Annotated in this window: 112 protein-coding genes, 2 tRNA genes and 9 pseudogenes (2 of these 123 cut by a window edge); 42 read left to right on the top strand and 81 right to left on the bottom strand. The window is 49.4% G+C overall.

From position 1 onward, the window contains the following. Together LOK74_RS04515 and LOK74_RS04510 are read right to left on the bottom strand one after the other, a co-directional pair. Nucleotides 1-277: the 5' portion of a GntR family transcriptional regulator gene (locus LOK74_RS04515; RefSeq protein WP_230045395.1), read on the bottom strand. 476 nt of this gene lie to the left of the window's left edge; only the first 277 of its 753 coding nucleotides appear in the window; it begins with the start codon at nt 275-277; its stop codon lies beyond the left edge, outside the window. 499 nt (nt 278-776) lie between these two features. Next, nucleotides 777-1,892, bottom strand: coding sequence for a slipin family protein (locus LOK74_RS04510; RefSeq protein ID WP_230045394.1), 1,116 nt, complete (start codon nt 1,890-1,892; stop codon nt 777-779). A gap of 660 nt (nt 1,893-2,552) precedes the next feature. Here LOK74_RS04510 and LOK74_RS04505 point away from each other — a divergent pair. After that, entirely contained in the window at nt 2,553-2,738 is a 186-nt protein-coding gene (locus LOK74_RS04505) for a hypothetical protein (protein ID WP_230046908.1), read from the top strand. Between the two features lie 203 nt (nt 2,739-2,941). Further along, nucleotides 2,942-3,262 carry a hypothetical protein gene (locus LOK74_RS04500; RefSeq protein ID WP_230045393.1) on the top strand — a complete coding sequence of 107 codons (321 nt, stop codon included), beginning with the start codon at nt 2,942-2,944 and terminating at the stop codon, nt 3,260-3,262. An 815-nt stretch (nt 3,263-4,077) separates the two neighbouring features. Here LOK74_RS04500 and LOK74_RS04495 read toward each other — a convergent pair. The 4 genes from LOK74_RS04495 to LOK74_RS04480 are packed head-to-tail and all read right to left on the bottom strand — an operon-like array spanning nt 4,078 to nt 6,581. Then, a complete protein-coding gene (locus LOK74_RS04495; RefSeq protein WP_230045392.1) occupies nt 4,078-5,733 on the bottom strand; it encodes a b(o/a)3-type cytochrome-c oxidase subunit 1 in 1,656 nt (551 codons plus the stop codon). Then, a complete protein-coding gene (locus LOK74_RS04490) occupies nt 5,717-6,202 on the bottom strand; it encodes a cytochrome c oxidase subunit II (RefSeq protein ID WP_230045391.1) in 486 nt (161 codons plus the stop codon). Before LOK74_RS04490 ends, LOK74_RS04495 begins: the two co-directional genes overlap by 17 nt. A 17-nt stretch (nt 6,203-6,219) precedes the next feature. Then, nucleotides 6,220-6,342 carry a cytochrome c oxidase subunit 2A gene (locus tag LOK74_RS04485; protein ID WP_230045390.1) on the bottom strand — a complete coding sequence of 41 codons (123 nt, stop codon included), beginning with the start codon at nt 6,340-6,342 and terminating at the stop codon, nt 6,220-6,222. Further along, nucleotides 6,339-6,581 (bottom strand): hypothetical protein, encoded by a 243-nt coding sequence (locus LOK74_RS04480; protein ID WP_230045389.1) that lies wholly within the window; start codon nt 6,579-6,581, stop codon nt 6,339-6,341. Before LOK74_RS04480 ends, LOK74_RS04485 begins: the two co-directional genes overlap by 4 nt. A 344-nt stretch (nt 6,582-6,925) precedes the next feature. Between LOK74_RS04480 and LOK74_RS04475 the strand changes: the two genes are divergently transcribed. Then, a complete protein-coding gene (locus LOK74_RS04475) occupies nt 6,926-7,633 on the top strand; it encodes a Crp/Fnr family transcriptional regulator (RefSeq protein WP_230045388.1) in 708 nt (235 codons plus the stop codon). A gap of 46 nt (nt 7,634-7,679) precedes the next feature. Here the strand turns inward: LOK74_RS04475 and LOK74_RS04465 are convergent. Together LOK74_RS04465 and LOK74_RS04460 are read right to left on the bottom strand one after the other, a co-directional pair. Next, nucleotides 7,680-8,989 (bottom strand): annotated as a pseudogene (locus LOK74_RS04465) (MFS transporter); the annotation flags it as partial. Then, the gene (locus LOK74_RS04460; RefSeq protein WP_230046906.1) at nt 8,962-9,156 is read right to left on the bottom strand and encodes a hypothetical protein; all 195 of its coding nucleotides are present in this window, start codon (nt 9,154-9,156) and stop codon (nt 8,962-8,964) included. The gene LOK74_RS04460 and the pseudogene LOK74_RS04465, both read right to left, overlap by 28 nt. Before the next feature lie 343 nt (nt 9,157-9,499). On the opposite strand from LOK74_RS04460, the gene LOK74_RS04455 reads away from it, so the two are divergent. Next, entirely contained in the window at nt 9,500-10,213 is a 714-nt protein-coding gene (locus LOK74_RS04455; protein ID WP_230045387.1) for a Crp/Fnr family transcriptional regulator, read from the top strand. Nucleotides 10,214-10,248: 35 nt separating this feature from the next. On the opposite strand, the pseudogene lpdD reads toward LOK74_RS04455, so the two are convergent. The 3 genes and pseudogenes from lpdD to LOK74_RS04440 form a co-directional block, all read right to left on the bottom strand. Next, nucleotides 10,249-10,541 (bottom strand): annotated as a pseudogene (lpdD, locus tag LOK74_RS24345) (prenylated flavin chaperone LpdD). A gap of 240 nt (nt 10,542-10,781) precedes the next feature. Then, nucleotides 10,782-11,327 carry a hemerythrin domain-containing protein gene (locus LOK74_RS04445; RefSeq protein ID WP_230045385.1) on the bottom strand — a complete coding sequence of 182 codons (546 nt, stop codon included), beginning with the start codon at nt 11,325-11,327 and terminating at the stop codon, nt 10,782-10,784. Nucleotides 11,328-11,399: 72 nt separating this feature from the next. Continuing rightward, the gene (locus LOK74_RS04440) at nt 11,400-12,437 is read right to left on the bottom strand and encodes a TIGR04053 family radical SAM/SPASM domain-containing protein (RefSeq protein ID WP_230046905.1); all 1,038 of its coding nucleotides are present in this window, start codon (nt 12,435-12,437) and stop codon (nt 11,400-11,402) included. A 224-nt stretch (nt 12,438-12,661) separates the two neighbouring features. On the opposite strand from LOK74_RS04440, the gene LOK74_RS04435 reads away from it, so the two are divergent. Continuing rightward, nucleotides 12,662-13,357: a Crp/Fnr family transcriptional regulator gene (locus tag LOK74_RS04435; RefSeq protein WP_230045384.1), complete on the top strand. Its 696-nt coding sequence runs from the start codon at nt 12,662-12,664 to the stop codon at nt 13,355-13,357. 80 nt (nt 13,358-13,437) lie between these two features. Here the strand turns inward: LOK74_RS04435 and ric are convergent, their stop codons facing one another. Further along, nucleotides 13,438-14,151: an iron-sulfur cluster repair di-iron protein gene (ric, locus tag LOK74_RS04430; protein ID WP_230045383.1), complete on the bottom strand. Its 714-nt coding sequence runs from the start codon at nt 14,149-14,151 to the stop codon at nt 13,438-13,440. A 332-nt stretch (nt 14,152-14,483) separates the two neighbouring features. On the opposite strand from ric, the gene LOK74_RS04425 reads away from it, so the two are divergent. After that, nucleotides 14,484-14,849, top strand: coding sequence for a helix-turn-helix domain-containing protein (locus LOK74_RS04425; protein WP_230045382.1), 366 nt, complete (start codon nt 14,484-14,486; stop codon nt 14,847-14,849). On the opposite strand, the pseudogene LOK74_RS04420 reads toward LOK74_RS04425, so the two are convergent. The 11 genes and pseudogenes from LOK74_RS04420 to LOK74_RS04370 form a co-directional block, all read right to left on the bottom strand. After that, a pseudogene (locus tag LOK74_RS04420) lies at nt 14,836-17,170 on the bottom strand (nitric-oxide reductase large subunit). The gene LOK74_RS04425 and the pseudogene LOK74_RS04420 overlap by 14 nt on opposite strands. Before the next feature lie 193 nt (nt 17,171-17,363). Then, nucleotides 17,364-18,086 (bottom strand): YwiC-like family protein, encoded by a 723-nt coding sequence (locus tag LOK74_RS04415; RefSeq protein ID WP_230045381.1) that lies wholly within the window; start codon nt 18,084-18,086, stop codon nt 17,364-17,366. A gap of 10 nt (nt 18,087-18,096) precedes the next feature. Next, nucleotides 18,097-19,590 (bottom strand): protoporphyrinogen oxidase, encoded by a 1,494-nt coding sequence (gene hemG, locus LOK74_RS04410; RefSeq protein WP_230045380.1) that lies wholly within the window; start codon nt 19,588-19,590, stop codon nt 18,097-18,099. Beyond that, nucleotides 19,571-20,506 (bottom strand): ferrochelatase, encoded by a 936-nt coding sequence (hemH, locus tag LOK74_RS04405; RefSeq protein ID WP_230045379.1) that lies wholly within the window; start codon nt 20,504-20,506, stop codon nt 19,571-19,573. Before hemH ends, hemG begins: the two co-directional genes overlap by 20 nt. 4 nt (nt 20,507-20,510) lie before the next feature. After that, nucleotides 20,511-21,574 (bottom strand): annotated as a pseudogene (gene hemE / locus LOK74_RS04400) (uroporphyrinogen decarboxylase). Between the two features lie 243 nt (nt 21,575-21,817). Further along, nucleotides 21,818-22,045 carry a sulfurtransferase TusA family protein gene (locus LOK74_RS04395; protein ID WP_230045378.1) on the bottom strand — a complete coding sequence of 76 codons (228 nt, stop codon included), beginning with the start codon at nt 22,043-22,045 and terminating at the stop codon, nt 21,818-21,820. A gap of 39 nt (nt 22,046-22,084) precedes the next feature. Continuing rightward, nucleotides 22,085-23,209 (bottom strand): MBL fold metallo-hydrolase, encoded by a 1,125-nt coding sequence (locus tag LOK74_RS04390; RefSeq protein WP_230045377.1) that lies wholly within the window; start codon nt 23,207-23,209, stop codon nt 22,085-22,087. Between the two features lie 175 nt (nt 23,210-23,384). Continuing rightward, nucleotides 23,385-24,167, bottom strand: coding sequence for a sulfite exporter TauE/SafE family protein (locus LOK74_RS04385; RefSeq protein WP_230045376.1), 783 nt, complete (start codon nt 24,165-24,167; stop codon nt 23,385-23,387). A gap of 182 nt (nt 24,168-24,349) precedes the next feature. Further along, nucleotides 24,350-24,829, bottom strand: coding sequence for a DsrE/DsrF/DrsH-like family protein (locus tag LOK74_RS04380; RefSeq protein ID WP_230045375.1), 480 nt, complete (start codon nt 24,827-24,829; stop codon nt 24,350-24,352). 147 nt (nt 24,830-24,976) lie between these two features. Beyond that, nucleotides 24,977-25,237 (bottom strand): metal-sensitive transcriptional regulator, encoded by a 261-nt coding sequence (locus LOK74_RS04375; protein WP_230045374.1) that lies wholly within the window; start codon nt 25,235-25,237, stop codon nt 24,977-24,979. A gap of 156 nt (nt 25,238-25,393) precedes the next feature. Further along, nucleotides 25,394-25,918: pseudogene (locus LOK74_RS04370) on the bottom strand (HPP family protein); the annotation flags it as partial. Nucleotides 25,919-26,221: 303 nt separating this feature from the next. On the opposite strand from LOK74_RS04370, the gene LOK74_RS04365 reads away from it, so the two are divergent. Beyond that, complete coding sequence (locus LOK74_RS04365; protein ID WP_230045373.1) at nt 26,222-27,196, top strand: GntR family transcriptional regulator; 975 nt, start codon at nt 26,222-26,224, stop codon at nt 27,194-27,196. Nucleotides 27,197-27,431: 235 nt separating this feature from the next. On the opposite strand, the gene LOK74_RS04360 is transcribed toward LOK74_RS04365, so the two are convergent. Further along, nucleotides 27,432-27,809 (bottom strand): winged helix-turn-helix transcriptional regulator, encoded by a 378-nt coding sequence (locus LOK74_RS04360; protein ID WP_230045372.1) that lies wholly within the window; start codon nt 27,807-27,809, stop codon nt 27,432-27,434. 137 nt (nt 27,810-27,946) lie between these two features. Between LOK74_RS04360 and LOK74_RS04355 the strand changes: the two genes are divergently transcribed. The 3 genes from LOK74_RS04355 (at nt 27,947) to LOK74_RS04345 (ending at nt 29,802) form a co-directional block, all read left to right on the top strand. Next, nucleotides 27,947-28,465, top strand: coding sequence for a DJ-1/PfpI family protein (locus tag LOK74_RS04355; protein ID WP_230045371.1), 519 nt, complete (start codon nt 27,947-27,949; stop codon nt 28,463-28,465). Nucleotides 28,466-28,785: 320 nt separating this feature from the next. Continuing rightward, nucleotides 28,786-29,580: a CPBP family intramembrane glutamic endopeptidase gene (locus LOK74_RS04350; protein ID WP_230045370.1), complete on the top strand. Its 795-nt coding sequence runs from the start codon at nt 28,786-28,788 to the stop codon at nt 29,578-29,580. 60 nt (nt 29,581-29,640) lie between these two features. Then, nucleotides 29,641-29,802: a hypothetical protein gene (locus LOK74_RS04345; RefSeq protein ID WP_230045369.1), complete on the top strand. Its 162-nt coding sequence runs from the start codon at nt 29,641-29,643 to the stop codon at nt 29,800-29,802. A 128-nt stretch (nt 29,803-29,930) separates the two neighbouring features. Here LOK74_RS04345 and LOK74_RS24205 read toward each other — a convergent pair whose 3' ends face one another. The 20 genes and pseudogenes from LOK74_RS24205 to LOK74_RS04265 form a co-directional block, all read right to left on the bottom strand. After that, complete coding sequence (locus LOK74_RS24205; protein WP_338148645.1) at nt 29,931-30,626, bottom strand: (Fe-S)-binding protein; 696 nt, start codon at nt 30,624-30,626, stop codon at nt 29,931-29,933. After that, nucleotides 30,626-31,255: a 4Fe-4S dicluster domain-containing protein gene (locus LOK74_RS24200; RefSeq protein WP_338148644.1), complete on the bottom strand. Its 630-nt coding sequence runs from the start codon at nt 31,253-31,255 to the stop codon at nt 30,626-30,628. Before LOK74_RS24200 ends, LOK74_RS24205 begins: the two co-directional genes overlap by 1 nt. Further along, complete coding sequence (locus tag LOK74_RS04335; protein ID WP_230045368.1) at nt 31,252-32,661, bottom strand: FAD-binding oxidoreductase; 1,410 nt, start codon at nt 32,659-32,661, stop codon at nt 31,252-31,254. Before LOK74_RS04335 ends, LOK74_RS24200 begins: the two co-directional genes overlap by 4 nt. 21 nt (nt 32,662-32,682) lie before the next feature. Then, a complete protein-coding gene (locus LOK74_RS04330; RefSeq protein WP_230045367.1) occupies nt 32,683-33,561 on the bottom strand; it encodes a DUF6282 family protein in 879 nt (292 codons plus the stop codon). A gap of 133 nt (nt 33,562-33,694) precedes the next feature. Continuing rightward, nucleotides 33,695-35,410 (bottom strand): methyl-accepting chemotaxis protein, encoded by a 1,716-nt coding sequence (locus tag LOK74_RS04325; protein WP_230045366.1) that lies wholly within the window; start codon nt 35,408-35,410, stop codon nt 33,695-33,697. 82 nt (nt 35,411-35,492) lie between these two features. Then, complete coding sequence (locus tag LOK74_RS04320) at nt 35,493-36,380, bottom strand: alpha/beta hydrolase (RefSeq protein ID WP_230045365.1); 888 nt, start codon at nt 36,378-36,380, stop codon at nt 35,493-35,495. A 103-nt stretch (nt 36,381-36,483) separates the two neighbouring features. Beyond that, a complete protein-coding gene (locus LOK74_RS04315; RefSeq protein WP_230045364.1) occupies nt 36,484-37,803 on the bottom strand; it encodes an MmgE/PrpD family protein in 1,320 nt (439 codons plus the stop codon). A 58-nt stretch (nt 37,804-37,861) separates the two neighbouring features. Further along, nucleotides 37,862-38,815, bottom strand: coding sequence for a glycine betaine ABC transporter substrate-binding protein (locus LOK74_RS04310; protein ID WP_230045363.1), 954 nt, complete (start codon nt 38,813-38,815; stop codon nt 37,862-37,864). Between the two features lie 23 nt (nt 38,816-38,838). Then, entirely contained in the window at nt 38,839-39,576 is a 738-nt protein-coding gene (locus tag LOK74_RS04305) for an ABC transporter permease (RefSeq protein WP_230045362.1), read from the bottom strand. 12 nt (nt 39,577-39,588) lie between these two features. Then, nucleotides 39,589-40,593, bottom strand: coding sequence for an ABC transporter ATP-binding protein (locus LOK74_RS04300; protein WP_230045361.1), 1,005 nt, complete (start codon nt 40,591-40,593; stop codon nt 39,589-39,591). Between the two features lie 16 nt (nt 40,594-40,609). Then, nucleotides 40,610-41,224: an ABC transporter permease gene (locus tag LOK74_RS04295; protein WP_230046904.1), complete on the bottom strand. Its 615-nt coding sequence runs from the start codon at nt 41,222-41,224 to the stop codon at nt 40,610-40,612. A gap of 211 nt (nt 41,225-41,435) precedes the next feature. Continuing rightward, the gene (locus LOK74_RS04290) at nt 41,436-42,800 is read right to left on the bottom strand and encodes a sigma-54-dependent transcriptional regulator (RefSeq protein WP_230045360.1); all 1,365 of its coding nucleotides are present in this window, start codon (nt 42,798-42,800) and stop codon (nt 41,436-41,438) included. Further along, entirely contained in the window at nt 42,801-44,912 is a 2,112-nt protein-coding gene (locus LOK74_RS04285) for a sensor histidine kinase (RefSeq protein ID WP_230045359.1), read from the bottom strand. Nucleotides 44,913-44,945: 33 nt separating this feature from the next. Then, entirely contained in the window at nt 44,946-46,715 is a 1,770-nt protein-coding gene (locus tag LOK74_RS04280; protein ID WP_230045358.1) for a nitrilase-related carbon-nitrogen hydrolase, read from the bottom strand. A gap of 277 nt (nt 46,716-46,992) precedes the next feature. Continuing rightward, a pseudogene (locus tag LOK74_RS24195) lies at nt 46,993-47,778 on the bottom strand (putative bifunctional diguanylate cyclase/phosphodiesterase). Continuing rightward, nucleotides 47,744-48,562 carry a diguanylate cyclase domain-containing protein gene (locus LOK74_RS24190; protein WP_338148643.1) on the bottom strand — a complete coding sequence of 273 codons (819 nt, stop codon included), beginning with the start codon at nt 48,560-48,562 and terminating at the stop codon, nt 47,744-47,746. The pseudogene LOK74_RS24195 and the gene LOK74_RS24190 overlap by 35 nt, the downstream one beginning before the upstream one ends. After that, nucleotides 48,559-48,714 carry an MHYT domain-containing protein gene (locus tag LOK74_RS24185; protein ID WP_338148661.1) on the bottom strand — a complete coding sequence of 52 codons (156 nt, stop codon included), beginning with the start codon at nt 48,712-48,714 and terminating at the stop codon, nt 48,559-48,561. The genes LOK74_RS24190 and LOK74_RS24185 overlap by 4 nt, the downstream gene beginning before the upstream one ends. A gap of 50 nt (nt 48,715-48,764) precedes the next feature. Beyond that, complete coding sequence (locus tag LOK74_RS24180; protein WP_338148642.1) at nt 48,765-48,899, bottom strand: MHYT domain-containing protein; 135 nt, start codon at nt 48,897-48,899, stop codon at nt 48,765-48,767. A gap of 123 nt (nt 48,900-49,022) precedes the next feature. After that, nucleotides 49,023-50,405, bottom strand: a complete 1,383-nt coding sequence (locus tag LOK74_RS04270) for an enoyl-CoA hydratase-related protein (RefSeq protein ID WP_230045357.1) — start codon at nt 50,403-50,405, stop codon at nt 49,023-49,025. 15 nt (nt 50,406-50,420) lie between these two features. Next, entirely contained in the window at nt 50,421-50,624 is a 204-nt protein-coding gene (locus LOK74_RS04265) for a formyl transferase (RefSeq protein ID WP_230045356.1), read from the bottom strand. A gap of 165 nt (nt 50,625-50,789) precedes the next feature. On the opposite strand from LOK74_RS04265, the gene LOK74_RS24175 reads away from it, so the two are divergent. Continuing rightward, a complete protein-coding gene (locus LOK74_RS24175; RefSeq protein WP_338148641.1) occupies nt 50,790-51,557 on the top strand; it encodes a hypothetical protein in 768 nt (255 codons plus the stop codon). Continuing rightward, nucleotides 51,440-53,782: pseudogene (locus LOK74_RS04260) on the top strand (ATP-binding protein); the annotation flags it as partial. The gene LOK74_RS24175 and the pseudogene LOK74_RS04260, both read left to right, overlap by 118 nt. A gap of 16 nt (nt 53,783-53,798) precedes the next feature. Here LOK74_RS04260 and LOK74_RS04255 read toward each other — a convergent pair. From LOK74_RS04255 to LOK74_RS04240, 4 genes are all read right to left on the bottom strand, one after another. Continuing rightward, nucleotides 53,799-54,614 (bottom strand): response regulator, encoded by an 816-nt coding sequence (locus LOK74_RS04255; protein WP_230045355.1) that lies wholly within the window; start codon nt 54,612-54,614, stop codon nt 53,799-53,801. A 183-nt stretch (nt 54,615-54,797) separates the two neighbouring features. Then, nucleotides 54,798-56,396, bottom strand: a complete 1,599-nt coding sequence (locus LOK74_RS04250) for a SagB family peptide dehydrogenase (protein ID WP_230045354.1) — start codon at nt 56,394-56,396, stop codon at nt 54,798-54,800. 21 nt (nt 56,397-56,417) lie between these two features. Further along, a complete protein-coding gene (locus LOK74_RS04245; RefSeq protein WP_230045353.1) occupies nt 56,418-58,355 on the bottom strand; it encodes a TOMM precursor leader peptide-binding protein in 1,938 nt (645 codons plus the stop codon). Continuing rightward, nucleotides 58,355-60,271: a putative thiazole-containing bacteriocin maturation protein gene (locus tag LOK74_RS04240; protein WP_230045352.1), complete on the bottom strand. Its 1,917-nt coding sequence runs from the start codon at nt 60,269-60,271 to the stop codon at nt 58,355-58,357. The genes LOK74_RS04245 and LOK74_RS04240 overlap by 1 nt, the downstream gene beginning before the upstream one ends. A 797-nt stretch (nt 60,272-61,068) precedes the next feature. Here LOK74_RS04240 and LOK74_RS04235 point away from each other — a divergent pair. Further along, nucleotides 61,069-61,779: a matrixin family metalloprotease gene (locus tag LOK74_RS04235; RefSeq protein WP_230045351.1), complete on the top strand. Its 711-nt coding sequence runs from the start codon at nt 61,069-61,071 to the stop codon at nt 61,777-61,779. A gap of 85 nt (nt 61,780-61,864) precedes the next feature. On the opposite strand, the gene LOK74_RS04230 is transcribed toward LOK74_RS04235, so the two are convergent. Continuing rightward, nucleotides 61,865-62,044 carry a hypothetical protein gene (locus tag LOK74_RS04230; RefSeq protein WP_230045350.1) on the bottom strand — a complete coding sequence of 60 codons (180 nt, stop codon included), beginning with the start codon at nt 62,042-62,044 and terminating at the stop codon, nt 61,865-61,867. 292 nt (nt 62,045-62,336) lie between these two features. Between LOK74_RS04230 and LOK74_RS04225 the strand changes: the two genes are divergently transcribed. Further along, nucleotides 62,337-62,858: an AAA family ATPase gene (locus tag LOK74_RS04225; protein ID WP_230045349.1), complete on the top strand. Its 522-nt coding sequence runs from the start codon at nt 62,337-62,339 to the stop codon at nt 62,856-62,858. Nucleotides 62,859-62,953: 95 nt separating this feature from the next. Beyond that, entirely contained in the window at nt 62,954-63,757 is an 804-nt protein-coding gene (locus LOK74_RS04220) for a metallophosphoesterase (protein ID WP_230045348.1), read from the top strand. A gap of 25 nt (nt 63,758-63,782) precedes the next feature. Here the strand turns inward: LOK74_RS04220 and LOK74_RS04215 are convergent, their stop codons facing one another. After that, on the bottom strand, nt 63,783-64,340 hold the full coding sequence (locus LOK74_RS04215; RefSeq protein WP_230045347.1) for a dihydrofolate reductase family protein: 558 nt from the start codon (nt 64,338-64,340) through the stop codon (nt 63,783-63,785). Nucleotides 64,341-64,997: 657 nt separating this feature from the next. Here LOK74_RS04215 and LOK74_RS04210 point away from each other — a divergent pair. Beyond that, nucleotides 64,998-65,441 (top strand): SgcJ/EcaC family oxidoreductase, encoded by a 444-nt coding sequence (locus LOK74_RS04210; RefSeq protein ID WP_230045346.1) that lies wholly within the window; start codon nt 64,998-65,000, stop codon nt 65,439-65,441. Between the two features lie 262 nt (nt 65,442-65,703). Next, nucleotides 65,704-65,925: a DUF6199 family natural product biosynthesis protein gene (locus LOK74_RS24485; RefSeq protein WP_478213054.1), complete on the top strand. Its 222-nt coding sequence runs from the start codon at nt 65,704-65,706 to the stop codon at nt 65,923-65,925. 1 nt (nt 65,926) lies between these two features. Here the strand turns inward: LOK74_RS24485 and LOK74_RS24030 are convergent, their stop codons facing one another. The 5 genes and pseudogenes from LOK74_RS24030 to LOK74_RS04190 form a co-directional block, all read right to left on the bottom strand. Then, nucleotides 65,927-66,052, bottom strand: a complete 126-nt coding sequence (locus LOK74_RS24030) for a hypothetical protein (protein WP_255679492.1) — start codon at nt 66,050-66,052, stop codon at nt 65,927-65,929. Between the two features lie 5 nt (nt 66,053-66,057). Continuing rightward, nucleotides 66,058-66,327, bottom strand: a complete 270-nt coding sequence (locus LOK74_RS04205) for a heavy-metal-associated domain-containing protein (RefSeq protein ID WP_230045345.1) — start codon at nt 66,325-66,327, stop codon at nt 66,058-66,060. Nucleotides 66,328-66,354: 27 nt separating this feature from the next. Next, the gene (locus LOK74_RS04200; protein WP_230045344.1) at nt 66,355-66,531 is read right to left on the bottom strand and encodes a DUF1641 domain-containing protein; all 177 of its coding nucleotides are present in this window, start codon (nt 66,529-66,531) and stop codon (nt 66,355-66,357) included. 43 nt (nt 66,532-66,574) lie between these two features. Next, a pseudogene (locus LOK74_RS04195) lies at nt 66,575-67,435 on the bottom strand (2Fe-2S iron-sulfur cluster-binding protein); the annotation flags it as partial. Further along, nucleotides 67,433-68,474: pseudogene (locus LOK74_RS04190) on the bottom strand (L-lactate MFS transporter); the annotation flags it as partial. The pseudogenes LOK74_RS04190 and LOK74_RS04195, both read right to left, overlap by 3 nt. A gap of 444 nt (nt 68,475-68,918) precedes the next feature. On the opposite strand from LOK74_RS04190, the gene LOK74_RS04185 reads away from it, so the two are divergent. Continuing rightward, nucleotides 68,919-70,127: a chromate transporter gene (locus LOK74_RS04185; RefSeq protein ID WP_230045343.1), complete on the top strand. Its 1,209-nt coding sequence runs from the start codon at nt 68,919-68,921 to the stop codon at nt 70,125-70,127. A 112-nt stretch (nt 70,128-70,239) separates the two neighbouring features. Here LOK74_RS04185 and LOK74_RS04180 read toward each other — a convergent pair whose 3' ends face one another. Both LOK74_RS04180 and LOK74_RS24170 read right to left on the bottom strand, forming a co-directional pair. Then, on the bottom strand, nt 70,240-71,550 hold the full coding sequence (locus LOK74_RS04180) for an MFS transporter (RefSeq protein WP_230045342.1): 1,311 nt from the start codon (nt 71,548-71,550) through the stop codon (nt 70,240-70,242). Continuing rightward, on the bottom strand, nt 71,540-71,716 hold the full coding sequence (locus LOK74_RS24170) for a hypothetical protein (RefSeq protein ID WP_420908724.1): 177 nt from the start codon (nt 71,714-71,716) through the stop codon (nt 71,540-71,542). Before LOK74_RS24170 ends, LOK74_RS04180 begins: the two co-directional genes overlap by 11 nt. 277 nt (nt 71,717-71,993) lie before the next feature. Between LOK74_RS24170 and istA (LOK74_RS04175) the strand changes: the two genes are divergently transcribed. Genes istA (LOK74_RS04175) through istB (LOK74_RS04160) form a run of 4 tightly spaced genes read left to right on the top strand, consistent with a single transcriptional unit; the run spans nt 71,994 to nt 76,326 of the window. Further along, nucleotides 71,994-73,547 carry an IS21 family transposase gene (gene istA / locus LOK74_RS04175; protein WP_230045341.1) on the top strand — a complete coding sequence of 518 codons (1,554 nt, stop codon included), beginning with the start codon at nt 71,994-71,996 and terminating at the stop codon, nt 73,545-73,547. Nucleotides 73,548-73,549: 2 nt separating this feature from the next. After that, complete coding sequence (istB, locus tag LOK74_RS04170; protein ID WP_230045340.1) at nt 73,550-74,302, top strand: IS21-like element helper ATPase IstB; 753 nt, start codon at nt 73,550-73,552, stop codon at nt 74,300-74,302. A 57-nt stretch (nt 74,303-74,359) separates the two neighbouring features. Beyond that, nucleotides 74,360-75,550, top strand: coding sequence for an IS21 family transposase (istA, locus tag LOK74_RS04165; protein WP_230045339.1), 1,191 nt, complete (start codon nt 74,360-74,362; stop codon nt 75,548-75,550). Further along, entirely contained in the window at nt 75,547-76,326 is a 780-nt protein-coding gene (gene istB, locus LOK74_RS04160; RefSeq protein WP_230042330.1) for an IS21-like element helper ATPase IstB, read from the top strand. The genes istA (LOK74_RS04165) and istB (LOK74_RS04160) overlap by 4 nt, the downstream gene beginning before the upstream one ends. 58 nt (nt 76,327-76,384) lie before the next feature. Here istB (LOK74_RS04160) and LOK74_RS04155 read toward each other — a convergent pair whose 3' ends face one another. Continuing rightward, a complete protein-coding gene (locus LOK74_RS04155; protein ID WP_230045338.1) occupies nt 76,385-76,840 on the bottom strand; it encodes an IS3 family transposase in 456 nt (151 codons plus the stop codon). Continuing rightward, nucleotides 76,807-77,136: a helix-turn-helix domain-containing protein gene (locus LOK74_RS04150; RefSeq protein WP_230045337.1), complete on the bottom strand. Its 330-nt coding sequence runs from the start codon at nt 77,134-77,136 to the stop codon at nt 76,807-76,809. The genes LOK74_RS04155 and LOK74_RS04150 overlap by 34 nt, the downstream gene beginning before the upstream one ends. A 1,232-nt stretch (nt 77,137-78,368) precedes the next feature. On the opposite strand from LOK74_RS04150, the gene LOK74_RS04145 reads away from it, so the two are divergent. The 4 genes from LOK74_RS04145 (at nt 78,369) to LOK74_RS04130 (ending at nt 82,540) form a co-directional block, all read left to right on the top strand. Further along, nucleotides 78,369-79,163 carry a helix-turn-helix domain-containing protein gene (locus LOK74_RS04145; RefSeq protein WP_230045336.1) on the top strand — a complete coding sequence of 265 codons (795 nt, stop codon included), beginning with the start codon at nt 78,369-78,371 and terminating at the stop codon, nt 79,161-79,163. Nucleotides 79,164-79,203: 40 nt separating this feature from the next. Continuing rightward, nucleotides 79,204-79,395: a helix-turn-helix domain-containing protein gene (locus LOK74_RS04140; RefSeq protein WP_230045335.1), complete on the top strand. Its 192-nt coding sequence runs from the start codon at nt 79,204-79,206 to the stop codon at nt 79,393-79,395. A gap of 125 nt (nt 79,396-79,520) precedes the next feature. Then, nucleotides 79,521-80,678 (top strand): site-specific integrase, encoded by a 1,158-nt coding sequence (locus LOK74_RS04135; protein WP_230045334.1) that lies wholly within the window; start codon nt 79,521-79,523, stop codon nt 80,676-80,678. Nucleotides 80,679-80,971: 293 nt separating this feature from the next. Continuing rightward, entirely contained in the window at nt 80,972-82,540 is a 1,569-nt protein-coding gene (locus LOK74_RS04130; RefSeq protein ID WP_230042947.1) for an IS1182 family transposase, read from the top strand. Between the two features lie 99 nt (nt 82,541-82,639). On the opposite strand, the gene LOK74_RS04125 is transcribed toward LOK74_RS04130, so the two are convergent. The 4 genes from LOK74_RS04125 to LOK74_RS04110 form a co-directional block, all read right to left on the bottom strand. Further along, a tRNA-Val gene (locus LOK74_RS04125) sits at nt 82,640-82,715 on the bottom strand. Nucleotides 82,716-82,768: 53 nt separating this feature from the next. After that, nucleotides 82,769-82,845, bottom strand: a tRNA-Ile gene (locus LOK74_RS04120). A 332-nt stretch (nt 82,846-83,177) separates the two neighbouring features. Further along, nucleotides 83,178-83,738: a phosphatidylglycerophosphatase A family protein gene (locus LOK74_RS04115; protein WP_230045333.1), complete on the bottom strand. Its 561-nt coding sequence runs from the start codon at nt 83,736-83,738 to the stop codon at nt 83,178-83,180. A 387-nt stretch (nt 83,739-84,125) separates the two neighbouring features. Next, the gene (locus LOK74_RS04110) at nt 84,126-84,275 is read right to left on the bottom strand and encodes a hypothetical protein (RefSeq protein ID WP_230045332.1); all 150 of its coding nucleotides are present in this window, start codon (nt 84,273-84,275) and stop codon (nt 84,126-84,128) included. 159 nt (nt 84,276-84,434) lie between these two features. Here LOK74_RS04110 and LOK74_RS04105 point away from each other — a divergent pair, with 159 nt between their 5' ends. Both LOK74_RS04105 and LOK74_RS04100 read left to right on the top strand, forming a co-directional pair. Next, on the top strand, nt 84,435-84,941 hold the full coding sequence (locus tag LOK74_RS04105; RefSeq protein WP_230045331.1) for a 2'-5' RNA ligase family protein: 507 nt from the start codon (nt 84,435-84,437) through the stop codon (nt 84,939-84,941). A gap of 71 nt (nt 84,942-85,012) precedes the next feature. Next, nucleotides 85,013-85,465 (top strand): GNAT family N-acetyltransferase, encoded by a 453-nt coding sequence (locus LOK74_RS04100; RefSeq protein WP_230045330.1) that lies wholly within the window; start codon nt 85,013-85,015, stop codon nt 85,463-85,465. 313 nt (nt 85,466-85,778) lie between these two features. Here the strand turns inward: LOK74_RS04100 and LOK74_RS04095 are convergent, their stop codons facing one another. Then, a complete protein-coding gene (locus LOK74_RS04095) occupies nt 85,779-86,642 on the bottom strand; it encodes a PHP domain-containing protein (RefSeq protein ID WP_230046903.1) in 864 nt (287 codons plus the stop codon). Between the two features lie 101 nt (nt 86,643-86,743). Between LOK74_RS04095 and LOK74_RS04090 the strand changes: the two genes are divergently transcribed. Then, a complete protein-coding gene (locus tag LOK74_RS04090; RefSeq protein WP_230045329.1) occupies nt 86,744-87,118 on the top strand; it encodes a hypothetical protein in 375 nt (124 codons plus the stop codon). Here the strand turns inward: LOK74_RS04090 and LOK74_RS04085 are convergent. Together LOK74_RS04085 and LOK74_RS04080 are read right to left on the bottom strand one after the other, a co-directional pair. Then, nucleotides 87,115-88,026: an MBL fold metallo-hydrolase gene (locus tag LOK74_RS04085; RefSeq protein WP_338148640.1), complete on the bottom strand. Its 912-nt coding sequence runs from the start codon at nt 88,024-88,026 to the stop codon at nt 87,115-87,117. The genes LOK74_RS04090 and LOK74_RS04085 overlap by 4 nt on opposite strands. Nucleotides 88,027-88,236: 210 nt before the next feature. After that, entirely contained in the window at nt 88,237-88,401 is a 165-nt protein-coding gene (locus tag LOK74_RS04080) for a hypothetical protein (RefSeq protein WP_230045328.1), read from the bottom strand. Between the two features lie 494 nt (nt 88,402-88,895). Here LOK74_RS04080 and LOK74_RS04075 point away from each other — a divergent pair, with 494 nt between their 5' ends. Both LOK74_RS04075 and LOK74_RS04070 read left to right on the top strand, forming a co-directional pair. Beyond that, nucleotides 88,896-90,236 carry a hemolysin family protein gene (locus LOK74_RS04075; protein WP_230045327.1) on the top strand — a complete coding sequence of 447 codons (1,341 nt, stop codon included), beginning with the start codon at nt 88,896-88,898 and terminating at the stop codon, nt 90,234-90,236. Nucleotides 90,237-90,322: 86 nt separating this feature from the next. Next, on the top strand, nt 90,323-92,716 hold the full coding sequence (locus LOK74_RS04070) for an ATP-dependent helicase (RefSeq protein ID WP_230045326.1): 2,394 nt from the start codon (nt 90,323-90,325) through the stop codon (nt 92,714-92,716). A 156-nt stretch (nt 92,717-92,872) separates the two neighbouring features. Here LOK74_RS04070 and LOK74_RS04065 read toward each other — a convergent pair whose 3' ends face one another. From LOK74_RS04065 to LOK74_RS04035, 7 genes are all read right to left on the bottom strand, one after another. Beyond that, nucleotides 92,873-94,912: a peptidoglycan D,D-transpeptidase FtsI family protein gene (locus tag LOK74_RS04065; RefSeq protein WP_230045325.1), complete on the bottom strand. Its 2,040-nt coding sequence runs from the start codon at nt 94,910-94,912 to the stop codon at nt 92,873-92,875. A 17-nt stretch (nt 94,913-94,929) separates the two neighbouring features. Then, on the bottom strand, nt 94,930-96,951 hold the full coding sequence (locus LOK74_RS04060; RefSeq protein ID WP_230045324.1) for a penicillin-binding transpeptidase domain-containing protein: 2,022 nt from the start codon (nt 96,949-96,951) through the stop codon (nt 94,930-94,932). A 142-nt stretch (nt 96,952-97,093) separates the two neighbouring features. Beyond that, nucleotides 97,094-97,795: an FHA domain-containing protein gene (locus tag LOK74_RS04055; RefSeq protein WP_230045323.1), complete on the bottom strand. Its 702-nt coding sequence runs from the start codon at nt 97,793-97,795 to the stop codon at nt 97,094-97,096. 117 nt (nt 97,796-97,912) lie between these two features. After that, entirely contained in the window at nt 97,913-98,053 is a 141-nt protein-coding gene (locus LOK74_RS04050; RefSeq protein ID WP_230045322.1) for a hypothetical protein, read from the bottom strand. 112 nt (nt 98,054-98,165) lie between these two features. Further along, entirely contained in the window at nt 98,166-98,942 is a 777-nt protein-coding gene (fabI, locus tag LOK74_RS04045) for an enoyl-ACP reductase FabI (protein ID WP_230045321.1), read from the bottom strand. A gap of 117 nt (nt 98,943-99,059) precedes the next feature. Further along, entirely contained in the window at nt 99,060-99,236 is a 177-nt protein-coding gene (locus LOK74_RS04040) for a hypothetical protein (RefSeq protein WP_230045320.1), read from the bottom strand. A gap of 54 nt (nt 99,237-99,290) precedes the next feature. Continuing rightward, a complete protein-coding gene (locus LOK74_RS04035) occupies nt 99,291-100,019 on the bottom strand; it encodes a ZIP family metal transporter (RefSeq protein WP_230045319.1) in 729 nt (242 codons plus the stop codon). A gap of 351 nt (nt 100,020-100,370) precedes the next feature. On the opposite strand from LOK74_RS04035, the gene LOK74_RS04030 reads away from it, so the two are divergent. The 5 genes from LOK74_RS04030 to LOK74_RS04010 all read left to right on the top strand — a co-directional run bounded on the left by LOK74_RS04030 (nt 100,371) and on the right by LOK74_RS04010 (nt 105,332). After that, nucleotides 100,371-100,997, top strand: coding sequence for a MerR family transcriptional regulator (locus LOK74_RS04030; RefSeq protein ID WP_230045318.1), 627 nt, complete (start codon nt 100,371-100,373; stop codon nt 100,995-100,997). A gap of 264 nt (nt 100,998-101,261) precedes the next feature. After that, entirely contained in the window at nt 101,262-103,022 is a 1,761-nt protein-coding gene (locus tag LOK74_RS04025) for an N-acetylglutaminylglutamine amidotransferase (protein WP_230045317.1), read from the top strand. Beyond that, nucleotides 102,974-103,789, top strand: coding sequence for a GNAT family N-acetyltransferase (locus tag LOK74_RS04020; RefSeq protein WP_230045316.1), 816 nt, complete (start codon nt 102,974-102,976; stop codon nt 103,787-103,789). Before LOK74_RS04025 ends, LOK74_RS04020 begins: the two co-directional genes overlap by 49 nt. A gap of 11 nt (nt 103,790-103,800) precedes the next feature. Continuing rightward, nucleotides 103,801-104,730 (top strand): ATP-grasp domain-containing protein, encoded by a 930-nt coding sequence (locus LOK74_RS04015; RefSeq protein WP_230046901.1) that lies wholly within the window; start codon nt 103,801-103,803, stop codon nt 104,728-104,730. Between the two features lie 65 nt (nt 104,731-104,795). Continuing rightward, nucleotides 104,796-105,332 (top strand): DUF2179 domain-containing protein, encoded by a 537-nt coding sequence (locus LOK74_RS04010; protein ID WP_230045315.1) that lies wholly within the window; start codon nt 104,796-104,798, stop codon nt 105,330-105,332. A gap of 74 nt (nt 105,333-105,406) precedes the next feature. Here LOK74_RS04010 and LOK74_RS04005 read toward each other — a convergent pair whose 3' ends face one another. Continuing rightward, entirely contained in the window at nt 105,407-106,153 is a 747-nt protein-coding gene (locus tag LOK74_RS04005; RefSeq protein ID WP_230045314.1) for a TerC family protein, read from the bottom strand. Between the two features lie 325 nt (nt 106,154-106,478). Here LOK74_RS04005 and LOK74_RS04000 point away from each other — a divergent pair, with 325 nt between their 5' ends. The 5 genes from LOK74_RS04000 (at nt 106,479) to LOK74_RS03980 (ending at nt 110,149) form a co-directional block, all read left to right on the top strand. Further along, nucleotides 106,479-106,997 carry an ADP-heptose synthase gene (locus tag LOK74_RS04000; protein ID WP_230045313.1) on the top strand — a complete coding sequence of 173 codons (519 nt, stop codon included), beginning with the start codon at nt 106,479-106,481 and terminating at the stop codon, nt 106,995-106,997. Nucleotides 106,998-107,098: 101 nt separating this feature from the next. Next, nucleotides 107,099-108,526, top strand: coding sequence for a MocR-like pyridoxine biosynthesis transcription factor PdxR (gene pdxR, locus LOK74_RS03995; RefSeq protein WP_230045312.1), 1,428 nt, complete (start codon nt 107,099-107,101; stop codon nt 108,524-108,526). Beyond that, nucleotides 108,523-109,260, top strand: coding sequence for an AzlC family ABC transporter permease (locus tag LOK74_RS03990; protein WP_230045311.1), 738 nt, complete (start codon nt 108,523-108,525; stop codon nt 109,258-109,260). Before pdxR ends, LOK74_RS03990 begins: the two co-directional genes overlap by 4 nt. Then, the gene (locus LOK74_RS03985) at nt 109,257-109,586 is read left to right on the top strand and encodes an AzlD domain-containing protein (RefSeq protein WP_230045310.1); all 330 of its coding nucleotides are present in this window, start codon (nt 109,257-109,259) and stop codon (nt 109,584-109,586) included. Before LOK74_RS03990 ends, LOK74_RS03985 begins: the two co-directional genes overlap by 4 nt. An 83-nt stretch (nt 109,587-109,669) precedes the next feature. Continuing rightward, a complete protein-coding gene (locus LOK74_RS03980; RefSeq protein WP_230045309.1) occupies nt 109,670-110,149 on the top strand; it encodes a chemotaxis protein CheW in 480 nt (159 codons plus the stop codon). A gap of 50 nt (nt 110,150-110,199) precedes the next feature. On the opposite strand, the gene LOK74_RS03975 is transcribed toward LOK74_RS03980, so the two are convergent. After that, complete coding sequence (locus LOK74_RS03975) at nt 110,200-111,033, bottom strand: SDR family NAD(P)-dependent oxidoreductase (RefSeq protein WP_230045308.1); 834 nt, start codon at nt 111,031-111,033, stop codon at nt 110,200-110,202. Between the two features lie 176 nt (nt 111,034-111,209). On the opposite strand from LOK74_RS03975, the gene LOK74_RS03970 reads away from it, so the two are divergent. Continuing rightward, nucleotides 111,210-111,536, top strand: a complete 327-nt coding sequence (locus LOK74_RS03970; protein ID WP_230045307.1) for a Lin0512 family protein — start codon at nt 111,210-111,212, stop codon at nt 111,534-111,536. Here the strand turns inward: LOK74_RS03970 and LOK74_RS03965 are convergent. The 6 genes from LOK74_RS03965 to surE all read right to left on the bottom strand — a co-directional run. Next, nucleotides 111,484-111,954, bottom strand: a complete 471-nt coding sequence (locus LOK74_RS03965; RefSeq protein ID WP_230045306.1) for an SRPBCC family protein — start codon at nt 111,952-111,954, stop codon at nt 111,484-111,486. The genes LOK74_RS03970 and LOK74_RS03965 overlap by 53 nt on opposite strands. A gap of 101 nt (nt 111,955-112,055) precedes the next feature. Beyond that, nucleotides 112,056-112,727, bottom strand: coding sequence for a hypothetical protein (locus LOK74_RS03960; RefSeq protein WP_230045305.1), 672 nt, complete (start codon nt 112,725-112,727; stop codon nt 112,056-112,058). A 136-nt stretch (nt 112,728-112,863) separates the two neighbouring features. After that, entirely contained in the window at nt 112,864-113,463 is a 600-nt protein-coding gene (gene thpR / locus LOK74_RS03955; RefSeq protein ID WP_230045304.1) for an RNA 2',3'-cyclic phosphodiesterase, read from the bottom strand. Nucleotides 113,464-113,647: 184 nt separating this feature from the next. Continuing rightward, on the bottom strand, nt 113,648-114,136 hold the full coding sequence (locus LOK74_RS03950) for a hypothetical protein (RefSeq protein ID WP_230045303.1): 489 nt from the start codon (nt 114,134-114,136) through the stop codon (nt 113,648-113,650). A 129-nt stretch (nt 114,137-114,265) separates the two neighbouring features. Beyond that, nucleotides 114,266-115,324, bottom strand: coding sequence for a hypothetical protein (locus LOK74_RS03945; protein WP_230045302.1), 1,059 nt, complete (start codon nt 115,322-115,324; stop codon nt 114,266-114,268). Next, a protein-coding gene (gene surE / locus LOK74_RS03940; protein WP_230046900.1) for a 5'/3'-nucleotidase SurE crosses the window boundary here: on the bottom strand, nt 115,321-115,343 show its 3' portion. Its footprint extends 781 nt past the window's final position; only the last 23 of its 804 coding nucleotides appear in the window; its start codon lies beyond the right edge, outside the window; its stop codon occupies nt 115,321-115,323. Before surE ends, LOK74_RS03945 begins: the two co-directional genes overlap by 4 nt.

Genomic DNA, 115,343 nt, shown 5'->3' with positions numbered 1-115,343 from the left:
GCCTCATCTCTTCCGTCCAACTGGTGATGCTCTCCATATCCTGTGTGATTTTTTGTTTCTGAACAAACGTTCCCCGCCCCTGCTGCTTCACCACCAAGCCTTCCGCCACCAGGGAGTCGATCGCCTTTCGCACGGTCATCCGGCTCACCTGATATGTTTTTTCGATTTCCGGCTCGGTGGGCAACATGTCGCCCGGTTGCAAATGTTCTTCAATATACTCGCGCAGGCTTTTTTGCAGCTGCACATATAACGGTTCATGCGACTCTTTACTTAGCAAGGCACATCAACTCCACAATTCATTATTATGTTTTAACGACTTTATATTCACGATCTATACTTAAACATTACATCATCATAATGAATTTTTCAATATATTTTCGGAAAATTTCCTCTTACCATGATTTTCTCTCTGTAAAACACGTATAAAACTTGGTTTTATGTGTGTTCAGTTGCTTTCCGTTCTTCATGCAAACCAAACATCCTGATATTCATTATAATGTTTTTGTCGTAATTGGTTATAACCTTACCTAATTCATTGGAAACGGATAGAGATCGGTAACGCAACAGAAAGGCGAACACCCGTGACAGGCCAGTGACGGACCAGCGTTGGAGGACGGAGGTGATACTAGATGTACCAGGAGAAACGAGGAGGAAAGCTGCATCGAAGAGACTTGTAAAAAGAAAGTCCTGCAGCCGTCCCACTTCATCTGGACGGCTGCAGGTACTGCGTAAACGACTTGTGAACATTGACGGAATCAGCACCGGGGAACTTCCAGCTATTTTTCGCGATCTCGCGTCGCCAAAAGCGAATTCAACTGTTCCAGCAAATTCCCCCCGCCTACTAACGAGACATTCCCAATTTTTTCACATATCTTCTCCAAAAACTCCAACTCTTTTAATCGGTACAGAGTTTGATTCTCATCCATTAATTTCGCGGTATTTAAGAGACTTCTGGTAGAAGCCGTTTCTTCTCGACGGGTAATGATATTGGCCTGTGCCTTCTTCTCGGCGAGCAGCACCGTATTTAAAATTTCTTTGACATCCCCAGGCAAGATAATGTCCTTCACCCCGGCGTAGATGAACTGCACGCCAAACTCCGCGCTTTTTTCATTTAAACGGGATAAGACGAAGCTTCCAACTTCCTGCTTCATTTTTAATAGGTCATCCAGCTTTAAGGTGCCTACATACTCTCGCAGGATCAGCTGCAGGAGAATGTAGACTTGCTCTTCAAAATCCTTGATCTCCGTTATTTTCAGCGGATTTGTGATTTTGTACTGACACACGAAATTGAGGCGGAGTGTCACTTTGTCTTCCGTCATCATTTCCTGCCCGGTCATATCCAATTGCTGCTGTCTGGTGTCAACTGTCTTGACCTGTACCGATACCGGTCCTCTCCAGAAAAAATACTTGCCTGGAGGCAGCTCCTTTTGCATCGTATGGTTGTAGTAGAGGATACCCGTCTCATAACTGGCTACTTCAAAGGAGGAATAGTATCCAAACATATTCGAGTGTTGAAAGATGGATCGATCAATCTCTGAACTTACCTCTGGGTTGCGAATGTCGACCCTGACAAAATCGTGCAGGTCAATCACATTCCAAAACGCATACTTGCCAGACGTGTAAAGATTGGCAAATCTCCCATCTTCAAAATGAAGAACGTATTCATGATCGGGTACATCGATCACGACTAGATCTTTTAGCAATTCTTGATCATGTAAAAACAAGTTCAGGTTTTTACCGGGCACCTCAAACGGCTCGTTGATATCTAGTCTTTCTGCGTGATAGCCGACAAAAGGAGGAAACAGATAACTCCCCGGCCGCAGGTATTTGATATAATTGCCGTTCCTAAAAAGAAGGCCTCTCTCATCGTTTGCAATCTGCACCTTTTTCATCTTTAACTCCCCATTATTGTACAAGTCTAAAGAAGCGTGGCTGCATTTGTTTTCCCGCCATCCTTTTAGAATCCTCCTGAATCAGCAGCGGAGTCTGGCTTGAGGTAGGGACCTCAGAGCTGGGCAGAAAAGCGGAGGTCATCTCAACCATTTCCTAGAGAGGAACCTAATCTTTTCCGTGCAGAAATGAGGCAACCCCCCGGTATCCGCCAGCCTGCAGAGCGGCCGATTCAGTGCGCATGTCCGAGACGAACACCGCTGAGGATTCAAAAGGGGCGTTTGCTTGTTAGTTTCCCGGCGACAGCCGAGTGCTCATTGAGTTAATCGCGTGAAAGGCGATTGAGGATTCGAACCTCATCATACATGTCCCACACATGTCGAGTGCAAATGCTTTTGTCGCAGGATACTTGGTTCCCATCGCGGAACAAGCACTGTTGGACCATCCGGAAATCCAAAACAGATAGCACATGCACGAATCTATCATATCAATAGTAGTCTGGATAATAAAGGAATACTTTCTAGTCGGCCAAGCACGGGCATCCAGTTGTATGCTGTGCCACGAAAGTCGAGTTGGTTACATGTTTATAACAGAGCGATTTCGCAACTTTCAACCTGCTAAATACGTAAAAGAAGGTAAGACCGGAAAAGGGAGCGATGAAGGTGTTAAAAAAGCTGATCAAGAGTCTGCTGGGCAGCAGTTCAACGTCTCACAAATACCGTAAGTACAGCAGCAGCGACTACACGTACATGAAACGGCACCATCCGTCCAAGCATCATGGGCATTCTTACTACGGGAAAACCCACTACAAGAAAAAGCATTCCAGCGGCAGTTTTTTCAGCAGTTAACTACAGGTTGTCCGCCATCTACTCTTGCAGCTCCGCTAGCATCGAAGCGGAGCTTCTTTTCTGCCACACCTTCCTATTCTGATCATTGGATACTGCATTGAGAGGCAAGGCTTTACCCCATGAATGTTCTATGCTGCTGCCTTCCATTTAGAATGTCTGATTCAGCGACTTTCATGGTATAATCGGCTGCGAGGTGAAATCGGATGAGAAGCAAATCTGTGATCTGGTCTATTGTTTCAGTACTGGTACTCGTCAGTCTGTTTATCGTAAAAGTGGACGTCGGTCCTCCCGCCGACACTCGTATCATCCTGGAACACACGTATCGCACGTTGATTTCCCCACCTTGTTTTGAACAGGCGGAAAAAACCAACAATCTGGGAGAGACAACATGGTCAAAAGCACAGCAACTAGGGTATAAACCCGAGTCAAGCTGCACAGAAGACTCGCTGAGGAGTGTGAAAGAACCGCTGATTTATGTCATTGCCTACCGATTCAATCTGAAGGAGAGCAAGTGGGATTGGTAGTCTCCGAAAAAAAGACGTCCGATTGAGATAACTCGGACGTCATGCAACAGCGGGACACGATCGGGATCTCACGCTTTCACTGCCCTGATTATTTGCGGTCTGTCGAGAAAATGGTTCATTTGCGGCGTTTCAGATTTCCATAATCAATCACAACGATCCTACCATTGGGCTTGAGACGTATATTCCGTTCATTCGGTCTTCCATGGCGTCGCACAACATCATACAGAATGATGCCGTGCTGCTTAAATCGGCTTACCAATTCAAGAAATTTCCGCTGATATTCTTTTGATGCAGGCAGTTTCCGAACGTATTTTTTCATGATTAACATCCGGTAATCGTCCCGATACGCTACGATTTTGCCAAGATGCTTTTTTATCTTATAGGGAGAAGATCTGTATATCTTCACTTCTCTTCTGTTGCACCTTCTGCCGGGTCTGGATTTGGCTGCTTTTAAGACATAACCATTGCCTAGGTCATAGACACGTCGATAGACGCCCTCTCCGATCGCTTTTTTTCTCCTGATATTTCTCAATAGGGATCTGAATTCAATGATGGCCCACCCCCTCGAACCAGTATACACCGTTCGTTTTTCCGCTCCCCTGTTCCTGTCTCTCCTGATTATTGGTGGTCATAATACGATATGCTTGGAACGGAACCATGCTTATTCGTGTGCCTATCTTTGCACAAACACAGCCTGCTTAAGAGCGAAAGCCCGACACCTATCTTAGTCCGGCTATCACGCCACCAATAGTGTCGGGCAGAGTTGTTTGCGTCCTAACTTACCTGTTTGCTTGCCGTATTTAGGAAGCTTTTGCTTACCACGTTCTGTACCCAGGCGATCCGGGAGCATGCTGAATCATATCAAGCACCGGTACGGTATACGCCAGCAAGATCAAGACAGCGCAAACGCTGATCCAAACCTTCCAGTTATCAAGAACAGCAGGCGGCCTCTCTTCCTTATTTTCTGCTTCAGAAACAGGGAATTCCTCGGCGTTCTGGCTCGTAGCTTTGGGGGCGAGGCAGGCCAGATAGACAAACAGATAGACCATCAGCATAGAAGAGAGGAAAAGAAAGAACGCTCCGATCGGCAGATACAACTGGTTGGCCACGATACCGCGGAACCAGTCGAGCGCAACAGCATGATCGTTGTACATGCTAAACGCCGTTCTTCTCGGTGCTCCATACAGTCCCAACACATGCATCGCAGTAGACATGATGAACATCCCGACAGCCCATAAAACGATTTGGAAAACGCCTAACCGGTTCAAGGCTTTGGTCAGCCTTCTCCCTGTCAGATAAGGAACCAGCCAGTACGCGATGCCAAAAAAGCTCATCACGACAGCGGCCCCTACCGTGATATGGAAGTGTCCCACAACCCAAAGCGTGTTGTGAACAACTTCGTTTAATTGATAACTGGTGTTGATAATCCCCCCGATTCCCGCCGGGACGAAAAACAACATGCCGAGGAAGGGAGCGAGGAACCGAACATCACCGTAAGGCAGCTTGGTCCACCAGCCCAGCAATCCTTTTGCCCCTTTGTTTCTGCCAGCCGATTCAAAGGTGGCAAACATCGAAAACGCAGTTAGCAGAGAAGGAATAACGACCATCAGGGTCAGCACAACTTGGATCAGCTTCCAAGACTCGTGGATACCCGGTTCCATCAGCTGATGGTGAAATCCGACGGGGATGGAGAACAGCAGGAACATGACAAAGGCTAAGCGAGCCAGGCTGTCACTAAAGATTTTGCCCCCCACAACCTTCGGCACTGAAACATACCAGTACATATAGGCGGGCAGCAGCCAAAAGTAGACCAATGGATGTCCAAAATACCAGAATAGCGTTCGGCTTAACAAAATATTGATTTTATCGGTCAGACCAAAAGACCACGGGATCAACTGCAATAGAACGGTTGCGGCTACCCCGAGACAAGCGATAATCCACAATAAGATGGTGGCTACGGTCATAAAGCCGAACAATGGCGTGGTTTGGTTGGGATGTCGTTTCTTCCACTGAGCATAGTGTGCGATCATGGAGATTCCACTTACCCAAGACCCAACAACAAAGAGCGCCAACCCGATATAAAAGAAAGGAGAGGCCTTTAATGGCGCATAAAACGTGTAGAGTACCGTTGCTTGATCAGATGAAACCATCACCACGGCCATCAGTGTTCCGATCAACATCATCCAGAACCCTGTCCAGCCGGCTGTCCGTACCTTTGCAGACAACTCTCCCATCGTTCTGCGTATTCCAGCATAAAAGAATCCGTAGATAAAATAGGTTGTGAATAAGAGTGCCAGAGAAATACCATGTGTCGTCAGTACCTTGTAGTAATTCAACCAGTAAGGAAGCTCAATCAATCCGCCGCGAACCAGGCCTTGAAGCAGGCCGCAGATGGTTCCGATAAAAAAGAACGCGAACGCTGTAGCGACAAAGGCAAAAGCGAGCTTGTTATCTTTATTGATGGTTGGCATGCTCTACCACCTCAATTTCCATTGTCATCATATGGTGCCCTGTGCCACAATACTCATTGCACAGTACGAGATACTCCCCTGGCTTGTCGAAGGTGTGTTCTCTTTCACTGATATGGCCGGGGACGATCTGCATGTTTACATTCGTTCCGGGAATGCTAAAACTGTGGATCACGTCTTGACTGGTCACCTTGAAGTGAACTTTCGCTCCCTTGGGAATTTCCAGCTTGGCCGGATTGTAGCCAAAAGCCATAGCGACAACGACTGCTTCGTACGTGTTCTCCCCCACTTTTTTAAGACCCGGCTTGTCAAACGGAGGTGTCTCCGCTACTTTCTCCGGATCAATCACCTCCATGCCGCCGGCCGTGTGGTGACCTGTGGAAAATGTCATGACAAACATAAACGCGATAAAAGTTACAATCGATAAAAAGCCAAAAACCAGCCAATACTTTTCATACCGGTGAATATGCATACGATCGCCTACTTCCTTTATTGTCTGGACAGGTAGATAGCCAACATGCCGAACCACGAGGCGAGAATGAGCAGACCCAGGGCAAAAACACAAAGCAAGGTCCCCTTTAGATTTCTGCTATCTTCCCTTTTGTTTTTCATTGCACGATCCTCTCCTTTTTATCCAACCGAAGTATCTCCATGGAAATCCAGAAGATCAAGGCAGCCAGCAGAAAGTAGCCCGCATAATGAACTTCCTTATAGGGATAGAACAAGCTGGGAATCCAGGCAGCCGACGTCAGAAACAGTGCTGTCTTCAATGTGGTTAACGGTCTGCCTATGGCGTACATGAACCAAATCACAACCAGCACCGCACAAGCCAGAAAAAAACCTGCTTGCATCTCCGAACACCTCCCTCATGTGGTCATCTTCACCCTCAGAATAATGCAGTTCCCACGCTTGCCTTGTGACATTGCTCACACAAATGGTGACGCTTTTTTGTCAAACGAAGAAAATCGAGCAGATCATTGTGATCTTCGTCACACCATCTTGCTCCTGCACCGACTACAATAGGAACAAACTCGTCACATTAAGGTAAAAGAACTTCCTTAGGGATGCTTCTGAATGGCAGGTTGCGTACTTATGAGCATGGTAGGAATGACTATATTAGAATGACCACCTCAGATGGTATGCTTGGATGGTATACTATGGTTGTCATGTATTTTCCACTGGGAGTGAAGCCCGCATGAATGGCAACAACTTATCCTTTGCAGAACAGGTCTCTCCCGATTTTTTGCGATGTCTTGAAACACTGGCTGCCAAGAAAACATGTTTTCCAGGTACCGTTTTATTTTTAGATGGTGAAAAAGCGGATCAGGTGTATTTTGTTCAATCAGGCCAAGTGAAGCTGACAAAAACCACCATGGACGGCAAGGAACTGACCCTGCAGATATCAAGCGAGGGGGACCTTGTCGGTGTTACCGGGTTGTTCGAACAAGAACTGACATACAATCTCACTGCTTCCATGCTAAAGGTGGGTGAATTGTGGATGGTCCCCCGCCAAGGGCTGGAAAAAATGTTGATCAAGAACAGCCAATTTTGTGTAGAGTTTCTACGTTGGTTGGGCATGATTAACAGACGGATGCAGTCAAAATTTCGCGACTTGCTCCTCCACGGAAAAATAGGAGCCCTCTATTCGACGTTGATTCGCATGAGCAATACGTACGGCAAACCTCATCCGGACGGAATTCTCATCGATCTCTCCATGACCAATAAGGACTTGGCCATGTTAATTGGCCTGACGAGGGAAAGCGTCAACCGGATGCTGCAAGAGTTGAAGAAGCAAGAGGTGATCGAACTGCTCCCCTATGGACAAATTCTGATCAAAAATCTTGCCTACTTGAAAGAAGCCATTTATTGTGATGACTGCCCTCCGGAAATCTGCCAAATGTAAAAAACCTTGGAGCGGCGCGTTCCAAGGTTTCTACTTGTTCGGTTGTTCAAGAGCGTTTGATTGGGGTTGCCTCTTCCTGTCGTTTGGCTGTTATGTCACTGAACATCCCGATATAATATTTTACCTCACCCGCGTCGTCGCGGATCGAGCTGATCGTCAGCCACTCCAGATACGTTTCCCCGTTCTTGCGTCTGTTCCAGATCTCTCCCTGCCAACTGCCGGTCTCCCGGATCGATCTCCACATCTTTTCATAAAATGACCGATCCTGCTCACCAGACTTTAATATACGCGGGGTTTTCCCGACCGCTTCCTCTTCTGCGTACCCGGTGAGGGTGGTAAAAGCGGGATTCACCTGGCGAATGACGCCGCGGGGATCGGCCAGCAATATCCCTTGTGTCGTACTGTCTATGATTCGTTTGGACAACTGCAGCCGTTCCTGGTAGTACAACCAGGTCGTCAGAATCAGGCTAGCCAGAGCAAGCTCAGAGAGAGCCATGAATCCGATCGCCATCTGCCCAGTGATTTGCTCAACCAGCTGCAGCAGCAGCGGCGGAAAGAAGCCGCCCAATCCGCCGAACATGGCGACGATCCCGTTGGCAATTCCGGCTTGCTGCAAAAAATACTGCGGAACCAGTTTGAAGATGGCTCCATTGCCAATCCCCGCACAGATCGCTACCAGCATGCACCCCGCTGTGTACATGATGATGGAAGGTGAGAAAGAGAGAATCACGCCGGCAGCGGTAAGGCCGGCAAAGACAACCATCAGGACGACGAACGTGTTCCAGCGGTCTGCCAGCCACCCTCCCACCGGCCGAATCAGCGTGCAGAGGACAATGAACCCAGCGGTGCGAAACCCGGCATCCACCTTGTCGAGATTAAAATGGCTGACGAGGAAGTTCGGCAGGTACACGGTAAACGCAACGAATGCTCCGAACGTAATAAAATAGAACAAACTGAGCAGCCAGAGCTTCGGATTGCGGGATACGCTGTGCAGTTGAGACTTGAGCGGCGTCAGCACTTTTGGCTCGTTACGGTCTCCCAGCAAAAAGTTGAGCAGGGCGAAGAGAGCAAGCAGCCCGATCATCAACTGAACCGTCGTCGTCCAGCCGAACATGTTGGCCAGAACCGGTGCCATAAACGACGTCACGGCCGTACCGATGTTTCCCATCCCGTACACACCGTTTACCAATCCGTGCTTTTCCTTGCTGTAATACTTGGGAAGCGATGTGACACCTACCGAAAAAATGGCTCCCCCGATCCCGAGAAAAAACCACTGACGATCAAATCCCAAAAGGCATTGGCCCGACTCAGGTAAAACACAGGTGCGATTAGGAACAAAAACGAGATGACGAACATGGTACCACTCCGTGCGTCGAGCGAACCACCTTATCGTGCTGCCAGCGGGAACGATATCCATCCTCCCACTCTCGCCCGTACGGAGACATTTCGCTCCAACCGTCCGAGTAGCGTTCACGCTTCGTAAAATATTTCAGTTTGTCTAGTGCAGGTAAAATTCTTTTCATTTCACTCACCTTTCCGAGGGTGACGTTGTCAACTAAAATGTAATGGCTATCGCTCCCCAGATAAGTGATAAACTTCACATTCTTATTTACAAAATGGTGACCACTGGCCACGACCGCCCGTTTCGGACTGGCGCAGCGGACAGTCCCGCTTCCTCGCAGGTTGGCAACGGAGCGACTGGAGGAAAAGAGCTGCTCTCCCCCACGCCGCTGCACTTTGTCTGCAGTCTGATGAGACCGTCCCGTGCGGACTCTCTCTATCATAGGGCGTGATGTTCCTCACTCCATACAAGAGTCCATTTCTCTATAGTGAAAGATAAACAAACAAGATGGGAGGAAGTCGCTGATGATCCATAGCGATCTCAAAACAACCATAGAGAATACATTCTGTTTTTCTGAAAAGGTATTTTCCAAGCTGAAGGAGATCATGTCTGAAAAGTTGTTCCCCGCAGGTACCCACCTGTTTTCAGAAGGCGACCCGGCAGATAAGCTGTACTACCTCTCCCAAGGAAAGGTTCGCATAACGAAAGCAGTTGATGATGGGAAATCCCTGATTGTTTATCTGTATCACGAAGGAGATATGTTTGGTCAGATTGACCCATTTGCAACATCAACTCATTACTTCGGAGCGGAAATAATAGCGGATGCTACTGTTGGCATTGTTCAGCAGCGTGAACTGGAAGCATTGCTGCGGCAGCATGGCGATCTGTCTGTGGAGTTTGTGAAATGGATGGGCCTGATGCATCGACTGACCCAGACAAAATTGCGCGATCTGATGTTGTTCGGTAAGACGGGGACGCTTTGTTCGCTGTTGCTGCGCTTGGGGAATACCTATGGGGTTGAAAAAGAATCACAGATCCTGCTCTCACAACGATTCACCAATACAGAATTGGCAAATATGATTGGCACGACAAGAGAGAGTGTGAACCGCTCTCTTGCCAGTCTGAAAAAAGCAGGTGCGGTTTCTTATGAAGACGGTCGTATTGTAATCCTGGACCCGCCGTACCTGCGCCGAATCAGTCATTGGCAAAATGGCCCGAGAGAGATCTGTCGCATCTAATCACAATGGCGAGCAAACGGAAGAAGATCAAGTGATCAATCGTTCCATTGCGTGAGTGTTTGCTTCAGCTTCTTTTTTGCTTCCACTACGATAGACTCAATCTCCTGCTTAGACGGTTGATCCAGATGAATACCTACCAGTACAGCAGCGGTTCGTCCTAACCTGCGGCAAGCCATCTGGGCTAGTTGGACAGCTAGTTCCCCTTCCCGATGGCCAGGCAGCGATATGACGTGCGTGCAAATGTCCGCTTTTCCGAAAAGAAGGCCGTTGCTGCGGCCCCGATATGAGCTTCCCCCCCTGTAACGAGGAATACGGCATCCTGCCCCATGGTATAGGAGCGGATTTCAACCGTGTTTGCTCCAGTCGATGTTATGAATTGATCCGGCATACCCTCCGCTCCCCCCTGTCAATCAGATGATAGATCACTCTGTGTATCTCGGCTGGACAAGCGATCGCAACCTCTGCCACACGCCCTCCCAGGTCTCCTATCATGCCCCTGAAAGAGTGAGTACGGCCTTATCAAATGGATCCCACCAGGGGCGATTGCCCATTTGCCGCAGAAAATATGTCAGGACAGGCCAAACGCACGGTTTAGCTCCTCTTTTTCTTCCGTGTTCAACATGTTTTCCGCCATCGGAAAGAGTACATTCTCTTCTTTCATGAAATGATCTGTTAAAACAGCATGGGCTTGCAGGGCATATGAAGCAATCTCTTTGGCCCGTGCGGCATCTACCGGTTCCTTGAGTTGTTCCACCGCTTCTAGAAACATCTTCAGGTACCGCTTTGCCAGTTCGTGTTCATGCTCCATCACGGCAATCGGCCCGCCCTGCCAGCCAATGTACTTGGCCATAAGCGGAAAAAGAGTTCCTTCTTCCCGCTCGGAATGAGGTTCCAGCTCTTGCACAAAGGCATCCACTTTTTCCCTCAACAACCAGAGCCGCTTGCCCCAGTCTGTTTCGGCCTGATCCTTGTCAACTACAGCTGCCTCATCGGCAAAAGCATCCATTTGTGCACGTAGCGGTCCATGCTCCCTCTTCAGTTGGGCCAGTGCTTTGCAAAGTCTCACCTGTTCCCCCTGCCCCGCCATCATGCCGCAGTGAGGTATTTGGTTCATCTCAATCACTCCTTCGTATCATCTCGCCCGATCATTCCGGGGCACATAAACGCAAGATGGGTCACTCTCCAGTTAATCGCCGGTTACGGCATACGCCCTGGCGCGTGAACCTCCGCCTAAATCCTTGAATTCGCACACGCCACATTTTCCTTTCAATCGCGACTTGTCCCGCAGTTCCTGCATGATTGGAGAGGATCGATAGATCTCCACCAGAGAGGTCTCGCGAATGTTCCCGCAAACTACCGGTAAAAAACCGCTTGGATATACCTCCCCGATGTGGCTGATAAAGACGAATCCGTCTCCGTCGTTCACTCCTTGGGGTGCCCGGCCGAGCAGATCTGCACGCTTCGGAATCGTTGCTCCACCCGCTCCCGTACCTTCCCGCTCCTGCAACAGGACACGGCGATAATGCGGAGCCTCGGTTGCTTTCACACTGTATGGCAAGTGGGGTCCCATACGGCATAACCACTTCATCACGGTTTCGTGCTCTTCTGCAGAGATCATATCCTTCTCCATACCACGACCGGTCGGTACAAGGAAAAAGAGACTCCACAGCACGGCACCCATTTCCTTCACTTTCTCAGCGATCGCTTCCAGATCGTGCAGGTTGTAACGGGATACTGTGGTGTTGATTTGCAAGGGAATGTCCAGTTCCTGCAACCAACCAATCGCACGCATCGTCAGATCGTAGGACCCCTTTGTACCCCGAAAATGATCGTGAATCCCGGTGCAGGAACCGTCCAGACTAAACGCCCAGCGTGACAATCCTACCTCCTTGGCCTGGCGAATTGCTTCCCGCGTTACCCTCGGGGTCGCACTAGGTGTCATGGAAACCGACAATCCTTTTTCCTGGATCGCATATTCAGCAAGATGAAACAGATCAGGCCGCATCAGAGGATCGCCTCCCGTAAAGACAACCAATGGATGATCCATCCTGGCGATATCATCAAGAAGGTTTTTCCCCTCTGCGTATGACAGCTGCCGGGGATCAGCCTGATACTGCGCTTCAGCCCGGCAATGCAGGCACTTTAGAGCGCACGCCCGCGTCACCTCCCAAATGACGATAAATGGATTCTCGCGATAATCTCTCTCCTTCATAAAAGGCAGCATCATCACTTCCCCTCTCCCTGGATCGACCGCCGAATCTATCCTAACCCAGGCGACAGGCACAAGATGTGAGAGCTGTCACACATCTGCCGCTTTTGCACCTGAGGTCACCATTTTGTCAAACTTTTCTTCCGATCCGTTCTCCCAGCAATGGTGGCAGGTTTGTTGCATGTGGTACCATATTGCTAGAGCTTTGGACGGTGAGAGATAAAAAGAGGAGGATTCAGATGACAAAGGAAGGGACGACCACATTTCTTCAACAGGTACCCATATTCCGCGATCTGAACAGGCAGGAAATAGAACGAGTAGAGGAAATCACCATATCCCGGTATGCTTCGAAAAAATCGGTCATTTTTTCAGAAGGGAGCGAGAAGGAAGCTGTCTTCTTCATTCGGGAAGGGTTGGTCAAAACGTATAAAACGGACGAAGACGGGCACGAACATATCGTCTCGTTTTTAAAGTCCGGCGACATGTTTCCACATACCGGCTTTTTTAATCAAGATCCCTATCCGGCAACGGCGGAAACCATCGTCGATACGCAGCTGTTGGCTATTCCGGTGCGTTTGTTTGAGCGTTTAATGCTGCAGACCCCGCCGATCGCCATCAAGTTAATGCGTGTGATGGGAGATAAAATCAGGGAGCTTCAAGAAAAGCTTCAAGTGTTGTCTGGACAGGACGTCAAACATCGCCTGCTCTCTTTCTTGTTGCACCTGGCCGAACAACACGGAGAGATGAAAGATAACAGAATCACGATCAACCTGCCGATGACGCACCAGGAATTTGCCAATGCTGTCGGCACGACGAGAGAAACCATCAATCGGCTGCTGAACCAACTAGGCAAGGAAGATATCTTGAAAGCAGATCGAAGCCGCATCGTCATTATCGATCTGGATGCGTTAAAACAACAAAGGGAACTAAAATAAATAAAAAGCAAGCCCCGAAACTGGGAATCCGTTACGGGGCTGCCAAACAAACGGCTTTTCTCGTCTTTCCATTCCCCCTGTCACACCGCTTGTTCCTCAATCCGGGGGAACAAAATATTGTTCTCCAGATGAATATGCTGGAACAAATCCGATTCCAGCTCCACCAGTTTGTGAAACGTGATCGTGTATGTTCTGCATGCATCATGCGGCAAGGCATATCCTTCTGTTGCAGCTCTCATCTCCTGCAGATAGTCGCCCACTGCGCTGTGATCGTTTTCTACATCCCGCAGTCCTTTCAGGGTTCTCTCGAGCAGTGCCCGAGATGGATGAGTCGCATATTCCTTCATCAGCGGAAAGAGCGACTCCTCTTCGATCATCAGGTGCTGCTCCAGTTCGATTTTCATTTGATGGAATTGTCTATGCAATGTGGAAAGCTCGCCGTGGGTGAGACCATGAACCCGAAGCAGCTTCGTAATGAATTCACTTAACAGAGGAAGCTCTACTCGCAAGTAAGCGTGATGAACATGGATGATGTGGTCAATCAATTCTGAGATGGGGGCTACCCGCCAATCCGTTTGGTCATGTGCCTCTTTCTGTTTCCATTCTGCAAAGCTTTTGTTCAATCGACGCAACACATCCCCTTCATCCAGTTTCCTTTGGCGGATTGCATCCCCCAAACTGCGGTTGCCTCCGCAACAAAAGTCAATCTTCAGTTCTTTGAACAAGTTGCTTGCTCCTGGAAACTCAGAGACAATATGACCAATCTTTTCTTCTCCAGAATAGCGTTGCTCCATTTCTCATCCTTCCTTTCTATTCATAGTGTGCTTCCATCTAAAGTATATGGGGTATCATTTCTATCCTCTGTGATGCAGGTCACCTTCATCACCTGTTCCTGCAGTGAGTTAGGTCACACTCCGACGCCGTACGCATTTATATACTTCTTGAGACGGCTCTACCATGCAGGAGATTTTTTTGGACAACTGGACCCTTATCGCGATACCGTGCATGGCTTTTCCGCGCAAACGATTGGACCATGCAAGATCGGCCTGATCTCAAACAGCGACTGGAAGTGCTGTTATAGCAGGACCCAGGTTTGGCGATTGATTTCATACTTTGGATGGGATACATGCACAAATTGACGCAAACAAAATTTCGGGATCTGATGATGCACGGCAAGCCGGGGGCCCTCTGTTCCACTCTGATCCGGTTGTCCAATACATACGGATTGGCTACTGATCAGGGAATTCATATTCCTTTGAAACTGACGCATTCCCAATTGGCCGACTACGCTGGACGCGCTCGTGAAAGCGTAAATCGGACGCTGAGGAGTTTGAAACAAGCGGGAGCAATTACGATCATGGATGACAGAACCATGATGATTACCGACTTGGACTATTTGCAAACGGCTTCAAATGTGAAGTATGTCCAAAAGAGTTGGGTCGAATCTAGCAGTAAGCCATCCCCCACCTGTACGACATTCAAACTGGTATGAACGGAGCAATCGGGTTTTCCGATACCGTCGGTTTTCTCAGGTGGAGCAGCGACTTCACGGCAAACCACGTCAGCGGAAATACACCGAACACGATAAAGATGGAATCGGGCACGAGACGCCACCAGAGCAGCATGTTCACAAGCGGGATCTGATAAAAGTCTGCAGAACGTGCTGCCCAAAAGCCATGTTCATAAGCAACTTTTAGTTGTTCCATGCCCACCGGCAGCAGGGTAACGAGAATCATGCCGGCCAGCCCGATGTTTAATCCCCAGCAGGAGACTTTCAACAGTTTGTCGTTCCATTTTTCCGGTTGGACGATGTTTCGCAAGGAGAACAAGAGTACGGCAATGGCAAACATGCCATATACGCCCATCATGGCCCCGTGTCCGTGAGCCGGGGTCAAGGTTGTGCCGTGCTCAAAATAGGCGACAGCCGGCAAGTTGATCAGGAAGCCCAGCACGCCCGCGCCAACCAAGTTCCAAATCGCAACAGAAATAAGAAACCAGAATGGTGCTTTGTAGGGGAAAATCTCCCCTCCATCCGTCAACATTTTATACTGGCCGTACGCTTCTAGGATGAGCAATGTAAGCGGGATGACTTCGAGAGCGGAAAAGACCGCACCCAATCCGATCCAGGCCTCGGACGATCCGTTGTAGTAGTAGTGGTGTCCAATCCCGATAACCCCGGAACCGAGCAGCAGGATGAGCTGAAAATAGAGGGCACGAACCGTTGATTTTTTGGTTGTCAGACCCATTTGCACCATTAAAAACCCGATTACGACAACCGCAAATACTTCAAAGATTCCCTCAACCCACAAGTGAATAATCCACCAACGCCAGTAATCGGCAAACGTGAAGTGTGTTCCGGGATTGATCAGGAACGCGAACAGATAGAAAAACGGCACGGCGATTGCCGAGTAAAACAGCAGGTGGATCAGACCACCTTTATCTGACTCTTGTTTGAGCCCGTCCTTTAATCCCCGATATACGATGAACAGCCAGATCAGCATGCCGATTGCGAGTACCACCTGCCAGATGCGGCCCAACTCCAGGTATTCCCAACCCTGGTGGCCAAACAAGAACCAGGCGTTTGCGAGATAGCCGTTGATGCCCAACCACTCGCCAATCGTACTGCCAGCGACAAGCACGACCAGTGCCCAGAACAACATGTCGACAAGCAGCCCTTGTTTTTTTGGTTCTCGTCCTCCAACCAGCGGAGCAACGTAGATGCCCATGCCCAACCAGGCCGTTGCGATCCAGAAGATCGCCAACTGCAGGTGATACGATTTGGCGATGCTGAAGGGGAACCACTCCGCTACCCAATCCGCGCCGAAGAACGTATCTGGCTCCAGGTAGTAGTGAGCCAATAGCCCGCCGAGCAAGGACTGAACTAAGAACAGCAGGATGACCACTGTGAAGTATTTTCCCGTTTTCCTCTGGGACGGCGTGACCGGCAGTAATTTCAGATTGATGACGGGGAAATGGCCCGGCTGGTACGCCTCTTCCATGTCAAAACGGTAGCCGTGGTGGATGTACAAAGTGATGCCGATGAACAAGATCAGCAGGGTTGCACTTGCCCCGCTCCACCACAAAGCAGAGTAGGACATCGTGTTTCCAGCCTCCTCGAAATAGGGCCAGTTGTTGGTATAGGTGATATCTTCACCAGGCCGATACGTACTGGACAGCCAGGCGGTCCAAAAAGTCGGCGATTTGCGTGATCTGATCGCCTTCAGCCACGTACTGGCGTCCGTTTTCCGGGACATCGGATTCCTTGATCAGACCGGGCAGGATTCCGTGTCCGTCCCCTGCTGTAAACACCTGGCGATAGAACTTTCGCACATCATCCAGTCCAGAGACCTGTGCCTCGGTTAGATACAACGTTTGTGAACTCGGGTCATAACGGTTCTGCTTGATCTCCGCAATCACTGCTTGCTTGATCTTGTTTTGCTGCTCGCTCGTCAGGTGGTCAAACGGCATCGCGTACTCTTTTTGTGCGTAGTAGGCGTGCATGCCGTCTACATACACCTTCAAAGCTTCTGCCGTGTAATCGGGACCGAGATACGAACCATGTCCCAGTACGGTGCCGTAATCCATCAGACCGTATTTTTGGAAAACGGCCTGACCTCCTATCAGGCGCTCTTTTGTAAAGAGGACATCTCCGGCAGCGCTGACAACCTTCTCGGGACGCGGCGCTTGGTCTTTGAAGATCCAGTAACCGCCCAGCAGCAAAACAGAGAAGCTGGCAATCAGCACAAAGACCAGTACTGATTTGAGCAGAGCATTTTGGGGCCCCGGTTGGGTTCTTCGTTCGGGTTGCAGCATATAACCCTTCGATGGTTCGGCAGCCATGTCATCTACTTCCTTTCCGTTTGGTTTGTATTAGGCAAGTAAACGATACATCGCCACCAAAACGGATAAAGTGATGCCCCTCACAAACCAGAAAAATGAAAAGTTAATTGCGAAAAAACTGTGACCAAACCAAAAATCCAACCGAGTTCCCCTGTGTTCCCCTCTCCTATGTCAGGTAGACATACAGCACGGAACAGGTGATTAGAACAGAGAACAGAATCTCCAGTATCCCGACCTGCTTAACCGTTACTCGCATTCGTGGAGTCCAGATCGCCCGACCGAGCAAAACGGCGAACGGTATTAGCAGCCCGAGCGGAAACCAGATCGCCGTCATGACCAGGATAGCGAGGTGATAACCGATAGAGTAAAAATAGTACTTCTTATTGTGTTTTTCGCGAATGATTGTTTTTACATAAAAAACCGTTCCCGTAAAATACATGAGACTTATCGCGAATAACTCTGCGGCAACTTCTCCACTGCTTCCTCCTCCTGCCTGCTGCACGACAAAGATGATCAAACTGAACTGAACGACAGCAGCCAGATCATTGATCAGCGAACGTTCCTGATTGATCCGGGCATAATAGCAGTTGACTAGAAAGAGTGGAACGAACAGGGGGACCATCCAGCCCAAAGCTGGATGGATAACGAGCACGGCCACTCCACTCGGTATTAGCAAACTTCCGTACAATAGCATGGGCGTCCCGTAGAGCGCTGTCCTACCGGTTCTGATCCACTGAAGGAACGGATATGAAAACAGGTATACCAGCAGCCAGACAAGAAACAGCGGTGCATGAAGCCAAACAGGCTTTGCTGCGATCATGCCGAATAGGAACGGAATGATCAGCATCGCCCAGGCACCATGTTGGTTAGGGAGATATCCTTTTTTCATCGAACCCTCCTTACTTGTCAGAGTATAGCAGGTAGTTCATCACCTGCTCTGCCGCTTCTTTTCCCTGACGTACACAATCAGGCAAGCCAATGCCGTGGAAAGCCGCCCCGGCGGCAAACACCCCAGGGTACCGTTCGGACAATACTTCATGAATACGGGCAACTCGCGCTAAGTGACCTACTTCGTACTGCGGCATCGCTTTCAGGTGACGATTTACTTCTGCAATAATCGGCTGAGCCCGGACCCCTATCGTTTCCGACAACTCGTGCATGACACTTTCTATGATCTCATCATCATCCATCCCCATCCATTCTTCATCTCCCGTACGTCCTACATAGCAGCGAAGCAGCACGTGCCCCTCACGTGACGTATGGCTCCATTTCGACGATGTCCACGTACAAGCGGTGACGAACCTTCCCTCACAAGGAGGGATGACAAAACCCGAGCCGTCCAAAGGATGCACGATCTGCTCTCGCTTAAATCCCAGCACCACATTGGCTACGGAGACGTACGGCATCCTCCCAAGTGATCGGATCGATGCAAGACGGGGGAAAACATGCGCCAACGCGTAAGCTGGCAATGCCAGAATGACGGCGTCCGCGGCAAACTCCCTGCCGTTCGAGGAGATCGTGCGGTACCAGATCCTTCCCTCCTCCTGTCTCACCTCAAGCTTCACAATTTTTGCGCCTGTCACCTGTTCCGCATCGCTTAACTGCTCCAACAGCTTCTCTACAATTGTATACAGCCCATTTCGGTAGGAGAGAAACAGACTGCCCTTGACATGTTCAGGCAGCCCGGTTGAAGAACTGGAGGGTGATGTAGCAGTGTACGCTTGCCCTACGCCTTTCATGATTCCAAGGATCAGACTTCGGTGTTTTCTCTCTATCTCCTGCAAATGGGGAAATGTGGCCTGAAGGCTTAATGTCCGACAATCTCCAGAATAGATACCCGCCAGAAGCGGCTGGACGACTCGATCCAGCATCTCTCTCCCGAATCTCCGTTCAATGAATTGGCCGATTGATTCATCTCCGTCCGCCTGTCTGCATGGCAGGATCAGGTCCATGGCTGCTCTCGCTTTTCCAAATGGTGAGATCAGGCCGGACGTAAGAAAGGGGAGCAGCCGGCTGGGGATGCCCATCACCAATCCCGGGGGAATGGGACAAAGCTTTTGCTTTCGGAAGATATAGGTTTTTTTCGCTTCCGGTCTGGTCGCGATAAGTTCCGACTCCAGTCCCAGCTCTTTTGTGACGTCCAGGATCGCCTTTTTTCTGGCTAAAAAAGAATCTGGCCCGCTTTCGATGACAAACCCATCTTTCCGCAGCGTGGCGATTTTTCCTCCAAACCGATCCTCCTGTTCAACGAGGGTAATTCGAACTTGCTCTCCTCGTTCGGTAAACCGCTTTTTCAGCTCATAAGCAGCGCTCAAGCAGGTGATCCCGCCACCAGCAATCAGCACGCGCTTGCCCGACTCACTCATCTTCGCATCATCCTTCTTCAGCCGCACGGTGAACCACTTCGGCCAAAAGTTTCATGTAAGCGGGGTCTGCATTCAGCATCTCCGTCCGTTCCAACTGCATGCCAAACGACTCCGCCAACTGTCTGCATTCGATATCAATGTCGTAAAGCACTTCCAAGTGGTCAGAAACAAATCCAACCGGACAGATTAGCACGTTCTTGACCCTCTCCTGGCGGCAGACCGTTTCCAACACGTCCAAAATGTCGGGACCTAGCCACGGCACATCGGTCCGTCCCGCACTCTGCCATGCGAATTGCCAATTGGTGACGCCCGACATTTTAGCGACCAGGCAGGAGGTCTGCATCAACTGTTCAGGGTATGGATCTCCTCTTTCCAGAATGCTTGCGGGGAGACTGTGATCAGTAAAAATAACGCGAACCTGAGGGTGGTCTGCTAGGGGGAAACGGTCAAGCCCCCGTCTCACCCGAGTCGCGAGCGCTTGGATCAGCAGGTGATGATCGTGGTAGCTTTTGACGAAGCGCATATCGAGGTGAAGTTCTTTCGCTTTCTTTCTGGCCCGTTCGATGTAGGCTCCAACGCTCAAGGCGGAATAATGAGGCGCCAGCACAATTCCTACGGCCTTGCGTATTCCGGCTGCCGCTATCTGTTCCACTCCTTCTTCGATAAAAGGAGGGGCATGCTTCAGACCTTGAAAACAGACGTATTCGGAGAACGAATACTCCCGATCCAGTGTCAACTGCAGCGCAGCAGCCTGTTCATCCGTGTTCTTTCGCAGGGGAAAACACCCTCCTGCTATCGAATCGTACCGAGAGACCAAGGCTGCCAGTTGTTCCTGAGTCGGCGGCACCCCACGGCGAATATGTGTATAATACGTCTTCACATCATCCAGGCTGGCAGGCGTACCGTACGACATAACAAGAACCCCGACGCTATTGTGGGACATCAGATCAGGCTCCCCTTCCTGCCGACATGTCTCGCAGCACCGCTGCAGGATAGTTGTGCACATATTCCGTCAAAGCTTTTAAATGATCCAGTGATGCTTCCGGAAAGACGCCGTGGCCGAGATTAAATATGTACCCTGGTTTTTCGACTCCCTGATCCACGATCTGCCTGGCGTAATGTTGAATAACTGGTATGGGTGCGGTTAGCACCGTCGGATCGAGATTGCCCTGTATGACGAATCGTTCCCCAACCCGTTGTCGTCCTTCGCGGATCGATACCCGCCAGTCCAATCCGATCACGTCCGCTTCTATTTCTCTCAATTCGCATAGCAGTTCACCAGAACTTACACCTGGATAATAGATCTTTGGCTGAGGAAGATCAGCCAGTTCCGAGAAAATGCGTTTGAGTGAAGGCAGGACATACTTCCGGAAGCCCCGGGGGAGAGCGCCCCTACCCAACTGTCAAACACCTGCACCGCTTTTGCCCCCGCGCCCATTTGCGCTCGAATGTAGGTGACAGCCATGTTCGTCAATATGTCCATCAGCGAACCCCAAAGCTCTGGCTCATTGTACATCAGCGCTTTTGTTTTTACATACTTCTTGGAAGACTTGCCTTCGATCAGGTAGCTGGCAATCGTAAACGGCGCACCTACAAACGAAATGAGCGGCACAGCTAGTTCACGCTCAAGGATCTGGATGGTCTGTAAAACATGCGGTAAATCCCCTTCCACATCGATAGGACGCAACTGCTCCACGTCCCGGGCTGATCGGATTGGATTGTGGATAACCGGGCCAACGTTTTTGACGATATCAAAGTCAATCCCGATCGATGCAACAGGATTCATAATATCCGAGTATAGGATGGCAGCGTCTACCCCTAGCTTTTTCACCGGCATCATCGTCACTTCCGCAGCCAGTTCCGGTATCGCGCATATTTCCAATAGCGAGTACTTCTCCTTGATTCGGCGATAGTCCGGGTCATATCTGCCCGCCTGGCGCATGTACCAAACCGGAATCGTGTCCACTTCTTCTTTTCTACAGCTTCTTAGAAAGTTGTCGTTGTACTTCATCGTTTTTTCCTCCTTTTTATGCCTGGAGTGGAGTAACCATGCCCTCCAGTGAGCAAATAGGACGGAAAGGCTACTCCACTATGGAAGAGCGATGGTTTTGTTTGTAATGATAGTTTTTTCATCCTATTGCTGCCGTGATTTTTATCACGTTTGTGTGAGGAAAAACAAAAACCCCTGATTTCTCAAGGGTTTTGGAACATCAATGTGGTTGTTGGTACGAACGATGCCTTGTTTTCGGCTTGCTTACCCTTTCTTCACCAAGAACCGGATCACACCGTTGTCCTCCTCTGCTTTTAGAAGCTCATGATGATTTTGTCGGGCCCATGCCTGAAAATCGTTCAAGGCGCCCTTATCTGTCGTTTCTAGTTCCATGATCTGACCACGTTGCAGTCCGTCCATCGCTTTTTTGGCCCGAACGATCGGCATCGGGCAGGACAATCCCTTTGCATCAACAACAATATCTGCTTTCATTTTCACTTTACCTCCTTGACTTATCTATGACGGGTTGATTTACCCATGATGGATAGCGCAGCGATTTGGTCCAAATTCCAGTTCTGTTGCTTTGTCCGGCGATACGTGAACAATCCCCCTATTGATCTGCACTATTTCCTCATAGTTTGGTGGCGTTGCTCCTGCTGTGTCCGCGACTAATTCCGTGAACTGCTCGCGGTTTTCGGTACGCATGATTTCGTTCCTTTTGCGGATCTCCCCGAGACGGGCACTCACGCAGCCGCCCTCGTTGATTTCCTTGATGTCGGCGTAGTGGGCCGGCAATACCAATACCTCGTCTGAAAGCGGGGCAATCGTTTTGAATACCGTATCGTAGAGAGATTGTGCCCATTCTCTCGCTTTACCGCCAAGGTCTGGTCGCCCGAGACCACCAACAAAAACGGTGTCGCCGGAGAGAAGGTATTTGTCATTCACAAGCACCGACACACTCCCCGGTGTGTGTCCAGGTGTCGGAATGGCAATGACCTGCAGCTGCACGGCACCATATTGTAGATTTTTGTGCTGTTCCAACGGTTCATAACGCAGGGAGGAATCCTGCATCTCGCTGGAGGCAATGTAATAGGTGGCCCCCGTCTTTTCCGCTAGTTCGGACCCACCTGAAATATGGTCAGCGTGCAGGTGAGTGTCGATAACATGAGCGATGCTCGCATTTTCCTGTTCTGCCAGGCGAAGATACTCGTCAACATGTCGATTGGGATCGACGACAAGTGCTTGCCCCTCAGAGATCACCAGATAGGATAGGCAGCCTTTTGCCAACCGATTGACTTGAATGATTGTGAACTGCTCTTCTGATACGACAGTCACCGGATGATAGAACTGACTCCACTCCCGCATCCCTTTCTCCAGGTAACTTACGTTGTATCCCTTCTCATCTAGGATATTTGCAACCATCTGAGCGCTTCTCCCTTTGGCACAGATGACGACGATTTCTTCACTTTGGGGAAGCGGGTCGAAAACCGCTTCATTATCATCCAGAAAGGTAAAGTACGGGATGTTGAGTGAGGTTAGATGTTCCCCTTCTATTTTCCACTCCTGGTAATCATCAGGGTTCCGTACATCCAGAATCACCACTCCCTGCTCCATTTTCTGATGAAGTTCTTTTGCGTTGATGGCTGTTGCTGCCATGTTGCTCACCCCTTCTATTCTGATTGTGTTTCCGGTCGGTCGCGACTACTTCCAAGACTTCTCCAGCCTTGGTCCATGGCCTTTTTGCTACAGACGATTGGCATCGGACATGCAAGTCCTTTGCAGTCAATGGAATCGATTTACCGCGATGTGATCCATATGAAGTACTCCTCCTTTATGAAGTGAATAGGTTCGTCCAGATTTTTATAGCTGTACCCAGGATCATTACCGCCAGAATCGTTTGCAGGGCCTTCGTATTGATACGCTTGCTAATCCGCGCTCCCAGAGGAGCTGCCAAAATGCTTGCCACCACCATAATCACCGAAGGCCAGAACAGAACGTCTCCTGCCATCACTTTCCCGATCGTTGTGCCGATCGATGAGAGAAAGGTGATTGCCAGCGAGGATGCGATGGTTACACGTGTAGGGATCTTTAACACCAAGAGCATAATGGGTACCAGAATGAAGGCGCCGGCTGCCCCCACAATTCCGGATGCCATCCCGACAGCGAGAGCGCTAAGGACAGCAATCGTTCGGTTAAACGTCACTTGTTGCAATGACATGTGATCGATGTCCACTTTGGGAATGAACATCATGATGGCGGCAATCGCTGCCAGGCTCCCATAGATCAAGTTGATTGTCTCTGGCGCAAGATATTTACCGCCGTATCCCCCAGCGAAACTTCCGAGGATAATCGCACTCCCCATGTAAACAACCAGCTTGTAGTGGATCAGATTATCTTTACGCAGTGCCCATACACCCGAAAGGGTCGCGAAGAAAACCTGTACCGCACTAATGCCGGATACCTCATGGGCCGTATAGACAGCAACCCCTAAGGCTGAAGGAATATATAACAACATCGGATACTTGATAATGGAGCCCCCGATGCCGACCAGACCGGAAAGAAATGAACCGACAAATCCGATGCAAAACAAGACGACCAGCAGTGATGATGTCATGCACTCCCCCTCCCCAGCAATTGAGGCAGGCGAGAGCCGATACGGCGTTCGACTCCCATCGTTCCTCATTTGTACATAGAAATAGCTGAACCATATACCATCTAGTTTCAAATCCTGGTCTACTTCTCATGAGAGTCTCCATCTCGAAGAGCTAGAGTGCGGCTTATTGCATCACCCAATGTTTAAATAAACAGATTGATGTTCGCTTGATCTGCTTCAGCGAGATAGGTTGCGACTCCGGCAAATTGAAGGCCATCTATCAGTTCTTCTTCCTTAAAGCCCATTACATCCATAGACATCGTGCAAGCGATCATTTCTACATCAAGCTCTTTGGCCATTTGCATCAACTCTGCGAGCGTAGCTACATTTTTTTTCTTCATGATAAACTTCATCATGTTGGCCCCCAGTCCGCCAAAGTTCATCTTGGAAATCCCCAGCTTTTCTGGCCCACGCGGCATCATCCAGGAAAACATTTTTTCCAGCAGCCCTTTTTTCACAGGAACGGCCATATCTTTCCGCAAAATGTTCAACCCCCAGAAAGTAAAGAACATCGTCACTTTTTTCCCCATGGCGGCTGCGCCAGTGGCAATTATAAAGCTGGCGATTGCTTTGTCTAGATCACCATCAAAAACGATGAGCGTTGTTTTATCTTGCTTGTTCATACAATCCTCCTCCCTATATACATATACCTGTATGGGTATTAACGTTTGTAAAAAAATAATACATATACCCCTATACGTATATTAAAAAACAAGTGCTTTCCTGTCAAGTTTATATTTTGGCCATGAAGATATCGCGTAGTGCCTTCCTTATCTGCTTTTTACCAGTAAGTAAATGGCTTCCTGCACAATTTGATCCGCATTCCCCCCCTGTTCGATCTCGTCGCGAATACAGGTGGCCAAGTTCTCAGCAACAATGACCGCAATGGTCTTGTCGATAGCTGAACGGATAGCTGCCAGTTGGCCTACGACATCCTTGCAATCTTTATCCGCCTCAATCATGCCAAGCACTCCTCGGACTTGTCCTTCAACGCGTTTCAGACGATTTTTTATGTGATCACCGTAATTCATGTGCTTTTCTCCTTTCTTCTACAAGCTCTCTTGTTGAGTATATATAATGTACCAACCTAACTGAAAATGAGCAACAAAGAAAGTGGCAATCCTACTCGCAGGATTGCCACATGCCTGTCCGGCAACCCTTCTTATCCTCTTGCAAAAGTTGGCATACAGCCAAAACTTGGGATACTGTCTCTCCCTGTCCAGGTTGTTCACCACCAGAGCGGTAAGAACGATCACAAGTGAACCGACCAATACAGGCATGATCAGGAAAGACCAGGTACTCCCTGCAAGGATGACCACGATCGGGTCTGCTCCGGCAGGAGGATGTGTCGTACGCGTGAGATGCATCAGCGCGATGGCCAGCCCAACCCCTAGCGCCACCACCCAAACCTCATTTCCAAACAGGTGATACATGGCGATCCCTACCGCAGTGGAGATGAGATGCCCCCCTACAATGTTGCGCGGTTGAGACAAGGGAGCATCCCAGACGCCAAATGCCAGCACACAGCTTGCTCCGAATGGAGCCATCAGCCACACGCTCGTGGTTTGGACAGTCAGATATGCCAAAATGCCTATCGAGATAAATCCACCCAGCAGCCCAATGAATGCTGTTTTGGGAACAACCTGTAACGGGCTGCTGCCTATTCCGCGCATTTTTGCAAAGTACGTGTAAAGCATCTCCCTCACGCTCATCTTCCTCTCTCCTTTTGGGCAACATGAACTGTTGGGTCCGTTGTGGTTGGACATTCAACTGATTGACGAACTGAACTATTTAACCGAATAACTAGGTATATGGTTATTTGGTTGTTTATGATAATATCCTAGTGAAAGTTCAGCTGTCAACACTTTTTCAAACACTTATTTTTCTTCTAGGGAGAAAGAGACATCGTGGTTGTCAAGTAGCGCGAAGGAAAGATGATCATTTTGACTTTTGCAATGAGATGTGTAGGTGTATAATATATACAAACCTATTACTCTAGGTATGGAGGTGGGATGATGGAAAAAGGAGTTGTCCTGCAAACTGATCCCAGCTTTACCTTTAGCTTAAATACACAAATCAAGGAACAGCTGAAATGGATGATTGGAATTGGCGCCATCAAGCCAGGAGAGCTTCTGCCACCAGCCAGCCAGCTTGCTGATAGATTAAAAGTAAACCGCAATACCGTAAACCTCGTTTACACCCAATTGCGTGACGAAGGCATTGTTGCCATTCAAAAAGGACGCGGGACACAGGTGGTCGATGGACCGATCATTGAAGCGTTGAAGAAAACGAGAACCGCGATGCATGCTCTTTTGGAGAGCATGTTTACGGCAGCAGAGGAACAAGGGCTCGACCTGTATGAGTTGGTTTACGCCAGCTGCGCATTCGTACAGCTGCATAACAACGCAGCGGTCCACAAGACACGAATCTTGTTTATCGAATGTCGGGAGCACGATCATCTCTTCTACAAACGTGAGGTGGAGCGCTGCACCCATGCAGAGGTTCGCCCGCTGTTTCTGGAAGACCTTGTGAGCGGCAACGTGTTGCTTGAGGAAGCATTAACACAGTCTGACGTTGTGGTGACCACGCTTAATCACGACGATGAAGTGAAAGCGCTGCTTTCCGCCAAAGCAAAGCCATTGTTCACGATTGGCGCAACGGCGGACATGGCCCCCTTGCTGGATATTGCCAGAATGGATGCGGGAAGTCGCGTTGCCTTTGTCTGTCTTGGCAAACAAGGCGGCCAATGGATGCTGCAGCGTGTAAAAGATGCCGGCATTCAGCATATTGAGAGTTTCCCTGTCGGCGCTGACAACAAAAGAGATCTCCGGCAAGCATTGGATGAGGCCGATCAAGTGTATGCCTCCTCGGCTGTATACCATGAGATGAAAAACATAGCCCCCAATAAAGTAAAGCTGTTCCCTCTTTCTCTGGAAAAAAGCAGCGAAAATCTGTTGAAGAATCTCTCCCACATGAATAACAACGGATAGCAACGACCAAAAAGCCACCAGCTTCACTCACAGTGATCGGTGGCTTTTCTTCTCCTATACGTCTTTAGCTTTGCTTCACATTCTATACACGATCAGGGGGGATTGACGTCCAGAGCATGGCCGGCGTGCTTCCTGCCGCTGAGATCAACGGAAATCGATACGGCAAGATCTTCCACAGGTGATGGATATGCCTTCCCATTCGTGTCACCCGTTAGCCGGGGCCTGTATACATCCATTACTGGTGTCCATTCTCCTTTTTAAACTGTTCGATTCGCTTCTTTCCCCATTCGTACATCATTTGAACAATAGGGAGAAGCGTCATACCCAGTTCCGTCATAGAGTACTCAACCCTGGGAGGAACTTCCGGATACACTTTTCTATAGATAATGCCATCTTCTTCAAGTTCTCGCAGTTGATTGGACAGCACCTTATGGGATATTTTAGGAAATAATCGTTGGAGATCACTGAACCGATGCGGTCCTTCTACACCTAGATGCCAAATAATCACGATTTTCCACTTGCCGCTAATGATAGACAACGTTAGTTCTTTCTCACAATGATAATCTCCATTTACGATTTTTTCTTTGATTTCCTCTCGCAATGCATCCGTCATCGAAATGAACTCCTTCTTTGTTAGTTACTTTCGGGTTACCTCCTTACAAAAAAGTGCATTCTTCACGGTAAAGAAAGCTCACGATACAATTGCTTATGTCGACAAGACAGGATGGAATATCGAGGAGGTAAAACATCATGACTAAGAAAGCTCTGTTTATTATACCACCAGATCGATTTAATGAGGATGAATTGTTCCAGCCCAAAGCAGCCTTGGAAAACGCAGGGGTTGCCGTTACGATTGCAAGTACAGCCGTCGGTGAAGTGACAGGCGACAATAACGGAAAGACGAATGTTGAGACGATCTTTTCTACGGAGTCGCCTGATGTGTATGATGTTGTTGGTGTCATCGGGGGATCTGGTACAATTGATCACTTATGGGGCAATCAAGAACTGCTCGACTTCTTGAAACAAGCCCACACCCAAAACGTTCTCGTATCCGGGATTTGCGCCGGCTCTGTGGTTGTGGCCAAAACAGGCCTGCTCTCTGGACGGAAAGCAACATGCTACCCGGTAGACGTGATGATTAACGAATTGAAAGCCAACGACGTAGAATACGTAGTAGAAAACGTCGTTGCTCATAAAGATATTATCACGAGCAATGGTCCAGACGGAGCCAAAGATTTTGGGGAAAGCTTGGTTCAAGCTTTGCGTTAACCACTCCATTACACAACATTGCAGCGTGTCTGTATCATTAGCAGTAGAGGGCTGGGTGAAATGACCCAGCCCTTCCTCATGTATGCAACGGTTCTAACTGGACTGAATCCGGGAAAGATCAGCCCTTCGATGGTTCCGATCATCAAACTATGCTTCTGTATTGACGAATAAACAGCGAGCTATTATTATCATTATTAGTAATAATAATATTTGGGTGTGGATCGCTGTACTTATTATTTCTGCATCCGAACGCAGGAGGAACATAAAAAGTGGAAATCCTTGCAGACCAAAGAAAACCAAGTCAAAGGAGAGAACGTCAGATGGACAGGGCCAAGCAACTAAGAGTCGCCTTTTTACTCGGATGTTTAAGTTTTGTCGGCGGTTTTACCATCTATTTCATTATCGATGACCTGCTTGGCATATCTGTCAATGAGATGATGGAACAAACGGGTCTGCCGCTTGCCGCCATTGCCTCGTTAGGCGGGCTGCAGGTAGCCATCCTCTCTTTTATCCTGGCATGGATCGGACTCAGACTAGGGCAGCAGATCGGACTCAAAGCACCCCTTCTCCATCGTTTGCTGTATCGAAATCAGGATCAAGCTCCCCCTCGATTCTCCATTTCCTGGGCTGTAATCGGCGCGATGGGAGCGATCATCGGCTCGCTACTCATCATGCTGTTGGATCGTTATCTGTTTTTGCCTTTTATGGCGGTACCTGAGGTAATGCAAGAACCTGCAGAGTGGTGGAAAGGAGTATTAACGATCTTTTATGGCGGGGTAGTGGAGGAGGTCCAAGTCCGTTTGTTTCTCATGACCCTCATCGCATGGGTCCTCATCAAACTATTTCACCGCCATCATACGGGGATGATCCCTTCGGTCTACTACTGGGTTGCCATCGTAACGGCCGCAACGATTTTTGGCTTGTTGCATCTTCCCGCTACCGAGCAAGCTTTTGGGGAGCTTACACCTCTCCTTGTCGCCCGCGGCATCGTCCTGAACAGTCTTTTGGGAATTTTTTTCGGGTATTTATTTTGGAAAAAAGGCCTGGAGTATGCCATCCTATCACACATGGTGGCTGATTTGTGTCTGCATGCTGTTTTCGTTCATTTCATCTAAGAAGCGTTGCAGTCCCCAGCACCTACATGACGCGTATCTCTCAAATCCGAGGTGGGAAAGATGGAACCTAGACACCTGGCCGTTTTATTCCTGTTAATGGGGGCAAGTACGATCCTTACTGCTGTTGGCGACCAACATCATGCCTCCATCAAGTGGCTGATCGGTGTTTTTTTGATTGGTGTAGCAACAAATTTCGCTATCGCAAGTGCCAAGCGCAAATAACATTTCCCCCCCTCTCTTTGAAAAAAAAGGGCTGCCTCACCGTAGGCAGCCTTATATCTATAACCTGGACGATTTGTAGGTTTTGATACGGAAGCATCAAGACTCCTGGCTGGGTATCGATAAATACGTTATCTGATTCCACAAGCCTCGGCCAATACTTCGACGATATGAAGCGCTCTCAGATTTTCTGATCGTTCCTCTCTTTCAACCCCCAACTTCATCTGAAGCAAACAACCCGGATTGGTCGTGACGATGGTCGTCGCTTTTGTATCTCGCACATTATCCATTTTGGCGTCAAGAATTTTCATCGACTCTTCAAAGTGCAGCAGGTTATAGATACCCCCAGAAGCGCAACAGCTCTCACTGCCCTCAAGTTCCACATAGCTTGCACCCGGTATGGATTGCAAAAGCTGACGGGGGGGCTTTACGACACCTTGGACATTGCGCAAGTGGCAGGAGTCCTGGTAGGTAATGATCCCCTCCCATGGCTTGCTGAAAGGCAGCGGACCGTACTCGACAAGCACCTCGGTAATATCTCTTGACTTGGCGACGAATTCCTTGGCTCGCTCTGCCCATTCCGCTTCGTCGGCCAATAGGTGATCGTACTCTCGCAGGATCGCACCACAACCACCGGCGTTGTTAATGTAGTAGTCGGCTCCCAGTTGTACAAAAGCCTCTATATTTGCCTTGGCCAGTTCCTTCGCCTGATCCGTCAATCCCTGGTGCGCGTGGAGCGCGCCACAGCAGTTCTGCCCTTCTGGAATAATCACTTCACATCCGATCAGCGAGAGCAGTTCAATCGAGTAGCGATTGGTCTGGTGCATCATCGCGTCCATGATACAGCCGGAAAAAAAGCTACTCTCGCTTTTTTCTCACCCTTGGCGGGAATGATTGTGCCCCACTTGTTTCGCTTGGCAGGGGACTCCAAGGGTGGAAGCACTTTTTCAAACTGGCCGAGGGGCTCGGGGAACAGTTGGGTCAACCGTGTTTTGCGCGCCAGTTTGTCGAACCCGAGCTTCTGGTACAGCCAGACGAGATTGCCCAAGGCTCGCAGCCTCCTCGGGTATGGAAAGAGATGAGAAAGAATCATCGTTTTTAGTTTGCCGCGAAGTCCTGTAGATGGCTGGCTCGAGTCCGCATCGGCGATTACCTCTTTTGCCGCCTCCAGGATGTGACCATATGGCACACCAACGGGACAAGCCACCTCACAGGCTCTGCAGCCCAGGCATAAATCGATCGGCTTGGCCAAGTCTTGCTGCACATCCATTTTTCCTTCTGCCGCCATCTTTACCAAGTTGATTCTGCCGCGCGGAGAAGCTGTCTCTTTCCCCATCGATTCATACGTCGGGCAAGCAGGCAGACAGTAACCGCATTGGACGCACTGGTTGGTGGCGTCATGTGCCAGATCGAACAATTTTTGCGAATGGGTTCCCCCTCCAACAGGTCGACTCATTCGGTTAACACCACCTTCGTCTGCCCCGGTTTGGGAAAGATCTTGCCTGGATTCAAAATATTGTTCGGGTCCCACGCCTGCTTGATTTTTTTCATCATCATCAGGCCAACTTCTCCAAGCTCCATCTCCATGTAGGGGGCCTTCATCGTCCCGATGCCGTGCTCGCCGGAAAGCGTCCCACCGAGGGAGACAGCGGCCTCAAAAATTTCGCTCACAGCATCCTCTGCCCGCTTCATCTCCTCTATGTTCCGTTTATCCGTAATGATATTGGGATGCAGGTTGCCGTCCCCGGCGTGGCCGAACACGACCAGATTCAACTGATATTTCTCACGTATCTTCTGTAGCCGCTTCATCATCGCCGGGATTTGACTGCGTGGGACTGTTGCATCCTCGGAAATTTTGGTCGGCCCCATTTGGGTAATGGCTGGGGATACCATTTTTCTTGCCTTCCAGATTTCCTGACGCTCTGCTTCGTTCTGGGCTACGCGTACGCTAACGGCGCCCTGCTCCTCACAGAGAGCGGCACATTTGACGATCTCTTCTTCAACCGCTTTGGGATGGCCGTCCACTTCGATGATGATGAGCGCCTCCGCATCAATGGGAAGTCCACAAGGGGAGTAATGCTCCACAGAGCGAATACAAGCGTTATCCATCAATTCCATCGCTGCCGGCAAGATGCCGGATGACAAAATCTTGGTAATCGCATGACCAGAAGCCTCCAACCGGTTAAATGCGGCCAACAGCGTTTTTCTCGCTTGCGGCTTGGGGATCAAGCGCAAAATCGCCTCGGTGATAATACCGAGTGTACCTTCGGAACCAACGATTAATCGGGTCAAATCATACCCTGTAACATTTTTAACCGTTTTGCCCCCGGTACGTATGATGTCACCTGTAGGCGTAACGACCTCCAGCCCAATCACATATTCTTTGGTCGTTCCGTACTTCAGTCCCTTGGGTCCGCTCGAATTTTCCATCAGGTTGCCGCCAATCGTTGAGACATGCGAGCTGCTGGGATCAGGAGGATAAAATAACCCTACTTCTTCCGCTTTCTTGTGGATATCAGCCGTTATCACGCCCGGTGAGACAATCGCCAATAAATTTTCCCGGTCAATGACTAATGTACGATTTAACCTCGACATGTCCAGCACCATTCCGCCTTCCACCGGAAGCGGACCACCGCTTAGCGACGTGGCTGCTCCGCGCGGATACAGCGGGATATGGTATTTGTTGGCCAGCTTGACGAGCTGACTGATTTCCTGGGCATCGTCAGGCGCGATCACCACATCAGGCAGATACTGGCCAAAGGAAGCATCGTAGCTGTAGGAGTACCGATCAGGCAAGTCAAGCAGGATCCGTTCTTCCGGTATGATTTTGCGGATTTCATCAAGCACATGTTGTTCCATCATCTCTCACTCCTTTGCTTCGATCTACAGTCCCAGGAGCGTTTTTGGATTCCGTACCACCATTTTTTCGATATCGGACTCAGAAATCCCGCAAGCCAGCATCTGCGTGACAAACTGGCTCAATGCTTCAACAGGAGGAATATTGTGAACCTGTCCGTAGTCTGTGACCAGGGCGCAGGCATCTGCCCCAATCTGTTCAATGCTTTCCGCCATTTCTTCCACAGTTAGATCCTGAAAATCAGCTGAGCAGGCGAGATAACATTTTTCCAGTATGGCACCTTTTCGAGCCAGCTCTTTCTGCAGCTCAAGCGGTATCGGGGCAATCCCGAGATCTGCGTGTTGGATCAGGATCTTTTCGATTTTATGCTGTTTTGCCGCTTCCACCAGCACCATCACTTCATCAGCATGCAAATGACCTGTCGCCAGTATAATATTTGCTTCCCCGATCAGGGCAAGGATTTCATGCACGTTAGGCAGAATGTTGTGATGCTCATCCCAGATTTCCAGACCATGATCGGGATGCAGCAGCGGCCGTTCACTGTTGAAAAAACGCGTCTGCTTTTTGCCGAAGTGGCATTGGTGCTCTTTGGAAGAAAACGTCGGCATCCAAATGATCTTTGCCCCCAGGCGGATTGCTGCGTCTACGGCTGTTGGAGAGAGACCGCCAGTAAAATGATTGCAGACAAGCCCCCCGTAGACGTGCAAGTCGGGCTCTTTCATACGAATCAAGTTGGCGCGATCTACTGTCTGCGCTTCATGTGCTTTTAGGACAACTCCAGCCATTCCGGCCGCTTTGACATCTTCGATTAACTCCCAGTCTGTTTGTTTTCTCGGGAACAGACTAGGATAACTGTGACAGTGTAGTTCAATCGCTCCCTGAAGCAACGGATGGAATAGACTCATGGTTTTCCCCTCTCAAAACGAATCATTGCATAAACATCCAACATAAGCAGGAGCCATGCCAAACAGCAGGAGTGACTCCCCCTTTCTGTGCAAAGAGAACGGGTAAAATTTTTTACGCAGGGACAAAAAATAGTTACTTCTGGAGCTTAAACCGTTGGACCGACTCGTACAACCGCTTCGCTTCCATTGTCAACTTCTCCAATGAGGCAGTCATCTCCTGTGTGGATGCGGTTTGTTCTTCGGAACCAGCCGATATGTTCTCCAGCCCTTCGTTGATTCCCTGCAACTCCTTCCACATCTGCTCAGATGATTGATATACGTCTTGACTAAAAACATGTATGTTCTTCACTGCTTCCTCCATAACTTGTATCTGTCGGAAGACGACAGCGAAGCTCTCCGTAATCATCCGGAATGTTCTCTCGGTCTGCTCTGCCTGATCGACGCCGCTGATCACTTCATCTTTGCTCACGTTCATCTGCTGATAGATCTGCACCGAGTTCTGCCGTATCTGACCAATCAATTCACGAATTCTCGCCGAGGACTGCTTGGAGCCTGCAGCCAACTTGCCGATTTCCTCCGCTACGACGGCAAATCCTTTCCCCGCGTCCCCTACTCTAGCCGATTCAATCGCCGCATTCAGAGCCAGCAATTGCGTCTGATCGCTCATCTCGCTCATGATTTGAACGATGCCCTCAATCTCTTGAGAAGACTGATGAAACAACTCCACCCTCTGAACCATTTCCCATATCGTTTGTTCGATCTTTTTCATCTGATCGATCAAATCTCGGATCTTGGACTCTCCCTGATTCACCGCTTGCACAGCTGTCCGGGAAGCGAGAGAAACAGCAGATGTCCCGCTTTCCATATCATCCATTCGTTTTGACAGTTGTTCCACATTGACCACGTTCTTTTCAATCCTAGTTGCTTGCTGCCCCATAGATGCAGACATCTCCAGGCAGGAGGACGCAATCTCTTCTGCTGATCGACTTACCTGCCCGGCGTTGAGCAGTAAATGCTCGGAAAAGTGGGCCACTTCTTTGGAAAAGGCAAGGATGTTTCCTAGCATATCGGCCAAATGATGCTGCATTCGTTCGAATTGATCCAACATATCGTCGATTTCATCTTTGAACCGTTTCTTTTTTCTGCTGACGCGATAGGTGAAATCGCCCATTGCCATATGATGTACGGCAGAACCTAACTTGTTGACGGGATTCAGAATCGATTGCCGAATCATAATAACCATCGTTACCATCGACAGAACACTGATGCCGAGCGAAACCGAAATAATTGTCAAGCTGATTTCGTTCAGCATGTTTTCTTTTTCTGCCATACCCTGTTGCACGAGTTGCTCAACCATGTACATAATCTCTGTGATTTCATGTTGGATGCTGCCAGAGATTCGATTAAAATCTTCTACAACATTGGCCTCAGCAGAAGAGAGCTGCTTTTGTTGCTCCAACTGATCGGCGACTTCGTTTAATGTCAACGTGTATTCAAAAGATAAGTCTTTCACGTTTTGAATGTGAGTAAGGATCTCTTGGTTTTCCGTTGATTTGATGATCTTGTCTAATGTAAGCGAAATCGTGACCATTTTTTGTTCCGCTTCTTTTTTGTATGCCAGGTCCTTTTCCCATAATAGTCGAACCTCATCCATCCTCGCTTCCAACATGCTCTTCTGAATTTCCCGCGCATGGAGAATCAGCAGATGATGATTGGCTATCTGCCCGTCTGCCAGGGATACCCGGTGTACCATGTATATGACTAACGAGATCACACTCGCAAAGCCGAACAAAATGATCAGCGATAAGATCCCTATTTTCTTGTTCAAGCCGAGGTGTCTGGTTTTCATGGATTGATCAGCCCTCTTTGTCACAACCAAATATTGTCCTACGTTTAAAAAATAAGCAGCGAGAAACGCTGCTTATTTTCTTTTATCCCAGATGCTGATGAAAGAACTGTTTCAATTGTGCGATCAATGCCTGGAATACAGGGTGTTCGTGATACATGAAATCATTGTGTTTGCCTTCGATCAGGTACAATTGCTTCGGCTCCTGCGCAGCTTCGTATAAAGCGAGTGACTCGTTTAGTGGGTGAAGCAAATTATCTTTTCCATGGGCGACGAACAGCGGGCGTGGGGAAATGTCAGCTACCACTTTCTCTGCGTTCATCGTCGCAATCGACTCCGTAAATTGCAGCTGCGTTTGTTTGCCAAACGGTGACAGAATGGCCAGTTCTTTCTGCACGTAGTCGTCTGTCGCCGGATCGAGCGGATAGTGGATAAACGGATCAGCCAACTGTGATTTCCCGGTTGTCACCCGATGAATCCTGTCCTCTTCGATCATCTGCACAATATTGTGCCAATCGACGTAAGAATGAATCGATCGGAGCCATCTCTCCCCGTCAAAGAATCCATTGAGTGCAGCCACGGCTTTTACCCGCTTGTCAGCAGCGGCGACCCGAACAACGTTAGAAGCCCCCATGCCCCAACCAATCAATCCGATTTGCTCCGGGTCTACCTCCTCCTGAACTTGCAGGAAGGTAATCGCGTTTTTGATGTCTTCCACCTGTTCATCCAGAATCACTCTGCCCTTTTCCCCTTCACTCTGGGCAAATCCGCGATAATCAAACCCGAGGCAGACATATCCGGCTTCTGTTAGATTTTTGGCAAACAGGCGAGGGTAGAATTCGTTAAATCCCTGGTACCCCGAATTGGGAATGATCGCTGGCCTTTTTTCACCCGGTTTATAATCGTCCGGCAAATAGACGGTACCGTCCAGTTTAAAACCTTCGCTGTAGAAATGAATGGAGCGCATTTGCATCTCGTTCGTCCTCCCTGCGGATCGTTATATGTTCAAATACAACTAATTTTTTCACTTAGCAACTTCTGTGCCAATCTCACTTTTCGGCCCCTGCCTGGTCGTCCTACGTCCCTGACCAATATGAATTCGTTTTAGCAATCCCTGCTGTCAGCAATCTGATATTGTCCAGTTGGTCAATCTGTTGGATCCGCTCAAACAGTTCCCCACTCTCGGCTCTCCCGAGGATAGGCTCGGTCAACCAGAAAAACTTGTCCCTTTTCTCCTCGCTGGTTAGGGGAAAGTCAAAGTCGCCTTTGGCCTGCATGGTTGGAGAGAGACAGCGATTGCCATCTGACAGATGGATCTCAACCTGACAGAGTGCTTTTTCCGGGAACGCTTCATCTAGTTGGGGATCGATGTATGTTTCCATTCGGGTCATCAGCTTATGCACATCATGGTTTGCCAACTCGGATAAAACCTGACGAGGCCCTACCTCACCAAAGACGAGGTAAGCTGCCACCGGAAAGTATAAGTTGTACTGAGCCTCTTCTGTGTTTGAAGGAGCACTCTTTAACAATTGCGCCGACTCTTGAAACGTATGGATGGTGATTTTCTCGATCATCGAGTGAGAGAACTGGTGACGCTCGACAAGATCTTTCACTCCCTCTACAGCGGCCTGCGCCCATCGACAGCATGCATACGGCTTGAAGTACAACTGCTGCAGACGATAGTGTTTGCCCAACTCCTCAACCAGTTCTGCTGCCTCTGCCGTGTGAAAAAGCGAAGGAATTCCCGTAAATCCTTGCTTGGCTAGATAGGCTGAGCTAATCCCGGTCATGCTCCCCCAACTGATCCCGTCTTTCAACATAGAGGGGTGGTCGATGCATCGCATCATCGGCGAATAAGTAGAATGATATTCGGCGATGCCCAGTGCATGCTCAAGCTGCTCAGCTGATGCCCCCAAGATCCTCGACACGCCGGCTGCCGCGCCGATTGCTCCCCATGAGCCAGTGCAGTGATATTCGGGCCGCAGCTGATGAGCCAGCATCCCCGCCCGAATCGCCACTTCATAACTGATGAGCAGGGCGGTGAGGAATTCCTTTCCTGTTGTTTCGTGTTCCTCTGCTGCCGCTAAAACCGCCGGAAATACCACCGCGCCAGGGTGCCCTTTTACTAGTCGATGTCCGTCATCCATGTCAAGTGCATTCGCCATGGTGGCGTTTACCAATGTGGCTCCTGTCGCCTGCAGGGTATGGGGCGACAGGAAAATGGAACTCTTGCCTTTCCCCCACTGCTGTACCGCGAATGTGTGAGCAATCCGGGCAACCTCAGTTTGGACGCCGGCGATGGTACACGCGATAATATCGGCAAGCGCTTCCTTGAGAGCACGGACGACGAGTTCGTCACACTGCTCAATCGATTCGTTTTGAACATAGTTCTTCATCTGCGAACCATCCTGTCTGATCCTTTTTTGGTGCAGACCATTGCCGGTCATTACGGTTTTACTTGATCAACTGCTGAGAAGTGAGCCACTCTCTCGCAACTTCGGCAACGTCTTTGTGTTCTACGTCAACAGTGTAGTTCAGCTTCATCATCGTTTCCGTATCCAATTTATCCGCAATTTGATTCAAGAGGTCAGCCAATTCCGGATACTTGTCCAGAACCTCTTGTCTTACCACTGGGGCGCCGTTATAGGCTGGGAAGAAGAATTTATCATCTTCTAACGCAACCAGATTAAAACCTTTGATTCGTCCGTCTGTGGCAAATCCTACTGAGACATCCACTTGCTTTTCCTTTAACGCGTTGTAGAGCAATCCCGAGTCCATCTTCACTACGTTTTCCGTCGGGAATTGGAATCCATAATGTTTTTCAAGGCCTTTGATGCCGTCTTCACGAGCATAAAATTCGGCGTTGGATGCGAACTTCAATGCAGACGGATCTGATTTCACGTATTTGGCAAGGTCGGAGATGCTTTTGATTCCCAGTTCGTCCGATTTGTCTTGGCTCATCAAAATCGCGTACGTGTTGTTGAAATTAGCCTTGTTGAGCCATGCCAGCTTATTCTCTTTATCCTTTTCTTTTACTTTTTCATACGCTTTGACTGGATCTGTCTCCACAGCCTGCTTCTGATAGATGACAAGCGCTGTTCCGGTGTACTCCCAATAGAGATCGATCTGGCCGTTTTCGAGAGCAGAGCGTACGACACTGCTTCCCATATTGCTCGCCTCTTCCACGTTATATCCTTTTTCTTTCAGGTAGATCGCTGTGATCTTCGACAAGAGATGCTGTTCCGTAAAGTCTTTGCCGCCGACCGTAATCGTTCCCTTCGCTTCGTTTCCACCGGCTTGATTCTGTTGATCGCCCCCTGCTTGTTCCTGTCCACAAGCAGCCATTCCTATCATCATGAGTGAGAGCAGCAATGAAATGATTGCCTTTTTTGTAAACCGTCTGTTCATCTGAATGACCCCTTTCTGTTTGACTACAAGGATTCCAGATTTCGTTGCAACCCTTTTGGAATGATCCATTTCTCCAATTTTCCCAAAACGAAATCAAGTGTAATGGCCAGCAAGGTAACGGGCAGTGCACCCGATAGCATAATCCCTGTATCGTACAGAGAAATGCCTGTAAAGATCAAATCTCCCAGACCACCTCCTCCAATCAAGAATGCTAATGCAGCAGTGCCTACATTGATCACGATGGCAGTGCGGATGCCCGCCAAGATGGCAAATAACGAATTGGGAATCTCCAGTTTCCAAAGAATTTGCGCCCCCGTCATCCCCATCCCTTGTCCAGCGTCAATGATCGATTTATTAATGCTCTCAATGCCAGCGATCGTATTTCGCAAGATCGGCAGCAGAGAGTACAGCCATAGCGCGAAGACGGCAGTAAAGTAACCGATTCCCAAATAGGTCATCACCAGCGCGAGTATCGCCAGACTGGGAACCGTCTGCCCGATGTTGGCCACATTGATCGCAATCCAATCGTATTTTTTTAATCTGGGACGTGTCACCAGGATGCCGACCGGTACTGCTACAATCACGGCGAGCAGAGAAGATAGCCCAACCAGCTTCAGATGCTGCTGGAGTAGATACGCCAAATCATCCGGATTGTCCATGATAAACTGAAACGCTCCAGAGATGAATGCCCATACAAGAAATCCGATCACGACCACGATCAGTAAAGCGCGGATCAATCTCTCAACGTTCTTGCCCCGCATCACAACTACCTCCTATTGAACCGCCGATTTCCGTTCGGAAGGGTGGATGCCTATCAACGTTTCCAAATCAGCGATGCTGACCACCCCGGTTATATGACCGTTGTCATCGACAACCGCCGCTTCTCCAGTAGGTGAAGACAGGAGCACAGAAAGTGCTGTACGTAGATTGGTATCCATATCTACCGAATAATCACGAAGCTCTCGATTGTTTGCCCGTTTCCGATCTGTAAAGTTCAACCTGCCAACCAGATCTCTCATGGTCAATAACGTCAAACGTTTCAATGCCCGTTCACTGCCGACGAATTCTGTGACAAACTCGTTCTGCGGATTGGACAAAATCTCGTCGGGCGTTCCGTGCTGCATCAATTCTCCTGACCGGAAAATCGCAATCGTGTCGCCCAGTTTTATCGCTTCATCAATATCGTGGCTGACAAACAGGATCGTTTTCCTTACATCGTTTTGAATGCGCAAAAATTCATTCTGAATGCGCTCGCGGATGATCGGATCAAGTGCTCCAAACGGCTCATCCATCAACATCACCGGAGGATCTGCAGCCAACGCTCTGGCCACGCCAATCCGCTGCTGCTGTCCACCAGACAGTTCCCACGGATACCGTTTTCGGAACTCATCGGGGTTTAATCCCATCATCTCCATCAATTCGTCATACCGTTTTTTCATTTTCACCCGGTCCCAGCCCAACAGGTTAGGGACGACACAGATGTTTTCTTCGATGGTCATATTGGGAAACAATCCGGTCTGCTGGATCACGTATCCGATGGACCGTCTTAACGCAATCGGATCGAAGGAATGGATCTCGCTTCCGTTCACCTCGATGGTACCGCTGGTAATCGGAATCAATCGATTCACCATTCGCAGCAAGGTCGTTTTGCCGCATCCGGACGGTCCTAAAAAAACACAGATCTGACCTTCCGCCACCTCAAAGGTGATCTGATCAACCGCTTTGACTGTTTTGTTTCCGCTTTCATAAATTTTCGTGACATCTTGAAATCGGATCAATTCATCTCACCTGCTTTCATGCTGATTTCGTCATCTGCGGAGAGAGTCTTTTCTGAACTCGCCCCAGTATATAGTCGATCATCAATGCCAGGACTGAAACGGCAATCGCTCCCGCTTGTACCATCGTTGTGTAGCTCGTCGAGATACCTCTTGCAATGTATTCTCCAAGCCCGCCGGCTCCAATGTAAGCCGCAATTGCTCCGATCCCGATGGTTAACACAACTGCTGTTCGGACCCCTGCCATAATCACCGGCATCGCCAACGGAATCTCTACCTTCCTCAGACGTTCCCATGTGGTCATCCCCATGCCAACGGCTGCATCGCGCATATCCGGATTCACGTTTTTTATCGCGATGTACGTATTGCGGATGATCGGCAGCTGTGAGTAGAGTACCAGCGCGAGAAACGCAGGCAGAAATCCGATTCCCTGTCCAATCGTGGACAAGATTGGAATCATGATGCCAAACAGGGCAATACTGGGTATGGTCATGATGATTCCTGCTACTGCCAAGACAAGGTTGGCCAAACTCTCTCTTTGCGCGATATAAATCCCGAACGGCACACCTGTCAGGATGGCAACACCGACAGCTAAGCCAACCAATTGGATATGCTCCCAGGTCAATTGCAGCATTTCCCGGAAATTCTCTTGAAAAAACAGGATAACTTCCAACACGATTCCCCCCTTTTCCCGTTAACCCGTATGTACTGAACATGTATTTGCAATCATCGTGCCAAACAGGAAAACGCAATTGAACCGTCTCAGCCCGGTTGTTTTCGCAAAATTTTTTTACAAATCGTAAAGAGATTTTTACAACAAAACAGGAGCATGGGTCCGCTCCTGTTTATGTCATGAAATATTTGTTCATTTTATAGAGAAGGCTTTGACGAGAAATCCCCAACAGTCTGGCTGCCGAGGCGGCCTGACCATTCGTTTGCGCCAGTGCCTGCTGGATAAATCGTTTCTCAATCTCATCCAGTTGTTCCGGTAATGATCTGCCCGGGTCGTAGGTGTAGTCGCGCTGATCGTCCGGTTCGTGCTTCACCTCTTTGATCTCCCGCGGAAAATCGTCGATAGAGAGTTTTTCACCGCTACACAGTACAACGGCTCTTTCCAATGCGTTTTCCAATTCGCGCACGTTTCCCGGCCAATCGTATTCCATCAGCACATTCATCAACTCAGGAGAGATTTCATAACGCTTGGCGTACCTCTTTCTCTGCTTCTCCAAAAATTGTTCGACAAAAAACGGAATATCGTCCCTTCTCTCTCTTAGCGGCGGAATAAACAGATCCACAATGTTTAGACGGTAATACAAATCCTCCCGGAACGTCCCTTGCTCCACCATTTTTTTCAGATCCCGATTGGTGGCGGAAATAATGCGCACATCTACTTGTTTGGGTATGTTGCTGCCCAAGCGCATAAACGTTTTCTCCTGTGTCACCTGCAACAGTTTTGCCTGCAGCGATGCCGATATGTCTCCGATCTCATCCAAAAAGATCGTCCCGCCATTCGCTGCCTCAAACTTGCCTTGGCGGCTTGTGTTTGCCCCGGTAAACGCCCCCTTTTCATACCCAAACAACTCGCTCTCCAACAGTTGTTCAGGAATGGCGGCACAGTTTATCGAAACAAAGGGTTCCTTGTTTCTTGCACTAAGATTGTGGATGATACGGGCTAACATACTCTTGCCCGTCCCGCTTTCCCCATGCAGCAGCACCGTTGCATCCGTGTTCGCCACCCGCTCGACGATTTGCAAGATCCGTTTCATCACAGGACTAAAGCTGACCATCTCATAGGCTGATGCTGTGTTTTCCAACTTCTCCTTCAGCAACTGGTTCTCATACTTCATCTCCAGCCATTCACTGGCCCTCTTGATCGCAATCTCGATCACATCCATTTTGGCTGGCTTGACAATATAATCAAACGCCCCCGCTTTCATCGCGGTAACGGCACTTTCCACATCCCCGTAGGCGGTCATCAGGATAAACACTTTCTGCGGATAAAGCGGGAGAAATTCTTGCAGCAGTTCCAAGCCTGTCGTATCAGGAAGCATTAAATCTAAAAAGATAATATCAATGGGATTAGCGCTGATCTGCTTGCTTGCCTCATTTCCATTGTGTGCGGTATAGACGCGGTAGCCCTTCTTTTCGAAGGCAGATTGCAAGATTCGCAGCAGCTTGCTTTCATCATCGATGAATAAGATACTTTTCATCTACATGCTCACCTCCGCCTTGGGGATCTGGACATACATACAGGTTCCTTTCCCTTCCTCACTCGTGGCGTATAGCTTCCCATCGTGCTGGAGAACGATTTCATGAGCGATGGACAATCCCAGGCCAGTACCCTCTCGTTTTGCGGAAAAGAAGGGGTTGAAGATCCAGGGCAGTTTGGATGCAGGAATCCCCTTTCCGCTGTCCTCAATCACCACTTCCCAATGTTGGCCGGCGTCTCTGGTCTGAATGGTAAGCGTTCCATCGGACTCCATAGCCTGAATGCTGTTTAACAGAATGTTGAGAAAAACCTGCGTCAAACGATTCCTGTCACCATAGATCGTGGCGGTATCCGCTGCATAACGGCGAACGACGGTAATTCCCTGATCATTGAACTTTTTGCGGAGTAGATGAAGCAGCTCGTCCAACACATCCGTCAACTGGACCGGCTCCTTCTTGAAATCGGTTTCATTCTTTGACAGCTTTAAGAAATCGGCGAGCAGTTGATTCATTCTCTCGGCAGAGTCCATAATATCGTCCGTCAATTCGGCCACCAGCGTATGTTCTGCTTGCTGATCGCTGCATTCCAGCTTGATTGCCTCCGCAGCAGCCAGGATAATGCTGAGCGGATTTTTGATTTCGTGAGCAATCCCAGCGGTTAGCTGACCAAGTGATGCCAGCCGTTCGTTTTGTTTGGCATACTCCTCCAAAACCTTCATCTCACTAACATCACGGATCACCGTAATGGCCCCGATAATCTCGTTTTCTTCCCCCGGAAACAGCGAGGAATACATTCTCACATCATGCTTGTTTCCCTCTCTGTCGAGAATATAACTCTCGATCTCATCAAACGCTTTCCCTTCCTGCAGCGTCCTCCACGCGACATACTCCTCTTTGTTCTCTTTGAGGGGGAGGTCAATGATGGATTTGCCCACCACTTCCTCTCGCTTGAACAGGGTTAGCGCTTCGGCACCCTTGTTAAATGTTGTGATGCGTCCGTTTTTATCTGTCGTAATAATCCCGTATGGAATCGATTCGAGAATATAGAACATCCTTCGTTCCTTGTCAGTCAACTCTTTCGCCATTTGTCCCATAACCAAAGAAAGATCTTGCAGTTCATCGTTGGTGAGGATCGGACGGAACCTCTTCCGTCTATTCTCCTTATACTCTTTTACCTGTGTGGTCAAATCCAGAATCGGCTTGACAATCCTGGAGGTGCCAAACAGACTGAGTCCGATGGCAATCAACAACACGACCAGAAATCCTTGAAACAGCACGATCATCACATGGTAAGAGGGTTCCATCGATTGATGCAATGGCTCTCCTACGATCAGACCCAACCCCCCTCTTGTCAAGGGACGATAAGCAACGATCATCTTCTGGTCAAACAATTCGCCTTCCCATAAACCGTATCTCTCTTTGCGCAAAAACTGGCCGACGGGATGGTTGGCGATGGTATTGGCGATGCTCCCTGGATGGCCACTGTGTGCTAGCACCCACCCATCCCGGTCAATCATCGCATTGATTCCTTCCTGCCCGATCCGCAGTTCTCGTAAATAATCAGAGATGGTGTTCAGGTTGAGATATCCAATCATTCCTCCCAGGAACCTGCCATCCCGGTCAAGGGAGGGGTACGCCACCGCAATGGTTTTTCTGCCGTCCGGAAGAATGATCATATCGGAAGTGTAATACGTTTTACTCCAACTCAGCCGGGTATAGATAGGCTCCATGTCCACAGGAGAAGGGAAAGATACGTCAGGGATCTGCACCAACACGTTGCCATCTTGATCAAACGCCTGGATGAACAAGTATAGAGGATCCCGGGAGACTAACCGCTGCATTTCTGACAAGTAAAACTGCTTGTCCTCTTTGGACGAGGTAGCGATGTAGTTGGAAGCGACTCGCATGTCATCGATCATTTTTTCCAGCAGAAAACCGATTCGCTTGCTCAGTGTTCTGGCGATCAGGTCATCTCTGTGTTCGATCTGTTCCTGAACGGAAACATCCATCACTCTTACTGTAAGCATATAAAGCATCGTAAGCGCTATCAAGATTACGACTACTGTGAGGAGCAGGTATCTTTTGGTGATTTTTGATTGCCAAGCATGCAGCATAACCTGATCACCTACCTTCGAGAATAACAGTATTCATCCTGATGTTTCGGTATGGCGGCAAACGAGCCTTTTGTACGCTCCCGTTCTTCTCGCCGTGATCAGTCTCTCTTGGTGAAACCACCAGTGCTGTTGGAGGGTGGTGATGTTCGCCACGACTACCTCTTCCTCCCTGGAAGAGGCCAGCACCGGCTGATCCAATCCGTACAGTGGGTCCAGCGTATACACTCCGCTTCTGCCCCGGCAATCCCGCCCTGTTGCAACAAAGCTGGCTACAATCGTATAGGCTTGCGCTCCGATGGCGATTGCAGCCCAATTGGCGATCGAACCTTGCGGGAAGGGATTAGCAGGTATCTGCCGGTTGATCGCAACCTCAGTGAAAGGCAGATTACTCCAACTGGAAGGGATGGCAATCAAATCGGCTCTGCCAACCGCAAGCACACCGACCACCTCCGGGAACATAGCATCGTACCCGATCATCAGGCCAATCCGGCCCAGGCTCTTGGAGTGAAAGACAGGTATCTTCTCTCCTGCAGTGGCCCATCGTTTGTCCGCGGGCCGCAGATGGGTTTGTCTATATTTGCCCTCTACTTGCCCATCAGGGCCGATCAGCACCGCCGTATTGTACAAGCAGCTGTCATCACACTCAATGAAGCCCATCACAATTGAAACCTGATACTGTATTGCTAATTGTCCCACGAATGAGACGGAAGTTCCACTGGATGTTTCCGATAATGAAGCACATTGATTGGGAGACAGTCGGTCAGCGGGTCCGGTAACAGAGAGTTCCGGCAGTACGACCAGATTAAGTTTGCTGGATTGTGCGGCCGCTTTCGTCGAGGCGAATCGGATCAGACGCTCAATCTGCGCGAGATTGGCCTGTTTGTCACCGATCACCGGCTCGTATTGGACAGCGGCCACTGTCAGATGTTTCGATTCATCACTTTTGTGAAAATCCCATGGCGCCTTGTACAGCATTAACTCCTTGTACAGCTCCGGTCTTCTCTCCTGTAGGCGAGCCTTCGCTTCATTCTGATACAGGGCTGGATCTATCAAACCGTATAGGATGGACGGCTCGTTCCTGTCCTCTGCTGTTGTCGGCAAGAATTCCGCTTCTGCCAGTTTTTCTCCTCGCGGTGACCAGATGGCGCTCGCCCCAATCATATGGTAGCCAAGCTCCGTATTAGTGCGGTTCGCACTGACGATATAGAGTCCATTTGTCTCTGCCCGTTCCTGCAGCATGAAGACCGATTGCGCCGTTGAATTGGTCGGAAAAACAAGGATGTCAGCCCCTTGCAAAGCTGCCAGGCGGGCTGATTCGAAAAAGATGGAATCCATGCAGATGTTGACGGCGATATTGCCCAGTTCCGTCGCAAATACGGGTATACCGAGATCACCCCATGCGGACCAATGCTCTTCGGCTTCCCACAAATGAACTTTGCGGTATTTTCCAACATACCCATCGGGACCAATCAGAGCGGCTGCATTATAATAGAGTCCCGTTTCCTGATCCACTTCCGGCATGCCGATCACCACATATACACCGTATCGACTGCACAGTGCTTCAAATCGGCGCGTGGTATAACCAGGAATCGTATCGACCAAAGGGGCGATTGCCTCTCTGCTCTCGTAATGATACCCAGTCGTCGCCATCTCGGGCGTCACGATCAGTTTGGCACCATTTTCTGCTGCTTCTCGAGTGACCTCTAGCAGTGCACGGATATTTCGATCCCTTTCTTTATGGATCGGATTAAATTGAATGCATGCCGCTGTAAATGGTTGTGAGATTGGTATTGCCGTTTTCATATCGTCACCCTTTCCTGCTACTCCAATGTCCTATGCGTTGATTTATGCAATTCGTTTGCCAATCCGGCAGAGCCAGTGAGACTGAGATAGACGCAGCCCGATTACGTACCGGCAGCTTCTCAGCAAAAAGCGATTCCGACCTGTTGCCCGTGATCATAAAGAAAAAGCGCCCGAATTCGCGTTCGGACGCCCCTCTGGAGAGAAATCTATTGAGTCCTTTAGCTAGGCACTTCTTGTTTCAGTTAGCAAGAATCCTTCCTCTTTTTATCTGTTCCTTTTAGCTATTACTTTTTTCAGCAGCCACACGATTTTGGTTATGCATCCATTCATCAAGTTCCTCATTTTTCATCGGTCTGCCATAAAAATAACCCTGCATGACATTGCATCCCAATTCCTTCAAGTATTCAATATGCTCCTGATTCTCGACTCCCTCTGCGATTACATCCAAATGGAGATTTTCGGCCATCAACATAATCGCGTTAACGATAGCCCGTTTGCTAGGCGTTTCTAAATCATTGGTAAACAAGCGATCTAGTTTCAGCGCATCGATCGGGATTCGGTCAAGCAATCCAATAGATGAATACCCTGTACCAAAGTCGTCCATTGATACCCGTACCCCTAAAGAGCGAATCCGCTCAAGCTGACGCGTAATATCCTGCAAATCGTACAACACCATCGATTCCGTGATCTCGAGCTCCAGTAAATTAGGATCAAGTTCTACCTTCTGCAAGACACCTTGCACCAGCTCTATTAAACTGTCGGTTTGGAAGAGACGCACCGAGAGGTTGACGGAAACGGGTTGATTGATCCCTTACGACTGCCAAACCTTACATTGACGACATGCTTCCTCCAGTGTCCATCTCGTCATCGGTACAATCAGTCCCGTATCTTCCGCAATCGGAATAAACTCTCCAGGAGAAACGACGCCCAGCCGGGGGTGCTGCCAGCGAATTAACGCCTCAAAGCCAACCAAACGGTTTGTTTTTACATTCCATTTCGGCTGGTAGACAATAAAAAACTGCCTATTCTCAAGGGCCCGCTGCAGATCCTTTTCCAATTCCATTTTCGGAATCTTGAATCGACCCAATACTGATGCCAATGCTGCCCGTGACATACAATTCATTGCCGTGGATACGATAAACCTTCTTGATGCTCTGTAAAATCTGCTTGGCTAAATGCTCGGCTCGCTCCTGATCACACTGTTTTACGATAATCAGGAATTCATCGCCGCCAATCCGAAACGCTTGCTGGTCATCACGTATATATTCACGCAGCCGAATGCCGACTTCCTGGACGAGTAAATCTCCAATATTATGACCTAATGTGTCATTGATCGCTTTAAACTGATCCAGATCCAGAAATAAGACTCCAATCGGTTCTTTGCCGATGTGCGTGTCAAAGAAGCGGTTCATTTCATTTCGGTTTGGCAAGCCGGTGATCGTATCCTGATAGGCCATTTTCTCCAGCACATGCCGGTCAAAGAACATGGCTCCCCAAGATACCAGTAAGATCACGAATATGGTAACGGTCACCCCATTCAACAAAAAGAGATCGAAGGCCGGATCTGTTTCGGTTATGACGCCTGTATGTTGATGAAACCGTGCCGCTTTCATTCCCGTGTAGTGCATCCCGCAAATCGCAAACCCCATAACGATGGCAGACAACCATTTCAGCCAACTGGTTGACGATTGGTTTCGGAAGCGCAGAAATAAAAACAGGGCGGCGTAAGAAGCAACCAGAGCAATCGCTGCAGATAATGCCCACAACACTTTGTCATACGATAATTCGACGGGCATGATCATCGCTTCCATGCCCATGTAATGCATCGTGACAATGCCGCTGCTCATAAAAAAGCCGCCAATCGCAATCTTATACCAATGAATGTTTTTAGGCATCGTGATATAAAAGTAATAAAAGAGGAAATTACGCTGGCTAACATGGAAAGCAGAGTAAGGAACACATCATAGTTCACCGTCACATGCAAGTGAAACGCAAGCATGCCGACAAAATGCATGGACCAGACACCGTTCCCCATCACAAAAGCGCCGGCTAGCAGCCAGAAGAACTTTGTTTTTCCGCTCGCTTGTGCTTGGCAGCAATGCTTAATGCAGAATATGACGCCAAAATCGCAATGAATACAGAGAGCGCCACGATATACAAATTGTAGCTGCCTTCCATATACATGCAATCCCCTCCCATCTCGTTACGTCCTGCTTATGTTATCGGGATTTTTCATCACTGTACTTTGATAACACAAGCTGCGGAATCCCCTAGCATGTCAACTGCTTGTTAGCCGCCCTCCCGTTCTTAGGCGAGAGAGACGGGCAGTTGAGCCGTTTTCACCGAACAGGATAGTTTATATACAAATTGCCGCCTTGCCGTATGGTAAGAAGGGTCTTCACCGTAAAAATTAAGCCACATTCGCTCCAATTCTTCTTTCCGATAACGTTCCAATGGCTTTACCTGCTCATCCCTTGTTCGGTTCTGGTTTTTTGCCGCCAGCAGGCGATCAAAGTTGGGGGAATGGGCCAACTTCTCGGCGATTTCTGCTATCTGACTGCAAAATGCCTCCCGATCATCACCGAAGGCGTCATCGATCAGTCCAATTGATTTCGCTGTGGTTGTGCCCACAGGCAAACATTCCTCTGTCAGTTGCATGGCTTTGTCCAGTCCAACCCGTCGGGGCAAGAGATAGGTCCAATACTCCGAACCAAACAAGCCCCCCATTTTCTTGTAGTACGGATTGAGCACGACACCGTTTCTAGCATATACTTGGTCAGCTGCGACCGCCAAAATCACTCCTCCAGCACCGACATTTCCTTGCATAGCGGAAATCGTTACCTGAGAGTCGGTCAGCATGATCTCGCGCACCAAATCGTTCATAGCGTGGATATTGGCCCAAGATTCATCGGCAGGATTGGCAGCATGTTCAATCACATTGAGGTGAATGCCGTTCGACCAAAAGTCTGCTCCCCCCATCAGCACGATCACGTTCACTTTTTTCTGTTTTACTGCTGCAAGGGCTTGTCTCAGCCTAATACACTGGTCTGTAGACATCGCCCCGTTGTAGAAGTCAAAACGCAAATATCCTACTTTGCCTATTTCCTCATAGTAGATTTCACGATACGTGCGACCCGGGTAATCTTCAAAAGGTGATAAAGGCATCTCCGGAATAGTGTTCAGTTTCTCATTCAACACCATGGTTGCAGGAAGTTTAAAGTACCCTTTTGGTTTCAAATGAGTAATCCAGACCGCACCGTCTCCGGTAGCTCGGCATATCGCTCCATCCCGATACGCCATAATTTCACCCGGCTTTCCTTTTAGAACATCTTCCTCGTGTGCGCCAAAGAGATAAACCGGCTCACCATATATTTCGTCCAACACACCAGGGTGACTATCCGCTGCCCGAATGTTTCTGGCGATCTCCTCGGTTGTTGCCGTCCAATCAATCCTGCGATTCTCTTGCTTGATCTTTGGATGTGCCCTTCCCTGAACGTCCGGTTTCGAATAGTCCAATGGCTCCGGACGAAACGTACTGTCTTCCATCGATTCCAATGCCTGAAGAACACAATGGACAGCAGCCTGGGTTACTTGATGACGATATAATTTGCTTTTGCTGCCCCTGCTCATCGGAAAACGAACCGATGCCCATATATCTCCCGCATCCATCTCTGCGTCGGCTTCCAGCAACGTAACGCCCCACTCTTACTGATTGTCCATAATGGCCCAGTCCAGCGAATAAGGTCCCCGGTCCCCTTTGATACCCGGATGAACAACCAGACACGTGTACTCCTTCCACACCGCTTCAGGAATATATGTCTTCAGATAAGGCGCGATAACAAGGTCAGGGTTGGTTTGTTCGACAGCTTTCACCATCTCTTTGACGAATCGCAAGAAAAGGTGTATCATTTCCGATCTCATCCGTTTTGCGTGTTTAAAAAAAACAACAGTATGTAATAAACTGATAGCGACCCGATCAGGAAATCTTACATAGGATTTAATTAAAATCAGAAAATAGGAACAATTCCGGAAATGAAGCGGTGAACTATTCCCAGAAAGGTTGCTTCGGTACGTATGATATCCAGAACAAAAATGCTCCTAATCGTCGTACTTTTTGTTATCGCAATTACCGGCATCCGCTTGACGTGGCTTAGCTTTCAGAAAACGATTGATCACCCGCAAGCAGTAAACGGTATCCTGGATCTTCGTGGTTGGCAGCTCCCTGCCGATCATACCATTCCATTGAACGGCCAATGGGAGTTCTTCCCTTCCCGTTTGCTCACACCAAAAGAGAGAACGATACAGCAGCACTCATCCGAATCGGAAAAGACCTATATAGAGGTCCCTGGTGATTGGAAGAATGCATTTTCCGACGGCAAAGATCCGTCGTTTCGCTATGGAACCTACAGGCTTCAGATCCTACTCGATGACCCTAGTCATCCGACCTATAAATTGCGCATCAACGAGATTAGGAATGCCTCCGCCGTTTATGTCAACGGTCGCTTATATGCAGAAGCAGGTCAGCCAGCAACAAAGCAAACGCTGCAGCAGGCGAGAAACATCCCTTACTCTGTCACCATCCCTGCAGGCGATGAGACCATTGAAATCGTAATTCAGGCCTCCAACCATGCCGGAAAGGGCGGCATCACACAGCCCATTCGATTTGGAACGATTGATGCGGTAGACAATCGAACCTTGCTTTCTGCTGGTCTGCAATTCATGTTGTGCGTGGTTCTTTGCTGCACAGCGTATATGCTGTTCTCTTGTACTTTCTGGGAGCGGCGAACAGAGGGTTGCTCTACTTCTCCCTCGTTATCCTCTGTGCCATTTTCAGCGTGTTGACCGCAGATGACAAGCTGCTTCTCGTCTGGGTTCCTTTCGAATACGAGTGGACGATCAGGATCACCTTTTGGTCGTATCTCGGCGTTTTAGCTTTCATGCCGCCTTTGCTCTATCACATGTTTCCGGAATACGGTAACAGGAGAGTGCTGCGCTGGTATGCAGCTTATTGCGTCTTATACGCCCTCTTTATCCTGGTGGCACCATCCCAATACGCGGTTGTAACAACCAAGGTACTGCTAAGTTGCTGGCTATTGTCCATCTTAATCTCGACGTACATACTGTATAAGGCAATCAGGGAGAAGGAGGACGTCATCTATTTGTTGCTGGCCTGTTCCAGCATCGCTGTTAATATTTTTTGGGCAGTCATAGAAGCCAGAATCTCAATCGAATTGATGCATTATCCTTTTGATTTGATGCTGGCCGTTTTAGCTTTTGCTGCTTTTTGGTTTAAACGTTTTTTTCGGACGAGTGCGCAAACGAAGCAGCTTGCAGAAAAACTACAATTAGCCGACCCACAAAAAGACGAATTCCTGGTCAATACATCCCATGAGCTGCGGAACCCTCTGCACGGCATCATCAACATTACGCAGACCATATTGGATGACAGCATCAACCCACCTCATCCAGAGCATAGAAAAAGCTTGGAGGTCCAAATCGCCGTAGCCAGACGCATGTCGCTCATGCTGGACGACCTGCTTGATATCACACGGCTAAAAGAGAAGACCGTACAATTGCAAGTAAAGACTGTGAGCGTGCAGTCAGTTGCCGGTGGCGTGTTGGAAATGCTGAAATACATGCTGGACGGAAAACCCATCCGCCTTCGTATCGAGATCCCCGATAGCTTTCCCGCTGTCATGGCGGATGAGAATAGGTTGATTCAAATCTTGTTTAATCTGCTCCACAATGCTGTCAAGTTTACCGACGAAGGAGAGATCACTATCCGTGCCGATGTCGTGGAGGGAGTAGCCAACATACATGTAGCAGATACCGGGATCGGGATGGATGAGGAAACACAGCAAAGAATTTTCTTGCCTTACGAGCAAGGAGATTCCAATGAGGCAAGAGCGAGTGGGGGATTTGGGCTGGGGTTAAGCATATGCAAGCGACTGGTTGAGCTGCATGGCGGGACATTACAAGTGAGCTCCGTACCTGGACAAGGCTCAGTATTTACGTTTACCCTCCCCTTGTCCGTTCATGCTGCCGTTACAGAAGACACCGCAGCCATTTCGCCCAGCGGTCATATCGAAGCTGCTGCAGGTTCCCAAACGTTGGATGAGACACCTGCATCAACTCCAGTTGCTGTGTCAAACAGACCAAAGATATTGGTAATCGACGATGATATCGTCAATCTAAAGATCGTAGTCGATATCCTCGGCACTGTTCAGTACGATATCACTACCGCTACAGGTGCCTCCGAAGCGATCGTCAAGTTGGAAACCGGACACTTTGATCTCATTGTATCGGATGTCATGATGCCTCATATCTCGGGCTATGAATTCACTCGTATGATTCGAGAACGCTTTACCCTGTCAGAACTTCCTGTCCTGCTGTTGACGGCACGAAATCGGTCCGAAGATATTCTTGCCGGCTTTCAATCGGGTGCGAACGATTATGTAACGAAGCCGGTGGATTCATGGGAGCTAAGATCCCGCGTACGTGCATTAACCGAACTGAAACAGTCGATCGACGAACGACTGCGCATCGAAGCTGCGTGGCTTCAAGCCCAGATTCAGCCACATTTCCTGTACAACACGTTAAATTCGATTGCCGCATTGGGGACGATCGATATCACAAAAATGCAGACATTGTTGGAAGAGTTCAGCCAATATCTGCGCATGAGTTTTGACTTTCATAACTCCGATCAAGTGGTTCCGCTCGCACGGGAGCTCGCCCTTGTACGCTCCTACTTGTTTATCGAGAAGGAACGGTTTGGAGATCGGCTGGTAGTAGAGTGGGAATTGGATGAGACCATCAATCTTCTGTTACCGCCGCTGTCCATCCAGGTTCTTGTTGAAAATGCCGTCTTGCACGGGATTTTGCAACGTTCCCGCGGCGGTACGATCAAGATCCGAATCATGAAAGGCGTGGGTGAAGTAGAGGTATCCGTACACGATAATGGTGTCGGGATGAGTGAGGAGAAGCGGAGACACATACTAGACAAGACGTCCGACGCAAGCAAAGGAATTGGCCTGCGGAATACAGACCGCCGTTTAAAGAAACTGTACGGTAGAGGGTTGCAAATCAAAAGCACTCTGGGTGAGGGCACCACTGTAAGCTTTCAAATCCTTCATAGTCCCCGATGGTTTCGGTGGTTATCGCAGGCCCTGCCTGAATCTTCTCTTCCCACACATCCACATCCAGAATTACATTTTCGAGATTCAGGATATATCCGTCCATCGCATTGGATATTTTTATGTAGTCACTAAACGGCTCCATTGTTTTTCGGATATGATAAATCGCCGTATACAATTGAGAGAACGCTTTGCTTGGTTCATATTCGGGCCAAAGCAATTCGATCAGAGCAGATTTGCGGACCAGTTGTCCTCGATGCTGAAGCAAATAGAGAAACAATTCCTGCGCTTTGGTTGTTCGCCAACGTACGGGTATAAACAGGTGATCATCGGTCTCAACGGAGACTTGATGAAACATATTCATTTGAAGCGTTTGTTTTTTCGGTGTCATATCATCCGAAGCTTCTCTTGCACGTTCCCTGATCCGCTGCATCGTTTTCAAGAGACGCTCTGTTCCAACCGGCTTCATCAGATAATCAAGCGCGTTCAGTTCAAACGCTTTAATCGCATAGTCATCATAGGCCGTCACAAACACAATATACAATTTCGGCTTGCGCTCAAGAATCTGTTCTGCCAACTCAATACCGTTGATTTCAGGCAGGTGGATATCCAGGAACACCAGGTCAACGTCTTCATGTAGGATATGTTCTTTTCCGACAAGCGGGTCCGTATACTTTCCTACTACCTCAACATCAGAAATTTTTTGGAGTTGATGTTCAAGATAATCTAAAGCGAGACTCTCGTCATCTAAAAGGATAATTCTCATGGATTACTCCTTAAACAAAGCATGTCGTTTTTCATTTTTATCTATATAATACATATATTTACACTTCTTATCTGTACAAAATCTGAACAGAAATGGTTGATCCGACCATCCTTCCTATCGTTATCATAGATGGCGATGGGTTTACTCAAGCGATATATTGGATGATATTCGCCTGCCTTCTATCTATACATACAAATATCCTTTTAATGCATTGGGAGGTCGATAGGGACCTATTGGCACTTGTATCAAACAGCTTTTCTTTGCACTAGCTATATTGTAGATTTTATCACAAATTCTCGTATCATAACCGAGAAGCGGATGGCCAGCCAATCCGATCGAGGCAGCTACCAACAGTAAGTTTTGTACAAGGATACCGGCCTCCATCTGTTGAATGCGATACCCTCTGTATCCCAGTTTATGTCTCAAGTAATCACGGTCCCCTACTACATGTATACAAATCGGAACTTCAAGCATATTGATATTATCTATCGTCATGGCCTCTTTTAATACGAGACGATGGTCTCCAAGACGAATCAGCCTTAATGTATGAGAAGGAAAGTCATAATAATAGGCGCCGGAAGGAATACCCTCCACGTGATGGAGGCAACAATACAAGGCAACGCGCGGCTCCACTTTTTGCTGCACTTTACGACTATCCATTCGGTCCAAATCATTTCGGTAGAAGAAAGCATTCGTCGCCTCATACAATAGAGTGGCTAGCTGCTGTTGACTCACCTCCCTTAATACGAAGTGTTCACCGGGTGAAAACCTCTTTCGGCACGCCTCCATAAAATCCCACTGCATTGGTTTTACGTCCGGCAGCGCAGTTGAATGCCCTTCATAATAGGCAGGCTTTTTTACTCCTCTTAGCTTTTGAAAATGATCAGTTGATTCCAGCCTGGATCCCTCATTCAACTTAATCAGCATGGGATAATGTCGAATCCTTCGAGAACGGATATTGTATGGATGCTGCACAACCGGTAACTTCCGATACAATTGTTTGTCTAGCACCGTTGAGATTTTTCCGCGCCTATCTGCAAACCAATTGGCATTTGGTTTTATCGAAAGGAAAACCATCGCATATACGCTTTCTTCCCACTCGGACAGCCCTAGCAGATGATTGACAGCTCGATCGAGGAATTGATAGGAAACACCTGTGGTAAAACCAAACCTTTTCGCTGCTTCTAGCAACTGGCCAATCAGTACCCCCGAATCTAAACCTTGGAGACGATATGACAGATTATGATACTTAAAGAAATTTTTCCAAAACATTGTTGATACAAATGCAACAGCGAAACACTCTGAGATGGTACAAGTATTACCTATCACCCTTGTCAAATACGAGTCAAACGTGCCTTTGCGCAATAGCGCCAAATGGTGATGGGCAACATCGTAATGGTACACGCCCGCCGGCACCTCATCTATGTTCACATACACGTACAATTCGTTTGGATACAGTCCTCCCCCCGATGGAACAAATCTTCGGTACAACTCCTCTGATCTTTGACCAAAAGCATTCCAGCTATATCCTTCATCAGACAATCTGGCAAGCCCAAATGAAAACCAGAGAAAGTGGCCAAGATCACGAATGTTTGGCTTGGATGGATGTTTCTGGGTGTCCAGTTTCAGTGATAGCGGGACTTCCAACGAAAGCGGTACGACAGGCAAGTTACGGTAGATCTTATACGGGAGAGGGGAATCTTCCCAATCAGCTTCCCAGTCGGCGGGAATTATTTTTTCAATGTCGTACAGCAGATTGTGCAGAAAAACATCCCGACGCATACGTTTTCCTCCTACATCACCCTATGGAAATGGGTGTGGATGGGGATTCAGTTGTTCGTATGTCAAGGGATGTTTCGTCAGCCCTAGCTGCATGGGTACGTTCAAAACCCGGTCCAATCCTGTTAGGCGAGTGAGGTGATAACCAAAGGTCATAGGCAACATCCCCGGAATCAAAACTTTGACACTATACAGTTCATTTCTGATCATCTCAGGTGTCGTTTGGTCAACCACGATCACTTCCAGATCTAATTGCTTAAACATTTGCAGAATGTCTTTCAAATCATCCGTCAGGTCATCATGACTTGCCGGCGGCTGAAATTCCTCGTCAAAGGTTCGCATTGGCCGATCATTTTGAAGCAAAAAATGCAATCTCTCTTCCGCTTCAGGCAAACTATACAGCATGCCATGGTCTTCCATGCTCTGCACCAGGTAGGGATCGTGCAGCATTTTCAGAAATTCTTCCCGATATGCTTCATATTTTTCATCTAGGGACAACAGCATGTCGGCCAGTTCATGGACCGCGGTTTTTACGGCTCGCAGCGGCTCTGGATGAGAGCCGGCTGCACAGACGAGATTCACTCCCCGCTGCTTCCGGTTTTTCGTAATCGCCCACACACTGGGTATCCCATTCTCCATGGTCGCGTTATACAGATATACATCATAACCTGCCACTGCTTTTATTCGTTCAATCATCAAACATAGTTCTTTGTCCTTGGCCGATTCGGGATCGAGTCTCGGCAAAGGAAGTTGCGCGTACCATGTCAGCAGAAACGCGTCGCGTTCCACCACTTCCAAGATGCCGTAGAATATCGCCTCCTCCAAACTCCTGCCTAACGCGCATCCATTCGAGTTTTCGTAGACAAAATCATCACCTAGGTCGTAGTAGGCAAGCGTTTCCGGAACCAGTATCGGCCTTTCTTGCAAAAAGGAGTACCCCCACACCCATTTGAGAGGACGCTTTGGATCAAATCTTTCAAAAGGGTAGTCAGGTTGTGCGTATTGTTCCTCCGAATGCAGTCCGATCTTTGTCGGGTCCAATGCTTGTTCTTTCACGTTCTCATAACGGTCGTAAACGACCGTTTTTTTGCCTCGTGGCTGCAGACCTGCGTATCGCTCCAATGCCTCCAGAATGGCTGTCAACTCACTCTGCTCATAAGAAAGAGTTCGCCCTGCTGCTCCTTCATCAGAAGTCATCATCGGCAGATTGACGCTCATGACAGCAAATGGCGTGAGGTGATCCTTGGTTTTTTGATTGATCATGCCAGTCCGAAAATCGACATATTCCGTAATGAGGATGTCCTTGAAATCATCTAGCGATGAGGTTCGATAACTGGTTGGGTGTGTCTTTGGCCTTGGTTGAAGAGTAATCCGTGCCGCCTCAGGTGTATCTTCTGGCAATCCTCCACAAACCGGACATGTTGGATTTTGTAAAAAGAAATGACTCGAGGTGGCTAACGTTTGCAAGTTTACCAAATATATTTTTTGATCTGTATAGGCACGACCACGCTGCAACACTCTGTGCCCTTCTGCTGCAATCATGTTAGCCAGTTGATACATTCCTGTATTGGATGCCCATGCATCACGATGCCCTCTCTTTTGATTTTTCAGTTGTTGTTGAATCTCCCACATCTCTATCCGGTGTTTGCGGGTCATCAGTCTTCGAAAGTCGGCGCACTGTGAACATCCTGGTGTATGTGACCGTACGAGTGGCCCTACTACACCTTCTCCAAATGAAACAAACCCTCTCAACCAAGGAATGCCAGCCGTCCTGAACGTCTCTTCCGCTTGCAGATGGATCGAAGGATACCAAAAATCATGCAGCACAAAAGCCAGTTCCACCTCTTTCGGAAGATCAGCGCTGCAATCAGGCTGGTGCACAATCTTGTATTGGCTGGACAGGTTGCGATACACGAAGTCGGCTAACAATCCCTCTCCAACAATCATCAGGACTCTGCTCATCAGCATTCATCCTTTCGTATCAGTACACCAAACACGCCTGCCAGTTCTTCCTTAAAGAAGGGGTCTAATTCTAATTCACAAATGCATAGCTGTCTACGGTTCTGTCTCAACGAGGACAAGGCAGCCTGCAAAAGATCAGAGTGTGTCTCCCCTTCAACGGCGGGTATCACCAGCGGATGTGGAAGCTTTTCTTTCACGACAATGGAGGACGGTTCTATCCCATACGTCGTTGTTTGGCTAAGAGCTTCGTTTTGGCACTCCCATAGCGCCTGTTGCAATGCAGTGCGCAAACCTGCAGTCAATGGCAGGCCCACGCTGTAATACCAGCGGTGATTTGTACCTACCCAGATTACTGGGAAGCCTGCGATTTCCTCTCCAAGACATATCTTCGGTTGGCCATTCAAGATGTTCAGCGCCTGTAAGTAATATAGAGAATATCCATCTTCGACTGACTGGAGCTGAACGGGATACATCACAGCTTTGCGCTGCTGAAGTTGTTTGCGGACCTCCGCTGTTAAACACTTTTGCAATCCACGGATCACCGCTTCTGGTACTGTTTCGCCCGCACCGATTCCGACAAATTCACCTGTCTTAAGCAGTGGACCAGCCATTCTCCATGCATACGCTTCGATCCCCGCTAATCCCGCTTCTCGCCTCGCTTCGTCATGCGTCAACCCAGAACAGATGATGTCAGCAAGCAACTCTGCCGGACCCTCCGAAAGGGGATCCGCTACGACCACCCGGCATTGTGCCAATGGAAGTTGTACCAACTCCCCCTCGTCCCAAGTGTGAAAAACCCCTGTTTGTTCAGACGTTAAGGCCTCAAAGAAAGTTGCTAAATCGGCGGAGCCTTTTTTTGGTTGATTTTGTTTGGCAAGATGATCAAGATCTTGTTCCCATTTGACGTTTGCAGTACCAGTCACCAGGGGGTGAGGCATAAACGAATGCCACTCCCCTTCCATTGTCTCTAGATTCAGGAGGAAGATCTGATTCTCATGGGCAAATGCCCCAGTAATGGTTTTTAACAATTCAAATACAATGATGTTTGCGACAAGTGCAGCGGAAATGGGCGAATCAGTATGTAACAAAGAGTTGGGAATGAGAGCGGATCGGTGGATTCGGCGCCAGGCTGATTCAAAGCATCCCTCTGCTTCCGGATGCAATATGGGCCCCACAATTCCTACCTGGTCCTGGAAAAAAGCTGGAATAAAAAGTTTCCTTTGTTCCTTGCAAATCGCATGAAGCACTCGTAATTCCTCAAGGTCCCCCTCTTGCTGTACATATAGGACGGTTTGAAACGTCTCCACAGCCTTTTGCAAGGATTCCCGGTCATTCTGTTGCAGATGAATTTCCTCCAGTTTTACCTCGCTATCCTCTCTACGGGCATGTGCAGCCAATTCCGACAATCGTGCTCGATTCGTCTCCATAGATTGGGGAATGGCTATGTATATGGCAGGCAATCCTGATTCCAACAATGCCGCAACCAAAGCAGAAAGAAGGGGACCTGCGCCGACTGCCAGCACCTTGGTTTGCCGGTACAATTGAAAACGATAGGCACCTGAATCGACAAAGCTGTTTAAAAACTGGATCTGACCAGCATACTTATCCGTGATGTCCTGCGGCAACTGATGTGGAAGCTGGCTGCTCAAATCGCGCAGAAAGCCGTTTTGGTACAATAGATTTGCAATGTGGTATACGTGATTTCTACGCGGTTCAGACAACCCGGCCGTTAATTCCTCCATAGTATATTCCCCGTTGAACATGGGCATCAGTTTTTCAATCCACTTGTCAATTCCCTTGCCTTCCATGTGAAAGGAGCCGAGATTGTTTTGAAAGTACACACGGCCATTCTGATCGGGAACATAGTACGTGTCTCCTTTTACCATAAGCCGCATGGATGGGGTGACAGTTCCCATTTTCCTCCTCCTTCCGTAACCTTTCCTGGGAATACGTCATACAACTATTGTGATCTTATGCAATGCCATTTGTCCTTCTTGTCAAAAACTGAAAAAAAACATCCCGTATCTCTATCGAAAGTGAGACGGGATGTTTGAATTGGTATTCTACCATCTTGAAACAGGGGACTTTGCATCGGAAAGTGATTTTGGAGACAGCCTCGCTCCGTCAGTACACCTTTATCTAATATCTATCCCCAACATCTAGGCCTACATCTGTCCCAGCATCTCGGTCTGCACCTGTCCCAGCATCTCCAGCATCTCGGTCTGCACCTATCCCAACATCTGCGCCTGCATCTGTCCCTGCATCCGCAACGATATTGGTATAACTCCCCACCATCAGTATTTTCAAAAAACATGCTGCTTGCATCAACCTCGGTGACATCCATGCTTTCGAGATCCCTCATGAAGTCACTGCTCATTCATTGGCCTCCTTTTTTTGATTGATAGTTGATTACTGAGTAACCTACTTCTCTCAAAGAAGAATCAAGAAACCAGCAAATAGAGTATGAAGAGTGACTCAGCAATCGTCTTTCTGCAACAAACTATTCTCATCACAACTCGCTCGTCACTTATTAGCCATAAATCAGGTGTTTGCCAGGCGTACAAAAAACGTTTCATGCAAAAAAAGTCCAAGAGGAAGGCGCTAGGAATACTAGGCTTTCCATTCTTGAACCAAATGAGGAGATTTCACATAAGTAATGAGTAGGACAGTGTATGGTAAGGCAAGACACCAGGGAAGAAAAGAGTGATCATCGATGTCTAACTCCTTCCTGACAAGGAGAAAAACGGCACGTTTCTCATTCAACGTCATAGTTCAAAAGGGTGCATTTGAACATTTGGATGTAGCCAAAGCAGTTGTGAGACAGGATGTGATCTACGCACAAAAATATTTCGATATGAACGCTGAAATGAATGGGTTTCCGTGGATAAATCTCGTGCTCAATGAAGAAAGGGATGTTTTTGAAAATGATAGGCTTCAACTATACCGCCATTCCTCTTACGATTTGCAGGATTTTTTTATTGATACCGCGCGTGCGGGAGGTTGGAAAAAAAGAAAACAACGGATGCCCTGTATTAACATCTACTATCTGACGACGATTCCGCCTGATGGCGTAACCGCTGGTGTGCACATACCTGGTGCCGCAACCTACTGCAATCGTCGAGCAATCCGCAAACTATCTTCGTTAGTACAGAAATCGGAGAGGGTTAACCAATCAGAACAACTTGAATTGTACAGTATTATCAAGCATCGCCCCTCTATTTTTATCAATGCAAATGGTACAGGACCATCTACACTAGCACACGAGATCGGTCACTTATTGGGGTTAGGCCACAGTTCAGATCCGAACAACCTTATGTACCCCACGTCCAGTGATCGGATGCGAAGCCAGCTAACCTACGAACAAAGCGTCTGTTTGAGAGATGGAATATGGCAGTACAGTCGCGGGTATTTTCCGTTTCTATGACAGCTCTATTTTTTTCTCTCATACCGTTCCCTCTCCCCTATTCCGCTCTCTAGCTGTAGATGATCACATGACCCTTCTGACGTTGTTAGGGAGTTTCATAGAAGACCCGAGTTAGTCGAACGAAGGCTCTAGTCACACCCACCTTCTCCTTCATCAGAGGACCCACTCCAGCCACTGGAATCACACGATCCGCCAGAACCATCGTTCCAACCGCCGGACGCCGATCCCCCTGACCCGCCATACCAGAAGCCTGATCCCGAGCCATGCTGACCTCCTGAAGCACCCTTTCTTCATATGTGCTTCTTCAAATCAATGATCGGCCCGCTTCCTAAAAGGGTTATTAAAGGAATAATTATGAAGAAGTCCACCCAGAAGAATGGTAATATGGTGAAGTGGGCTCAAGTGGGAAATGAACACAGCCGACTTCCAAGCATGGATCAAGTCCTTGTGGGGAGATGCGGTGCGCTGTGATTTCTTTGGGATCGGCGATGGCTAGACGGGATTCAAACGACTCAAGGTGTAGCGATTCGTAAGCAAAACAGGGAGTCGATGCTGACATGCTGATCAAAACGTCTCTTCATACTGTATTTCTTCTTGTAGGACCTACAGAGTGTGGAAAGTCAACGTTTAGCGATAAAGTTCTTGTACCACAGTTGCAGTTCTACGATCCGGCAAAGAATTATCGAACCAATGTGCAAGTGATTTCATCCGATGATATTCGTCGAGAAATCCTGGGATATGCGTATGACAAGGATGACGCAGTCATGATGGAAGCAAGTGAGCAGGCTTTCGACTTGCTAGAGTGCAAGCTTCGAGCAGTCACTTCTTTCCCGATCAATGCGGAGTTTGTCGTTGTCGATACAAAAGGTCTATCCGAGGAGTTTCGCAATCAGGTTTGCCACATTGCAGAACAAAACAACTACCATGTTGAAGTGATTCTGTTCGACTACAAGGATGCAGGAGAGTATTACCTGGAGGAGACAAAAAATCGCTCCCTGATTGCAAAGGATGTTCGCCGGTTGAGAATGGAAGTGATGCCAAGTTTGCAAAAAAACAATATCGTCAGATTCACCGGGTAAAAAGCAGGGACTTCCTGAACAAAGATTTTCAAGCAAACGAAAGCTACAAAGTAGAAATCGAAAACTTGGAAACATATCTCAAGGCGATTCTTCCCGTGGATGCAGAGTATTTCATTGTCGGAGATGTTCATGAAGACGTGAAAGCTCTCAAAAATCTCTTCCAGAAAAAAGGATTTTCTTTGGAAGGGGACAAGCTGATCCCGAATCCAAAACCCGGAAAGCGATTCGCTATTCTTGTGGGAGATTTCATTGACAAAGGAAACAACACCGAAGAGATCATCCGCTTTATCCATCTGAACAAGAATCTCATCAAGTTGGTAAAAGGAAACCATGAGAACTTTGTCTACAAAGTGTTAAAAGGTGAGTTGTCAACACCCCATCATGCTGACGGGCTGATTCAAACATATTTTGCCTCTATCCGTGTATTGGAGAAGAACGAAGAACTGAAGCAACTGTTCTTCCAACTTGTTGAGAATTCAGTAGAGTTTTACCGCTATGTCGGTGTGAGAAACAGCTCTTTCTACGTCACTCACGCCCCTTGCTCCAACAAGTATTTGGGGAAGCTGGATTCCAAGTCACGAAAGAAACAGCGTAATTTCTCGATCGATAGAGACAAGGATTTGCAAGAACAACTCAATTTCCTGCAAACAGAAGCGGTAGCGAATCATCCGTACCATGTGTTCGGACATGTTGCCTCGAAACATGGCATACGATTGAAAAACAAGTTGGGAATTGATACAGGAGCGGTATACGGAAATCGCTTGTTAAGCGTGTCCTTCGGGGGAGGAAAAATCAACTATACATCTGTAAAAGGCTCTTCTGCCGATTCGGTTGAATTGCCTGCCCTGTTTGACCCACAAAAACCAACTGTTTCTCTGGATGATCTGAGCAATGCATGATCGTAGCAGACAGAACTGGGACTAGTTATTTTTGATAGTACAAGCCAACTACACCGTTCTGATACGCTTTCGTACTCCTCAAATGGAGGGGAGACTGCTTCTCAGCAAGAGCAAACAATCTCTCCCCCCGAGAAACGATCACTGGATGGACGAGCAGCCACAGTTCGTCAAAAAGATCGTTTTGAATAAAGAGCTGCCACGTTTTCACTCCGCTCTCTACGGAAATTTTGTTTGCCCGCGTTTTCAGCTGTTCCAGTTCACGCTGCAGAGAATGAGCGTCTTTTACAACAAGCTGCTGTGAATTCCTCCATATTACATCCACTTCTGAGCGTGAAATCACCACTTTAGGGATTTCGTTGATGCGTTTGGCAATGGCTCGCTCCAACGAATCGGATGAATGCTCCGCTTGTTCCCAATACCGCGCCAATGAGGAGTAGGAATTGCTTCCAACGATAATGGTATCAACCGTTTGGTAATACTCCAAATAATCTTGGAGGATCTCCTCGCTTAACGTCATCCACTGATCTTCATCCGATACAATGCCATCCAGCGATATTTGCATGGTCAAAACGATATTTCCCATGGTCTATCAGCTCCGATCCATAATTATTTCACACTTAAAATTACTATAGCATGTCATCGATTCGAGCATTTCTTATAGATTGCTGACATCCCCCTTTACCGTTTCTTCAAATCGTCAAGGAGTATGCACCACTCCCGCATCCCCTATGGCATTCATTTATCAGAATCGAGTAAAGCCCATCAGAATAGCTGACACTTCCCCCGGTCTAGGCATAAGATATGCCAAACAACAATGAATAGCGGGGCGATTCGCATGAATGGTTATCCTATATCCAGATACCGTTATGAACTGGTGAGAATCCATCAAGCAGTTCTCGTTTCCAAATGATCCTACTTTGTTTTTGGGGGACTTTACCGGCGACAAAGTGGATGACATCTTGATCAGCCTGGACGCCGGAGGGAGCGGCGGCTACACGTACAACAACCTATATTCCTATTTGCGCAATCAGCCGCGGAAACTGTACGATAACGAATGGTTATTTCAGACCTATAGCAATACGTCAGTAGAATATCAAGATGATTACAAAGTGAAAGTGGTCAATCGTTCCTTGCGTAAGGAATACCTGTTAGACATCAGTCAGCGAGAACCGGATTATTTATCGCAGTTGTATGATGCGAACGGGAATAATCCTTGTGACATTGTTAGGAGGAACGGTTCATGGATGTTTCCAATGAGATTGAAGCTCTCTACAGACAGCTGTTAGAGGCGTGGAACAACCAACATGCTCGTGGAATGGCCGAGTTGTTCTTGGAGGAAGGTGAGCTTATCGGATTTGACGGGAGTCAAGCGATTGGGCAGGACGAGATTTACTCACACCTCAACCCCATTTTCCGAGATCATCCCACCGCTCGATTTGTGAGCAAAGTGAAAGGTGTTCGAATACTGGACGCAAAGGCAGCGATCCTGCGTGCTATTGCAGGTATGGTTCCTCGTGGACAATCCGATATCAATCCTGCGGCTAATACACATCACACCCTCGTTGTCCTGCATCACAATGGCAAATGGCGAATCCAGCTTTTCCAAAACACTCCGGCTCAGTTTCATGGAAGACCTGAGCTAGTCGAACAGATGACGGAAGAGTTGCGAGCATTATTGACGTGACCACTCGGCTCCCTTCGTGCAAGTTACGCAAAAGAATTACTAACGAGATGAAGCCAGCTAACAGATTCGTTTACGAAAACAGCAACCATTGGGGACTTTGTTTTCACGTCCCTCAACGGCCGCTGTTTCTTTTTTCGTATCTGGATCACGATGTCATTTCAGGAAGGTCTCCGCTTTTGGTCGCACGATAGATCATGGGCTTTGGTTGAAAACAATGAAACCGTCTCAGTCCCAATCCGTAAAAACAAGATAAGGGGGGATCATGTTGGGAATAAACATAACATCTTTTTTCGAATTCATGTTGTATCTCTTCTTTTTATTGCTTACCGGATTTATCGCTCTATATCCTCGCGCTATGTGGGATCATATTCATAAGTGGTATACGAAACGGGAGGAGCCCTCAGAGTTTTATTTCGATATGCTTCGCATCGTGTCCGCCGGGCTTTTTTTCATCTTGCTGGTCGGGTTGCTAATCGGCTGGTAAATCAGGAATCCATCAAAGGCGGCTGCCGGTCTTGGATACAGTTGTCACAGACATGGAGAATCACCTGTTGGCTCTCTTCTGACCGTGATTCTTCTTCGTTGCCGCAAACCTCACAAATTCTCGGCATAGAGCTCATCCTTTCTCCGCTTGCTCTTTACCCATATCGATTTTACTTTCCTCTACCTTGCCGTTCTCGGTGTAGATCTCAAATCCGCAGTCGAGAATCGCCTGCTGAAAATCCTCGAAAGAAGCGGCGTTTTCATCGTAAGTAAACGTCGCTTCTCCCTTGTCCAGACTGACGTCAACCTTGCGAATCCCCCAAACTTCACGGAGTGCATGGCTCACTTTATCAGCATCTTGTTGGTCCGCCATCCCCTGGACAACAATGTTTCGTGTCATCATCCTGATCACCTCTTTAGTGCGTTACAATCATTGGGCGGCTCCTTTCTCTTTGTTAAACACCTCGCCCATACCCTGCATAAAAGCGAGCATCGTGGATAGGGATGCACTGATATCTGGATCGCGCAACGTTTTTCCTAATCCCCAGAGGCTGACCTGCTTGTCGTCCTGCATGCGTTCAGCGGAACGTTCCAGTCCGCCAGTCACACCGGCCAACATCTTTTGCAGCTGTTCCGGATCCAGTTTTCACCTGTGGCTCCACTTTCAGGATTTTCCGCCCTTTGGTCCAGATCTCAAAGCTGCAGCCTACCCCGCAGTAGGTACACACCGTTTTTGTCCGTTTGATCCGCGACTCCCGCATCTTTGCTTCCAACTCGGAGAGGGTGAAAATTTCCTTATAACCAGGTTCCACTTCTTTGGTCAAATCGATCATCGGTTCCAATACGTCAAAGGGCATACCCGTCATGTATCCGGCTTCTCCCAGCATCGTCTTTTCCATCAATGCATTGCATGGACAAACGGTTACACAGTGTCCGCAGGAAACACACGACGATTGATCGATCGGGACATCATCATCCCAGATGACCCGTGGATGCTCACGATTCCACTCAATGCTGAGCACTTCACTTACCTGCAGATCTTGGCAGGCTTTCACACACCTGCCGCATAGAATACATTGGTCCGGCTCATAACGATACATGGGATGGGAGTTGTCCGGTGGATACGGTTTCGGCGTAAACTCATATTTCTGATGATCCAGCTGCAAAAATTCCGCTGTATTGTGAACCACACAGTTTCCGTTGTTGTTGTCACAAACGGTGCAGTACAGTTCATAGTTTTTCAAGATGCGGGACATGGCCTCAAGCTGCGCTTCCTTCGCCCGTTCGGTCAAGGTATTGACTACCATTCCGGGACGGGCTTCTTCTGCACAGGCTCGCTTCAGTTCACCGTCCACTTCTACAAAACAGGTGACACATGTCATGATAATACCGAGGTTAGCATGGTAACAAACCGCAGGTATGTAGTGGTCCTGAGACATGGCGACGTCAAGAATGGTCTGCCCTTTTTCTGCCCGAAACGCTTTATCGTTGATTTGAATGGAAAACGCAATCGCTCCCAACTGTTTGGTGCCGAACAAATCTCCGATGAAAGCGGGAAGCGATGCAAAGCCTCCACCGTATATCGTAAGAATGATGTAAATCAAAATTTGGAACAAGATGGCATGGGTGACAACAGGCAAGACGAGAAAGGCGATTAGCTGAATGATAAAAAACGTCAAGTAGACGTTCGCGCGACCGATGTAGTAGCTGCCCATCCGATCCGTCCACCGCCGTTAAAGATGCCCATCAACCCGACCATACTGGCTGCAGCAATGGCTGTCATTCCCACTTTTTCCTGTGCCATCGGGGATGCGACGGAGATCAGCATCATGCCCGCGGAAATGTTAATAAACATCATGATCCAGAGCATCCAAAACCGTCTTGTCCTGACAGCTTCGTTGGCGGTAAGCTGAGCCAAATCTGCTTGTACCCGAACACCGCCTGCTTCTTTCTCCTTTCTCATCCCTGCAGGCATCCACCCCTCCGGCGGTCTTTCTATGTAGAAAGCACCCAGAAACATCAAAATAAGGTAGGAAGATCCTAGTATATAAAAGGTGGAGGGAATTCCCACTCTCTCCATCAGAGACGCTGCGATTGGACCGGTAATGATCGAGCCTGCACCGAAACCAAAAACAGCCATCCCTGTCGCCAGCCCACGCCGGTTGGGAAACCATTTGACAAGCGTGGAGACCGGTGATATGTAACCAATCCCAAGACCCAAACCACCAAGCGCCCCGTAGGTGAGATAAAAACCCCAAAGAGATCCTGCCGCGATGGAAAGACCGGCTCCAATCGTTCCCCCGGCGAACAACACCGCCGCTACCAGGGCGGAAAACCGAGGTCCCCGTCTTTCGACAAACCGCCCAAACAAGGCAGACGACAAGCCAAGAAAAAAATGGCGATAGTGAACGCAAAGGCCACATCTGTGCTGTCCCAACCCAGTGCCGCCGTTAATGGTTTTTTATAAACACTGTAGGCATATACGGAGCCAATCGATAAGTGAATAGCCACCGCGGAAAGAGCAATCAGCCACCGATTTTTCTGTTTCATTTTAAACTCCCTATACTATATGATTGGTATGAAAGTAATATGGACGATCCGATTTATCCTTATGAAAGGAAGTACATGAAACGAAAATCAAAGGAAAAAAATTCCATCAGTATGGATGGAATCATAACGCCTTTAGTCCAAAAATTCTCTGAATCTTCCCGAAGAGACAATCAGTAGGAATGGAAGACCAAAGCATAGCGGACAGGATGTTTGTATGTATCCCTTCCCCACATGAGCGGTTCGCATAGAATGATATATGTGCCCATGTTTGGCAGCAAACGGATTTAATCCGAGTGAGAGGAATGAACCATTGTGTGGAGGATTCCTTGGATTTTCCCAAATACATATCCTCCATCATGCTAAGGAAGAGCCCTGAAAGGTGGTGATGGCTCATTTATGAGGGGCGCATCATATAAAACCGTACCAGAAGGGAGAGGGAAAAATATGGATAGAGAATCGTTAACCAAAGAACAAAGCAAGATTTCCTTTCGTTCTCTGTTAGAAGTATTGATCGTTTCGACAAGACTTGGACTCACTTCATTTGGAGGTCCTATTGCCCATTTGGGCTATTTCCATGAGGAGTATATTCGTCGTAGAAAATGGCTGGACGAGAAGAGTTATGCTGATCTCGTTGCTCTATGTCAGTTCTTACCCGGCCCTGCAAGCAGTCAGGTGGGAATGGGAATCGGTGTGATGAGAGCAGGATTGCTTGGGGGAATCGTGGCTTGGATCGGGTTTACCTTGCCATCTGTCATTGCACTTATCCTATTTGCGTTGTTGTTGCAAGGAGTTGATGTTGGAAACGTCGGTTGGATTCATGGGTTAAAGATTGTGGCCGTCGCGATTGTGGCCCACGCTGTATGGGGGATGGGACAAAAACTGACTCCTGATCGCGAACGAGCTACTATCGCGATTGTAGCCGCGATCATTACGTTGGTATGGACGACAACAGCAAGTCAGGTTCTCATCATTGTACTAGCAGGAATGATAGGTACTTTTCTTTATAAGAATCCAAACATTCCCGATCTTCCTGAAATACGTGTTCCAGTAAGCCGTTCTTTCGCTGTAAGTTGTTTAATTCTGTTTTTTGGGTTATTATTCTTGCTCCCCTTTTTAAGAAGTTTCTCCTCTTTTGAATGGTTAGCTGTATTTGACAGCTTTTACCGAGCCGGTTCTCTCGTGTTTGGCGGAGGACACGTTGTCTTGCCATTACTTGAAAGGGAGGTTGTCCCCGTAGGGTGGATAACCAAAGAATCCTTCCTTGCCGGATATGGTGCGACCCAAGCTGTCCCTGGCCCATTGTTCACCTTTGCTGCTTATGTAGGTGCCGTCATGAATGGTTGGGTGGGCGCATTCATCGCTACGATCGCGATTTTTTTACCAGCTTTTCTTTTAGTGATTGGTACGCTGCCCTTTTGGGATACACTTCGCAGAAAGCCACAAATTCAAGGAACACTGATGGGAGTAAATGCCGCAGTGGTTGGGATCTTGCTTGCAGCTTTATATGATCCGATATGGACGAGTTCCATCCTTGCTCCCATAGACTTTGCCCTTGCTGCTGTTTTGTTCGGGATGCTGGTTTTCTGGAAGCTGCCACCCTGGGCTGTCGTGCTTACCGGTGCATTAGGTGGAACACTGATAGCGTACATGTGATATTCCCCTCGAGGTCCCTGATATCAGAAAAAATGGATGAAACGGCAAGCCGGGACTCACTTTTTTGGCCAACTGATTGCATGATTTGCTTTATCTTCCCTGCTCGGTTCTGCTACGCTGACATATGATCTAATGCTCTCTCTTTTCGGCTGTTAAGCGACCATAAAACAACAGGTATCAGCAAAAGGGAGAGGAAGCCTCCTGAGAGGGAGAGGATTGAGAAGCTGGAATGAGCTACAATGATGCCGGAAAGCGCTCCACCCGATGCTCCAGCCAAAGCAACCAAGACATCAATCGTTCCTTGCGTCTTTGCGCGAGAAGCTGGATTCGTCGAGTCCACGATGAGGGCGGTGCCGCTGATGAATCCAAGGTTCCAACCAAGTCCTAACAACGCGAGGGCGATGATCAGTACGATCAGCGAATCGGCAGGCGCAAATGCTGCGACAAGGCCTGCAGCAAGTAGAGTAGCACCTGATGCAATTGACATTGCCGTTCGTCCTGCCTTGTCAACAAGAACACCTGTTACCAGTGATGGGAGGTACATCGCGCCAATATGGATCCCTATTACTAACCCTACATCACCCAAACCATGACCGTGATGCTTCATATGTATTGGAGTCATTGTCATTATGGCGACCATGGCTATTTGGGTTACAATCATTACGGTAGCCCCGACAATCAGTCCCCGGTTATTCACTTCCGGTGCATGAAGCTTCATTTCTGATTGGTTGTTCTGAGCTGCCTGTGTGTCGGCGATCGCTTTTGCGACAAAGAATGGGTCTGGACGGAGAAACACGAAAAATACCAAACCAGCAAGGATGTAAGCAGCGGCAGCTAATATGAAAGGACCTGCTAAGGCAGGGATACCGAGCGATTCCGCAAATCTGCCCATTACATCCACTAAGATTGGACCTGCAACGGCGCCTAGTGTAGTAGAAACCATTGCAATGCTGACTGCTGTTGCCCGCTGAGTAGGCTTCGCCAAATCTGTACCTGCATAACGAGCCTGTAAGTTGGTAGACGTACCTGCACCGTAGATAAGAAGGGAAGCGAACAGAAGTACTATACTATGACTTACTGCCGCACATACTACTCCAATGGCACCTATACCTCCTGCCAAGAAGCCTATCGCGAGACCCGAGCGACGTCCGTAACGTTGAGAAAGTCGCCCAACAAGCAGTGCGGCCATAGCAGAACCAAGGGTGAACAATGCGGTAGGAAGCCCTGTAAAACTGTCCGTCCCCAACATATCCTGAGCAAGAAGTGCTCCTACGGTCACTCCTGCGGCAAGTCCTGCACCACCAAAAATTTGTGATAGGACTACGATAAGCAAAGTTCGTTTATATAGGAGTTTCTGCAGATCTGGGGAATCAACGTAGCGTTGTAAATATCCTATTAATATGCTTTTGTGTTCACTTGACAACGTCAAAACCACCTTTCGAATGCTTCACAAAATGTTGCCATTCGTGCACGCCCTCCTCTAAGCGAGAAGCTTTCATGCCTCTGGTCCTCAAGATTTCAACCGCTTTAGCGGACATGAGACAATACGGACCACGGCAGTAAGCTACAATCTCCTTGTTGGCTGGCAAAGATGCTAGATGCTTCTCTAATTCTTTGTGAACGGCACTGTTAAAATCCTCAATAACGGCACTTGAAAATTCCCCACTTTCGGCAGAAAATCTCTCCCTGGAGGAGAGAAATATGCTAAAGAATGGGGAGTTTTACTTGATTAAAGACATGAAACAAAGAGGATGTAACCGCTAGAATATAGACAACAGAAATCGCTAGATAATAATGAACACTTTACGCTCCTTCCTCCCCTAACTATCATTCATCTTAGAATAATCATCATGGGTGAGGAAGAGTATGAAACGCTTAGAAAGGTGGCATATGTTTTTTTCCATTCATCAGATGAAAGCGAAGGGATTGAAGATCTCACAAATTGCTAGAAAACTAAATGTCTCGAGGAACACGGTGTATAAATACTTGAGCATGAATCCAGATGAATTCAAACAATTCATGGAAGGCATGGAGACAAGGAAAAAGAAATTAGACCCCTATGAGCAGCGAATCATTCAGTGGTTGAGGGAGTACCCCGACCTCTCTGCCGCTCAAATATGGGATTGGCTAAAAGAGCACCATCCAGACATTGAAGTTGGGGAAAGTACCGTGAGAAGCTATGTCCGGATGATGCGGAAGATGTACGGGATCCCAAAGAGGGTACAGCAAAGGCAGTATGAAGCCATTCCCGATCCTCCAATGGGTGAACAAATGCAGGTGGACTTTGGGGAGATGAAAATGAAGAACCTTCAAGGGAATCTAGTCAAGTGCTGGTTCATGACGTTCGTTCTCTCCCATTCCAGGCAGAAATTCGTTCATTGGCAAGATCGGCCATTTGTAACGAAGGATGTGATCGATGCTCATGAATTAGCTTTTGCATATTATGGCGGAATGACGAAAGAAATCGTTTATGATCAGGATCATCTGCTGCTCGTCAGTGAAAATTACGGGAATCTAATCCTGACCCACGAATTTGCGGTCTATGTGCGTCATCGAGGCTTTCATGTCCACATGTGCCGAAAACAAGACCCCGAGAGCAAAGGTCGCATCGAAAATGTCGTGAAATACGTCAAACGAAATTTTGCACGCCATCGGATCTTCATCAGCGTGGATAAGTTGAATGAGGACTGCTTGGCTTGGTTAGACCGGACAGGGAATGCGCTGATCCATCATACGACCAAAAAAATACCAGCCGAAGTGTTCGCCCTTGAGAAGCAACATCTTCGCCCGGTCCCAGAAAAAATGCAAACTCCTAGTACGAGTATAACAAGGACTGTGCGGAAGGACAACACCATTTGGTATGAAGGGAGTCGGTATTCCGTTCCCCTCGGGACGTATGATGGCACCTCGAAAGAAGTTGGGATCCGGGTCAATGAGTCCACGCTTCAAATCCACGATGTGGATACCGGTGAAATCATCGCTGAACATGAACGCTCACAGAGGCGGGGCCAGCTCATCCAGAACACGAATCACCGGCGAGATCGCCAGAAGGGCATTGCTGCTTACTTTGAAAGTGTGAGGAGACAGTTTCCTGATCCTGATCTGGCTTCATCTTATCTGGAAGAGATTCGCCGGCTGCATCCGCGGTATACCCGTGATCAGCTCCAACTCATTCAAAAAACGCTGGATCAGGCATTTCAAGAAGCCGTGGATCAGGCTCTCCGTTACTGTGTGGCCAACCGATTATACAGAGCCGTGGATTTTGCTGATGCCGTGAACCACTTCTCAAATTCTTGCGAAAAAACGTCATCGGATCGAAGCCATGTTACACAGCTGAGCGGAGTGGATCCGGCCAAATGGAAAGCCAAGCCTCAAATTCGTGATGTGGAGATCTACCGGCGCATTTTGAGAGGAGGCTAAACATGAACGAGACCATAACACACCTGAAACAAAGCTTAAAAACACTCAACCTCACGGAAGCGGCCCAGATCATTGATGAAAGCTTAATGGAGGCTGAAGAACACCAATGGACATGCAGTGAGTTTTTGCAACGGCTGCTCCGTTATGAATTAGTCCGACGAGAAGAAAAGCAACTCGCCAGACGTTATAAATGGGCGTCCTTCCCTGAAGTGAAGACGCTGGATGAGTTTCGTTTAGAAGAACAACCATCCATAAGCAAACGCCAATTTCAGCAACTACGGGAACTTCTATGGCTTGAGCAGAATTACAATCTCATCCTGCTCGGGCCTCCCGGGGTAGGGAAAACGCACATCGCCATCGGATTGGGCGTAGAGGCATTACATAACGGCTGCAAAGTGAGCTTCGTGCCGATGGATGGCTTAATTCACTTACTGAAGACACAAGAGATTTCCCGATCGTCCCAGTATAAGCTCCGGCGTATTCATAACTCTGATCTGGTCATATTGGATGACTTGATGTTCATGGCCATGGACCGGAATGAAGCAAATCTGTTTTTTCAGTTTGTGAATAAGCTGTACGGTCAAACTTCAATCATCCTCACCTCAAACAAAGGGCCGGAGGATTGGGGTGAACTGTTGGGAGATCAGGCGATCACCACTGCGATCCTGGATCGGATCTTGCATAAGAGCGAGGTCATCCAATTAAGTGGCGACAGCTATCGTCTGAAGTACCGGCAGACTATTTTCGCAAGCTAAAACTGTTCAATATTACTTAGCAATAATTGTTCAAAAGGGCTTGACGGTTACAGAGGAATGAGTACCACGCAAATTGCGAACGAATTAGGGAGGGATCGAAAAACAATCCGTAAGTGGCTGAAGAGAGATGAACCTTCGAAATACCAGCGAACCGTCAAAAAAGCAAGCATCCTCGATCCATTTAAACCCTATATCAAAGCGAGAATGGAAGAAGGCTGCTTAAATGCTGTTGTCTTGTTTGATGAAATTAGAGCCCAGGGATACTCAGGACAAATTAGACTCCTTCGTTCCTTCATGGAACCATTGCGCCCCGTCGTTACCTCCAAGGCAACGATCCGTTATGAAACCACACCTGGTAAGCAAGCGCAAGTAGACTGGGGACATTTCAAAGTGGAATGGAATGGTGGATATAAACGACTATACGCCTTTGTCATGGTTTTGGGATACTCGAGAATGTTGTATGTGGAATTTACGGAGAACGAACGGCTGGATACCCTCATCGGCTGTCACTTACGTGCCATGCAATACTTTGGAGGCAGACCGGATACATGCTTGTACGACAATATGAAAACCGTCATTGCAGGTTACGACGACCAAGGCCATGTATTGTGGAATGAACGTTTTTCTCAGTTTGCAAGTCATCACGGCTTTACCCTCCGGCGTTGTGCCCCCTACCGTGCACGAACAAAAGGGAAAGTAGAAAATGGTGTTGGCTATGTGCGAAAGAATTTTTGGCCTCGCGTACAGTCGTTTACCAGCCTGAGTGACTTGAATCAACAAGTACGCCATTGGTTGGATACGGTAGCCAATGTACGGATTCACGGCACCACACATGAAAAGCCGGTAGATCGATGGAAACATGAACAGTTGAAGCCGCTTAACCCGGTTCCGTTCGAAGAAGTAGAACGGCATACTCGAAGAGTATCCAACGATTTGCTCGTTTCTTACGGAGGAAGCAGGTATTCTGTACCCTATACCTATATTGGTCATACGGTACAGGTACAAGATCTCCAGAATGGTCATATCCGGATCTATCAGGGCAACACGATTATCGCTGAACATCAAAAAGCAGTTCGTTCCAAACAAGTCGTAACCAATAAAAAACACTTCGAGGGGATTCAAACCCAAAGTCGCGTGAAGGCTCCCCAACCTATGCCGCGTCTGGTTTCAAATCCAAGCCCTGAAGTGGTGGAACGTGATTTATCAGTCTACGAGCAGTTTGCTGACGAGGAGGTGATCGTACAATGATGCTCCAGTCCCGTTTAGAAGAAGCCTTTTCGCAAATGGGATGGGTACGAATCCCGGAAATTATTCACCACCACGCAGAAGAAGCTGCTGCTCAGAATATATCGTATTTGGAGTTCTTGGACAAGCTTTTGCAAGAGGAAATCAAGGCCAAGAGGGATCGATTTATTCGAATGAAGACACGATTGGCTCATTTACCCTACCATAAAACATTAGAGCAATTCGATTTCAGTTTCCAGCCTTCCGTAGATGAAAGACGGATTCGTGATTTGGCAACCCTCCGGTTTGTGCACCAACAGGAGAATCTCATTTTGCTGGGTCCGCCAGGAGTCGGAAAGACCCACTTGTCTGTTGCATTGGCTCTGGAAGCCATTAAGCAAGGTTTGACAGTTTACTTTACAACTGCTCACGATTTGGTTCAGACACTTCAGATTGCCCATCAAAACAATAGTATCAAACAAAAAATGCGGGCTTTTATTAAGCCGAATGTACTGATCATTGATGAAATCGGCTATCGCAAGATGGATGAAACGGCAGCTCATTTTTTCTTTCAAATCGTTTCGGAGCGTTATGAATCTGGTTCGATTATTCTTACCTCGAACAAGTCTTATGGTTCGTGGGGAGAGATATTTGGAGATACGGTACTTGCCACCGCCATCCTTGATCGATTATTGCATCACTCCCACACCATCAACATTAAAGGAGAAAGTTATCGCATAAAGGAGAAGAAAAAAGCTGGTTTCTTTCGACCAGAGACAATTGAAGATAAAACCGAATGAACGGAATTTTCCCGCCGCCAGCCCCCCTCGGGGGGCATTATTCAAACAAACCTATTGCCTAATATGGGGAAAATTCAAGTGCAGATAATGGGGAATTTTCATTTGCAGTTGACACCCACTTACAATTAGGAGCACTTGCCGTAAAATCCCGTTGCAGCAAATTCTCAGCAATCCTTCCGTCCGATAACGCTGCTTCACGAGTTGTACGATGGACATACTTACGACGAATAATTGCTTTTATGCCTAGCTCTTGCATAAGACGCAGAACCTTCTTATGATTGACGATCATTTGATACTGACGGCATAACTCGTCTTGAATACGCCGGTAGCCTACAGTCTTATTCCGTTGCTCGTAGATCGCCATGATCCTGCGTTTCAGTTCTCCGTCTGGATTCTTCGTTTTACGCTTCAGATAGGCATAATAACCGCTTCTGCTTATTCTTAAATAAGCACAAAGTTCCTTAACGCTCTGCTTATCCTTCAGTTCATCGACAACGAGGTGTCGGTTTTGCAACCCTCCCGATTCAAGATTTGTAACCACTTTTTTAGGACATCTACCTCTAATTGCAAACGTCTAATTTCTCGCTCTTGCTCCGTTTCCACCTTGTGTGGATTGCCTCGTCTATTCTCGAATGCAGCCTGCCCATCCTCACGATACTTTCTCATCCAAACCTTAACACGATCCTTGTCCTGAACTTCCATATGATCCGCAATCTTTCTGTAGCTCCAGCCTTCTTCCACATGTAGACGGACTGCTTCCATCTTGAGTGATTCTGGATAATGCTTGAACTTTTGCCCTTTGAATGCCATAAAGAATACACCCCCTAAAGTAACATCGGTTTTCCCTAGGGGTTTTTCCAATGTCTACTTTAAGGGGTGCACTTCACTTCAAGCGGAGGGAGATTTATTTCTGTAAATACTATCTTCTCCATGTTTAGAATCTCCTTTAACTTCCGATAATTCCTGTGAAATGAAGAATGTGGGTATCTTTTTTTACATGCTTTTTCTCCAAATAGATACAATTCCGAGATGAATGCGATTAACGAAGTTTGTTGTTTGTTGCTAAGTTTACTTCGATGTATTCTCTCAATAAAACTATAAATTGAGGAAGCTTGTATTGGACGATTTACTCCCAACTCTCCTAGCCTCCTTTGCAGCACCTCCCTCGCAAAGTTTGCGTTAAGGATATCCTTAGCTTTTCGAAAGTTGCTTTGTTGACGTATTTCCGCTCTGTTTAATTCTAACTCGTACCTCAGAATCCCGTTGGCTCTGCGTAAGTGTTTCTTTTTACACTTAATATTTTTTCGAATTTCCGCTTCCTTGTCGTATGCTTTTTGGCGGCGGCGGCCCGCTTCCCAATAAACAGTTTCTATTTCCATACTTCCCTTTGCATTGATTGATTTTGTCTGATATCTGGGACGATGCATGCAAGATAACGCTTTGAGGTAATGCTGTACATGGTTGCCGACGTTAAAGTTCTTACATACATGTAACTTGGTGACTTCCCATTGTTCAACATGGGGAATTCGACTTACTGGCAGTTTTAATTTCACAGACAGGATTTTCCGCAAAAAGATGAAGAAGTTCCTCAAATCTGATTCCGATATTTCGTATACGTTGCTCCCACGCAAAAGCTTCGGAATCGATACTTCGACTTTTAACCATGACTGTCCGGTCTTCTCATTGCTTACATACAGAATATACGGGTCGCCCTCTTTCTTACCTTCGAGCGTCCTAAAATATGTAGTTCCTCTTCCGGACTTCTTCTGTCTCGTTGAATTGATTCTCGTCCATTTTATACGCTTCTCCTCATGTTCTGTTAGAAAGAACGGTGTACTTATCTTTACGGTGTCGAACATAAGTGGTATCCCTCCATTGTGCCATCCATGACATAGTTGTTACACGTATAACAGACAATTTCATCAAACAATTTGATTTGAAACTCATGATAGCAATTGATTATAAATTTGTAAATAACCTATTGATAATTAAATAACCCTTTCGTATAATAACAAACAACAAAGGTCATTGGAGGGTACAAAATGAAAGATTCAATCGTACTTAATGAAACCCAATATGCTGAATTGGCAGGACTTGATATCGGCCCTAGGGTTAGGTACATAAGAGAAATTTTGCATGAGAATTTTGGGCCAAGCTTCAGTGGCAACAGCGTTGCAAACCGCATCAAAATTATTTCACAGCCAACCCTTACTCATATTGAACGAGGCAAATCTAAGGATGTTCCCTCAAAAGTACTTCGGGCAATTAGCCGAGACTTCAATGTGAACATGGATATCTTTTTCGATGACTTTTACGAGGGAGAGTATAAACCAATCGTTATCCATAGAAAGCACGATGAACAGCCCGATAATGTGAGTACGCTCATTGATGATGCTTACATTCCCATTGACATTAATCCCTTTACAGAAAATGAGTTTATATTGGTCGTATACGCTCAATTGGAATCAAGCAATGGTGACCGAAAGCTTTTGTTCAACACGAGATCGAAGGAAAAGTATTCAATACCTTATTTGAGACATGTAATAGCACAGTTTATTAATGCTTTGGAAACTACAGATTCACTTATTAATCCCGAACACCTTCCCTTAACAGACGGAGTATCGGCAGTTGCATTGGCTGACAGACATATAAAAGTACGAGACTTACCAATGTATGATATCTGGTTTCCGAAAAGTGAATGGGAATCCATGTTTAACAATCTGAATAAGGTCGGAGAAAAATATACCGCCAGACTATTGGAACACCTAAACGGAAAAAAGGAGACAGCAAATTTGAACCAGAACGATGACATCAGAAAATTAAGTCGTAGAAAATGAACCGAAACAGAATCAATGTAACATTAGGAGGTAAAGAATAATGGACAAGAAAAAAATCAAAGATTACCCTTCCGTCTTATCAGTTAGTGATATTCAAGAAATCTTAGGTATTGGAAGGAGACAGGCATATGAACTCGTTAATTCTGGGAAGTTTCATGTTGCCAGAGCGGGTCGGAGAATCATGGTATCAAAGAGCGTATTCCTCGCTTGGTTAAAAGGATCAACTAGTTAATCTAAATCAATCGTGATTATTGAAAGGGGGTGGTCGCTTTGAACGATTGACCAACGGTGTGCTCACGTAGCTCACCATTTTTTTATTCGATTGACTGCACGCAAAATTTTAGGGAGGTATCTCAGATGGCTGGAAGAACAGTAAAAAAGGACGGCTCAAGTTGGTACTTTGTGTTGACCGTTGGCAAAAAGGAGAATGGAAAACAAAAGCAGATCAAAAGACGTGGGTTTAAAACGAAGCAAGAAGCCATAAAAGCCATGAATGAGCTAGAACATTCCATTAACCAGGGAACATATGTTAAACCTTCAAAAATTCTGTACAAAGAGTATCTCGAACGCTGGTTGGAAGACAGGCAAACGAGAGTGAAAAAGCAAACACTGGAAACCTATACTTGGCTTGTGAACAAACACATCATCCCAGCCTTGGGTAATGTTGAATTGTCAAAACTGAATGCAATGATGATTCAACAGTTACTGACAAAACTGACTAAAGATCAAAGCTTATCTGATGAGAACATTCAAAAAGTGTATACGCTGATCAACGCTTCGCTGAAACAAGCTGAACGCTGGGGCCTCATCCCAAAGAATCCAGCCTTTCTGGTTGATCGTCCAAAGGCAACTAAAAAGCAGGTCAAGGTTTGGGATGTTCCTGAAGTCACTTCCTTCCTTGAGCATGCCAAGGGAAGCCGATATTACATTGCCTTTCTGCTCGCAGTGACGACTGGAATGCGGCAAGGAGAGATTCTTGCGTTGCAGTGGAAGGACATCGATTTTGAAAACGGCTTTCTGCGTGTCACGCAAATACTGAGTCATGACGGAAAGGAAATACTGCCTTACACAAAAACAAAATCAGGCACCAGGACAATTGATCTTCCTGATGAGACCATCGCTGAATTAAAGAAGCACAAGGTACGAATTGCAAAGGAAAAGCTGGCGGCTGGCCCTAATTTATACACCGATCTCGACCTGGTTGTATGCAGCGAAATCGGTACTCCTACGAATGCAGGCAACATTCGTCGGGCATTCAATACGGCTATCGAGAAAGCCAATGTTTCCAAAATCCGCTTCCATGATTTACGACACACCCACGCAACACTGCTGTTGAAGCAGGGAGCCAATCCCAAAATCGTTGCAGAGCGATTGGGTCATGCAGATACTCGTATTACGCTGGACACATACAGCCATCTGCTCCCTAGCATGCAGAAGGAAACAGCAAAGCAATTTGGAAGGATGTTGTTCGGTGGCACAAACAGTAATAACAACTCAATCGAGAATGCAAAATAGACCGTATCTTCAATCAAGAAGAACGGTCTATTTTTATGCTCAGAAACAACTTCAGCAACGCTGATAGACCACTATTGACCTCAAGATCAATCTTGACCAATTCTTGACCAGACGGGGTGTTTTGCTGGTTTACCCTGTTCAACCAGTCACCATCAAAATCAAAAAGAGGGTGTCCCAAAAGCCATGAATAATGGCTGAGGGATCCCCTTTTTTTTCAATCTAGAAAAACAAAAAGAAACCATCCTTTGGTAAAATGTAAGTGCGACCCAACACATACAAAAGGAGTGGTTTCTTTGTACATTCAATATACCATGGATCAACTTTGTTTACCAATGGATGTAGAAGAGGACATTCCCGCCAATCATCTCGTTCGTGTGGTCAACGCCGCTGTCAATCGTCTCGACGACGCCATCTTTGACGCGGCTTACCCCGGAGGCGGACGAGACAGCTATCACCCCAAGATGCTCACCAAAATCATCATCTATGCCTACACCCAGCGCATCTACTCTTCTCGCCAGATTGCCAAGGCCGTCCGTGAAAACATAATGTTCATGTGGATCGCAGGCAGACAACGTCCGGACTTCCGCACCATCAACCGCTTTCGCTCGGAACGAATGAAACCCGTACTGGAGACTGTGTTTACCGCCATTCTTCAATTCTTGGTCGAGGAGAATTACGTGCAGCTGGAGCATTACTTTGTGGACGGTACCAAGATCGAAGCCAATGCGAATCGGTATACGTTTGTTTGGGGAAAGGCTGTCGTCAAGCACAAAGCCAAGCTCCAGGAGAAAGTGAAGACCTTGTTTGCCACCATTGAGGAAGCCGAAAAGCAAGAAGAAGGAGCGCACGGGGGCCAAGATCTTCGCGAGCTGGGCGAGTCCTCTACCCTCACAAGTGAAAAGCTGGAGCATGCCGTCAAGCAATTGGAGGAACGCCTGCAGGAGAAGCCAAAAGACAAGCCACTAAAGAAGGCGGTTCGCACCATCCGCAAAGACCTGCTTCCTCGCCTCCAAAAGTATGAAACACATGAGAAGATACTAGGCACTCGAAATAGTTACAGCAAAACGGACCCTGACGCTACCTTTATGCGAATGAAGGAAGACCACATGCGAAACGGCCAGCTCAAACCTGGCTACAATGTGCAGATTGGCACCGAAAATCAATTCATTGTCGGCTACAGTGTGCATCAGCGGCCGACCGATACGCGCTGCTTTATCCCTCATCTTGAAAAAGTAAAGGCGCAGATCGGAAAGCTACCGAGAAGCGTCATCGCAGATGCGGGTTATGGCGGCGAAGAGAATTATGACTATCTCGAACAAAACGAAGTCGAAGCCATCGTCAAATACAGCACGTATCACCGCGAAAAAAGCAAGGCATGGCAAAGGGACATCAGCAAGATCGACAACTGGACGTATAACAGTGAGCAAGATACGTGGACATGCGCAGCGGGGCAAACCCTCCATTTCCGAAGAGAGAGCAAGGAGAAAACGGAAAGTGGATACGAAATCGTGTACCGTCATTACAGAAGCGCCGGTTGCGAGGACTGTCCGTTGAAGTCTCAGTGTACGAAAGCCCAAGGCAATCGCGAAGTCAAAGTCAGCATGAAGTATTTGCGGCTAAAGAACCAAGCAAAGCAGAAGCTCCGCAGCGAAGAAGGGTATGCCCTGGCAGTGAGGCGCATGATTGAGCCGGAGCCCGTGTTTGGTGCTATGAAGAACAATCGAGGGTTCAAAAGGTTCCTGCTTCGAGGCTTACCGAAAGTAAGTCTGGAGGTCGGGTGGCTTTCCCTTGCCCACAATTTGCTCAAGAAGGCTGCAGTGGACGCCCAAAGACAAGGAGCTAAGCGAGAACAGGTCGCTTAGCTCCTTTGTTTTTTGTTTCTTCCGAGACTTATCTAATTTTTTTCTGATGAGGTCGTTCCTAAGTTTACTTTTGGGACACCCTCTTCAGCTTCTTATGTATGGTGATCCGGACTGGGTTCGAACCAGCGACCCCCACCCTGTCAAGATGGTGCTCTCCCAACTGAGCTACCGGATCACATTTAAAAATATCAATCTATCCCTGCCAGACAACTTCTGGCCCATTTTTACTGGTGGGCCCTGTAGGACTCGAACCTACGACCAATCGGTTATGAGCCGACCGCTCTAACCAACTGAGCTAAGGGCCCCTCGTGTACGCGCTTTGTTTAAAACGTCACGAAAATAAATATAACCTATTTGAAACAAAAATTCAAGAGGAAAATAAAAAAAGCCAGACTCTTCTTCGTGGTAAAAAAGAGAATGGCTGGTAGACTGACTACTGGTGCGACTCATCTATACAATTCATCCGATACAATTCATCCGATACGATTCTTCAGCTAAGATTCCTATGCGTAGCACTCAAGTGAGACTCTTCTGCTGACGCTTCCGATAAGATGCTACTGCAGATATGATGTCACTTCAGTTCAGATAAAAAGTCACCGTACCACATGCGGAAACGCCCTATCGTCCTCCCCATGCCTTAGCCCGCTTGTTCCGAAGCGCCGCCGGCGAGCTCAGTCGTACGGGCGTCTTCTGCTTCCTGTTCGTCGCGCAGGCGGTGGGCCATGCGGCTGGAGGCATTGGCGGCGATGCTGGCGACCAGGTCGTCGAGGAACGTGTGGACTCGGCCGCCAGCCGTCTTGGTATCCAGACGTTTGATGACACCGACCTTGTGTTTATCCAGATGGCCAAAGGTGGTGACAGCGATGCTTCCGTATCCGAAGACTGAGCCCAGTGCGAGCGTTTCGTCACAGCCGAACAAGCCTTCATCGGTAGCGACGATCGTTTGCAGTGGTTCCGACAGCATCCCCTTTTCGGCAAGCACGTCCAGTTCGACGCCGACGAGGATAGCGTGTTGTATTTCGCGTTTTTCCAATACAGCCTGTACGCTGGCAATGCAGGGCTCCATCGTGAGGTCAGGGTGGTAAGGAGACTGCATCAGATAAACGATCTCAGCGATATCTTCAATCGTCACTCCGCGATCGTTAAGGCGCTGCAGCGCTGCTTGTTTGACTTCTTTGCTGTGTACTGGTTTCTTCATGAAGAAGACAACTCCTTCCCTAGAGCGTGAAGTCATACTCCTATATAGTATCATAGTGCGTAAGAATTGCGACAACTTTTGAAACACTTGCCAACAATCCCCGAGAACGTCCCTCCGTCTCAATAAAAGCCTAAAAGCTTCAGAGGGAGGTTTGTCCCAACCGTATTATCATCTATTTACGATACGCTGGCTGCAAAGTTTCACAGCAGGAAGTCGACAGCTTATGCATGTTCCTCGCATAGTCCGCAGCCTATGCATCAACCACAACATATGTATAATAAAAAGAGGCTCATTCACAGAGCCTCATCATCGCTTGCATGTATTTCCACTCGGATGGGCAAGCTTATCCTGTGTCCCATGTTCCCTGCCTATCTTCCGGAAGAGATCTTACTCCTCTGGCTGATTCTCGTCGCCACGCGGGGACGCGTATGCTTCGTTGGATACGACTCTTCGCAGGGCCAGAATGATCGCAACTACCAAGAATGACAGCATGAGAATCGCAAGAAATGAATACGTCATCATATAAGCTGTTTTCATCGCTGCTAACACCTCCTGTCCTCCCTACAGTTTTGCCCGTAGGGCGAGGAATATACAGGAGCGCGCTTAAAATTACACAAATGGAGAATCTTCTGGTAAAATAAATAGACATAGTCTTTTTATATAGAAAATCAAGTGAATGACAAGGAGGGGTTCCATTTGAAGTACAGCGTCGTTATTTTTCCTTCCAGCCAAGTGCAGGAAGTTGCCAATTCATACCGCAAACGCTACGATCCAACCTATGCCTTGATTCCGCCGTTTATCCGCCTCAAAGAAGCATTTGATCTGGAAGAGTCAGCGCTGCCACAGTTGGTGGATCACCTGGAACAGGTGGCGAGTTCCACAGACGCCTTCTCCGTCCGGTTTCACCGTGTATCTACGTTCCATCCAACCAACAATGTCATCTACCTGGGCATTCAAAACAAGGAGCCGTTCGAGGCGATTCATCAAAAGATTATGGCACACTTTGCTCAAAAAGAAGTGTATGCATTTGTCCCGCATCTGACGATTGGTCGCGACCTCGCCGATGACGAGTTAAAGGATGTAGTCAGTCAGTTGAGTATGGCCAAGATTGACCTGACAACGTTGGTAGACCGTTTTCATCTCGTTTACCAGCTTGAAGATGGTACCTGGACCGTCTACCAGACTTTCCTGCTGCAAAAGTAATGGCAACCGTACGTACAAGGTCCTTCCCCTGTCTGAAGGGCCTTGTCTCTTAGAAAGGAAGCGTGTCGTTTATGAACAAGGTACAAGATATCCGCAGAGTGCGTACTGAACAGGAAAAGGCGGATGCTTTTGCTGTTCGGCAACAGGTTTTTGTCGTTGAGCAGAACGTGCCTCCATCGCTGGAGATCGATGAACATGACCGTGCTGGCGCATCCGCGATTCATTTTGTCGCCTATCGGGACGATAAACCGGTCGGAGCCAGTCGGTTGCGCTTCTACGATCCGCAGACAGGGAAGGTCGAGCGGGTTGCCGTCATGGAGAGCGAACGCGGGACCGGTCTAGGCCGGGAACTGATGCTGGCGATGGAGCAGACGGCACGGGAAGAGGGATTAACCCAGTTGAAACTAAATGCGCAGTGTCACGCACAGCGTTTTTACGAAAAGCTGGGATACCAGCCGGTAGGAGATGTGTTTGAAGAAGCGGGTATCGATCATATCAGCATGGTAAAGAAACTGCAAGACTGATCTTGGAAAAAATACTCGTCTGATTCCGCAACGACAAAGCGAGGCAAACACAGAGCGGGCACTCCGGAGTTGAGTGCCCGCTTGTTGCATTATTGCACGACTAGCAGCATTCGGGTCGGGAAATCCGTTTGGTCGGCGGTGAGCTATAGTCGTTTCTTTTAGTCGTTGTGAGTCATGCTCAGTCGTTGCTCAGTTGCTTAGTCGTTGTTTTTGATCGTTGTTTAGTCATTGTTAATCGTTGCTATTCATTATTCGTTGTTCATGGTTACTTGTTAATGGATAGTTGTTAATGGTTAGCCCTTGCTCGTTGTTCCTAACCGTTGCTAACCCCCCGCCGCTGGTCAGCCAGCTGTTTCAGTTTCGCCACGACCGTATGAGGAGCAGTCGACGATCCCATCATCGCGTGAAACGGCTCTTCGCCGCGCCATCCATGAAAATCCGATCCGCCCGTCGCGATCAGATCGTTCTCCTCTGTCATCTGGAGATACCGCTCCACTTCATCCTGATCGTTGTCCGGGTGCCACACCTCGATCCCGTCCAGCCCGTATCTCACCAGCTCGTGTACCAGGTTGTCGTCGTCATACAATCCCGGATGGGCCAAGACAGCCACACCCCCAGCCTGCTTGATCAGGTCGATTGCCTGTTGGGGCGAGATGCGCGGCGGATTGACGTACGCCGCTCCGTGTTTTCCCAGGTATTTCTCAAACGCTTCGTCAATGGACTCCACATAGCCTCGCTCCATCATCTCCGCTGCTATATGCGGCCGACCGATATTTTTATCAGGTCCATCCTTTCGTCTGTATACGTCATCCAGTGTGATCTCGACCCCCAACTCCTGCAGTCGGGCGATCAACAGTTTATTCCTCTCATGGCGGGTGTCCCGCAGCTTGGCCAGTTCCGCCTGAAAACCTTGATCTCGATGCGGGATGTAATACCCCAGTACGTGAATGTCCTGTCCGCCAGCCAGCGAGCTGATCTCTACCCCGGGCACTACCTCTATCCCTAACTGTTCACCCGCGGCCAGCGCTTCGTCAATGCCGGCCACCGTGTCATGATCGGTAATGGCGACAGCAGCCAGTCCCGCCTCCTTGGCCAGTCGCACGTTCTCGGCAGGAGCACAAGTTCCATCCGAAGCAGTCGTATGGGAATGCAAGTCTGCTCTCATTTCCCGAGTCATCGTATCCATCTGTCATCCTCCTGAAATATCGAGTCTGAAACAAACTGAGGCTTCATATATTCTAAACAAAAACCGCACCTGTGCAGGTTAGGAGGGTGTTCATGCAGTTGCGAAGCAAAAGCCTGACCGGAGTTGTGCAATCGCTCTCTTTTGTGGATAACATGCTCCGTCAGCAGGGGTTTCGCCGGGGTGGTGAAGAGCACGCCCCACTGTACGACGTCGTCATCTTTGATTCGGCAACCAGCATCTCCTATTATTTACGTATTCCGACCAGTGTCTCGCTGACCTGTGAAGGAACAGGCGAAAAAACGGTAAAAATCGGCCGCCCTTACCTGGAAACCAAACTGCTGGCACACAAAAGCGTGAAAGACCTCATCATCCCCGAGGCCGTGCAGCGAGCAGCGGAGCACAAACTGGCGGAAATCGCTGATTATCTGGCATCCGCCGCCTCTGCAACGCATGAACGTCTGACCTAAGATCGTTCGCTTTTTTGCCACAGCAGGCGGTTGGCGGACAACTGGTACGTGACTCTTTCCTCCCGCAGCATTCCCGACAGATAGCCCATCAATGCCGTCCGATACAAGACATAACTGCTCAAACTGGTGATGTCGATCTTCAGTCGCTCGCAAAGCATCGTCAGGAGATCTTCTGTCGTGGTCCCGTCAGCAGCCAGCAGTTCTTCCAGTCTCTCGTACATGCGGAGGTGATAATCGAGATTGTACTGCATCGTCTGATGCGCCCTGCGCTCATACGGTCCGTGTCCAGGCAAATATCCTGTAAAGTCGGTCTCTAGTAGCCGCCTCAAACTGTTTATCGTATCATATGCATCGACGAGAAAGGGCAGCTTGTGCTTGTCCAGTACATCGGAGCCAAAGTAGCTGTCAGCGGCAAAGCAGATGTCATCTACGACGAGACCGATCTGCTGCCAACTATGGCCGGGCAATGGCAGAATCGTAAAGGAAACGCCCGCAATGGTACATACGCCGTCGTCGGGCAGCACCTGGTCAACACGGGAGGCGGCGGCCAACAGGAACTTGTTGTGCAGTTCGCCGGGTGGCGATGCTCCCATGTTGAGATAGATCGGCTCCAGCAATGGATAGCGCATGACGGCCTCTTCCAGCGGCGGGGCAAACACCGTCGCTTCCGGGTAGGCCCCAAGCAGGTAGGCATTTCCGCCGTAGTGGTCGGCGTGGGCATGCGTCTGTACAATTGCCGTCAGGGATTGGCCCCGCTCGGTCAATCCTTTTTTCACTTTTTTAGCGGTTTGCGAGTCGAGACCGGAATCGATCAAAACAGCCCCGCTCTCCGTTTCAACAAACCCAATATTGACACTGCCGGGGAAGTACCCGACGCGCTCGTTTATCATGATCAATTGATTGGCCACATCCTCTCCCCCTCTCGAATAAGGCGGCCCGCAGCCCTGACCGCAAGCTCGCCACCGGCTCCTCGGAAAGCCACTTTCCGTTAAAATAGGAATCATCTTACCGACCTACTCGTCTAACGGATCGACTCGCCTTACTTATGGACTCGTCTCATCGAATCGCCTTCCCGATCGTTCCTGACGTCATGGCTTCAACACCCTATAACTTCTCCATCATTTGGTTGATTCCTCTCCCTCGCTCGTCATCGTCTCAGCTTGGTACGAATAACGAGGGAACTGTCCCAGTTCACGCAGCGGGGTGTACAAGTCGATCAGAAGGGAGGAAACAACCAGTCCGTACAAGCTGTTGTAATAAAGCGGGAGGTCCGTTTGTTCCATACGCGAATCGTTAGCCCTGCTTTCTGTCATTTTTGTCGGTTTTGGACGATCATTTATATCTATGCATCCTACATCTGGGTTTATCCATCCGTTTCGAACCCTGCAGCGGCAGATCGATTTTTGACTGGCTGGTTTTCTAACTGGTATACTTAGTTGTAACCATCTGTTTTTTCTAACAGATTGGTCTGCCTGTCCCTTACTGCAAACGGCACAGGGACGGACGCCCTATACGCAAGGACGCGCTGTGTCTCGTCTGACTAAAGAGAGAGGTGAATGGCCGATGGGGCAGTGACTTGGGTCGTCCAACTTGTAGAGATGAAACCTGGTTTATTCCTTTTTTGACAATATGTACAGCCGAACTGTTCGCAATGTCATATCATGTTTTACTAGACAGAGCGGCATGGCCCATCATGATCACGTAAAAGTGGAGGTGAATTCTCCTCCTTACCACAAGGATGGAGATCTGATTGGAGAGTATTCCGATAGGGGATATAATGGAGATTATTGCAAATCTGCTGCTGGTGATGTTCCTCGTGTTTTTAAACGGGTTCTTCGTCGCGGCAGAGTTCTCGCTGGTCAAAGTACGTCAAACCCGTCTGGCCCAATTGGTGAGCGAAGGAAACCGCAGAGCAAGGTATGCCCAAAAAGTGACAGACCAACTGGACGCGTATTTGTCAGCCTGTCAATTGGGGATTACCCTCGCATCACTTGGTTTGGGTTGGATCGGTGAGCCGGCGATCGCTAAACTCATTGTTGAACCGCTTTTAGGGAACTTTCAACTTGATTCGACCGTCATCCACACCATCTCATTCGCCATCGCCTTTGGTACGATCACGTTTTTGCACATCGTCATCGGTGAGCTGGGTCCGAAATCAATCGCGATCCAAAAGGCGGAAGATACCTCGCTGTGGGTTGCGGCACCGCTGATGTTTTTCCATAAACTGAGCTATCCGGCCATCTGGCTGTTAAACGGAGCGGCCAACATGATGCTGCGCCGTCTGGGCATCCAACCGGCCAAGGAGCATGAATTGGCTCATACCGAAGAGGAGATTCGTCTGCTGGTGACGCAAAGCCACAAAAGCGGACATATCGACCAGACGGAACTGGTGCTGGTGGACAACGTATTCGATTTTTCGGAACGACTCGCCCGCGAGATCATGATTCCGCGGATCGATATCGTTTGTCTATATGAAAACAACAGCTACCAAGATAACTTGGATATTATTCGCGATTCACGCCACTCTCGTTATCCCGTGGCATTGGGTGATAAAGACCGCATTACCGGCTTTGTGCACGCTTCCGACTTTTATTTGTCGGCCCTGACCAACGGTGAGGTTGACGTGAAGCGCATTTTGCGACCTGTCTTGACGGTGCCTGAGTCGATGGAAGTGAGTCATGTTCTGCGCTTGATGCAAAAGCGTCGCTCACAGCTCGCCATCGTCATCGATGAATACGGCGGTACTGCAGGGCTGCTCACGATGGAAGATATCCTGGAGGAGATTGTCGGCGATATTCAGGATGAATTCGATGAAAATGTACGCCCGGATATAGAAGAAAGCTCCAACAATGTTTTGTCTGTGTCAGGGAAAACGCTGCTGAACGAGCTGAGTGACTATATCCCGATTGAGATACACTCGGATGAAGTAGATACGATCGCCGGTTGGCTCTACAGTCAGTTAAACGAAGAAGTGGCAGAAGGCAAATCGGTACGATACGAAAATTACCAGTTCACCATCACCGAACTGGAAAATCACCGGATCAACCGGGTCGGTATCACGTCGATCGAACCGGAAGATCAGTCTAAAGACGAAGAAGATATCTTGATGCAAGCATAGCGATTGCCCCTCTCTCAGTGGGAGGGGCTCGCTTTTTTCTATCCTTATCCTATACAGATCCTAGTAAACTTGGAGTGAACGATGTTTTGCGTGTTGCACAAATTGACGACCAGATCATCTGCTTGCGCGAAGATGCCTATCAACATATTCCGGAGTGGCGAATTCTGGCTGCACAAGGAAAAGTGATCTGCCCGAAATGCCGTGACAGGCTCTCCCTCGTCGCCGGAATCAGTGACGAGCCGCGCTTTATCCATCACCAGCGGTCCCATGCTAATTGTCAGGCCGAGCTGGTAGAGGAAGAATCGCTGGATCGCAGCTACGGCACCCCGGCTGATCAATCTTTGTCGCAAACGGAGACAGCAGCCGCTGCTGAGACGGAGGACGCCCCTCTTCTTGCCGAAAACGATGCCATCTCGGTTAGAAGCCGGTTCCAGCTGCCAAAAAACCGGGTGATCCACACCGAGCCAGCCGTTTCAGCGACTGCGGACAGGGCAGATCAGGCGAAGCGGTTCCGCCGCCGGCTCTCCCCCCGTACCGGGGTGGTCGCTCTTACCAACAAGCTGGACGATACATTTCATCCCCAACAGCGCCAGGCGATCACAACCACCGAGGGGCCTCTGCTGATTCTGGCAGGGGCGGGAAGCGGCAAAACCCGGGTGATGACCGCGCGAACAGCCCATCTGATCCAGCATAAGGGCATCGATCCGCGTTCGATCATGGTCGTCACCTTTACAACCAAAGCAGCGGACGAGATTCGCCGGCGGCTGGCTGAAAAGCTCTCGGTACAGCAAGCAAAAGCACTGGTTGCCGGTACGTTTCACGGGTTGTTTTATCGGATGCTGCTGCATCATGATCCCCGCTCCTGGGACCAACGTCGGCTGCTCAAGCAGGATTGGCAGAAGGCACGACTGCTGCGAGAAAGCGGTTTGCTCTCCTCATCCGACACGATTATGAGTGAAGCCGAAGTGCTGGCAGCGTTGGCTGTAATCAGCCGCTGGAAAAATGAGTGCATTCTGCCGGACAGCCTGGGGAGCCTTTCACCTGTCAGCGATGAGGAAGCGCGTGCTCGCGACTTGTACCCGCTGTATGCACAGGCAAAACAGCGCAGCGGCTGGTTTGACTTTGACGACATGCTGCTTGGCTGTTATCATCTGCTGCGGGACCACCCGGCGATTCGCAACCAGTACCAACAACGGATCGCCTACATCATGATCGACGAATTCCAGGATATCAATCGGGTGCAGTACGAGACGGTCAAGCTGCTGGCCAGTCCGCAGAACAACCTGTGTGTGATCGGTGACGACGATCAATCGATTTACGGCTTTCGCGGCAGCGACCCACAGTATATCCTGGGTTTTACCCGCGATTACCCGGAAGCCAAAACGATCACGCTGGAAGTGAATTACCGCTCTCGTTCCCTGATCGTCAGTCTGGGCTACTCGCTCATCGGCAACAACCGCACCCGCTGGAAAAAAGAATTGCAGGGATATCACCAGGAAGAAGGAAACTGCATCCTTTTTCAACCGGAGGACGAGGAGGAACAAGCTGCCCGCATCGTTGACGAAATCAGTTCGCTTGCCCAAAAGGGTGTGCCGCTTGAGGAGATAGCTATCCTGTTTCGCACCTATGATTCGAGCCGTCCTCTCTTGGAACGCTTGATGCAAGCGGAGATTCCGGTCTCTTTTATCCGGGAGGGAGAGCCGTTTTATCAGCGTCAGGCAGTCCGCTGGGCACTCGGCTATCTGCGCTTAGCACTGGATCACGATGACCAGGACGCACTGCGAGAGATTCTCCAGACCCTGTACATCTCCGCTGATCAATGGAACCTGATCCGCAGCCAGGCCATCCTCCATGATACATCTCTGCTGGATGTACTGCCGACGTTGCAGCACTTGAAACCATACCAGCGCAAGCAGTTGGAACGAGTGGTCTCTGTCCTGCACCAACTGCCTGCCCTCTCCCCCAAGCAGGCGTTGGAACTGGTATACGAGGACCTGAAGCTTCGTGAGTACGTGAAAAAAAGAGCCAAGGATCGTGCTGCGGGGGAAGATGCTCGGGCGGTGGATGAACTGCGCCAACTGTTGTCAGCCGCAAAGCGACACGCCACACTTGGCGCCTTTCTTCGCCACCTGGAACAGATGGCCAAGTGGGAAAAAGAGCTGCCCGCCTCCTATGGGAATTCTGCCCAGGTGCAGGCTGTCCAATTGATCAGCATTCATCGGGCCAAAGGACTTGAGTTTGACAATGTCTTTCTGCTCGATCTGGTGGAAGGTGTGCTCCCCCACGAATACGCGATCGACCAACTGCGCAGCGGCAATCCGGACGCACTCGAGGAGGAACGACGGCTGTTGTACGTAGCGATTACCCGTGCCCGCCACAATCTCTACCTGGGCGTTCCCCACGAGCGATTCGGCCGTCAGACCAAGGTATCGCGATTCGTTAGAGAGATGGAACAAACGCCTCCATCATCTGAGCCATGACGACGCTGGGAGTCGCACAAATGGAGAGGATGTCGCATTACCATCATGCCACGCGACATAAAGCCACACATACATAGTGACAAAATCCGGCCACAACAGTAGCCGACTCGTAAAGAGGGCTTCGCCCCGGATATTGATCGATTCACGCGCGCTGGATCAATCTTCGGAACGAAGCCCAATGTGTTTATCGTATGCCTCATAAATTGCCCGGGTAATGACGGCAGCTGACCGACCGCCATAGCCTCCTTCGGGAACGATCACCGCAACGGCCAGTTTCGGGTCGTCCGCAGGTGCAAAAGACATGATCACGCCGTTGGTGATCCGCCCGTATTTCCGCCACCTGGTCTTCTCTTTCCCTGTTTTCTCATCGTGATAGGACTCTGGAACGTAGATATCCTGTTCAGAAGTACCTGTCTTGGCTGCTACTTGGTAGGGGAGTCCGGCAAACGCGTTGACCGCCGTACCACCTGGACGTGTCACCAGCACCATGCCCTCATGCAGAATATCCCAGTAGCGATCAGGCTGCTCTATCGTATTGATTACCTCCGGTTGAAAATCCCGCACCGTCTCACCATGCTCGTCGGCCAGGCGATCGACGATCTGCGGCTTTAACCGCTTCCCTTTATTGGCGACCGTAGCTACATACTGGGCGAGCTGAATGGCGGTCGTTCGCACCTGCTGGCCGAATGATGCCTGGACCATGGCAGCCAGTGGACCGTACTGCTCATCCATCACCAGGAAATCCTCCGTGCCATCACTCTCTCCAGGAAGATCAATCCCGGTACGCACGCCAAGACCAAATGCATGATAGTAGCTCTGGAGCACGGCAGATGCTTTGTCTCCTTCCCGATCAGCCAGCCGTTCGCCGATCCGGGCCATATAGGTGTTGGACGACTTTTGGATCGCCCTCTCCGGACTGAGCAGCCCGTATGCATGGCCGCCATCGTTGCGTATGCGGTCTGATCCCTTGCCATAGTGATACACTCCTGAATCCATCCACCTGTCGTCAGGAGTGATCAACTGCTCGCTCAATCCCAACATGACGGTTAGCGGTTTGACTACTGAACCGGCAGGCACAATCGATTTGGGATGCTTGTAATTCTCCTCGACGGCTGCTTGACCCGTCTTGGGTCGAACATCGTATGGTGCTTCTCTGATCGTGCCATTGGTTACGGCGTATTGGATCTGTTCATAGGTGGCCTGATCCGGGCCGTCAACCCAAACATTAGGATCGTACTCGGGGTAGCTGACCATGGCCACCACTTTCCCTGTTTCCACTTCCATGGCCACCGCGTACGCCCCTTTCGCATTGGCTGCATCTGGAATCGTACGCCGCAGTTGTGGCAGGAACTCTTTGATATAGTCCCGCACCTGAAGCTGTACACGCTCGTCAATGGTTAGATACACATCATTTCCTCGCTTGGGAGGTACCTCTTTTACCTGTTGGAGAGCCGTTTGATCCGCCCCCACCAGATAAAGCCGATACCCATTTTCTCCTCGCAGTTCTTCCTCGTAGCTCCGTTCCACGCCGTCCAGGCCGACCATCTGATTGGGCAAATACGTTTCTTTTTGCTCGTGGTAAAAGTCGAGGCCAAGTTGGTCTGCGACGTAAAAAGGACGCACATATCCCACAGCCTGTACGGCTACCTGCTCGGAATCGTACACTCGTACCGGTCTGGTCACAGCACTGACACCCGGCAGTTCACTGCGATGCTCGGCCAGATAAGCGATTTCCTGAGAGGAAAGATCTCGCTTCAACTCTTTTTCCACATACTTCGGTGTGAGTCTGGCCGTCTCTACTAGCTGTCCCTCTTCGTATGCGTAGCCGACATCCATTCGTTTCAACAACGTAGCCTTATCCATGCCGCTCAGAACAGGTTCCAGCTTCTCGGCCAGGAGGAGGTAATCCGCTTTGCTCATCTCCTCACTTTCTCGGAACACAGCGACAAAAGATGCGCGATTGTGGGCGATCAGGCGGCCGTTCCGGTCGTAGATGTTGCCTCTGGCAGCCGGAATCGGTTCGGTCTGGTAGGATCTCTCCGCGGTTACCTTGGCATACTCACTTCCTTCGAAGATTTGGATGTTGGCCAGCCGCAGGATAATCAGTGAAAACGCCAAAAACACCAGCAGCAGCACGATGTTCAAGCGGACAGCCGTCTTCGCTCTCTCTTTCTCCTTTATCTCTTGATTCACCATTTCCACACCTTACTGGTTTATTGCAGTGATTGTGTAAAAATCTGCTTTATCTTTTTATCCAGATAATGACTACCGCCGCGTCCCCGTACGTCTTCGATCATCATCGCCACCAACAGACGCGGCGAGTCAGTGTTAAACACGACATACCAGCCATTTTCCTGCCCTGCTTCTCCCTTGCGCTGCTTTAGTTCTGCCGTGCCTGTCTTACCAGCGAGTCGGATACCGGGGGGTTTGGCAGCCCGCCCTGTACCGCGAGGATGTTCCATGACCTCGATCAGGTAGTTTTTCACTCGTTCTGCGACATCGGACGGGATTACGTCCTGTTTCCAATATCTGGATGAATTTTCCTCATCGGCAAGCAGCCGCGGCTTGACTATGCTCCCCTCGTTGGCAAAAGCGGAATAGGCCAGAGCCAGGTGCAGAGGTGTCATCGTCACTTCTCCTTGACCATAGCCGGAATCAGCCAGTTGGATCTCGCTATTGATCCCGTCGTTGGCGTTTTGCGATGTTTCCAGCGGATAGACAAACGGGAGCTTTTCACCCAACCCGAACCGTCTGGCTTCCTGTACAAACGTCTCGCTGCCAATATCCAGAGCCGACTGCGCAAAATAGATGTTGTCGGAATAGATGAGTGCCGTCTTCAGTGTGACCGGTTGATGCGGATCGGTTACCCGTGTCACGTAGTAGTTCCCCCACGAACGATCTTTGCGCCACGTAAGACCGGTAATCTTCCGCTTTTGGTCTGGTGTGATCTCCTTTGCATTCAGCCCGATTGCCGCCGTAATCGCTTTAAAGGTGGAGCCAGGTGCATACGCTTGGCTGAAGCGGTTAAGCAGCGGTCTGTTGGGGTCTTCCTGCCATTCTTTCCACTGTTCCGGGCTGACTCCCCGAATAAAGGCATTGGGGTCATAAGAAGGCGAACTGACCAAGGCAAGCACATCGCCTGTGCGAGGATCGATTGCGGCTGCCGTACCGGCATCATGTTTAACCTGCTCAAAGATGTTTTGCTGCAACTCGGCATCAATCGTCAGGGTGATCGTCTTCCCGTTGACCGGCAGTTGTTCCCGAAGTACTTTTTTGAATCTGCCCAGGGAATCTATTATATGAATGCGACCGCCGGGGCTTCCCCGCAGTTCCTCTTCCATGATTTGTTCCAGTCCACGCTTGCCCACTACATCACTTGGCTGGTAGCCTTTTGGGCGGAGAATCTCCAGCTCTTCCGCGTTGATGGGGCCGATATAGCCGATCAGATGGGCGGCTGCCTCCCCATATGGATAAGATCGCACCTGCTCCGTGCGGAGGATTACCCCTTTTCGCTCTTGTAATAAATGGAGCCGCTGATCGTCTTTCGGCAGTGTGGCAATCTCGACAAAATGTTCGGGCTTTACCCATGGCTCGTTTATTGCTTTCTTGATCTGCTCTGTGGTTACTCCGGCCAAGCGGGCGATCGCTTCTTGCTCTTCCGGCGAGTTTTGCTGATAATCCTGCGGTTTTACCCCGACCTTGATCGCCTGCTGATACGTTGCCAGCGGCCGACCATTCCGGTCAAGGATGCTGCCGCGAGTCGGCTCCAGGGTCTCTACGCGGACCTTGTCGTCACCCTCCAGACCAGGCAAGATCATCGTCGGCTTCCAGTCGACATACCAGCCTTCCCGGCCATCCCGCTTTTCTTTTTTAACCATGGCCCGGTCCGTAAAGGTAAGCGGCCCGACAAAGGTGTTCATTTTGACCAGATACTGAATCCGCACGACGTCTTCTTCAGACGCTGTCTCTGCCTCTCCCTGCCGGAAAGCTGCCGTGATCTTCAGGTCGCGGGCAACAATTCCTCCGTATATGTTCTGATACCGTTCGATGAATTGCTCCTCCGTAATCTGCTGCTTAGACTCCTCGGTTAGCTGCTCGTACATCTCTGCAAACCGCATCTTCTCCCAGTCGGTCAGGTACTGCTCGAATTGCTCTTGGGCAGAAGGTATCTCTTCGCTGCAGCCCGCCACCAAACTCGTCAGCAGCAGTCCGATCAGACATAGTACCTTCTTCATGCTCTTCACCCTCCCTGCACGCGAAAACATGCGACGTATTCCACTCCCTTACAGTAAGGGAATCCCCTTTTGCAAGGAATGGATGCAAGCTCACATTTCGCTCACAGGTGGATGATAAAATGCTAATAGTTTGATGATACGATTACAAATCGAGCATGTACCCGTATCTAGGTATGGTCCTGATTCGTTGGCCATGTTGGCCCAGTTTTTTGCGCAGACGGTAGACGAGCGCACTGATTTCGTCTTTCCCAACGTCAGGGATCGGGACGTTTGGATCGGCAGCCCGCTCTGGCCAGATCTGGCACTTGATTTCTTCATAGTCGACCGCTTGGTTGGCCCGTTGATACAACAGGAGCAGCAAATCCATATCTTTTCCCGACAGATACAAGGGCATCCCGTCGAGCAGGATCTCCCGCCGCTCCAGATGAATGACCAGCCAGGCAGCAGGCCATTCCTGTTCCACCACAGCAGGAGGAAGCTTCATCTCTTGAGTAATGCCCGATTCACCGGAGGAAGTGGTCAGAAGATTGTTGAAGGAAAGCACGACTGCTCCCTTGGCCAGCGTAATCCGATCCCCGTCTTGCAGCAAGCGGGGGGTGTCGGACAAGGCGACGCCGTTCACTTCCGTACCGTGTTTGCTCCGCAAATCGGTAATCTGGTACTCATTTCCCAGACGGCTGATAACCGCATGTTGTCTGGAAATAAACTGGCTGGAAAAGGCGATTTCCGGTTGATTGTGCTGCCAGCTTCTCCCGATCCGGTACTCTTGCCGGGTCAGGTAGATCACGCTGCGATCCTGTCCCGGATCACCTTTTTCGATCACCAGATATACCCCTTTTTCCATCAATTGTGATCACTCCGACCCTGTAAAATCGTATCAAAAATGACGAAAGCAAAAGAATTGGCGCAATTGCCAAAAGGCCCGGTCGTCCCGGGCGGCCTGCTGTCATGTGCCATAATGTTATGCGCGATCGGCTTCGTCCGAACTGCCCTCCGCTCGATCGTCATCCTCACAGATAGAACGGGAACCGCCGCGCAGGATGCGATCCTGTCTCCCCATATGCAGCAGCAGTTCTTCATGTGTAATAATGACAGGGAACAAGGAAAACTCCCTCCTATGGCGTTTTCACTCATCCTGCCTTGGGAGGGAGTCATTTATACATCTGGTGTGGGGGGCGCTCCCTGAACCCACCCCTTACACCTACTGGATGCTGTTAGCGACCCATGATGCTGTAGCCGGCATCAACATGAATAATCTCACCAGTAATGCCCCGCGACAGTTGACTGAACAAAAAGAGTGCAGTATCGCCTACTTCAGACTGATCAACCGTGCGACGGAGCGGCGCTTTTTCCTCGATTTCCTTCAGCATGCTGTTAAAGTTGCGCACGCCTTTAGCTGCCAACGTGCGAATCGGTCCGGCCGATATGGCATTCACCCGGATCTGATCTTTGCCCAGATCGCTGGCCAGATAGCGCATACTGGCGTCAAGTGCTGCCTTTGCCACTCCCATCACGTTGTAGTTGGGCACCACTCGCTCTCCTCCCAGATAGGTAAGGGTGACGATGCTGCCGCCCTCCGTCATCAACTGGCGAGCTTCTCTGGCGACCGCCACCAGCGAATAGGCGCTGATGTCCTGAGCCAGTGCGTAACCGTCCCGCGACGTGTTGACGAATTCGCCCTCCAGCTCTTCTGTCTTGGCAAAGGCAATGCAATGGGCGACACCGTGCAGGACGCCCACTTTTTCTTTGATCTCGCCAAATGCCTGGACAATATCCTCATCTTTGGTTACATCACAAGGGATCAGGATCTGTTCCGGCTGGTCCAAGGTCGCAGCCAACTCGGCTACTTTGTCGCGCAGCCGCTCTCCTTGATAAGTGAAAATCAGATTGGCGCCCGCTCTGGACAGCGATTGCGCAATTCCCCATGCGATGCTGCGGTGGTTGGCAACACCCATAATTAAAATGTTTTTCCCTTTCATCAAGGTATTCATTATGTATCGGCCCCTTTATCAAATCTTTCCTTCGCCATTATATCCTATCTTCCCCTCAGTGACGAGAGCTTGACCGGTAGAAAAAAAAGAAAACAGGGTAAAGACGCCGTTGTTGGCTCATTCACCCTGCTGCATGGCACTGTCCAGCTTTTCTACGGGGGCAGTGGAGGCATTCTCATCGAAAACCCAGCCCGATTCTGATGGATTTAACGCGGTTCCTTGGGCGGGCAGTTCCGCCTGCATATGCGTGAGACCTTCCTGCCGAACGTTTTGCCTTTCGTTCGCGCCTGGCATAGGCTCCCTCCTTTTCAGCTGTTTCTTATGTAGTGTGGGAGTTGTGGCGACATCTTATACATGTGGATGGAAGCGAAGCACCAACGAAAGCAGCATGTACAGGAGAACCCCTCCGACAAAGAAGAGATGAAGCCGGGGCTGTCCGCTCTGCAGGACAAACGGCACCAGATGACTTAACGATACGTATAGGAAGATGCCGGTTGTCAGCGCGAGCACGATCTGCAGCCGCTCAGGTGTGATCCACGTTCCTGCCGCGATCATACCCCACGCTCCGACAAGGGTGGCCATGCCAAGTGCCCCGGTACCCAACAGCGCCTTGATTTTGTTGTTGGTTGACACCAGCAGCAGGGAAGCAACCGTGATCCCGTCAGGCAGTTTATGCAGAATCATCGCAGCAAGCAGGGTTACTCCCAACGAGGGATCGACACGAAAACTGGCAACCAGCGACACTCCCTCTAAAAAGGAATGAATCAAAAAACCTGCCATCAGACCGGCTACCCGAACCTGCTGCGGCTGATTCTGATGAAGCAGCGCATCTGTAGCAAACAACAGCAGAAAGCCCAACAGCACAACAGCCATGTAAGCAGAGTGTCCATGCCCAATACTGCGGGGCAGCAGATCAAGTGTGGTCAACGCTGTTAAGAGACCTGCTCCGACGCTCACCATCGCGTACAGGGTGTGCGCCGACCAATTGGAGCGGATCACCAGCATCAGCCCGCCAGCCCAGCTGGCAAGAGCAGCCAACAGGAGGAAAAACGGCATGGAAAGGTTTGCTGACCCCATAGTAAGCCCCTTTTCTTCCAGGTTTTGCGGACAACTTCCTTGTCATTGTACGCGCTTGCTCGATGCAATATGAACCTTATCGGCCACAAAATAGCAGAAACCTGATCCACTAGCCTGCTTTTGTCGAATCATCCTGCCACCTGTTGCTGCAATGAATGGACACCATCTTCTGCGACGGAAAACCCGATTTGCACGCCCTGTTACCGCAAAAGATGACAAAATCCGATCACCTGTCCAACCATCCCGAATAACCATTTTTTTTTAGAACCTTTGTCGATTCCCTTTTGCCGGGAAAAATCGGTGCTATAATGGCCACATACCACACTGGAAACCTGCAAAGGAGTGATGGCGATGAGTCTCGACGTACAAGTCTGGATGGCTTCCAAAGAAGTGGCAGAACGCTTGGGTGTACAAGTCCGTACCCTCCGTAACTGGTTGGAGATGTTTGTCCCGGTAACAGAGCGGCAAAAAAATGCACAGGGACACTACATGATCAGCGAACAAGGATACCTCCTGCTAAAAGAAGTGAAGGAGCGCAAAGATGGGGGGAATGCCTCCTTGCTCGATATCAAGCAGGAGCTAATCGCAGAGGGATTGCTATCGGAGGACAAGCTGTCACTGGAAGAAACAGCGGCGGCATCTGCGGAAGGAGCGCCACAGGCAGACGTCCATCATCCCTCGCTTGTAACCGCTTTTCGTGAGGTGGAAGTAGCTGTACAAGATACGCTCTGCCGTTTTCAAATGGAGCTGGCTCAACTGTCTACACTGCAGCAGACACAGACGACCATCCTCAAAAAAATCGCCGATATTGAAGAAATGCAGGAATCGCTCCGCTTGGAACTACGCCGTGTGACTTTTGAAATGGATCTGATGCAGCAGCGGCTCACCAAGCGCAAACACCGCCAAGATCGATATCAATCCCGCTTCTCCCTTAATCCGCTGCGCTGGTTTGGCAGTAATGAGCGGGCTACACAGTAATCACTATCGAAGCTGAAGTACACCCCCTCCCCTATCGTCTACCGGGCAGCTTGCCCGATAAAGACCCTTATCTGGGTCTTTTTCTGTTGGATCGGGCAGGATTTGATCCGGATCGGCTAGATTTTCCTGCTAATCGGAGCGTACCACCGCTCACCCTCTGAGGCGACGGGTCAGCTCTCCTTGACCGTTTTGACCTTCTTTCCAGAAAGATGGTAAAAATGACTGAGTGAATTTTTATCAAGTGAACAGGAGTGATGTGCAGAAATGTGTGGAATTTGCGGTGTGCTCTCCTTTGACCAGGACGTGGAATCAGAGGACACACTGACACAAATGTTGCGCCAAATGGAGGGACGAGGGCCGGACGATCACGGCATGCATATCGTACCCGGTACCGCCCTTGGCCACCGCCGACTCAGCATCATCGATCTCAGTCAAGCAGGGCATCAGCCGATGATTGATCCCGAGCTGGGGTTGGCGATCACCTACAATGGTGAAATCTACAACTACCGGCAGTTAAAAGACGAATTGCTCCAATACGGCTATACGTTCCGGACGGGAAGCGACACAGAAGTCCTCTTAAAGGCATACGCCCACTGGGGAGAACGATTCGTCGAAAAACTGTACGGGATGTACGCTTTTTGTCTTCACGATCAAAAACAACGGCGCTGGCTGTTGGCCCGCGACCGATTAGGGATTAAACCACTCTACTACGTGGATAAACCGAATAAACTCTCTTTTGCCTCTTCTATTCAAGCACTGCTTGCCGCCAGGCAGTTTCAGCCAGACCTCGCTCCACAAGCCCTTCATTACTATTTATCGTTTCATGCTGTCGTTCCCGCCCCGATGACCATTTTCCGGGAAGTAAAAAAGCTGGAGCCCGGAACCTATCTGATGATTGAAGAAGATGGGCGCAGGCGTCAGGAACGCTACTGGCAGCTCAACTACTCTCCCCAACCAGACGTGACGGAAGAAGAGTGGGTCGATCGACTGCTGAGCGTTCTTCGAGCAAGTGTCAAACGCCGTCTCGTAAGCGACGTGCCGGTAGGCGCCCTGCTAAGCGGCGGCCTTGACTCCAGTCTGATCGTCGCCCTGATGCGAGAGGAACTGGATGATGTTCGCACCTACTCGATCGGATTTGAAGATGTGGAGAGCGAGGAAGGAAATGAGTTCGTCTACAGTGACCTGGTCGCCCAAACATTTGCCACCGAACACCAGAAGATCTTTGTAGACTCTAGGCAGCTGCTCACAGAAATCCGCTCTTGTGTCAGAGCGATGGCCGAGCCTCAAGTGAGTCACGACGCTGTCGGCTTCTATCTCCTCTCCCGTGAAGTGAGCAAGCGGACGAAAGTGGTGTTAAGCGGGCAAGGAGCAGACGAAGTGTTTGCCGGGTACCACTGGTATCCCAAGATGCAGGAGCAAGCAGACCCGCTGTCTGCCTATCAGGCGGCCTTCTTTGATCGCAGCCATACGGAGGTACAGGAGGCCCTCACTCCACCTTACCACGCGGAAAACGTCTCGGAATTGTTTGTGAAGGAACACTTTTCCCAGCCGGGAGCGGACGACCCAGTCGACAAGGCCTTGCGTCTGGACACGGGCGTGATGCTGGTGGAAGACCCGGTCAAGCGTGTCGACAACATGACGATGGCTTGGGGACTGGAGGCTCGCGTACCGTTCCTCGATCACGAGGTGGTTGAGTTGGCTGCGGCCATCCCTTCCCGCTTCAAGCTGGACAACGGCGGAAAAGGAATATTGAAAAAAGCGGCGGAACGCTGCCTGCCCCACGACGTGATCTATCGCAAAAAGGGATACTTTCCTGTCCCTGCTCTAAAGTATCTGCAAGGGGAATATCATCAGTTTGCATGCGATGTACTGCTGTCTGATACGGCGAGAGAGCGCCGGCTGTTTGATCGGGATTATGTGGAGAAAATGCTAAAAGACCCTGACGACCACATCACCATTCTGGGAGGGAGCAAACTGTGGCAACTCACCTTGCTGGACTACTGGCTCCAACAGATCGGAGCATAAATCCGTATCCGACATCGCTGATCAGTTGGCAGCAGACGCCGACGCATCTGGCATCCCGCTTGAAACCGGAGGTAGCGGTTGACTGTGGCTGGGGCAATCTGATCTACGGACAGACGTTTTCCTCACACGATCAAATCATTGAACTGTTCAGACAAGAGTCGGAGAGTCGACGTGACATCGCCATGTATGTCTACGATCCTCACATCATGGTAGCAAAAGCGTCCGATCTTTTGTTTATCGATCCATCGATCACCTACCGTCTGTGGCTTCATCCCGGCATCTCCCAGCTGCGGCAGTCCAAAAAGTTCCGCATGCGCTTGCTGCAAAACAAGATGGATGCCTATGCTACCAACAAGCTGTATCTGGAGTGCGGAATGGTTCCAAGTGACCCGGACACCATCTACGATAATCAGCGAACAAGCCGCTTTGTCTACTATGTGGCGGAAGACAGCAAGACAGGGGAAGTGGTCGGCAGCGTGATGGGCGTCGATCATAAAGCGGCATTTGGCGACCCCGACAACGGGGCAAGTCTCTGGTCGCTTGCGGTCGCCAAACCTTACAGGGCATGGGGCATCGGCAAAAGCCTGGTGCAGCAGCTTTCCCTGCATTATCTGACACGCGGCAGAGATTATCTCGACTTGTCCGTGCTCTACGACAACAAAAAAGCGATCCGCCTCTACGAATCGCTTGGCTTCTGCCGGGTACCCGTATACGCCGTGAAGCGGCGGAATCAGTTGAACCGCCACTTGTACGAAGGGGGGCGCTGACCGGTTTGAACGTGTATGCAAGCATTTTGATCGAAGAAGCAAAGCGACGAGGCATCCAGGTCTCGATCCTGGATGAAGCGCTTGGCTTGTTTCGCCTCAGCTACGAGGGAGAAGCGGTTACCTGCCGTGAATCGCTGACGGACCGCACTTCCGCGATCGCCTACATGCGCTGTGACGACAAACGGCTGACCCATGCCGTGCTGCAGAGAGCAGGTATCCGCGTTCCCCGCCAGCAGTCCTATCGCAATCATCTTGCAGCCAGCCGATTCCTGCGTGAATGCGAGGCATTGGTCGTGAAGCCGCTGCGGGGCGAACAAGGAAGAGGGATCACCGTTGACATACGCACGGATGCCGAACTCCGACAGGCAGTCCGCTACGCCAGTGAGCACTGTGACGACGTACTGCTGGAAGAGTACGTGGACGGACGGGATACGCGGATCATCGTGATTGATCACCGCTTTGTCGCTGCGATTGAACGAACGCCGGCCTCCGTCACCGGTGACGGCAAGCGGACGATCCAGCAGTTGATCCAGGAAAAAAACGAGCTGTTGGCCGAGCAGACCGCTGGGGAGTCGCGCATCCCCTGGGACAGTGAAACAGTTCGGGTGCTGGCCGCACAAGGACGGGACCCAGATGACGTTCTCGCCCCTGGCGCCACCCTCCCGGTCCGAAAGACAGCCAATTACCATACCGGGGGTACCATACGCGACGTCACCGAACAGATTTCGCCATACCTGCGTGAAATCGCGAAGCGAGCCAGTCTCGCATTGGAAATCCCTGTTGTAGGTTTTGATTTTCTGATCCGGGGCAACGATGAGGATAAAGAAGATTACGTCGTCATTGAAGCAAATGAGCGCCCCGGCCTAGCCAATCACGAACCGCAGCCTACCGCCCGTATTTTCATAGATTTTCTTTTTCCTTCGACCAGAGAAATTGTGTAAACTGTTGAGAGGGGCACCAAACGGTGCTCCCCTCTACTTTTTCCGGCCTGAAAGGAGTTTTCTTGATGTTTTTCTCTTTTCTGCTCGTCTTCACCATTCAGATCAGCTACATGACGCTCTACACGATGCGGATGATCTTTATGATGAGAGGGCTGCGCTATGCAGCTGCAGGCATCAGTTTTGCCGAAGTCGGCGTCTATCTGATAGGGCTCGGCATCGTACTCAACAACCTGGAGGATCCGTGGAACTTGTTCGCCTACTGTGCCGGCTTTGCCAGCGGGATTCTCGTCGGCAGCAAGATCGAGGAGCGTCTGGCGCTAGGGTACGTCACAGTAAAAGTAATCGCCCCTTCTCCCGACGACCCCAATGAACGGCCTGACTTTCATCTGGCAGACGAGCTTAGAAAAGCGGGCTTCGGAGTAACCAGTTGGCTCGGACAAGGACGGGATGGCAAACGCCTTGTCATGGAGATCCTCACGAAGCGTACCAATCAGGCCAAACTCATGGAACTCATCATCACATGGGAACCGCGGGCTTTCGTCATCTCGCATGAGCCCAGCAGTTTCAAGGGCGGTTTCTGGGTGAAACAAATCCGACCCTAAACAGTTAAGCGGACCTTTCGTCGCGAAAGGTCCGCTTTCTTCTCCTGCTTGCTATGCTGCTATTGGCCGATTGCTTATCGATTGTTGATTGCTTCCTCCTGCCGTTCGGCAGCAATCTCTTCAATCGCCGACTCGTCAACGGTCTCGCTTTTTGCCGCACTCTTCTGCAGGCTGCGATTCCGCATCAGCAGACCCAGACCCACAACAGCTGCTACAACCAGAACGTTAAAGCCGTAGATCATCCACTGCGAACCGAGGAAGTCGTGCACCATCTTTTCATGCGTGATCATCTGTGCCGCCGTCCACGCGAGAATCCCGGCACCAATGTACACGATCCACGGGAATCGTTCCATCCCTTTGAGGATGAGGTGACTGCCCCAAATCATGATGGGCACGCTGATCAACAGACCGATAATGATCAGGGTCATGTCTCCTTTGGCAGCGCCAGCGATCGCCAACACGTTATCCAGCCCCATCAGGATATCCGCCATCACGATCGTCTTGATGGCCTGCATCAAGTTCTCTCCCGGCTTGATATCCTTCTTTTCCTCTTCGTCTACCAGCAGTTTGAACGAAATCCAGACCAGGAGCAGTCCGCCTATCAGATAGAGATAAGGGATCTCCAGCAGTTTGGCCGCCACAAATGTGGCCAGCACGCGTACCCCAATGGCTGCACCTGTCCCCCACAAAATCGCTTTTTTCTTCTGTTCTGCCGGCAGCTTGCGGCTGGCCAGTGCGATCACCACGGCGTTATCCCCGCCGAGCACGATGTCGATCGCGATGATCAAAAGCAGTGCACTCAAAAACTCCATTTCGAACATGTTACTCCCACTCCTCTCTGCACATCTCTTTGATTGTCCGCCAGTGCTTCGGACAAACTGCGAGTTTCCTGCAGGCGAGAAGTCAATAGAAAAAGACCCTCACCTACGTGGTTACATAGGCAAAGGTCTTGCTAACAACGACATGTCCGTTGCCAACAAAGCCGAGGACGCACTGTGTCCTGTGAATGACGACTTTGCTGTAAAAGCTACTCCCCTTTGATAAAACAAACAACCATATATAACGTGCTACTCATATCGTACTCTGAGCCGATAGTTGTTGTCAACCTCGTAATTCAAGTATCATGGAAACGAGGAGGGTTGTCAATTGAAGAAAACGTTTATCCTGGAGGCGGTGATGCTGGCTGTGTACGGTGAACTGCTGGCACCGCCTGAACCGGTCGAATACATGATTCCACTCTCAACCATATACGAACTGGAAGAGATTCTGCACAGCCCTGAGCCGATCATGCTGGACCGAGAAGAGGACCAGCATGTTCGGACCATCATCTCCCAGATGATCAGTTACTTTTCCGATCCCTTTGCGCGCAAAAAACTGCAAAAAGGATTGGTTGCCCCTTGGTCAACCGTCTCTTTTCCCTATCATAATGAGGTGACACTCACGGTGTTGAAGGCAGAAGATACGGCCTACTGGGGGGATACGTTCGACCCAGTGGAAACGGAGCTCCTGCTGTCGGCGATGCGCTGGGAGGTACCGCTGTTGACCGATCAGATTGATTTGCAAAGCCGGATGATTGTACAGCAGGTACCGGTACAATTCTACGACATTGACGACTTCACTTTTGCCGTAGAAGAAGGGATCTCATTGGAAGATTTGCGTGGGTAGGCAAGGGTTGGCTGTTTTTCCTATAGAAATTGGCTCTTTTATTTCCGGACAGAACATCTTATAGTGAGGAAATACCAAACTGCGGAAAAGGGAGCAAAGTGATGGGACGTAAGACAAAATACATCTCCGTATTGCATCAACTGCGCTACCAAATCCTAAGCGGCGAGTGGCCAATTGGCTCTACATTGCCACCTGAGCGAAAACTGGCAGAACAATTAGGAGTGAGTCGAAACACGGTAGTGCGCGCCTATAGCGAGCTGGAAGCGGAAGGATTGATCGCCGGCCGTATGGGCAGCGGCCGTTTCGTCCAGCCGCTCGCTCCTCTGCCGACGGTGAACGGAATCGATTGGCGCAAAAGACTGGATGAATACCAGCACACTTCCGGTCCGTCTCACATGGCGGATCTGCTGTCAATCAGCTCGCCCCACAATCAGGTGATCAACTTTACACACGGGGACGGAGGCAAGCAGACATTAGCTTCATCCGGCTTCCCCCATTTTTTGAAACAAACAGCCGATCGGATTGAATCATACTATTTCCTGCCGATCAACGGCCATCCGGAGCTACGCGAATGGATCGTCTCCTGGATGGATGTGGAGCAAATATCCTCTGCTGAGCAGGTCGTCATCACCAGCGGTTCACAGGAGGCACTGCAGCTGGCCGCCACCCTTTTGGCGAAGCCAGGTGATTCGATTGCCGTGGAGATGCCGACGTACTTTGGCGCCCTGCAATTGTTCGAGTCACTCGGATTGCGGATTATCCCGATACCACTTGATCCGGAGGGCATGCGGGTAGACGTTCTGGAGGGAGTATTGACCCGGTACAGCCCACGCTTCGTCTATACTGTGCCTACGTTCCACAATCCCACCGGATACACGCTTTCACTGGAAAGGCGGCAGCGGCTGATCCAGTTAAGTGAGCAGTACAACCTGCCGATAATCGAAGATGACGCTTATCGTCATCTCCACCTGTACGAAGAACCGCCTGTCTCGTTGAAGTCGCTCGATCAGACCGGCAATGTCATCTATATCAACTCGTTTTCCAAAGTGCTGTTTCCTGGGCTGAGGCTTGGCTGGATAGCCGCCACACGATCTTTTATCCGGCACATCTCCCGCCTGAAAGAACAGTCCATCACAACCAATACGTATGGTCAACTGGCCTTGCTTTCATTTCTACAGGAGGGAGCCCTTCTGCCTCATCTGGAGCGGGCACGCTCGCTGTACCGCTGTCAAGCGGAACTGATGGGCCATCACCTGAAGCAGCTGCAGCCGTACGGACTTTCCTTTGAGCAGCCGAACGGGGGATTTTACTACTGGGTCTCGCTGCCGCAAGGGACCGATGCTCGGGATGTGCTGCGGCAATGCATGTCACAGGGTGTTTCCTTTGCAGTAGGGGACATGTTTTTGACACGCGAAGCAGTCCAACCGTTTATCCGACTCTGCTTTAGTCATGAACCAAAAGAGAATATTGAGGCCGGTATGGCGATTCTGACAGCCGAGTTGAAGAAACGAAAGGAGCTCGTATCATGAAACAGACAGAGAAGGCCAGACCATCCTATCGCCAAGGAATGATCGATGCTCTGCCGATCACGATCAGTATTGTGCTGTTCGGCGCAATCTTCGGGATGCTTTGTCTGCAAGTAGGACTCACACCATGGCAGAGTGTGGCCATGTCGCTCATGGTCTATGCAGGTTCAGCCCAGTTCACCGCTCTTTCCATGCTGGGGGAACAAGCTAGCTTGTGGGCCATTGTGCTGGCAACCTTTTTGCTCAATTCCCGCCACTTCTTGATGGGGCTGTCGATGTCTGTGCACTATCAGCGCTTCTCGGCCAAACAGACCAATCTGCTCGCTTTTTTTCTGACCGACGAGCAGTACGCCATCACGCTGAATCGGTTTCGGCATCACCGAAGCGATATCGGCTACATCGTTGCCGTCAGTTTGCTGCTCTACACCGCTTGGAGTGTGGGCACACTGATCGGTACGCTGGCTGGTCGCTGGATTCCCGATCCAGACTCGCTTGGGCTCGGGTTCAGCTTCACCGCGATGTTTATCGCACTCGCATACTACCAGCTTACTTCTGCCTTGCGCATCTTCACCTTTTTCTTATGTGGAACAGCCGCTGTCGCACTCGCCCAAGTCCTGCCTAACGGACTGCACCTGCTGGCCGCCGGGATTGTCGCCTTCTTAATCGGTTATCTGGTGCCTCAGACAAAAACGGATACGGCTGACGAAGAACAGCAGGTAGAGGAGGGAATCGCATGACAGTGGAAGGTACGCTCCTGCTCTACCTCGGTATGGCCGCGGTCACGTACGTGAGCCGTCGGGCTTTTCTTCGGCTGCCAAGCCGCTTTTTTTCACCACAGCTAAAGAACGGGTTGTCGTTCATCCCGATTGGCATTTTTGCGGCACTTATTTTCCCATCGCTATTTCTCGCGGACGGTCAATTCGTGATTCAGCCGCTGTACCTGGTCGCCAGTCTCGTTTGTCTGCTCCTAATGGCCGTCACCCGCAACGTATTCGTCAGCTTTTTCCTCAGCCTGCTGCTGGTTGTGCTTGTCTCACTTGGGCTGCTGCCTTTTCCCTGGTGAGGATGTGAATGCGGAACAGGTTTCTTGATCGCCCCAAGCGGGAATGTACTAGGTAGGTAGAATCAGTGAAGGGAGCGAGCCTGATGGCATTGAACAACAACCCGACCGTTCAGGACGGTGTTCAGGAAGAGGAGCAGGTACAGACCATCCTGTTCCATATGGGCGACGAGCACTACGGTCTGCCAACCATGCTGGTCAAGGAAATCATCAAACCATTGCCGGTTACCCGCTTTCCCAAATCTCCCCCCTATGTGGAAGGCGTTATTGATCTGCGCGGGAAAATCCTGCCGATTGTCGATCTGCGCAAGATGTTCGGTCTGGAACCGCAGCCGCTAACGGATGCCAGTCGGTTCGTGGATATCGAACTGGAGGGGTTTCGTACGGGGATTATTGTCGATGCCGTGTCAGAAGTGGTACAGATCCCGGTCAGCCAGATTGAGCCGGCTCCTCCGATTGTTGCCGGAGTTGACGGCCGATATTTGCGAGGAGTGGCCCGCTTAAACGACAAGCTGGTCCTTCTGCTCGATCCGGACGAAATCTTCTCGATGTGGAAGCATAAATAAGCAAGCAAAGCCGACAACGCATGTAGCGGAGCTGTCGGCTTTTTCTTGTTTTAGATCTGAAAAGCCGGGATTTTCCTGCCATCAATATCCGTAAAGCCGTATTCCTCGGCCAGTTGGCCAACCCTCAGAACGTGTCCGCTTTTTTGACTCACTACCGGATCACACGCCAAGGCACAGATGGCGCGTCCCACGTAGTATGGCGATTCGGTCTGCTTCAACGCTTCTACCGTGTGCCAATGCTTCTCATCCGTTTTGAAGTGGGCTAAAACCAGCTCTGTTCTCATCCAGCCCGGTGAAACGGCAACAACCGTAATACGGTCTTGCACCAATTCAGTGGCCAACCCATAAGCCATACGGACTAACGCATGCTTCGCCAGATCATAATAAAAGTTCCCGAGGTATTTGTTCTCATCCCAAAATGTTGTGTGGACAATCAAACCGTCCTGCTTCTTTCGCATCAGCGGAATCGCAAAGTGATTGGTCGCCAGTTGTGCACGGAGGCCCGCATGAAACATGTGATCCCAATGCTGGAGCGGCAATTGCCAAAAGGGCTGATCCTCGATCGGCAGTTCGTTTCCACCCCAAACATTGTTCACCAGAATATCCAATTGTCCCTGCTCCTGTTCAATGCGGTGCACGACAGATGCTGTCTCCTCATCACGCGTATGATCGCAACGAACGGCAATGGCGGTACCGCCAAAGGAGCCAATCTCTGCCACCGTCTCGTCAATCGTACCCGGAAAACCTTTCGTCGATTGTTCCTGGACACTTCTGCCCGTAACATAGACCGTTGCACCGGCTCTCGCCAATTCCACGGCGATACCTCTGCCGGCACCTCTGCTTCCCCCTGTGACCAGAGCGACTTTTCCTGTCAATGGATTCATGCCAAAACCCCTTCCTTTCAAGCTGTATGTTCGAAGCGATCAAAGATCAGGGCTATCGTAGCATGGCAAGTGTGACACCTTGTGTCATCTATCTACTCATCGTGGGAACGCTGGGTATGGAATGATCGAACAGCATGGTAAGATAGAGGTGTAGTAAAAATGGAGGAGTGAACAAGATGGAAAAGGTCATGTTTATCGAAATCGGAATGGGAATCGACCTGCACGGACAAGACGTCACAAAAGCATCTATCAGGGCCGTTCAAAACGCGATTCATCACAACTCAATGCCGGGCCTTAGGTCTGTTCTGCCGGATAACGACTTACATAATATGAAAGTGAATGTCAGGCTGGCCGTTCCTGCCGACAAAGAGAAGGTGGACCTGGATGCTGTTCGAGCGGAATTGCCGTATGGCCAGGTTGCGTTTGAGGTGATTGACGGCGGTATGCCACTCACTCTGGTTGGCAGCAGAGCTGTCCCTCACCTGATTCAAGCGCCGATTTGAGACTGCCCAATACTTGATCCCAAGCCATCTGATGCCATTCCAACGCCTTTGCCCACTCATCGCCATCGCCCCAGCCTGCATGTTCCAGCAGCAAGCGTGTCCCGCCGTTTTCTTCCTGCAGTGTGACGACTACGCGAGTCAGCTCCGCCTGTCGATTCATCAGTTCGGCAAACGGATCAGGCCCCTTCCAGGTGAAAGCAAGCCTCTCCTTGGGCTTCAGTTCCGTATAAATACATCCCTTTGTAGACATCTGCTCCCGGTTAGCCGGATCAAAAAACAGCTCAAATGCTCCCCCCACGCGGGCTTCCACGTTGGCCTCGGGTGCAAACCAGGCTGCCACCCGATCGGAGCTTGTCCACGCCCACCAGACCAGCTCTGGTGAAGCAGCGATCGTTACCTCTTTTACAATCTGCGGCATGTTGTCCCCTCTCTTTCTGCTCTGTGCTGCCTATATTTTACCAGATTGAACTAATAAAATGTAAGAAACGTTGAACCATTCGCTCTTTTTTCGACTCTTGCTCAACCTTCTCTCCCGCCACTGGCCAGGTAGGTGTAATTGACCCAGACCATCTCTTCGATGCCCAATATTTCCTTAAACAAATCGACGGAGTCGTACAACAGGGAACTGCCTGTCTGTTCATCGTACTCACATAGCAGGTTGAGATCAAAAACGGTGTGCAGCTGCTGTACCTGCAGGGGGGAGAGAATGCGGTTGAAGCAGTGCAGACGGACACGGTCGATTCCTTTGTGGATCTCCTGACGCAGCCGTCCCGACTGAATGAGGTCATGCAGGACGTGGTCGTATTCTCTGCGCAACTCCTCGTTCTCGATCACTTCCTGGGAGATGTCGATGCCTGGGTGACGACGCTCCAGCTCCTGCTCAGTCAGTTCGATTTCCAGATCGTACGCAATCGTTGCCGAAGTCACCTCATACCCTTGATCAAAGAGCCGAAATCCCCAGCCGTAATCTTCTGAATCGTGAAACCACAACAAGGTGATGCCACTGCGTGACAGTTCCCGCAGAAACTGCAGTGTCTCCGCCTTTTCCAGCCACTCATCCTTGAGAAAAAACACGTTCCACTTGTTGTTTAGATTTTTATGAAAATAGGGCTGCCGTGAACATGGCAAGGAAAGCAGTACATCGGGCTCGTAGGATCTGGAATACAACACTCCGGTAGTAAACTCACTCATTTGAATCCCCACCGCTTTCTCAGAAAGTGACGGTTACCCAACTGTTCGCACCAGCGACGCGCCAAGAAACACCTATCTGTGAACAGTCTATTCAACAGCACCCTCATTCTTGACGCGATCCTATGCGTACTGCGGTCTACGCCTCGTCTCCTTCCTGGATATGATCAGCTGTACCGGTCAGTCGGCCGGAGTGGATCACGGAATAAACGGCCCCCTGCGGCAGCAGCTCGGATCGATAGAGATGAATCTCCTTCACTTCCCAGGAGAGTGGAGGTATAGGTCGAAGTCTTTCATTCCACTCTGTGAGCGGCAGGGGGAATGTACCTGTGAAGGGGCCGCGGGCCAGGGTAATATGTGGCGTGTACGGCCGTTTTTCCTGCACTAGCCAAGCATATCTGCAAAACTGATTTCCCAGTAATCGATAAGTCTGCTGCAAGACCTGCTGCTCCCCGGACAGACCCAGCCACAGCACCTGTGGTCTGCCCGGATTGGGAAACACACCAAATCGCCCAATCGCCAAGCGAAAAGGAGCAACAACAGAGCTGACCAGATCAATGTCCCGTTGAAGCTCCGGGACATATTCTTCACTCACATCGCCGAGAAAATGGAGTGTCACATGCATATTCTCACACCGCTGCCAGCGCTTCGTCGCGATCTCCTGGCGCAGCCGTTGCTGTATGGTAGCGAGTGAAGCGGCAACCTGGTCTGGAATATCAACCGCAACAAACAAACGCATCTTCGCTTTCCTCCCTATCGATACGCGATTACCCCTGCAATTCAGGTGTCCACACTTTCATTAGAAAACTTGGCTTTGCCAAGGTACTGGCGGCAGGCGAAGCCAAGCTTTCTGATAATAAATGAAAGCCCTCCGACCCGGAGAGCATTGGTATAGAGAGCATCAGTTGTTAGACAACCGCTTCCTAGGCAGTCAAGGGCTTTCCTAAGATTGTATCCAATACATCATGCGCGTATTCCCTCAACATGCCTGTTTGAGGACGGTAGAGGAACTGGAGCGACACCTCCAGATGAGCGAGGGCGGTAGAAGGAGGGATATACCAATGAATCTCTGCCTTGCGCCCGATGCGTTCAGCTAGTCGGCGCTCCCATTGGTCTGCTTCACACTGCGGGCTGCAAGCAAGAGAAAAACGCATGGTGACCGGGAACGGTTGATCCATATCGGCCGTCTCTTGGCTTCCCCGCAATCTGCCTTTGATCGAAACGAGCCCTGCTGCTCCCCATAACGCGCATTCCAGCTGCGCTTGATATAACAAGCCGACACGTAATCCCAGCGTAGGCTCTCCCGCCTCGATACACAGCGAGAATTCTCCGGCGAGCTGCTCTACTTCTTGTTGGAACCGGCCGGCAACACGTGATACGGCATCAAACCAGTCAGGCTGGACAGTATACAAGTCTCTCACCTCATCTATGTTTGGTTTCTGCCGTATCCAATTCGCAGTTGCTCGTGTCAAATCCTTTGTTGAAAACTGACTAATTTTACCATGTTTTGCGATTGAAGGATCCGTCCGCTGGCAGGCGGTCTATTCATATGGATTGGGGGTAGCCGGCCAGTACGTGTCGAACAGCGTTTTCAATCTTCTCTGAAATGTTTCCGTCAGTTCCAGATGTAACGGTCTCCCCTGTTCTGACCGGATGATCGGGTATGCGCCAACCGCAAGCGGCTGTAATTCCCGTGTCTCGACAAAATCAGGCAGAGTCAGGAAAAAACGGGTAAACGGGTTTGCCTCCTCTTCGGCGCTGTGAACCACTTCAAACAAATGGTCCATCCCTGGCGTGACAATCATCGAAAGATAAGGAGGGGCTTTCGCCACCCAGACGATGAACGATTGGCTGCGAACATCGCTGCGGGCGTGGCGGCGCATCACCAACAAGGCTCGGTTGAGCGCCTCCATCAGCAACACCTGTGCGTGCTCTTCTCCATGCCGCTGCTCCATGGCTGCGTAATCGAACTGATAGGCGACACCGCTCTCCAGAAGCGTGGAATCCCCCAGCGAATCGGCATCCACAGTCGTCAGTTCCTCTTCTCTGATTTCCTCATCACCAGCTGCGGAACAGTGGGATTGCTCTTTGTCATTATCTGCAAACAGGCGCTCCGCCATCCGATACACTTGGTCCCGCTCGGCTGGTGAAAACGACACCGTCTCCGAGTAGATGTGGATCAGCTGCCCCTCCTGAAACGCCAAATGATGGATCCAGGTGAGCGGCTGTTGAACAAGCCGCAGGGCCATGTAACGTTCTCTCTCCTCGCCGATGTCGAACGCGATCGGAAATCCCAGCGGCTCGATTGGATCAGTTAAAGTCCAAACGACCGCAAACAGTTTGTCCCGATAGGTTTTCCAGTCAATGCTCAGTTCGTCGCGAGTTGCCTTGCTAAACTCTTCCACCGACTCAAAGACCAGGTACAGTTCGACATCCCCGGCGGCATCGATACGGGGGAAGTAAGGCAATCCTTCAGCTTCGACCAATCGATACAGGTCAGTGTAACCGGCTGAAGACAAGATCTGCCCCATCGTCTCCTGCGTAGGGGAGCGCAGTGACGGATCAGGGCTGATGGTTGGCATCAACTGTCTGTCCTTCATGTCTTCTCTTCTTTAGTCC

The sequence above is a fragment of the Brevibacillus humidisoli genome, from assembly GCF_020923435.1.
In the GTDB taxonomy this organism is placed as follows: domain Bacteria; phylum Bacillota; class Bacilli; order Brevibacillales; family Brevibacillaceae; genus Brevibacillus_E; species Brevibacillus_E humidisoli.
Note: the sequence above shows the minus strand (reverse complement) of the source record. Positions and strands in the feature narration are given on the sequence as shown.

Coding starts and splice junctions, on each gene's coding strand:
- LOK74_RS04510 (WP_230045394.1), bottom strand. CDS start 1,892: ATGAAAAAGGTGCAGATTGCAAACGATGAGAGAGGCCTTCTTTTTAGG.
- LOK74_RS04500 (WP_230045393.1), top strand. CDS start 2,942: ATGAGAAGCAAATCTGTGATCTGGTCTATTGTTTCAGTACTGGTACTC.
- LOK74_RS04495 (WP_230045392.1), bottom strand. CDS start 5,733: ATGCCAACCATCAATAAAGATAACAAGCTCGCTTTTGCCTTTGTCGCT.
- LOK74_RS04490 (WP_230045391.1), bottom strand. CDS start 6,202: ATGCATATTCACCGGTATGAAAAGTATTGGCTGGTTTTTGGCTTTTTA.
- LOK74_RS04485 (WP_230045390.1), bottom strand. CDS start 6,342: ATGAAAAACAAAAGGGAAGATAGCAGAAATCTAAAGGGGACCTTGCTT.
- LOK74_RS04480 (WP_230045389.1), bottom strand. CDS start 6,581: ATGCAAGCAGGTTTTTTTCTGGCTTGTGCGGTGCTGGTTGTGATTTGG.
- LOK74_RS04475 (WP_230045388.1), top strand. CDS start 6,926: ATGAATGGCAACAACTTATCCTTTGCAGAACAGGTCTCTCCCGATTTT.
- LOK74_RS04460 (WP_230046906.1), bottom strand. CDS start 9,156: ATGAAAAGAATTTTACCTGCACTAGACAAACTGAAATATTTTACGAAG.
- LOK74_RS04455 (WP_230045387.1), top strand. CDS start 9,500: ATGATCCATAGCGATCTCAAAACAACCATAGAGAATACATTCTGTTTT.
- LOK74_RS04445 (WP_230045385.1), bottom strand. CDS start 11,327: ATGAACCAAATACCTCACTGCGGCATGATGGCGGGGCAGGGGGAACAG.
- LOK74_RS04440 (WP_230046905.1), bottom strand. CDS start 12,437: ATGCTGCCTTTTATGAAGGAGAGAGATTATCGCGAGAATCCATTTATC.
- LOK74_RS04435 (WP_230045384.1), top strand. CDS start 12,662: ATGACAAAGGAAGGGACGACCACATTTCTTCAACAGGTACCCATATTC.
- ric (WP_230045383.1), bottom strand. CDS start 14,151: ATGGAGCAACGCTATTCTGGAGAAGAAAAGATTGGTCATATTGTCTCT.
- LOK74_RS04425 (WP_230045382.1), top strand. CDS start 14,484: ATGCACAAATTGACGCAAACAAAATTTCGGGATCTGATGATGCACGGC.
- LOK74_RS04415 (WP_230045381.1), bottom strand. CDS start 18,086: ATGAAAAAAGGATATCTCCCTAACCAACATGGTGCCTGGGCGATGCTG.
- hemH (WP_230045379.1), bottom strand. CDS start 20,506: ATGTCCCACAATAGCGTCGGGGTTCTTGTTATGTCGTACGGTACGCCT.
- LOK74_RS04395 (WP_230045378.1), bottom strand. CDS start 22,045: ATGAAAGCAGATATTGTTGTTGATGCAAAGGGATTGTCCTGCCCGATG.
- LOK74_RS04390 (WP_230045377.1), bottom strand. CDS start 23,209: ATGGCAGCAACAGCCATCAACGCAAAAGAACTTCATCAGAAAATGGAG.
- LOK74_RS04385 (WP_230045376.1), bottom strand. CDS start 24,167: ATGACATCATCACTGCTGGTCGTCTTGTTTTGCATCGGATTTGTCGGT.
- LOK74_RS04380 (WP_230045375.1), bottom strand. CDS start 24,829: ATGAACAAGCAAGATAAAACAACGCTCATCGTTTTTGATGGTGATCTA.
- LOK74_RS04375 (WP_230045374.1), bottom strand. CDS start 25,237: ATGAATTACGGTGATCACATAAAAAATCGTCTGAAACGCGTTGAAGGA.
- LOK74_RS04365 (WP_230045373.1), top strand. CDS start 26,222: ATGGAAAAAGGAGTTGTCCTGCAAACTGATCCCAGCTTTACCTTTAGC.
- LOK74_RS04360 (WP_230045372.1), bottom strand. CDS start 27,809: ATGACGGATGCATTGCGAGAGGAAATCAAAGAAAAAATCGTAAATGGA.
- LOK74_RS04355 (WP_230045371.1), top strand. CDS start 27,947: ATGACTAAGAAAGCTCTGTTTATTATACCACCAGATCGATTTAATGAG.
- LOK74_RS04350 (WP_230045370.1), top strand. CDS start 28,786: ATGGACAGGGCCAAGCAACTAAGAGTCGCCTTTTTACTCGGATGTTTA.
- LOK74_RS04345 (WP_230045369.1), top strand. CDS start 29,641: ATGGAACCTAGACACCTGGCCGTTTTATTCCTGTTAATGGGGGCAAGT.
- LOK74_RS24205 (WP_338148645.1), bottom strand. CDS start 30,626: ATGCACCAGACCAATCGCTACTCGATTGAACTGCTCTCGCTGATCGGA.
- LOK74_RS24200 (WP_338148644.1), bottom strand. CDS start 31,255: ATGAGTCGACCTGTTGGAGGGGGAACCCATTCGCAAAAATTGTTCGAT.
- LOK74_RS04335 (WP_230045368.1), bottom strand. CDS start 32,661: ATGATGGAACAACATGTGCTTGATGAAATCCGCAAAATCATACCGGAA.
- LOK74_RS04330 (WP_230045367.1), bottom strand. CDS start 33,561: ATGAGTCTATTCCATCCGTTGCTTCAGGGAGCGATTGAACTACACTGT.
- LOK74_RS04325 (WP_230045366.1), bottom strand. CDS start 35,410: ATGAAAACCAGACACCTCGGCTTGAACAAGAAAATAGGGATCTTATCG.
- LOK74_RS04320 (WP_230045365.1), bottom strand. CDS start 36,380: ATGCAAATGCGCTCCATTCATTTCTACAGCGAAGGTTTTAAACTGGAC.
- LOK74_RS04315 (WP_230045364.1), bottom strand. CDS start 37,803: ATGAAGAACTATGTTCAAAACGAATCGATTGAGCAGTGTGACGAACTC.
- LOK74_RS04310 (WP_230045363.1), bottom strand. CDS start 38,815: ATGAACAGACGGTTTACAAAAAAGGCAATCATTTCATTGCTGCTCTCA.
- LOK74_RS04305 (WP_230045362.1), bottom strand. CDS start 39,576: ATGCGGGGCAAGAACGTTGAGAGATTGATCCGCGCTTTACTGATCGTG.
- LOK74_RS04295 (WP_230046904.1), bottom strand. CDS start 41,224: ATGCTGCAATTGACCTGGGAGCATATCCAATTGGTTGGCTTAGCTGTC.
- LOK74_RS04290 (WP_230045360.1), bottom strand. CDS start 42,800: ATGAAAAGTATCTTATTCATCGATGATGAAAGCAAGCTGCTGCGAATC.
- LOK74_RS04285 (WP_230045359.1), bottom strand. CDS start 44,912: ATGCTGCATGCTTGGCAATCAAAAATCACCAAAAGATACCTGCTCCTC.
- LOK74_RS04280 (WP_230045358.1), bottom strand. CDS start 46,715: ATGAAAACGGCAATACCAATCTCACAACCATTTACAGCGGCATGCATT.
- LOK74_RS24190 (WP_338148643.1), bottom strand. CDS start 48,562: ATGAGCAGCGGCATTGTCACGATGCATTACATGGGCATGGAAGCGATG.
- LOK74_RS24185 (WP_338148661.1), bottom strand. CDS start 48,714: ATGCTTGCGTTTCACTTGCATGTGACGGTGAACTATGATGTGTTCCTT.
- LOK74_RS24180 (WP_338148642.1), bottom strand. CDS start 48,899: ATGTATATGGAAGGCAGCTACAATTTGTATATCGTGGCGCTCTCTGTA.
- LOK74_RS04265 (WP_230045356.1), bottom strand. CDS start 50,624: ATGATACACCTTTTCTTGCGATTCGTCAAAGAGATGGTGAAAGCTGTC.
- LOK74_RS24175 (WP_338148641.1), top strand. CDS start 50,790: ATGATATCCAGAACAAAAATGCTCCTAATCGTCGTACTTTTTGTTATC.
- LOK74_RS04255 (WP_230045355.1), bottom strand. CDS start 54,614: ATGAGAATTATCCTTTTAGATGACGAGAGTCTCGCTTTAGATTATCTT.
- LOK74_RS04250 (WP_230045354.1), bottom strand. CDS start 56,396: ATGCGTCGGGATGTTTTTCTGCACAATCTGCTGTACGACATTGAAAAA.
- LOK74_RS04245 (WP_230045353.1), bottom strand. CDS start 58,355: ATGAGCAGAGTCCTGATGATTGTTGGAGAGGGATTGTTAGCCGACTTC.
- LOK74_RS04240 (WP_230045352.1), bottom strand. CDS start 60,271: ATGGGAACTGTCACCCCATCCATGCGGCTTATGGTAAAAGGAGACACG.
- LOK74_RS04235 (WP_230045351.1), top strand. CDS start 61,069: ATGTCTAACTCCTTCCTGACAAGGAGAAAAACGGCACGTTTCTCATTC.
- LOK74_RS04230 (WP_230045350.1), bottom strand. CDS start 62,044: ATGGCTCGGGATCAGGCTTCTGGTATGGCGGGTCAGGGGGATCGGCGT.
- LOK74_RS04225 (WP_230045349.1), top strand. CDS start 62,337: ATGCTGATCAAAACGTCTCTTCATACTGTATTTCTTCTTGTAGGACCT.
- LOK74_RS04215 (WP_230045347.1), bottom strand. CDS start 64,340: ATGGGAAATATCGTTTTGACCATGCAAATATCGCTGGATGGCATTGTA.
- LOK74_RS04210 (WP_230045346.1), top strand. CDS start 64,998: ATGGATGTTTCCAATGAGATTGAAGCTCTCTACAGACAGCTGTTAGAG.
- LOK74_RS24485 (WP_478213054.1), top strand. CDS start 65,704: ATGTTGGGAATAAACATAACATCTTTTTTCGAATTCATGTTGTATCTC.
- LOK74_RS24030 (WP_255679492.1), bottom strand. CDS start 66,052: ATGCCGAGAATTTGTGAGGTTTGCGGCAACGAAGAAGAATCACGGTCA.
- LOK74_RS04205 (WP_230045345.1), bottom strand. CDS start 66,327: ATGATGACACGAAACATTGTTGTCCAGGGGATGGCGGACCAACAAGAT.
- LOK74_RS04185 (WP_230045343.1), top strand. CDS start 68,919: ATGGATAGAGAATCGTTAACCAAAGAACAAAGCAAGATTTCCTTTCGT.
- istA (WP_230045341.1), top strand. CDS start 71,994: ATGAAACGCTTAGAAAGGTGGCATATGTTTTTTTCCATTCATCAGATG.
- istB (WP_230045340.1), top strand. CDS start 73,550: ATGAACGAGACCATAACACACCTGAAACAAAGCTTAAAAACACTCAAC.
- istA (WP_230045339.1), top strand. CDS start 74,360: ATGAGTACCACGCAAATTGCGAACGAATTAGGGAGGGATCGAAAAACA.
- istB (WP_230042330.1), top strand. CDS start 75,547: ATGATGCTCCAGTCCCGTTTAGAAGAAGCCTTTTCGCAAATGGGATGG.
- LOK74_RS04150 (WP_230045337.1), bottom strand. CDS start 77,136: ATGGCATTCAAAGGGCAAAAGTTCAAGCATTATCCAGAATCACTCAAG.
- LOK74_RS04145 (WP_230045336.1), top strand. CDS start 78,369: ATGAAAGATTCAATCGTACTTAATGAAACCCAATATGCTGAATTGGCA.
- LOK74_RS04140 (WP_230045335.1), top strand. CDS start 79,204: ATGGACAAGAAAAAAATCAAAGATTACCCTTCCGTCTTATCAGTTAGT.
- LOK74_RS04135 (WP_230045334.1), top strand. CDS start 79,521: ATGGCTGGAAGAACAGTAAAAAAGGACGGCTCAAGTTGGTACTTTGTG.
- LOK74_RS04115 (WP_230045333.1), bottom strand. CDS start 83,738: ATGAAGAAACCAGTACACAGCAAAGAAGTCAAACAAGCAGCGCTGCAG.
- LOK74_RS04110 (WP_230045332.1), bottom strand. CDS start 84,275: ATGAAAACAGCTTATATGATGACGTATTCATTTCTTGCGATTCTCATG.
- LOK74_RS04100 (WP_230045330.1), top strand. CDS start 85,013: ATGAACAAGGTACAAGATATCCGCAGAGTGCGTACTGAACAGGAAAAG.
- LOK74_RS04095 (WP_230046903.1), bottom strand. CDS start 86,642: ATGACTCGGGAAATGAGAGCAGACTTGCATTCCCATACGACTGCTTCG.
- LOK74_RS04090 (WP_230045329.1), top strand. CDS start 86,744: ATGCAGTTGCGAAGCAAAAGCCTGACCGGAGTTGTGCAATCGCTCTCT.
- LOK74_RS04080 (WP_230045328.1), bottom strand. CDS start 88,401: ATGGAACAAACGGACCTCCCGCTTTATTACAACAGCTTGTACGGACTG.
- LOK74_RS04075 (WP_230045327.1), top strand. CDS start 88,896: ATGGAGATTATTGCAAATCTGCTGCTGGTGATGTTCCTCGTGTTTTTA.
- LOK74_RS04065 (WP_230045325.1), bottom strand. CDS start 94,912: ATGGTGAATCAAGAGATAAAGGAGAAAGAGAGAGCGAAGACGGCTGTC.
- LOK74_RS04060 (WP_230045324.1), bottom strand. CDS start 96,951: ATGAAGAAGGTACTATGTCTGATCGGACTGCTGCTGACGAGTTTGGTG.
- LOK74_RS04055 (WP_230045323.1), bottom strand. CDS start 97,795: ATGGAAAAAGGGGTATATCTGGTGATCGAAAAAGGTGATCCGGGACAG.
- fabI (WP_230045321.1), bottom strand. CDS start 98,942: ATGAATACCTTGATGAAAGGGAAAAACATTTTAATTATGGGTGTTGCC.
- LOK74_RS04040 (WP_230045320.1), bottom strand. CDS start 99,236: ATGCCAGGCGCGAACGAAAGGCAAAACGTTCGGCAGGAAGGTCTCACG.
- LOK74_RS04035 (WP_230045319.1), bottom strand. CDS start 100,019: ATGGGGTCAGCAAACCTTTCCATGCCGTTTTTCCTCCTGTTGGCTGCT.
- LOK74_RS04030 (WP_230045318.1), top strand. CDS start 100,371: ATGAGTCTCGACGTACAAGTCTGGATGGCTTCCAAAGAAGTGGCAGAA.
- LOK74_RS04025 (WP_230045317.1), top strand. CDS start 101,262: ATGTGTGGAATTTGCGGTGTGCTCTCCTTTGACCAGGACGTGGAATCA.
- LOK74_RS04010 (WP_230045315.1), top strand. CDS start 104,796: ATGTTTTTCTCTTTTCTGCTCGTCTTCACCATTCAGATCAGCTACATG.
- LOK74_RS04005 (WP_230045314.1), bottom strand. CDS start 106,153: ATGTTCGAAATGGAGTTTTTGAGTGCACTGCTTTTGATCATCGCGATC.
- pdxR (WP_230045312.1), top strand. CDS start 107,099: ATGGGACGTAAGACAAAATACATCTCCGTATTGCATCAACTGCGCTAC.
- LOK74_RS03990 (WP_230045311.1), top strand. CDS start 108,523: ATGAAACAGACAGAGAAGGCCAGACCATCCTATCGCCAAGGAATGATC.
- LOK74_RS03985 (WP_230045310.1), top strand. CDS start 109,257: ATGACAGTGGAAGGTACGCTCCTGCTCTACCTCGGTATGGCCGCGGTC.
- LOK74_RS03980 (WP_230045309.1), top strand. CDS start 109,670: ATGGCATTGAACAACAACCCGACCGTTCAGGACGGTGTTCAGGAAGAG.
- LOK74_RS03975 (WP_230045308.1), bottom strand. CDS start 111,033: ATGAATCCATTGACAGGAAAAGTCGCTCTGGTCACAGGGGGAAGCAGA.
- LOK74_RS03970 (WP_230045307.1), top strand. CDS start 111,210: ATGGAAAAGGTCATGTTTATCGAAATCGGAATGGGAATCGACCTGCAC.
- LOK74_RS03965 (WP_230045306.1), bottom strand. CDS start 111,954: ATGCCGCAGATTGTAAAAGAGGTAACGATCGCTGCTTCACCAGAGCTG.
- LOK74_RS03960 (WP_230045305.1), bottom strand. CDS start 112,727: ATGAGTGAGTTTACTACCGGAGTGTTGTATTCCAGATCCTACGAGCCC.
- thpR (WP_230045304.1), bottom strand. CDS start 113,463: ATGCGTTTGTTTGTTGCGGTTGATATTCCAGACCAGGTTGCCGCTTCA.
- LOK74_RS03945 (WP_230045302.1), bottom strand. CDS start 115,324: ATGAAGGACAGACAGTTGATGCCAACCATCAGCCCTGATCCGTCACTG.